The organism is Pseudoalteromonas sp. NS-SX12 (assembly GCF_057367955.1).
On sequence record NZ_CM170634.1, the window covers coordinates 1920756 to 2036098 of the forward strand.

The window sequence follows — 115343 nt, forward strand, 5'->3', positions numbered from 1 at the left end:
GGTGACCCAGAATTGCGGTTAACTGGTTTTACTCGGAGCGACTACATGCGTGAACTAGCGCACAACGAACATCGGCTAACGATAAGCTTTTTAGGACATTCGCTTGATACACTAAAAGTGGATGAGAATTTTTTAGAACAGCCAAATGTAATCAAAATTCGCGATGCCTATGGTATTAGGCTTGAAACAAAACAAGCTTGGTTATTTGATTATGCGGTTTTGGTGTGTTGGGATTTTACACCTTTCGAGCTTGAGCAATTAATACAACAGTTAGATGATGTAATTATTGCACCGCTTAAACGCCCGAGCATTGATCATTACATATACTGTGAAGGCGAAAGCAGTGAGTTTTATATTAAAAATGATTGCCTATTTTTAGATAACTCAGATGAGATGACTAAGTTGGCGCTTAGTCATGCGCTAGCACAGTCGGCGAAGCTTGAGTTTTTTGAAGAGCAAGCTCAAGCGGTAATTAGCGAAAATGCATATTTATCTCAGCTGCTTGCGCAAACTGGCAAGGTGCCTTTAACACGAAAAGAATTAGCAAAGTTACGTGGTACCTTGTTTAAAACCAGCACCGATATTAATTTGCACTTTAACTTGCTCGATACCCCCGAGTTCTTTTGGGATAACCCAAATTTAGAAGGGGTTTATCAGCAGCTCAGCAAATATTTAGATTTATTGCCACGTATACATATTTTGCAAAAGAAGCTCGACACCATTCACAACTTGGTCGACATGCTTAGTACCGAGCAAAATCACAAGCACTCTGCGTTTTTAGAGTGGGTGATTATTATTTTAATTGCTGTAGATATCGCGATTTATTTCTTTTAAGCCTGTGCTTAAATTTTAAAAGCAACAAAAAGCCTGTGTATCGCACAGGCTTTTTTTTTACATGTTTTAGCCTCTAAATTAAATACTCAACTGTCTGATTATGTCGTTTTAATGTATTAAATGACATTTTAAGCAGGGTATGATGAGCGCGTGGAGGAATACACATGACGATTAAACAAGTTTACTTTATTGCAAATGGATTTCAGGCGCTCGACTTATTTGGCCCGCTTGAAGCGTTTATGGAAACCAATAGTTTTAAACGCGGTGCTTACGATTGTAAGTTATTGGGCATAAATGGTGAGGACGTACAAACGGCATATCATCAAAAAGTGAGCGTTGATTTTACGCTAGAAGATGACTTTGAACTGGATGATTTGATTATTTGTGGTGGTACAGGCATGCGTACACTGGCGCTTAGTCAAATTGAACTTGTAGCGCTTAAAAAAATAGCGTTAAAAGCAAAGCGCGTATTTAGCATTTGCACCGGTGCTTTTATTTTGGCCCAACTCTTTCAGGATAAAGCGTTAACGCTGACAACTCATTGGCGTCATGCAGCTAGTTTAGCCAAGCAACATCCCAATAAAATTGTCACACCAGAGCCACTCTTTATTCGCGACCACACTATTTGGTCATCAGCTGGCGTGTTATCGGGTGTGGATCTTGCCCTTGCGATTATTCGTGAAGATTACGGCAACAGTATGGCGGCAAAAGTTGCGAAAGATTTGGTGGTATATTTACAGCGTGCAGGATCACAGCAGCAATATTCCGATGTGCTTGCGCTGCAATCGGGTGACAGTTTAAAACTTTCGCCACTTATCGACTGGCTAGCAACACAGCTTAATAATGCAATTTCAGTTTCGCGCATGGCAGAGTATTGCAGTTTAAGTGAAAGACAGCTTACGCGGTTGTTTAAATTGCACCTTAACTGCACGCCGAGCCACTACTTTCGTACTCTAAAACTCAACCATGCACGGGATTTGCTATCTCAAGAAAACAGCAATTTACAACTTATCTCTAGCAAGTTGGGTTTTAATAATTACGATAGTTTTCGCCGCGCCTTTACCAAACAGTTTGGTGTTTCTCCTTCCCATTATTTAAATGGCACACGTCATTCTTCATCAATTACCAATAACACCTTTACTCAAAACACAGTGCTGCTAGGAGAAGGGAAATGAGAGCACAATTGATTTTAGCTATGCTGGTTGTAGCATCGTTTAATTTAAACGCAGCTAACTTAACAATAAAACAGCAAAAACTGTGGTTAGAAGATATCGACTTTTATCAAAATGAAGTTAAAACAAAGCATATCAACCCATTTCATACCTTGTCAGAAGCTGAATTTAATAAGCGACTTAGAGGCTTAAAAAATGATTTAGCGAACCTCAGCGAAGTAGAGGTAGAAGCACGCCTTATGGCAATAACCGGTGCTTTAGGTGATGGCCATAGTAACTACTTTATGATGTCTGGACCGCATCAGCATTTTCCGTTTCGCTATAAATTTTTTGAAGGCACATTGCGCGTAGTAGATACAACAAAAGCTTATCGATCACTACGAGGCACAGAGTTAAAAGCCATAAATGGTAAAAGCGTGAGCGAACTATTTAACATTGTTTCGCCGCTATTACCCGGTGTGGATAACCAATTTAGTGCAAAAGTGAGTTTTGAATATTACCTAACGTTGCATAAGTTGTTACTGGGATTAAATATTGTAAAAGAGGGGCAGCCTACAAAGTTTGAGTTTTGGCACGATGGCCAAGTGATTGAAAAAGAGATACAGCCTGTTTCAATGGGGGAGTTTGGTCAATTAAGTTCAGCTTTTTCGCAAACATTGCCAAAGTTGCAAAATACAGACATTGCAATGCCTGGCATTAGATTAAGCTATTTTAACAAAAAGAACATCGCCTATTTTGCGTTTAAATCATACCCCAAATTTGAACAGGTTGTTGATAATTGCACGGCGTTACAAACAGAGCTTAAAAGTGCGCAATCGCGGTATTTAGTGATTGATTTTAGAGGAAACGGTGGAGGTAATTTTTATACGGGACTTGCATTTTCATCTTGCTTATTACCCCTTGACCAATTTGATTGGCAACACGGGGTTTATGTACTCACCGATAGCCAAACATTTTCAGCGGCCATGAGTAATACGGTGCAATATCAGCAGATTTTAAACGCAAAAATTGTTGGTACGCCAACCGGGGGCGATCCAAATCATTATGCAGAAAGTTATCGTTTTACTTTACCTAATTCAAAACGAAAGCTGAGTTTATCAAAGCGCTATTACGCCTTTGCAAAAGAGCCAACAGATGCCATCTATCCCGATATTCAAATAACACCAACTTGGCAAGACTATCAAAACGGCAAAGATACCGTATTGCTCGAAGCGCTTAAGTTAATTAATCAACATAAGGGGCAATAATGTTAAAACTTAAACCAAACTGCGAGTGCTGTAACAAAGCTCTTTTGCCAACATCAACCGATGCAATGATTTGCAGTTATGAGTGCACGTTTTGTAAAACATGTGTTGAAAAGGTACTTTTAAACGTATGCCCGAATTGCGGTGGGAGTTTTAAGCCAAGATTAGCGGATAAAAAAAGAAAAACCCGAATTTGATTAGTTGAGACTAAACGCGCTAACGTGTTAACTAAGTGGTATTGAAAGAGGGAGAAGTGGTTTATCTATTGCAATTATCGGATAAACCACAACTTAGTATTTAAGGGTGACCTAAGTGGTTACGAATAGACGTTCTGAATGTTCTTGCGTGGCTTAATCCAGAGCGACTCGTTTCCAGAACGTCCTTCTTTTCAGCGTTAAGGAAAGTGCACATATTTATATTTACCTTTGAAGTTTTTTCACGACATTCAACCACAGTATAAAGATGCCCATTGTGAGTAATATTAGGAATGGCATTCCATTGTTCTACTGCTGTTTGAATAGACAAACCTCTTTGACCGATTAACGATAACAATTGGTTATTTGTGTTATTGACATGATCGTTAATTGCTTGTGTGATTGTGCCGTTACCTCGCACTGCTCTGATTCTGCCGACCAAATCGGAGTCGTTATAAGTCATGGCGCGAGCACCTAACTTTAAAATACCATCGCTGTTATTGGTGCCTGTGCCGATAAAAGAAGAGTAGCCTTTAAAGTTTGCGCCTAAAGCATCTTTTGCCCAGCCACTACCGCCGCCACCTAACCGGTTTGAGTGGGTCAGTACTACATTTATAAAGGCTAAAAATAGCGATAAACGCAATCCCTCAACCTGAATTTGAGGTATATTGCGGTGGTGCCAAAGCGCTGCACCTGCTGCAAATAATTCCTGTTGAGCGGTAACTGCGGCTTCTGCAATCGCGATGACTATTCGCTGCTTTCTTCTATCTCCTACGAGCATTTTTATACAGTTTTCTCGGCGATTAGCATTGTTGCTTAGCAAACGATGTACCCCAACACCCACAGTGGTTTGTAGGCTACCACCAATACTGCTGGGGCGAAATTTACCCCAGCGGTTATCTGTAGTGCGTGTGCCGCCATAATTAAAGGTATTTTGGCCTGTTCTGACTCCGCGTGGACCCAATGCTTTCCACACTGAGTTGCGTAATCGCAGCAAATTAAGATCATTAATTCTATGGGGTTTAGAAACCAGCTCTGCAGGACTTGATTTACCAAAATTATCCGAGTCTTCAGGTGTTATATAAACACCTCTAAAATTTGCATAACTTCGCGAACGTACCAAGGGGGTACGTTTAAATACATCGTGAAAATTAGCTGCTTGAATAATGTCTTCGTTATTCCATTGAGAAGAAATAGTGCCAACACCTTCAACTTCAATTCCTATTAAAGGGTGGCCGGCAAGTGGTGCCGCTTCCGTATCTATCGGCATATAAACATCCTTTTTATTGCTTTTAACAGCAAATAATTTAGTTTTTATTATAGGAACAAAAATGCTACCACAGACATATAAAACAGCAAAAGTGTTTGTTATACAAAATAAATAATAATCAAACTTTATATAGTGCTAGTTTGTGTATGGGCGTAATAACATTTACTTAGCATCGCTAAAGCCAAATGATATTGCCAATATATTACGGAAATCAGACTTGTGTTGAAAAAGCCATAAAAAACAAAAAAGCCTGTGCAATGCACAGGCTTTTATATTTGGTGGAGCTGGGGGGATTTGAACCCCCGTCCGAAAAGCGTCGACCTTCGGTCCTACATGTTTAGTATCGTCTTTTGGTTAACCTTTAAATCTCGGACGAACACGATAAGTAAAGGCGAGGCCGCTTCAATTTAGCCCTTCAACCCCGGCCAGGGTTTCCGTAGCGATCTTGTGTAGGGTGACACTTCGAATCTCAGTCCACAAGCATACTTGAGTGAAGTGCTAGCGGGAATTAAGCCGCTAGAGCGTAAGAATCGTCGTTTGCGATTACTTTAAATACGGCTTTTTTACGAGGCCAGCCGCACCTCGACATGCACCTTAGGCTTCATGAATCCCGTCGAATCCTAATCAGCCCCTGAATTTGTTTCATCTGAATCATACTCAGTTGGCACGATTATAACGCTTAGTTTTTATGTTAAACAAGGGCAAAGCACAATTAACTGTATTTAAATGGTTTAATCGCTTTAAATTTAAACGAATGTTGATTTGAAAGTGAGTTGGCAGAGATTGCTTGCTTGTTAATATTGCTCGGCGCTATACAATGCAGCTGATTGAAATAATGGAGGTTTTCAATGAGTATCAGTAAAACAATAATAATATGTTTGATGTGTATCGCGATGAACGCGGTTGCAAAGAGTAAAATAGCGCTGTCGATTAATGTTGAAAAACAGATTGGTAGCAACGTGTGGCAAGTAAGTTATCAATTGCCCAAATTTACTCAAACGTTAGATTTTTCTCACTTACCACCCCATTTTCTGACTAACCATTTTGCGCTTAAAGGCAAAGCGGTGGTTAAAGATGACAGCATAATTACGCTAACTAATCCTAATGACATTTTAATGCTTGAAGTTTCCGATGGTTTTGATGTGAGTGAACTTAGATTTAATGCGCCGTTTATTAACTTTTCTAACAACGGCGCGTTTTATGCTGACTATTTTGTGCCACATTCATTGAAAGTAGCGGACGAATTACTAACTCGCGATGCGCTAAGTGTGACATTTTATATAACAACAAAGATGAAAAATGAGCAAAATCAGCGAATCCTCGCCATTAACAACGTATCGTCGTTAAATTTAGCGCAGTTTGTTAGTCTAACTTTACCGTCTAATGCCTCTAATCATGGTGTTTCTTTCGTTATTGAGCCAAATTTGCCAAATGAGTTTAAAGTGCAGCTTGAGCAAAATAGCGCTAAATTTATGAATTATTTTAGCCAACAGTTTAATTCCCCTTTAAACCGCGACGTTACATTTTTGATTAACGCTAATAGCAATGCGCCATACATTGGTTTTTTGGGTAGCGCACTATCAAACCAAGTTATGTTTGAGATATCAGGGCAAGATGCAGTGCAGCACCCTAGTAAATACCAACGAACAATTTATTTAACCCTAGCACATGAAGCGTTACACCTTTGGAATGCACATTTTTGGCAACCATCAGATGGTACACCGATTTGGCTATACGAAGGCTCAGCTGACTTTTTTGCCTATCGCGCAATGGTGCATTCAGGCTTAATGCCACAATCGCATTTTGAGTATTTTTTACAGCAGCAACAAAAAGAGTGTTTAGAAGGGGTTAAACAAACTGCGCTTTCACATCTGGAGTCAACGCCATCAATTGGTGCAAGTTATCCTTGTGGTCGGGTATTTTTTGAAGTGTTAGCTAACGCGTTGAATAAAAATGCTTTTGAGCTTTGGCTTGAAATTATGAACGTAAGCGAAGGGCAAAGTTATTCGGTAGAAGATGTGTATGTGTTTATTGAAAGAGCCGAATTATCTGACTCGTTAAAACACGCGTTACAAGACATCTTATTTAACAATGAAAAAGCACATGACACGCTGAAAAGCATTATTTCAGCGCAATCGAAGAACTAAACGTGTCACTTAACACGCGCAGCCAAAAGCTGCTTAGTGCATAAATCCATGTATCAAAAGTAACGGTGGTAATAAACCCCGCCGTTACTCGCCTAATTGCTCAGAATCGTTTGGCATTGGCCAGCCGCCTAAGGCTTGCCATTTATTTACAATGTAACAATAAAGCTCGGCGGTGCGCTCTGTGTCATACAGTGCGCTGTGGGCTTGGCTGTTATCGAATTCAATGCCTGCGGCGCGACATGCTTTTGCAAGCACAGTTTGACCAACTGCTAAGCCAGCTAGGGTGGTTGTATCAAAACTTACGAATGGATGAAATGGTGTACGCTTAATATTATTACGCTCAATTGCGGCATTTAAAAAGCCGTGATCAAAGGCCGCATTATGCGCTACGACAACACTGCGCTGACAACCTGCTGCTTTTTGTGCTTTGCGCACAGCTTTACAGATTTCTTTTATTGCTTCGTCTTCTTTTACCGCGCCACGCAAGGGCGAAAATGGGTCAATGCCATTAAACTCAATAGCTGATTGCTCAATATTGGCACCTTCAAACGGTTCTACGTGAAAATGTACTGTTTTGTCGATACTTAGTTCGCCTGAATCGTCCATTTTTAGTAGGCTGACAGCAATTTCTAACAATGCATCGGTTTTATTATTAAAGCCTGCGGTCTCGACGTCGATAACTACAGGAAAGAAACCGCGAAAACGCTTGGCAAATAAAGTTGTTGGTGCTTCAGCTTGAGACATATACTTACTTTCAGTGCTTATTAAGGCCGCGTATTATGTCAAAATTAGGTTGTTGCTGACCAGTAAAATATTACGCAAGGACGTTTGATTTAGGTATATTTATTGCTTAAATTTTAATAGGGTGTTGCTTGTTGCAGCGGTGTTTTAATTTAACCAAGCGTTTATCAGATTTAGGAGACCTCAGTGCGAGTAAAAAAGCAAGTACAGTGTTTGTTCGTTGGTCTGTCGATGGGTGCTGTGTTTTCTGCCAATGCGGCGCTACGTAGTTACGGCGCAGCTGAAAGCAATGCAATTTGGAATACCCCTGAAGCATCACGTTTAAGTTGTCAGTTAGAACATAATATTCCGCGCTTTGGTAAGGCGCGGTTTTTAGCGACTGCGAGTAAAGATAAACCGCTGCATTTCACCTTAGATATGCTTATTAAGCCAGAAGGGTACGATGTTGCTGATGTGCTGTCAGTACCACCTATTTGGAAAGCGGGTAATCCTGCGCGTAGCTTATTTGATGCTAATTTGTTGAAGCAGTTTGATACAGAGCTAGATTCAAAAGCATCCTGGTTACTGCTAACCGAACTTGAAAAAGGTAATGTCCCTACGTTTTATTATCAGGATTGGCATAACAGCCAAGACAAGATCAAAGTTGAATTGTCGTCGGTTAATTTTCGTCGTAATTACTTAAGCTTTTTAGAGTGTCGCGATGCGCTATTGCCATTTAGCTTCGATGATATTGCGTATACAGTTATGCGATATGAGTCGAATAGCAGTGAGTTAACGCGTGATTCGAAAAAGCGTTTAGAGAAAATAGGGTTATATTTGGAGAACGATCCTAATATTGATTCGGTGGTAATTAATGCCTACACCGATTCATACGGTGGTCGCTATATTAACCAACAACTTTCTGAAAAGCGTGCCGATGCAATTAAAAGCTACATGACTGAAAAGGGCATAGCAGCAGAGAAAATTGTTACGCAAGGGTTTGGCGAAAAACGTCATGTTGCAACCAATAACACTATTATTGGCCGTGGCAAAAACCGTCGGGTAGTTATTCAAATAGAAAAGGTATAGCGGTCTTTAGCAGGTAAGTCTGTTAAAACGGTCTCTAAATTATGATGACGAAGTTATTTCGTCATCATAATACTTACTTCACACCAACTTTCTTGCTGGTAAAAACCAATTTTAACGCGTTTACCCGATACCGTATAAAAATATGTATAGCGGCCAATGTCTTCTGTGATGGTTTCTGGCTCACCTAAGGTGTTGCGATAAAACGCCATTACGGAATCTAAGTCTTGTTTTACAAAACCGGAGATGATCATAGGGTAATCGTCTTCAAGTGCCATACGTACTTGAAAATCGTTCGGAAGGGGTACGTCGTCAATATTTGCTTGCGCCACAAAGCTAAAGCTCATTAAAACGCCCAGTGCGATACTGCAACATAACTTCTTCATTTTATCACTCCTGATCACCCATATGTGGGTTAACTTTCTAATAGTGTTAAGGATAGTCTAACGAAATCGGATGAGGTAACTATTCCTTGCAACTGGTTGTTGTCGTCTACGACAGGCAAACATCCGTGCCGATTATTTAAGAAAAAGCGAGCCGCCTCGGTCAATGGCATTGTCGCGTTGGCGAAAACCACGTCTTTATCCACTAGCTCTGAAACAGGTACTTGCTTTTCCCTTCTATTTAACGCATTTACGCCGTATTTGTCTAGTAAATACATGGTTTTAGCAAGCACACTTTTTTGTGTCACCATACCGTAAAAAAGGCCATTTTCTAAAACAGGAATATGGCGAATATTATGATCTTTCATCATTTGGTGAACATCAGCCATCGTATTGTCTAGTTCAATTGATAGCACATCACACGTCATTAACTCTGCAATTGTTTTTGTCATAACTATTAACTTATTAGTGAACTTAATATTAAGTTTAGCGCTTATTTGTTTTGTCGCTTTGCGCTAGGGCAATGTAAGCCCGAATAACTGTTGTTTTTAGCGCAATTAAACCTACCAGCACGGCATCTCAAAGTAACTATTGCAAATATAGCGTGATTTTCTAATACAATTTTCGCATTTTTACAATATAACCAATTGAAAAATATACATTAACAAAAAAAATGTTAGTTTGCCCCTATATTTAGAACAAAAGTTAATATATTGTATACAGTATATTGAATCCATGTTTTATCGATTCAATATGTCGTTCAGCAACGAAACTCGATACTGGTTTTATCGAAAAATTATGACAACAACAATTGGAAATAAACAATGAAACTTACAAAATTGGCGTTAGTGCTTGCCACATTAAGTTATGGTCAAAGTGCGTTTGCAGCCAGCGCGCCTATTTCACAAAATCAACCTAAGGTTCACCATCATGGTGTTGAGTCTAAGCGCATGGACAACGCGCCTACTGCGGTAACCACTCAACAATCAACGCACACTTTCGATCACGCGCACAAACGTATTCATACGCTTAAATCACAAAGTATGCAGCAAGCCGCTGCGGCAACGTGTGATGTGAATGCTTTAGCAACTAGTAACTCAACCCAGCTAATTAGCGAAATTAAATCGCAGGGTACAACTTGCGTTAATGAACTATTTGGTGCAGCGAGTAATATTCAAGTTGCGGCGTACGATTCAAATAATATGTATGCAGTGGCGAATCACGTTAAAAACCTTGCTGATAGCTATCAAGGCGGTGGTGATAACGATATTGAAGCATTATTTTTGTATCTGCGTGCCGGTTATTATGTGGAGTTTTATAACGACCAAGTAACGTTTGCGTCTTGGGTAAAACCAGCTGTTAAGAATGCCATTGATGCATTCGTAAACAATAGCCATTTTTACGATGACAATGATGCGCACGGTAAGACACTTTCAGAAGTACTTATCACCATGGATAGCTCTGAGCAGCAAGATGTGTATTTACCAGTGGTTGTTGAATGGCTAAACCGTTGGAATGCAAGTTACGCAGGCAAGTGGAATATGCGTGGCGCGGTAAACGGCGTATTTACAATTTTATTCCGTGGGCAATGGAATACTGAATTTAAAAATAAAATTGGCTCGGCGAATGATTTGGTAAGTGCACTTGCGAAGTTTACAACAAGTACTTATATGATCGATTCTGATGCAGAATTTATGATTGCAAATGCGGCACGTGAATTAGGCCGATTAAAACAATACCCTGGCACTATTCAAACAGCTGTTGATGCAGCGTTAAATCGCATTTTCTCTGATTATCAAATGTATGGGTATGGCGATTCGGTATGGTTAGGTGCGGCAGATACAGCGGGTTACCACGGTAGCTGTGATACCTATAATATTTGTGGATTTGAAGAGCAACTTGAATCACAAGTATTATCACAAACGTATACCTGTAGCAGCACCATTAAAATCCGTTCACAAAATATGACTAGCGCGCAGCATCAAGCAGCGTGTAGCAAAATGGGTTATGAAGAAACGTATTTCCACGGTCAATTGCAAACCAATAATACACCGGTCGCTGACGACGTGAACAGCCAACTACAAGTGAATATTTTTGACTCAAGTGACGACTACGGTAAATATGCGGGTGTTATTTTTGGTATTAACACTAATAACGGTGGTATGTACTTAGAAGGTAACCCATCAACACCGGGTAACATTCCAAACTTTGTTGCGTATGAAGCAAGCTATGCGAATGCCGACCACTTTGTATGGAACTTAGAGCACGAGTATGTACATTATCTTGATGGTCGTTTTGATTTATACGGCGGCTTTAACGCACCAACAGAAGCAATTGTGTGGTGGAGTGAAGGTGTTGCAGAGTACATTGCAAACGAAAACGATAATCCTGCGGCAATTGATACTATTAAAGATGGTTCGACTTATAGCTTAGGTACGGTATTTGAAACAACATACGATGGTTTTGACCAAGATCGTATTTACCGTTGGGGTTACTTAGCAGTTCGCTTTATGTTCGAAAATCATCGCGATGAACTAAACCAAATGTTAGCGTCAACACGTTCAGGTGATTGGGCAGGGTATAAATCACGTATCAATACCTGGGCAACAAACTATGATGCTGAGTTTACACAATGGACACAAGCGCTTGCTAACGGTGATACAAACCCACCACAAAATAAAGCACCTGTGGCATTAATCAATGGTCCATACAGTGGCGAAGTAGGCGAGTTAATTTCGTTTACAAGCAATGGCTCTTACGATGAAGAATCAAGTATCGCGTCATACAGTTGGGACTTTGGCGATGGCACATCAAGTTCAGAAGCTAACCCAAGCCACAGTTACGCAACCGCGGCAGACTATGCAGTAACACTTACTGTGACTGATTCAGAAGGTGCAAGTGCTAGCGTGTCAACTACAGCAACAGTCACAGGTACACAGCCACCAGTTGGTAATGAGCTACAAAACGGCGTAGCGCAGCAAGTAACGGGTAACACCGGCGATGAGAAACGCTTTGTTGTAAACGTACCTGCAAACGCCAGTGATTTAGAAATTACTTTAAATGGTGGTTCGGGTGATGGTGACTTATATGTGAAGTTTGGTGATGCACCAACAATGGAAAGCTATGACTGTCGTCCATATGTTGGCGGTAATAGCGAGCGTTGTACTATCGCAGAACCACAAGCGGGCACTTATCACGTAATGGTTTACGGCTATGCTAATTTTGATACGCAACTAACAGCTAACTACACAGTACAAAGTGGTGGTGGTTTTAATGTACCAAATGCGTGTGCAACAGAGGGCCCAAGTGGCGGCGGTCGTTTATACGATGGCGATGTAATGTGTCTTGCTGAACAAGAACCAATTTGGTTAAGCATTGCGGATGTAAGTGGTGCAACAAGTGTAGCTATTACTACGTCAAATGGTTCTGGTGACATTAATCTAGAATATCGTAATGGCGGTTGGCCAAGTGCTGGTAGTGTGGATGCATCATCACAAAATGTGGGTAATGGTGAGTGTATTTACATCACTAACCAAAGCGAGTACTGGGGTTATGTAAAAGTCTCAGGTACTGCAAGTGGTGCGTCGATTGTTGTCGATTTTAATACGCCAGGTTGTCGTTAATTTCCCGAAATTAACTCTCAAAAAAGCCGCATAGTGCATATTATGCGGCTTTTTTTATCGTTTGTTTTTATAGTTTGTTGCGTTTTAAATCGCGCACAATAAAGCGATTTGGATGTAGCATTTCACTGATGTGTGTTGGCACAGGCAATGGCTCATCGCAAAGGGCCGCGACCAACATTTCTGCAGCGAGTGGCGCTGTACATAGCCCGCGCGCACCTAAGCCGGAAAACACATATAAACCGTTATTTGGGTTAGGGTGAGTTTCAAAGTCGTAGTGTTTGCCGTTTCTCAGTGGCGCAAAGTTGGTCAACAAAGTGTCTTCATCGGGAACTTCACCAACGATTGGTTGGTGATCTGGGGTTGTGCAGCGAATAGCGGCTTTAGCATCGAGTATTGATTCTTCGGTGATCCCCAACTGCTCAGGGTAAAACGAGCGCAATTGATTTAAATTAATTAAGTTGTCGCTACTGCTAATTTCTCGACTCATACTACGTTTTTCGAACGTTGCGCCCATACAGTGAGTGTTATCTAACTGGGGAGTGAAATACCCTTTATGACACAGCACGGTTTTTAGCTTTAGCGATAAGTCGTTTGTCTTAACGCGGGTAACTTGACCCCGTACAGGGCTAAATGGCAGTACTTGGGTTTGTGAAAAGCGGGTGGTTAACTCACCGCAGGTGATGAACACTTGGCTAAATTCACCAACATCTTGATTGTTTGAATCAATAAGTTGATAGCCATTTTGTGTTTTTACAATATCGCTAATTTCGGTGTTAAAAACGGTATTATGTGATGTATAACTATTACTTGCAGCGAAAATAGCGTTTACTAATGCCGGTGGTTTTACCCAGCCAGCTTCACTAATAAATAAGCCAGAAAAGTTAGCTTCAAAACCGGCAATATCGTTTGCTTGTTGTGCTGATACACCGCGAATTAAAGAACTTGGCCACGCGTTTTTTTCTATAAGACGTTGTTGAATCTCTACTTTACTATCGCTGATACCATGTAATAGTACACCGCACCAATCGTGTGGATAGTGATAGCCATCATCGTGTATTTGCTGATAAACACGTTTAGCATAATAAAAGCTATGAGCAAAAAACTCGCTTATGGCATTAAAATCAGCTTGTAGATTTGGGTAAACCGCGCCTTGGTGATTATGCGACGCACCTTTTGCGAGTGCATCATCTTTACAAAAAATATCGCAAGTTATGCCTCGCTTTGCAAAGCTGTAAGCTAAGGTTGCAGTGGCAATGCCGCCGCCAATAATCGCAACTTTTTCAAGTGATTGCGTGCTACGCTCAAAATAGGCTGGTTGTGTACTGCTTTGGTTTGCTTTTTCTAATGTGCCAACCACCATTTCACGTTTACGGCCGTAGCCTTTAACTTTTTTTACGGTAAAGCCCGCATCGGCAAGGCCTCGGCGTACAAAGCCGGCGGCGGTAAAAGTGGCAAAGGTACAGTCGCTACGTCCCAGGTTGGCCATGCCATCAAATAACGACTGTTGCCACATATCAGGGTTTTTACTGGGGGCAAAACCATCAAGGTACCAGGCATCGACAATGCCGTTTTCACCGTAACAAAGCTGTGGCAGGGTGTCTTGAATATCGCCAAACCACAAATCCAATATAACGCGACCTTGATCAAACTCTAAACGATGACAGCCTGCAATGGCAGTTGGATAACTTGCGACAAGTTGCTCACTTAAGCTTGTTAACTCTGGCCAAGCAGCAAGCGCTTGTTGCAGCGCTGATTGTTCAAGCGGAAATTTTTCAAAGCTAATAAAGTGCAGTTGTTCAACTGATTTGTCGCTATCTTGGTTAAACCGCTGCCAGGTGTTTAAAAAATTTAGCCCTGTACCAAACCCCGTTTCAGCAATAACAAAGTGCCTTCTAGGATGATGTTGCCAACGCGAAGCAATATTGTTTTGTTGAAAAAACACATAATCTGACTCTAACAAGCCGTTATCGTTCGAAAAATACACATCATCAAAGTCTTGTGCGACCGGTGTGCCTGATTCATTAAACTCAATTTTTGCGTGGCGGATCATAATTATTTAAAACAAACTTAACGTAACGCTATTGTACGAGATATAGGGGGGCGGTTAAACTTGATTTAGAACAATTAAGTCTTATTTATTTAGCAGTTAAAGTTAAAATACTGTAAATTCGAAACACGTGTACGCTGAGATTAGACCAGTTTTTTGTAAATAACACGTAGAATAGAGCACAATTATCTTTGTAGAAAAGGTTTATCCATGAAAAGAGCCGTAATTACGGGTATCGGTATTGTTTCAAGTATCGGTAATAATCAAGAAGAAGTACTTGAATCATTAAAAGCAGGCCGTTCAGGCATCACATTCAATCAAGAGTTTGCAGATTTAAAATTACGTTCAAATGTGAGCGGTAGCATTGATCTTGACCCGAAAGAGCATGTTGATCGTAAAGCATTCCGTTTTATGGGTGACGCAGCAGCGTATTCATATATCTCAATGCAACAAGCAATTGAAGATGCTAGCCTAAATGAAGAGCAAGTTTCTAACCCGCGTACGGGCATTATTGTAGGTTCAGGTGGTGGTTCATCTAAGTATCAAGTTGAAGCTGCTGATATTCTTCGTGAAAAAGGCGTTAAGCGCGTAGGTCCATACATGGTACCGCGTACTATGGCATCAACTACATCAGCATGTTTAGCAACACCGTTCAAAATTAAAGGTGTTAACTACTCAATCAGTTCAGCATGTGCAACGTCAGCACACTGTATTGGAAACGCGGTTGAGCAAATTCAGTTAGGCAAACAAGATGTAATTTTTGCTGGTGGCGGTGAAGAACTTCACTGGACATTAGCAATGGAATTTGACGCGATGGGTGCATTATCAACTAAGTATAATGAAACTCCTGAGCTTGCTTCACGTACTTATGACGCAAATCGTGATGGTTTTGTTATTTCTGGCGGTGGTGGTATCGTTGTTGTTGAAGAATTAGAGCACGCGCTTGCACGTGGTGCGAAAATCTACGGTGAAATCGTAGGTTACGGCGCAACGTCAGACGGTTACGACATGGTTGCACCATCAGGTGAGGGTGCTGTTCGTTGTATGCAACAAGCACTTGCAACAGTTGAAGGTGATATTGATTACCTAAACACGCACGGTACATCAACACCGGTAGGTGATGTAAAAGAGCTTGGTGCAATTCAAGAAGTGTTTGGTGGTAAATCACCTGCAATCAGCGCAACAAAAGCAATGACAGGTCACGCTCTGGGCGCCGCTGGCGTACACGAAGCGATCTACTCAATTTTAATGCTACAAAATAACTTTGTTGCACCATCTATTAACATCGATGAATTAGATGAGCAAGCTGAAGGTTTAGATATCGTAAAAGAAGCGCGTGAAACCGAGCTTAACACTGTGATGTCAAACAGCTTTGGTTTTGGCGGCACAAACGCAACGCTTGTAATGCAAAAATACAAGGGTTAATTAGCGAACGTTTTAGTTATCGCTAAATGAATCTAAGAAAAGCCACTTAAGTGATTGAGTGGCTTTTTTATTCCCGTTAAAATAGCGTATCACCCGTTTGCCTTAATAGGACAAGTATGCGCATTCTTGCAGACCAAAATATGCCTTTGGTCGAAGAGTTTTTTTCAGAATTCGGTGAAATCACTCGATTTGCCGGTCGTGAGCTAGATCCCCAACAACTTATTGATACTGATATTCTATTGGTACGTTCAATTACCAAAGTTGATGCCAATTTATTAGCGCATGCAAACAAACTGAAATTTGTTGGCACTGCAACCATAGGCACAGATCACGTTGATCAAACGCTGTTACAGCAAAAAGGTATCGCGTTTTCCAGCGCTCCGGGCTGTAATGCAACGGCGGTTGCTGAATACGTGGTGTCGAGCCTGTTAGCGCTTGCGCAAGAAGATGGTTTTAGCTTGCGCGATAAAACGGTCGGTATTATTGGAGTAGGCAATATTGGTAGCCGCCTTGCTGTTAAACTTGAAGCTTTGGGCTGTAAGCTACTTTTGTGCGATTCGCCAAAGCAAGCTGCCGGCGAGCTAAGCGAAGGTGTGTCATTTGATACGGTGATTGAGAAAGCTGATATCTTGAGTTTTCATGTGCCATTAGTAAAAGAAGGCATTCATAAAACAAAACATTTACTTAACCACGGTAATCTAGCCAAGTTAAAATCAAATGCGATTGTGGTGAACTCATGTCGCGGTGATGTGATTGATAACTCCGCATTGCTCAACTTTATGCAAGCGGGCGGTGGATTATCGTTAGTGCTGGATGTCTGGGAGAATGAGCCGAATATTGAGCAGGCCTTACTGCCATACACACGCATTGGCTCAGTGCATATAGCCGGTCACAGCCTTGAGGGTAAAGCTGGGGGAACGGATATGTTGTATCAAGCAGTGTGTCAGCAACTTGGTAAACCAGCTAAGCATAAAATGGCAGATTTTCTCCCTCAACCTGAGTTTATGGCGGTACATTTAGGCACAACGTTTAGCGATGCAAATATTTGTCAGTTAGTACATAGCGTGTATGATGCGCGCCGCGATTATGGCTTATTAAAAAACGGCTTAAATAGCGAAGGATTCGATAGTTTAAGAAAAAACTATCCGGGACGTCGCGAATTTAGCACTTTAACGGTAAAATGCAGTTCAACTGCAAATGCAAAACGTTTAAGCCAACTGGGCTTTAACGTGATTGAGGAATAACATGTCACAAAAATTCAATGTTGCCGTTTTAGGTGCAACGGGCCTAGTAGGCCGTCAAATTATCGAAACACTAGAAGAGCGTAAGTTTCCAATTGATACTCTGTATTTATTGGCATCAGAGCGCAGTGCAGGCGAAGATATTAAGTTCGCAGGCGAAGACATTGAAGTGATTGATGTTGAGACCTTCGACTTTGCTAATGCCCATATTGCCTTGTTCTCAGCGGGTGGCAGCGTTTCGGAAAAATATGCGCCAATTGCAGCAGAAGCTGGGTGTGTGGTTATCGACAATACCTCACATTTTCGTTACGACTATGATGTGCCGTTAGTTGTGCCTGAGGTTAACCCTGAAGCACTGAGTGACTTTAGAAATCGTAATATTATCGCTAACCCGAATTGTTCAACTATTCAAATGATGGTTGCACTAAAGCCGATTTATGATGCCTATGGTATTGATCGTATTAACGTAACTACTTATCAGTCTGTTTCAGGTGGTGGTAAAAAAGCGGTAGATGAGTTAGCAAAACAAACAGCAAACCTAATGAATGCGCGTCCACTTGAAAACGACGTATTTCCTAAGCAAATCGCGTTTAATGTGATCCCACAAATTGATTCGTTTGAAGATAACGGCTACACCCGTGAAGAGATGAAAATGGTGTGGGAAACGCAGAAAATATTCGGCGATAGCAGTGTAATGGTTAACCCAACGGCTGTGCGCGTACCTGTATTTTATGGTCATGCAGAAGCGATTCACCTAGAAACGCGTATGCCGGTAGATGTTGAACATGTGAAGCAGTTATTAAACGATGCGCCTGGCGTAGAATATATCGAAGATGAGCAAGACTACCCAACACCGGTGACCGATGCGAGCGGCAATGACGCGGTATATGTTGGCCGCGTACGTCAAGATATTAGCCACCCTCACGGATTAAACCTGTGGGTTGTATCTGATAACACACGTAAAGGTGCGGCAACAAATAGTGTACAAATCGCAGAGTTGTTAATCGAACAATATCTATAATTGTCAATTCTTTGATGCCAAACAATTATACCACCGTAATTGTTTGGCATTATTCGTAACTTATTGAGTTTCAGTTTAAAGCGGCACGTTCATATACTGAGATAATGTAATCCCGCCAGTTACTTTACTAATGCTAATTAATGGATATTCAGTGTTTTCTGGTTTATAGTTTTACGCTGAAAATTATAAAAAGAGTCGCACTATTTTAAGCTGTTACAGCTAGGAAACTATAAAAATGGTGCAAACTTTGCATAAGTTTGATGTTCGAGCACCGTGTTCAAGAACATATAAACTTCTCAGAGTTAATATTAAAGGAAACCCATGCGCAGCTTCTTTTCTTCAAAAGCGATTATTTTATTTTCGGCAGTGTTGCTAGGTGCATCGACCCTATCATTCGACCTTTTTGCCGACAGCACTCGCATCCGCGGACCGAAAAACGTAGATATCGGTGAACAGGGGAAACGTTATGGGCCTATTCGCGATTCAGACACGCTATGGCGCATCGCAACAAAATTAAGACCTGATAACTCGGTAACGATTTATCAGGTAATGCAAGCGATTTATCAGAAAAACCCGAATTCTTTCCTCGATAATAATATTAATCACTTGCGCCCTGGCGCTTACTTAGCAATGCCATCAATGCGCGAGATCCGAAGCATTAATGCAGGCTTTGCCCAAGAGCGCTCAGAGCTAGATGACAAACTTTGGGATAAAAAGGTTAAAGGCGAACTTACGCAAACCGAAATCGACGTTGTTGCAAAGCAAGCAGAGCAGGCTAAAAAAGAAGATGTAATCGTTGCTAAAAAAGAGCTGAGTGACGAAATTAAGCAGGCAAAAGAAGCACAAAATGAGAAGTTAGAGCAGCTTAAAGACGAATTTAAATCATCGGTTGATAACGTTGAGGCAATTCTTAACGAAAATGAAAATCTGAAAAAGCAAGTTACCAGCTTATCAACTGAACTTGAGCATATTCGCGGTCAATTAGACAGCGATAGACAAACACTAGACGAATTAAAAGCGCTACTTGCTGACCAGCATCGCATTCTTGCAGAACAAGAAGCCAAGGCTAAGGCTGAGGCGGAATCATTTAGTTTACAAAATTTGACTAATAACCCACTGCTGTTAGTAGTGCTTGCACTTATTCCAGGGTTTTTAATTGTTGGCGGCGCAATTTATTGGTTTAAATCGCGTGCGAATAAAGTTGAACCTGAAGAACCTATTTTTGATACACCAATGTCAAAGGTACCAGACCCTATCGTAAACGATACGTTAGATGATGATTTAAGCGATGGGTTAGATGACGTTCTGGCTGATAACACAGTAGACGATGATTTAAGTTCAGGTTTAGATCAAGGTTTAGACGACCCATTTGATGATGTGCTCGATCAAAGCTTTGACGATGCATTAGACGATGATGTTGTTGCACTTGATGATGATCTAGACGATACACTGGGCGAACCTGAAGACTTGCTCTACGAAGATGAAGAGCCAGCGCTTGAAGAAACTAACTCGCTGCTAGATCAAGACGAGCTTGATGGCTTACTAGGTGATGCGCTTGATGATGATTTGCTAGATGAAAGTGATTCAGATGATCTCGTGCCAGATTTAAATAATGATAGTGCAGACGACGAATTAGCAGATGTTGACGATATTGATGCGATTCTAGCGCAAGATTTTGACACAGGCGCTGATAGCGATGATGTGGCGATTGACGAAATAGCAGAAAGCGATAGTGAAATTGAACTAGATATTCCAGAAGAGCAAGAGCCGCTCAGTCAGGAAGAGCCTGATGTAGCTGATGTCGATGCTATTATGGATGAGCTAAGTAATGATGAGCTAGAGTCTGAAGTAACAGAAAGCGAAGAAGAGAAAGAACCTGAAATCCAATTAGATATGGATGATATTGATGCGATGATCAATGAGGTTGAGGCTGATGATACCGACCTAACCAATCTTGATGCATTAATCGAAGAGGCTAACTCAGATGCAGAACGTTTAGCTGCGCAACAAGCCGCTGCGGAAGCTATTGCAAACACAGACACATCAGAAAATGAACTTGAAGATTCGCTTGATTCAGATGATATTTCTGTTGATACATTAGAGGAACAAGCAGCGGAAGTTGAGACAAGCGATGTTGATGATATTGACGCATTGTTAGATGAAGCTGCGCAGTCAACAGAAGCTACTGAGTCAGGTGATGATATTGATGCCTTATTAGAGCAGACAGCTGAAAGTGATAATGGTTCGGCACTTGATGACATCGATGAGCTAATTGAACAAAGTGTAGAACCAGAATCTGAATTAGATGTGACAGAGTCAAATGATACTGAAATTGATGTTGATGATGTAAATGTTGAAGCAGCTGCCCTTGAAGATGAAATCAGCTCTGAAGCGTTAGACGAACCAGTAGAAGAATCAATTGAAGAGTCACACGAAGACTCGTTGGATGACACACTTGCATCAAGTGAAGATGCGCTAGATGAACTTGATACGATTGCGTCAGAAGCGGAAGAATTCGAAGCGCTTGAGTCTGATGAAGCGTCTAGTGATGCTGATATCGCTGAAATTGATGTTGATGATTTAAACGATGAAGCAGCTGCCCTTGAAGACGAAATAATCTCTGAAGAATTAGATGAGTCAGTCGAAGAGTCACTAGATGATTCATTTGCATCAAGTGAAGAGACGCTAGATGAATTAGATGAACTTGATGCGATTGAGCCAGAAGCGCAAGAATTAGAAGTGCTTGAACTTGATGAAGCGTCTAGTGAAGCTGATATCGCTGAAAAAATTGATGTTGATGATGTAAACGATGAAGCAGCTGCCCTTGAAGATGAAATAATCTCTGAAGAGTTAGACGAGCCAGTAGACGAATTACTAGATAATTCACTCGAAGAGTCGTTGGATGACACACTTACATCAAGTGAAGAGACGCTAGAGGAATTAGATGAACTTGATGCGATTGAGCCAGAAGCGCAAGAATTAGAAGCGTTTGAATCTGATGAAGCGTCTAGTGATGCCGATATCGCTGAAGTTGATGATGTAAACGATGAAGCAGCCACCCTTGAAAACGAAATCATCTCTGAAGAATTAGATGAGCGAGTAGAAGAATCAATTGAAGAGTCGTTAGATGATTTACCTGTATCTAATGAACAGGCGCTAGACGAGTTCGATGAACTTGACGCACTTGAGCCACAAATAACAGCCTCAGAAGATATTGACGCACTTGAGTCTGATTTAACAGATATTGATGCAAACAACTTCGAAAATTTAACTGAGCAAACGGCCGAGCATGATTTATCGATGCTTGATGAATCTGCATCTGACGTGCATACAGCAGATGAAGCGTTACTCGATGCACTTGATGGTGACGATGCATTATTAGATGCGCTTGATGAGCCACTTGAAATAGCTGAGCAGAATGGATCAGTAGAAAGTGATGAGGCAACGGATACGCTTGAGCCAGAGCAATTGCTTGAAGATATGGCTTTTCCTGATGGTGAATCGTTAAATGACGATGAATTAGAGAATGATCTTAATGACACGCTTGATATTGGCATCGACGACAGCATTTTATCTGAAGAAAATGTTGATTTTGGTGATGATCCATTAGCAATTGATGTCGATCTTGGTGCTGAAGATGAGCGTTTGTCTGAGCAATTTGAGAGTGACGAGCAATTACGCGCTGATACACCAAGTCAAACGCTTGATGAATACCCAGAGCTTGAACTGGATGAAGCGCTTGAAGAGCTTGATGCGCCAGTATTTGATAACGAGCAACCGTTACCAGAAATTGAACAAGCGCAAGCAATTAATGATGAAGTTATTACAACAGAAGATTTATCAGCGACAGAATCAGAAAATGACGACTTACTTGATGATGATTTGTTAGGTAGCGACCTAGACAATAGCAATGATATGCTAATCGATGAGTTAGAGAGCACTGATTTTGACAGCTTGTTGAATGAATTAGCAGAGCCTGAGCCTATTTCTAGTGAATCTCAGAAAGATTTTGAATTAGATTTTGATTCTTTACTTGATGAAAAGTCAGAAGCGGAACCGTTTGAAGTAGAAGAGATTGATACTGCCGAATCAGATTATTTAGATATTGATGATCTGCTTGACGAAAGTGATGATTTAGACGCCGATAATGAGCCTTATCAAAATGTAGATATGGACGTTGGTTTAGGTGATTTTGAGGATTTACTGGCTGGGGAAGACTCACTAGATGTAGATACCGAGAACCAAGGTTTTTCTGCAAAACTAGACCTTGCTCGCGCATACCTTGAAATTAACGATTCAGAAAGTGCGCTGAAAGTTATTGACGAAGTGATCAAAGACGGCCCGCCTGAAGTACAAGACGAAGCGCTTGCATTAAAACAGCAACTGTCTTAAGTTTAATTTGAAAAAGCCCGCATAGCGGGCTTTTTTATACTTGGTATCAAGACAAGCTCTCGGTATAATTAGGGTTTTTCAAATTCATGGAATAGTGTTCATGCGAGTCGCTCTAGGCGTAGAATATGATGGTTCTCAGTACAGTGGTTGGCAGCGCCAGCAACACGTAAACAGTGTACAAGAAGAGCTCGAAAACGCGCTTTCAAAGATCTGTAACGAAAAAATAGAAGTGACTTGTGCGGGTAGAACCGATGCTGGTGTACATGGAACAGGGCAGGTAGTGCATTTTGACACCACCGCTGATAGAGCCATGGTAGCGTTTACGCTCGGTGTGAATGCCAACTTACCGGATGCCATTGCAATTCGCTGGGCAAAACAAGTAAGTGAAGACTTTCATGCGCGTTATAGCGCTACAGCAAGACGCTATCGCTACATTATATATAACAGTACTTATCGACCAGGCATTTTACGTTCGGGTCTTAGTCATTATCACCACCCACTCGATGTAAAACAAATGCAGTTAGCTGCGCCTTATTTGTTGGGCGAGCAAGACTTTACATCGGTGCGCGCTGTGCATTGTCAATCAAAAACGCCATTTCGAAACATTATGCATTTAAATGTTGAACGTTATAACGACTTTATTGTGATTGATATTAAAGCCAATGCGTTTGTTCACCACATGGTACGAAATATTGCCGGATGTTTAATTGATATTGGCCAAGGCAAGTACCCACCAGAGTGGATGCAACAAGTATTAGCGCTTAAAGATCGCACCCAGGCATCTGCAACGGCAAAGCCTGGTGGGTTATATTTAGTGGAAGTGGACTACCCTGAACATTTTGAAATACCTAAATCGAATCCAGGGCCGCTATTTTTACCAAATAGCTTATAAAAAACCGATTAATTAACACAATTTAGCGACATATTAGACCAGTTTTTTATACCTTAGTCGCACGATTAGTGTTTTAATTGCAAAAATTTTCTGTGTAGTTCAAAGCAGATATAGCAGTGAGAGAGATTTAAATGAGCTGGTTAGAAAAAATCTTACCAAAAACAACCAAGTCTACGGGTCGTAAAGAAATTCCTGAAGGTGTTTGGGCGAAATGTGGTGATTGTGACACGATCGTTTACAAGGCAGAACTAGAAAAACAACAACATGTTTGCCCTAAATGTGATCATCATATGCGTATTGGCGCACGTAAACGTCTTGAGCAGTTTTTAGATGACGGTGAGCGTCTAGAGCTTGGTCAAGAGTTTGAGCCAAAAGATGTTTTAAAATTTAAAGACTCAAAGAAATACTCAGACCGTATTTCAAGCGCACAAAAAGTAAGTGGCGAAAAAGACGCACTTGTTGCGATGACTGGCCGCTTAAAAGGTGTACCTGTTGCAGCTGTGGCATTTGAATTCTCATTTATGGGTGGTTCAATGGCATCGGTTGTTGGTGCGCGCTTTGTTGAAGCAGTTAACAAATGCTTAGAGCATAAAATGCCTCTAATTTGTTTCTCTGCATCAGGTGGTGCACGTATGCAAGAAGCCCTTATGTCACTAATGCAAATGGCAAAAACCAGTGCTGCACTGGATAAAATGAGCGAGCAAGGCTTGCCGTTTATTTCAGTACTTACTGACCCAACTATGGGTGGTGTTTCTGCGTCATTAGCAATGTTAGGTGATATTAATATTGCTGAGCCGAAAGCGCTTATTGGTTTTGCTGGTCCGCGTGTAATTGAGCAAACAGTACGTGAAACGTTACCAGAAGGTTTTCAGCGCTCTGAATTCCTATTAGAGCACGGCGCAATTGATATGATTGTTGACCGTCGTGAAATGCGTGACACCATTGCACGCCTAGTTGCGAAATATATGCACTTGCCGTCAACTGAACAAGAGCATAGAATTGCATAATCTAAACTGATTTAGCAACTTATTGCACTATGACACATGTTGTACCAAGCCAATCATCGAGTCTAGATGATTGGCTTTGTTATTTAGAAAGTATTCATCCTTCAAACATTGATATGGGTTTAACGCGCGTTCGCCGAGTCGGTGAAAAGCTCGGCTATACCGCACTTCCTAATGTTATTTTAATCGCAGGTACCAATGGTAAAGGCACAACTGCACGTTGTTTAGAAGCCTTACTGCTATCTCAAGGTTATTCAGTTGGCACTTATGCATCACCCCATTTAATTCGTTATAACGAACGTGTACGTATTAATGGTTCGGAATTACCAGACCAAGATCATGTCGCAGCGTTTCATGCGCTAGAGCAGGGGCGTGGTGAAATTAGTCTGACTTATTTTGAATTTGGCACACTGGCGGCACTTGAAGTATTTAAGCAAAAACAGCCAGATTACATTTTATTAGAAGTAGGGTTAGGCGGGCGCTTAGACGCAACTAATATTGTAGAGCCCATCGCTTCTGTTATTACAACTATCGATTTGGACCATAAAGAATACTTAGGTGATACACGTGAGTTAGTTGGTCGCGAAAAAGCAGGTATTTTCAGAGCTAATGCCCCTGCGATTGTTGGTGATTTGGCTATCCCAAGCTCTATTTGGCAATATGCAGAAGAGCTGGGCACACAGGTAACTGCGGCACAGCAAAACTATTCGTTTGCACTGACAACTGATTTGCTAACGTACCAAAATGGCGATTTAACCTTGTCTTTACCGGTACCGAATATTCCAGCGCAAAATGTGGCAACGGCGATTACAACGCTTTACACACTAGGTTTGCTGCCAAATGAAAACACCATTTGTGATGTATTGGCTAACCTTACGGTTGAAGGACGTTTTCAATGCTTGAGCGAACAGCCCTTGGTGTATGCGGATGTTGCACACAATCCTGAATCGGCACGATACTTAGCATCGAAATTAGCGACCTATAAAGCACTAGGTAAAACGGTCATTGCACTTACCGGAATGCTGCAAGACAAAGACCAAAAAGCGGTGTTTAATGCGGTTAAGTCAAATATTGATCAATGGCATTTAGCCAATCTAATGTGCTTTAGAGGCGATAAAGCCGATAATTTATTACAGCAATTACACAGTGAAGTGGACAAGCCAAATGCAACAATTCATGACAGTGTCGCAAGTGGCTTGCAATCGGTTTTAGCAAATATGACGGAAGATCAGTTGCTAATTGTATTTGGCTCATTCTACACTGTGGCTGATGCAATCGCGTTTTGGCAAAATAAGGAGTAAAGGTGAATAGTCAATTTATCAATCGCTTAGTGGGTACGGTTATTGTTGTAACAGCGGCGATTGTATTTATTCCTAATATATTAGATGGCGAAAAAGTACAAAAACGCGAAACGTTTAAAGATATACCTGAACGCCCAGAATTTAAAGCTATCGATTTAGATCCAGAACCCGATCAAGTACTTGCACGTGAGTCATTGCCAAGTACGCCAGTGATTGAAGAAGACGCAATCGATGAAGGCGACAATTCGCCATTCAATAGTGATTTAGTCGAACAAGCGCAAAATGAAGCCGAGTTTACGGAAGAAAAGAAAGTTGCAACGGTTGATTTAGGTGAAACACCAACGGTGAACGATACTAAAGTTGAACCGAAAGTTGCGGTTAAACGACCTGAAAAAAGCAATCTTGAGGATTTCGCTTGGGTGATTCAATTAGGTAGTTTTTCTCATAAAGCGAACGTTGAATCGTTACTTGCGAAGCTTAAAGGTGCGGGCTTTACCGCGTTTACAAAACCGATTAAAACCCCATCAGGCACACTAACAAAAGTGTTTGTAGGGCCTGAGTTAGATAAGCAAAAGTTAGAATCACAATTACCCCAATTGAAAAAATTAACCAAGCTGAATGGCCGAGTGACACAATTTGAAATCACAAATTGAGCTGGCAATTAGGCGTAAGCTTATATAAAATGCGCGCGAAACATAAAAGGGCAGGTTAATATGATCTGGGTAGATTACACCATTTTGGGTATCATCGGACTTTCATCCTTAGTAAGTTTGATGCGCGGCTTTGTTAAAGAAGCAATGTCGCTTGCTGTTTGGATCGCTGCCTTTTTTATCTCAAGCATGTTTTATGAACATCTCGCCGTCTTCCTTGCTGACACTATCTCCGAACCCCTAGTACGTAATGGCGCTGCAATCGCAATCTTGTTTTTCTCTACCTTGATTGTTGGCAGTTTAGTGAATTATGTACTTGGAGAACTCGTTCAGCGCACAGGTTTATCAGGTACAGACCGAATTATTGGTCTAGTGTTTGGCGCATTGCGTGGCGTGCTCATAATTAGTGCACTATTATTTTTTCTCGATGCTTTCACCAGTGCCCCAAGTAAAGACTGGTGGAGTAGTTCAAGTTTAATTCCAGAGTTTAGCTTTATTATCGAATGGTTTTTTGAATACCTCGAAGATAATTCAAGCTTCTTAACTCAATAACCCCTTATCAGGCGAGGATTTTTCTCATGTGTGGTATCGTTGGTATCGTCGGAACTACCCCGGTAAATCAAACTCTTTATGACGGTTTAACCGTTTTACAGCACCGTGGTCAGGATGCGGCGGGTATTATTACCATTGACAATAACACCTTTAGCTTACGTAAAGACAATGGCCTAGTGAAAGATGTATTTCACACACGCCATATGAAGCGTTTACAAGGCGATATGGGTATTGGTCATGTTCGTTACCCAACGGCTGGTTCTTCAAGCTCAGCTGAAGCACAACCGTTTTATGTAAACTCGCCATTTGGTATTGCGCTTGCGCACAATGGCAACTTAACCAATGCAGAAGCGTTAAAAGAAGATTTGTTCAAAACAGCAAAGCGCCACGTTAACACCACATCAGATTCAGAAGTATTACTGAATATCTTAGCCCATGAACTAGCCAAACCGAATAAACTTGAGCTATCGCCAGAAGATGTATTTACTGCGGTAACGACTGTAAACAGCAAAGTTGTTGGTGGTTACGCGTCAATTGCGATGATTATCGGCCACGGTATGATCGCATTTCGTGATGCTAACGGTATTCGCCCACTGGTATTTGGTAAACGCGAAACTGAGCAAGGTGTTGAGTACATGTTTGCATCAGAAAGTGTTGCACTTGATGCGTGTGGTTTTGAATTTATTCGTGATGTTGCGCCAGGCGAAGCCATTTTTGTATCAAAAGATGGTCAGCTACATTCACAGCATTGTGCACAAAATGCAGCATACAGCCCATGTATTTTCGAATTTGTATACTTCGCACGTCCAGATTCGACAATCGATAAAATCTCGGTTTACGCTGCACGTGTAAACATGGGTACTAAACTAGGTGAAAAAGTAAAACGCGAATGGGCTGACAAAGAAATTGATGTTGTTATTCCAATTCCTGAAACTTCGTGTGATATCGCGCTAGAAATGGCAAACGTACTTGACCTTCCTTATCGTCAGGGCTTCGTTAAAAACCGTTACATTGGCCGTACTTTCATTATGCCAGGTCAAGAACTACGTAAAAAATCGGTTCGCCGTAAGCTAAATGCCATCGCACAAGAGTTTAAAGGCAAAAACGTATTACTTGTAGATGACTCAATTGTACGTGGTACAACATCGGCACAGATTGTTGAAATGGCGCGCGAAGCAGGTGCTAAGAATGTTTATTTTGCATCAGCAGCACCGGAAATTCGTTTCCCGAACGTATATGGTGTTGATATGCCATCAGCGCAAGAGCTGATTGCACATGGCCGCGAAGTTGAAGATATCAATGCAAGCATTGGTGCAGATGGCCTAATTTATCAATCACTGCCTGATCTTATTAGTGCTGTAAGTAAAGAAAACCCTGAAATCAGCAACTTCGAAACATCTGTTTTCGATGGTAACTACGTTACAGGTGATATTGACCAAGCTTACTTAAATCGTATCGATGCACTGCGTAATGATGCGGCTAAATCTGGTCGCGAATCAGCGATGTCATCGGGTTTAGAGCTTCATAACCAAGATGCGAGTGAATAATTTCTAAGAAGTTAATCGATAAAAAAGGAGCTTAAAGCTCCTTTTTGTTTTTATTAACTATATAGTTTGCTGGAAATAGGAATTAATTGATTTTAGCCTGATGTAAACATAGGTCCAAAGCCCGATGTCCACATAATTGCGGTTGCCGCAAGAATTATCACCAGTAACACTAAACCGCAGGTCACTACTGAACTTGCGTAAATAAAACCTCGCTCTTCAGGAATGTGCATTAAAATAGGCACGCCGGTATACAGTAAGTACACTGAGTAAGCGACCGCGCCACAACCCACAATCACGATAAACCAAAGCTCTGGATATACCGCAGCAAGCGCCGACATAAAAATAGGTGTTGAAGTGTAAGCTGCAAGCTCAAGTGTTTGTGTATAGCTTGGCTCTGCACCAAACGTAATTGCCATCCAATGCGCTAGGTAGGCAAGTGTAAATACGCCGGCAATAAGGGCGAAGTACATTGATATCGCAAGTAGCATTGCACTTGATTCAGTTAAGAAAATCCGGTCGCCTACGCCAACACTCCAGCCTAAGTAAACCGATGAAAAATACCCCATAATGCTTGGTACTAAAGCAATCAGTAAAATGTGTGACATGCTGTACCCAAAGCTTTCGTGGCGAGCATCAATTGTTTGCCATTCTTCTTTTGGGTGAGCATATAAGCCCCAAAGATGATTTAATATCATATTGTGTTCCTTGTATTACCCTAAACGGATTGGCTAATGTGGTTTTTGACTTCAAATTCATCACTTAGCGTTTGTTGTTTTTTTAAACAAGCTCACTACTACTTATTGGTTATTGTTAATAAAATGTCAAGAAATATAATTTAGGGTTGCTTTTGAAATCTGATAAAGAGCAATCTAAGCAAAGGCGGTGCAAGAAGAATCAAGACTTAGTTTAAGTTGTTATGATAAAATTAATTATTATTCATTTTTGTCTAACATAGATATGAGTCTAGCGAAATATCAGGAACTATTAGCGCCCATTTATCAGTTTTTACAGTGTGAAACTCCCGATGAATGGATCACTGAAGCCAAAAAAGCAGAAAACTTACCTGTTTTATTACTCGATCATTTAATTTGTGAATTAAAAGCTGGGCAAACGGCTATGTGGCTAATTCGTAAATATGCCGCAGACAAAAAAAGTGGCCAAGCTTTGCTTGAGTGGTTTCAGCCTTATGAGAAGTTTGTCTATAAAAAAGAAGGTTCGCTTGAATCCTTGGCTGAACATTACAAATTAAGTAAAGAAGTTGTGCCAAAGAGTGACTCTAACTTTGGCCAAGACTTAATTGATAAAATGGTATTGCTAATTAAAGAAGAGCTTCATCATTTTTACCAAGTATTAGAGATAATGGTTGCTCGTGGTATTGAATATGAAAATATTACGGCAAGCCGTTACGCTAAAGGCATGATGACTCATGTACGTACCCACGAGCCTGCAATCTTGGTTGATAAACTGATTTGTGGCGCTTACATTGAGGCACGTTCTTGCGAGCGTTTTGCCAAGCTCGCATCACACTTAGATGATGAATTGTGTAAGTTCTATATTTCATTGCTTCGCTCAGAAGCGCGTCATTATGAAGATTATCTGGCCCTTGCAGAGCAAGTTGCCGGAGAAGATATTTCCGATCGCGTAAAGTTCTTCGGTGAAATAGAAGCCGAGCTTATTTCATCACCGGATGATGATTTTAAATTTCACAGTGGAAAACCAAAAGAGCGCAGTTAGCGCTCTTTTGGATTGTGTTACATTTTATAAAGGCTCGCTAATCAGTTTAATGCCTTGTTGTGATGCCTCGATATACCATAAATCAGTATACCAATCGCCAAGTACATAGCGCGTTTTATTATTATCATACTTATGCACATTAGGGCGGTGAGTGTGGCCGTGGATCATCTGGCTGACGTTAAATTTAGTAAAGGTGTCACTCACAGCTTGCTCGTTAACATCCATAATGGCCTGTGACTTCATTTTTTTTGATTGTTTGCTGTGAGCACGAATCTTAGCCGCTTTTTTTTGGCGAAAACTGAGCGGTAAATTAAGCATTAATGTTTGCCACCACCAAGAGCGACTTTTTTTACGAAATTTTTGGTATTCGATATCGTCGGTGCAAAGCTCATCGCCATGACAAACTAGCGTTGGCGTGCCGTATAAATTAATGACTGTTTGCTCAGGCAGGAGTGTCATATTGCAGGCTTTGGCGTAGCGCTTTTTAATTAAAAAGTCGCGATTACCATGGGTAAAATAGAGTTTGATGCCTGCCTGACTCAATTCGTTTAATTTATTGGCAACTTTTTGATTGAGTGCTGTTTGATTGTCATCGCCAATCCAGGCTTCAAAAAAGTCACCCAAAATATACAGGGCATCTACCGATTTTGCGTTCTGCTTTAAGTTATCTATAAAGTTAAAAAAGCCTTGATTGATCAAGGAGGTGTCGTCGCTTAAGTGCAGATCTGCAATAAAGTAGGTTTTATTCATAATAGATAAGAATTTGCCCCAGTTACCCGAGGCAAATATGCTTATTAAGCGTCGATAGTTACGCTTTCAATCACAACTGAATCAAGCGGTACGTCTTGGTGGAAACCATAACTACCTGTTGGTACTGCTTTGATTTTCTCTACGATGTCCATGCCTTCAACAATCTCGCCAAATACACAGTAACCCCAACCTTGCGATGTTTCGCTAGTGAAGTTTAAGAAGTCATTGTTGTTCACATTAATGAAAAACTGTGCTGTTGCTGAGTGTGGATCTGGCGTACGCGCCATTGCAATCGTACCTACTTTATTTTCTAGGCCGTTATTTGCTTCGTTTTCAATTGGTGCTTGAACGTCTTTTTGTTCCATATCAGCAGTGAAACCACCACCTTGAACCATAAAGCCGTCAATAACACGGTGGAAGATAGTACCGTCGTAAAAACCCGATTTTACGTAGTTAATAAAGTTTTCTACTGTTTTCGGTGCTTTTTCTGCATTTAAAGCGATTTTGATGTCGCCAAAATTGGTTTTAATAGTAACCATGTTTATTCCAACTGTTAGTTTTTAATAAGTGTCAGGCTATTTTATAAAATATCTGGTAATAGAACAAAGAAAGATTTATCCGTTAACCACAACCATGTTAAAATGCCGCTTTAGTATGCGCAAACATAGAGGAAATTATAAATGTTGCAGATTTACAACACACTTACACGACAAAAAGAAGCCTTTAAACCACTTGTAGCTGGCAAAGTAGGCATGTATGTGTGTGGTATCACCATTTATGATTACTGTCACGTTGGTCATGCACGCACGTATGTGTCGTTTGATGTGATGAATCGTTTTCTTCGCTACAGTGGCTTTGATGTTACTTATGTGCGTAATATCACAGACGTTGATGATAAAATTATTAAACGTGCAAACGAAAATGGCGAAGCAATTGATGCGCTAACCGTACGTATGACCAAAGCGATGCACGAAGATTTTGATGCTCTGAATATGTTGCCAGCTGATATCGAGCCAACAGTAACCGGTCATATGGATGAAATCATTGAGATGATTGAACGTTTGATTGAAAAAAAGCATGCCTATGTAGCAAGCAACGGTGATGTGCTTTTCGATGTATCAACCTTTGAGCAGTACGGTTCACTGTCGCAACAAGATTTAGATATGTTGCAGGCAGGCGCGCGCGTAGACGTTGCTGTAGGCAAAGACGATCCACTTGATTTTGTACTTTGGAAAAAAGCTAAAGCAGACGAACCATCATGGTCAAGCCCGTGGGGAGAAGGTCGCCCAGGTTGGCATATTGAATGTTCAGCAATGAGCAACAAGCATTTAGGCGCGCATTTTGATATTCACGGCGGTGGTTCAGATTTACAATTCCCTCACCACGAGAATGAAATTGCCCAGTCATGCTGCGCTACCGGTGAAAAGTATGTGAATACGTGGATCCACACTGGCATGGTACAAGTAAATAAAGAAAAAATGTCTAAGTCGTTAGGCAACTTCTTTACTTTGCGTGATGTACTGAAAGAGTATGATCGTGAATCGGTACGCTTTTTCTTAATTAACGGTCATTATCGTAGCCAGCTAAATTACTCAACCGAGAATTTAGAACAAGCGCGTGCAGCAATGGAGCGTATCTATACCGCACTTCGTGGTGTTGAGGTGGTCGAAACATCACTTGAAAATGACTATGTAGTACGCTTCAACACTGCGATGAATGATGATTTTAATACACCTGAAGCATTGCCTGTTATTTTTGAACTGGCAAAAGAAATTAACCGTTTAAAAGATGAAGATGCGAACCAAGCTGGTCAACTTGCATTTATTCTTAAAACACTCGGTGAAATTCTAGGCATCGCACAGCAAGATCCTGAAAGCTTTTTGCAAGGTGAGCAAGCCGATGATGAAGTAGCAGAAATTGAAGCGCTGATTTTACAGCGTAATCAAGCACGTGCTGACAAAAACTGGGCACTAGCAGATGAAGCCCGTGATAAGCTAACCGCTATGGGTGTTGTGCTAGAGGATAGCACAGGTAAAACAACGTGGCGTAAAGCTTAACTTTTTAAGTTTGAACAATAAAAAAGGTTGCCACGGCAACCTTTTTTATTGGGATTAGAACTCTAAACTCTAGCTGTGATATGTCTCACATGCTTCAAGCGTGTTAGCAATTAAGCTCGCCACTGTCATTGGGCCAACACCACCTGGTACAGGGGTAATAAAGCTCGCGTTTTCAGCTGCAACATCATATGCCACATCACCCACTAGTTGACCTGACTCTAAACGGTTAATACCTACATCAATAACAATTGCGCCTTTTTTAATCCACTCACCAGGAATAAATTCAGCTTTACCTACAGCCACAACGACTAAGTCAGCACGGCGAACGTGCTCTTCAAGGTTTTTAGTAAACTTATGACAAACCGTTGTTGTACAACCAGCAAGTAACAGTTCTAACGCCATTGGGCGACCTACAATATTAGATGCACCAACAACCACTGCGTCCATACCTTTGTATTTAACGCCAGTTGAATCAAGCAATGTGATAATACCTTTAGGAGTACATGGACGAAGCGCAGGCATACGCTGTGCTAATCGACCTACGTTATAAGGGTGGAAGCCATCAACATCTTTATGTGGTGTAATTCTTTCTAAGATTTGCTCTGCGTCTAAACCTTCAGGTAACGGTAACTGTACTAAGATACCGTCAACTTCTGAGTCATTGTTTAGCTGTTCTACTAAATCGAGTAGTTGCTGTTGTGTTGCATCACCAGGTAAATCGAACGACTTAGACACAAAACCCACTTCTTCACATGCCTTACGTTTTGAGCCAACATAAACTTGACTAGCAGGATCTTGACCTACTAACACAACCGCTAGGCCGGGGGCGCGTAGTCCTTGTGCTTTACGTTCTGCTACACGTTCTGCAACAGATGTTCTAACTTGTTTTGCAATTGCTTTGCCGTCAATGATGTTTGCTGACATTAAAAAACCTACATATAAGATACTAAAGTGTGGAGTGGGGCGCATTTTCTCATGAATTTAAACAATAGCCAACAGGTGTTAGCGGACAAATGTCCGATATGTTTGGTTATCTTTTATGCGTTAAAGTCATGCTTTTAACAAAATGTGAACACTTAGGGTTAAATTTAACCAGTTGAACAGTTTTTTCAAAAAAAAGGTTTGACGGGGCAAGGTCAAATCACTATTATGCACCCCGTTGTTTACGAGCACTCACATGAATGTTCAAAACAGTCGGCGTTTAGCGCAGCTTGGTAGCGCACTTGGTTTGGGTCCAAGGGGTCGCAGGTTCAAATCCTGCAACGCCGACCACTTTTTTATAAAGGGTTTCTGCACGTAAGGTGTGGTTCGAAATGCGCCCGTAGCTCAGCCGGATAGAGCAACGGCCTTCTAAGCCGTCGGTCGAAGGTTCGAATCCTTCCGGGTGCGCCATTTTATAAAAGTAAACAACACACTGCATAAAGTAGTGGCGGCTGTAGCTCAGTTGGTAGAGCCCTGGATTGTGATTCCGGTTGTCGCGAGTTCAAGTCTCGTCAGTCGCCCCATCTTACTTTAGTACTGTTTCGGCGTTTAGCGCAGCTTGGTAGCGCACTTGGTTTGGGTCCAAGGGGTCGCAGGTTCAAATCCTGCAACGCCGACCATTTTTACAGTACACATATCTTATAGTCGGCGTTTAGCGCAGCTTGGTAGCGCACTTGGTTTGGGTCCAAGGGGTCGCAGGTTCAAATCCTGCAACGCCGACCACTTTATCTCCCTCAAAAATCTTTCATTTTGCTTCAAAATTCATCGAAATTATCCGTGTTTTTATCCATTTTCATTAATTTCACTAGGATGCTCGACTATCTCAATTATTGCGTTATAATGCCGCGTCTAAAGTTTAACTTGAAACGCTTCATACCAATCTGATAAGCAAATTTGATGGTTTGATTATCAGATTGGTATTAGGGTTATTCCACAGTGAGCAATAAAGCGATACACACTCTTTTTTGCACATGTCACTGGGTAAAGGAAGGCGTAAAAACGCCATATTTAAAAGATTGAGGTAAAACATGCAAGTTTCTGTTGAGACTACTCAAGGCCTAGAGCGCCGCATTACAATCACTGTTCCAGCTGAGAACATTGATACAGAAGTTAAAAAACGCTTACAACAACTTTCAAAAACACAGCGTATCGATGGTTTCCGTCCAGGCAAGGTTCCTGTGTCTATCATCAATAAGCGTTACGGTGCAGCAGTACGTCAAGAAGTTGCTGGTGACCTTATGCAACGTCAGTACATTGATGCGGTAATCGCTGAGAAACTAAACCCAGCTGGCGCGCCTTCATTTGAGCCAAAAACGCTTGAAGCTGGTAAAGACCTAGAATTCTCTGCAACTTTTGAAGTTTACCCAGAAGTTGAAATCAAAGATTTAGAAAAAATCTCAGTAGAGAAACCAGTTGCAGAAGTAACTGACGCAGATCTTGAAAACATGCTTGTAACACTTCGCAAGCAGCACGCTACTTGGGTTGAAACTGAAGAAGCAGCTGCAGCAGAAAGCCGTGTAACAATCGATTTCGTAGGTACTATCGACGGTGAAGAGTTTGAAGGCGGTAAAGCTGAAAACTTCCCACTAGAACTTGGTCAAGGTCGTATGATCCCAGGTTTCGAAGACGGCATCGTTGGTAAGAAAGCGGGCGAAGAAGTTGTTGTTGACGTAACTTTCCCTGAAGAATACCACGCAGAAAACCTTAAAGGTAAGCCTGCTCAGTTCACTATCACTGTAAACAAAGTTGAAGTTCAAGAGCTTCCTGAACTTACAGATGAATTCGCAGTAACATTCGGTGTTGCAGAAGGCGGTTTAGACGCACTTAAAGAAGAAGTGAAGAAAAACATGAGCCGTGAACTTGACCAAGCTGTTAAAGCACAGGTTAAAGATCAGGTAATTAAAGGTCTTCTTGAAACTAACGAAATCGAAGCGCCTAAAGCACTTATCGGTCAAGAAATCGACGTACTTCGTCAGCAAGCTGCACAACGTTTTGGCGGCGACGCTAAAAACATGCCTGAGCTTCCTGCTGAACTATTCCAAGAGCAAGCAGCGACTCGCGTAAAGACTGGCCTACTTTTAGGTGAAGTAATCAAGTCAAACGAGATCAAAGCAGACGACGCTAAAGTTGAAGAACTAATCGCTACTATGGCTTCAGCATACGAAGATCCGACTGAAGTTGTTGAGTACTACAAGTCAAACGAGCAACTTATGCAACAGATGCGTAATGTAGCGCTTGAAGAAGCTGCAATTGATTCAGTACTTGCAAAAGCAACTGTTTCAGAAGTAGCAAAAGGCTTTGACGACATCATGAATCCACAAGCTGCGCAATAAGTCATTGACTTAAACGTTAGCTAACGATTAAATGGCTCGTGTATCTCTGCAAAATTTGCAGTTTGTACCGGGCCATTTTTATTGCCGGTAATCTGATAATCAGTTGGAATGTTAATTCCGCATAGTTTCAGCGTCATATGTTAACAAAATTACGTTTGGACTTTGTTAGCACAAAAGGAAAGTATTAATAATGTTAAATAACCCAGTCGATCCTTTAAATGCATTAGTGCCTATGGTAGTTGAGCAAACTGCTAAAGGTGAGCGCTCATACGACATCTATTCGCGATTATTAAAAGAACGTGTTATCTTTCTAACAGGTCAAGTTGAAGACAATATGGCTAACTTAATTGTGGCTCAATTATTGTTTTTAGAATCAGAAAACCCTGAAAAAGACATTTTTATTTATATTAACTCGCCAGGTGGCTCGGTTACCGCGGGTATGGCAATTTACGACACCATGAAGTTTATCAAGCCAAATATCAGTACGGTATGTATTGGTCAAGCGGCAAGCATGGGCGCATTTTTGTTATCTGGTGGTACTAAAGGCAAACGTTTCTGTTTACCAAATTCTCGTGTGATGATTCACCAACCACTGGGTGGCTTCCAAGGTCAGGCATCTGATTTTGAAATTCATGCTAAAGAAATTTTATCAATCAAAGATAAACTAAATAGATTAATGGCCGAGCACACTGGACAGCCGTTAGAAGTTGTATCGAATGATACAGATCGTGACAACTTTATGAGTGCTCAGCAAGCAGTTGACTACGGTTTAGTTGACGGCATACTTTCACAGCGAGATTAATTTAGCGTTGCTAATAAACCTTTGCCATAATGGTAAAGAAGCTCGTTGTAAACAAACGCCTTTTATTTAGGTAAAATAAAAAGGTCGGGAAGAATATTAAGAGGTAGCTTAATGTCTGAAAATCGGAGTGACGGCGATAAGAGCGGAAAATTACTCTACTGCTCATTTTGTGGTAAAAGCCAGCACGAAGTTCGTAAACTTATCGCAGGACCATCAGTGTATATCTGTGATGAGTGTGTTGAACTGTGTAATGACATTATTCGTGAAGAAATAAAAGATATTGCGCCAGCGCAAGCTAGCCAAGATCGCTTACCAACACCAAAAGAAATTCGCAGTAACTTAGATGACTATGTAATTGGTCAAGAGCATGCGAAGAAAGTACTTTCGGTTGCAGTATACAATCACTACAAACGTTTACGTCATTTAACTGGCAAAAACCCTGTAGAGCTAGGTAAAAGTAATATTTTGCTTATCGGTCCAACAGGTAGTGGTAAAACATTGCTTGCTGAAACCATGGCTAAGCTACTTGATGTACCATTTACGATGGCAGATGCAACCACGTTAACTGAAGCAGGTTACGTGGGTGAAGATGTCGAAAACATCATTCAAAAGCTGCTACAGAAATGCGATTACGATGTTGAAAAAGCGCAGCGTGGTATTGTTTATATTGATGAAATTGACAAAATTTCACGTAAAGCAGACAACCCATCGATTACCCGTGATGTATCGGGTGAAGGTGTGCAGCAAGCATTACTTAAGCTAATTGAAGGTACGGTTGCGTCAGTTCCACCACAAGGTGGCCGTAAGCATCCACAGCAAGAGTTTCTACAAGTAGATACTTCTAAAATCTTATTTATCTGTGGCGGTGCATTTGCTGGCCTAGATAAAGTGATTGAAGCACGTGGTAGCAAAAATACCGGTATTGGCTTTGGTGTCGATGTAAAATCAAGCGACTCAAAACGTTCACTTACGGAAGCGTTCCAAGACGTTGAACCAGAAGACTTGGTTAAATATGGTCTTATTCCTGAGTTTATTGGTCGTCTACCTGTTGTTGCAACACTAGGCGAGCTTGACGAGGCTGCACTTGTGCAAATCTTAAGTGAGCCGAAAAACGCATTAACCAAGCAATATGGTTCATTGTTTGAAATGGAAAACGTTGAGCTAGAATTCCGCGAAGATGCACTTAAAGCGATTGCGCATAAAGCAATGGAGCGCAAAACAGGTGCACGTGGCCTACGTTCAATTGTTGAAGGTGTACTGCTTGATACTATGTATGAGTTACCATCAATGGATGAAGTATCAAAAGTCGTAATCGATGAAACAGTAATCAAAGGTGAGTCAGACCCAATTCTGATTTACGAGAATGCAACGCCTGATAAAGCAGTATCAGAATAGTTGTTTGATTATTGAACGAAAAAGGGGCCAAATGGCTCCTTTTTTTATAAAAGCATTGATCTCTTGATTAACTATCCCCATATTCACAAATAATCTAAAAATTTATAATTTGCTGACTAAACTGAATACAGTTTAAAAAAGCTAAAGTTACCAGTTTTACGCAAGGAACAAGTATGACCCTTGAACGTACCGATACGATTGAAATTCCAGTTCTCGCATTACGCGATGTAGTTGTGTATCCACACATGGTTATTCCGCTCTTTGTTGGCCGTGAAAAGTCAATAAAATGCTTAGAAGCCGCAATGGATAACGATAAGCAAGTGTTGCTTGTTGCACAAAAAGACTCAAATATTGATGAGCCAGAAGCGTCAGATATTTACGAAGTAGGCACAGTTGCTACTATTTTACAGTTATTAAAACTACCAGACGGTACAGTAAAAGTACTTGTTGAAGGTACGCAACGTGCTGCAGTAAAAGAATTTGTAAGCACTGATGAGTTTTTTGTTGCGACTGCTGAGTTTTTAGAATCAACTGAAATCCCAGAAGCTGAGCAAGATGTATTTATGCGCAGCGCGGTAAGCCAGTTTGAAGGCTACGTTAAGCTAAATAAAAAGATTGCGCCAGAAGTATTAAGCTCAGTGCAAGGTATTGAAGAAACAGCACGCCTAGCTGATACCATGGCTGCACATATGCCGCTTAAAGTTTCTGAAAAGCAAAAAGCGCTCGAATACGCTGATGTTAAAGAGCGTTTAGAGTTTTTAATGGCGCTGATGGAAGGCGAAATTGACTTATTGCAAGTTGAGAAGAAGATTCGTTCACGCGTTAAAAAGCAAATGGAAAAAAGCCAGCGTGAGTATTACCTCAATGAGCAGATGAAAGCGATTCAAAAAGAATTGGGTGACATGGATGATGTACCTGATGAGTTTGAAGGCCTAACCAAAAAAATTGAAGAAGCGGCAATGCCGGCAGAAGCAGAAGAAAAGACCAAGTCTGAGCTAAACAAGCTGAAGATGATGTCACCAATGTCTGCTGAGGCGACAGTGGTACGTACTTACATCGATACTATGATAGGTGTACCTTGGAAAAAACGCTCTAAGGTGAAAAAAGATCTTGCGAAAGCAGAAGAGATTTTAGATGCCGATCACTATGGTCTTGATAAAGTAAAAGAACGCATTATTGAGTATCTTGCAGTTCAACACCGCACCAATAAGCTAAAAGGTCCAATTTTATGCTTAGTAGGTCCTCCTGGTGTAGGTAAAACGTCGCTAGGTCAATCAATTGCTCGCTCAACAGGCCGTAAGTACGTGCGTATGGCACTCGGTGGCGTGCGTGACGAAGCTGAAATTCGCGGTCACCGTCGTACTTACATCGGCTCTATGCCGGGTAAAATCGTACAGAATATGTCGAAAGTAGGCGTTAAAAACCCGCTATTCCTATTAGATGAAATCGATAAAATGTCATCTGATATGCGTGGTGATCCGTCATCAGCATTATTAGAAGTGCTTGATCCTGAACAAAATACGAGCTTTAACGACCATTACTTAGAAGTTGACTACGACTTGAGCGATGTAATGTTTGTGGCAACGTCAAACAGCTTCAATATTCCAGGTCCGTTACTGGATCGTATGGAAGTTATTCGTCTTTCTGGTTACACCGAAGATGAAAAGCTGAATATTTCAATTCGTCATTTAATTCCAAAGCAAATTAAGCGCAATGGATTAAAAGAGTCTGAAATATCAATTGAAGACAGCGCAATTATCGGCATTATTCGTTACTACACCCGTGAAGCGGGTGTGCGTAGCTTAGAGCGTGAAATTTCAAAGCTGTGTCGTAAGGCAGTTAAGAACATCTTACTTGATAAGTCACTGAAACAAGTAGTAATCAATGAAGACAACCTTGAAGACTATCTCGGCGTTAAGCGTCATGATTACGGCAAAGCGGAAGACAGTAATAAAGTCGGTCAGGTAACCGGTCTTGCATGGACTGAGGTAGGCGGTGATTTGCTGACTATCGAATGTGCGTCAATGGCGGGTAAAGGTAAGCTTAACTACACAGGTTCACTTGGCGATGTAATGCAAGAGTCGATTCAAGCGGCAATGACAGTAGTACGTAGCCGTGCTGAAGCGCTGCGCATTAATGAAGATTTCTACGAAAAACGCGATATTCACGTTCACGTACCAGAAGGTGCGACACCAAAAGATGGCCCAAGTGCGGGTATTGCAATGGTGACAGGACTTGTATCGAGCTTAACGGGCAATCCCGTGCGCTCAGAAGTGGCGATGACAGGTGAAATCACCTTACGCGGTGAAGTATTGCCAATTGGCGGCTTAAAAGAAAAGCTGTTAGCGGCACACCGTGGTGGCATTAAGACCGTGATTATTCCAAAAGAGAATGAGCGTGACTTAAAAGAGATCCCAGAAAACGTAATGGAAGGGCTTTCTATCCACCCTGTTAAGCGAATTGAAGAGGTACTTGAACTCGCTTTAGCCGAGCCAGTTGCTAGTTTTTCAATCGAAACGGCAAAAAATTAAAAAAATTCATCAAAAACCGTCGAAAAGGGCTTTTCAAATAAAATGTCTGTGCTAATTTAGGCACTGTAATTTTGCTAGCCCTTTAAATACGGTGATTAGCGCGAATTTTTATTGTTAATTTAACGCATTATTTTGGTGCATTAACTTAGCCTTTGTGTGGTCTTATACCACGATTAAATAATAACAATGGAAGGGGATGATATAGTGAACAAGTCTCAACTAGTTGATCAAATCGCAACAGATGCAGATATTTCTAAAGCAGCGGCAGGCCGTGCGTTAGATTCATTTATCGAATCAGTAACAGGTGCACTTAAAGACGGTGATTCTGTTGCATTAGTAGGTTTTGGTACTTTCTCAGTACGTGAGCGTGCTGCTCGTACAGGCCGTAACCCACAAACTGGTGAATCAATTGAGATTGCTGCAGCAAATATTCCATCTTTTAAAGCAGGTAAAGCGCTAAAAGACGCAGTAAACTAATTGACTGTAGAAGGCTAAACTTGCCAATTTCAAAATAACCTTTGAAACAGCAATTTTAATCTTCAAGTAAAAAGGCGCATCTGCTAAGATGCGCTTTTTACATATATAGCGTCCTGTAATTTCAGTCTGAAATTGACACTGAAACAGAATAAAAGAGAAAAACAATGCTAGAGAGAATTAGAGAAGGCTCACAAGGTGCTACGGCAAAAGTCATTTTAACCTTAGTGATTTTATCATTTGCTCTTGCCGGTATTGGTAGTTATTTAGGTCAACCTACGGAAACGCCTGTTGCAACTGTCAATGGCAAGGAAATTAGCCAGATGAGCTTCGCTCGTGCTTACGAGAATGAACGCAGTCGTCTAGAGCAGCAATTTGGTGAATATTTTTCACAAATCGCGTCAGACCCTGCATATGTTGCACGTATGCGTGAAAACGTAATGCAACGCCTAGTGCAACAAGAACTACAAATGCAACTTGCACAAGAACTAGGCTTGCGTGTAAGCGACGAAGCAATCAAAAAAGAAATCCGCAATATTCCTGCATTTCAAGTTGCTGGTCAGTTTAATAATGATCGCTACCTTCAAGTAATTCGCCAAATGAACTATCAACCAGATGGTTTCCGCGATTACTTACGTAAAGAAATGACGCTAAACCAATTAGCGACAGCGTTAATTGCAACTGACTTCACGTTAGATAACGAGCTTGCGAGCGCAGTAAAACTGCAAAACCAATTACGTGATATTGAAACTGTGACGTTAAGCGCTGCAAACTTCAAATCAGACGTAGTGGTTTCAGAAGACGAAATTAAAGAATACTATCAGCTTAATCAAAACCAGTTTATGGCACCTGAAATGGTGGCATTAGAGTACATTGAGTTAAAAGGTTCAGAGCTACCACTTGAAGAGGCGGTAACAGACGCTGAAGTTGCAGCTAATTACGAAGAAAACAAGGCACTATACATGGAGCCTGAGCGTCGTCGTGTGGCACATATTCTTGTTGAGAACTTAGAAGACGATGCAGCTGCTCAAGCAAAAGCGGAAGAGATTTTAGCTGAGTTACAAAACGGTGCTGATTTTGCAAAGCTAGCTGAAGAAAAGTCAGATGATTTAGTCAGTGCAGAGCTAGGCGGTGATCTTGATTGGATTGACCGCGATATGATGGACCCTGAGTTTGAAACAGCAGCGTTCGCGCTTGAAAGCGTAGGCGATATTTCTGAAATCGTAAAAACAGAATTCGGTTACCACATCATTAAACTAACAGATTACGAGCCAGAGCAAGTAAAAGAACTTGCTGAAGTATCTGCAGATATCAAAGCGCAGTTAGAACTTGATAAACGTTTAAATCAATTTTATGAAGTACAAACACGTGTTGCAGATCTTGCATTTGAAGTTGCAGACAGCTTAGCAGACGCAGCAGAAGTTGCAGGTGTTGAAGTTAAGAGCACTGAGTTATTCTCACGTAATAACGCACCAGCGCCACTTAACAACCCTAATGTATTAAATACAGCATTTTCGGTAGAGATTTTAGAAGATGGTGTTAACTCTGAGCTGATTGAAATTGCTGATGAACACATTGTGTTTATTCGTGCAAAAGAGCATAAAGCGGCAGCGGTAAAACCACTTGAAGAAGTAACTGCGGGTATTCAATTAACACTTGAGAACCAAAAAGCGAGCGAACTTGCAAAATCTAAAGCACAAGAGTTATTCGCAAGCCTACAAGCAGGTACTGCACTTAGCGAAATCGCAACACAAGCAAATGCTGAAGTAGTTTCGACTGAAGCGGTAACACGCCAGTCGTTTGCACCATCGTATGAAGTAGTTCAAGCAGCATTTAAAATGCCAACACCAAGTGATGCGCAAAGTGCTGAGCTAGTAACGCTTGGTAACGGTGATGTTAGCTTAGTTGTGTTAAATAAAGTGTATGACGCGCCAGCGGCAGAAATTAACGACCAGCTACGTGATGGCATTGCACGCCAGCAAATGAATAAACACTATGAGAGCTTTATCGAAGCGTTAAAAGACGATGCTGAAGTGAAAACAGCAGCAGTTGAAACGCAAGAGCCAAACTTATAATGTTTCGCAATTAAAAAAAGCGCCTAAGGGCGCTTTTTTTATGTCTTTAATTAATGCTTCTTTAGTTACTTTGAGCGTTGCTTAGTTAGCGAGCATGCGTTCAGCCAACTTAGTTTGTGGCTTGGCAAAGACTTGATGTGTTTCGCCATACTCAACCACCTTGCCTTTATGAAGCAGTAACAAGCTGTCACTCATATGCTTTACTAAGCTTAAGTGGTTAGTAATAAGAATATAGCTTAACCCTGTTTCGCGTTGTAATCGCAACAAAAGGTTTACCGTTTGCGCCCGTACTGACGGGTCGAGTGAGGACAGTGCTTCATCTAACACTAAGATTTTAGGGTCGAGAATAATTGCCCGAGCAAGCGCGACACGCTGAATTTGGCCGCCAGAGAACATATGCGCGTAGTAATTGCGGTGTTCGGCAAGTAAACCTACGTTCAAAAGCGTTTGGTTAATGCGTTCTCTGCGCTGCTGTTTATCTAAGTCGGTATTTAGCACTAAGATTTCGCCCAAGATACTGCCAATAGTATTGCTCGGGTTTAAGCTTTTCATCGGATCTTGGAAAATTAGGCGAATATCTTTACTGTTTTCTACGCGTTTTCCGCCATCTTCAATTATCTGGCCATCTAGTAGAATTTGTCCTGAGCTTGCGGTATCAGCGCCCGCTAAAATTTTACCTAATGTACTTTTACCTGACCCTGTTTCACCAATGATGGCGAGGGTTTCACCTTTGCCTAAGCAAAATGATACATCAGAGACCGCATTAAACTGCTTACTTCTAAAAAGCCCTGCGCGCACATTAAAGTGTTTGTGCAGTGCTTGTACCTTAAGAATAGGTTCCATTAGCACTTTTCCTTGTCTTGGTTAAGCGGAAAGTGACAGGCATAGGTGTGACCATGGCTATCTGACACCGGAGGTGTTGCCACACATTCTCGCTGAGCTTGCGGACAGCGTGGTCCAAGTCGGCAACCTATAGGAAGGTGCTGCAAGGTCGGGATTGTGCCTTTGAGCGCGTACAGCGGTGCTTTATGGGCTAAGCTTTGGTTATATTCAGGCAAACTTTTAAGTAACGCTTGTGTGTAAGGGTGTTTTGGCTTAGTAAATAATGTTTTAGTACGTCCAGCCTCGACCATTTGTCCGCAATATAAAACGTGTAAGCCATGAGTCCAATCACTTAGCTCAGATAATTCGTGACTGATCATCAAAATAGACATGCTTTTGAGCTGATTTAAACTGCGTAGCAAACGAAAAATTTGTGCACGTGTTGTGCTCTCAAGCGCTGTTGTCGGCTCATCGGCAATCAGTAATTTTGGTGAGCGTGCAATTGCCATTGCAATCATCACTTTTTGACAAATACCTTCAGAAAGTTCATGGGGATAGCTGTCAAATACGTGTTCATGCTCTTTAATGCCGACTTTGTGTAGTAATGCCTTTGCGCGTTTTTTTAACAATAAGCGCTTTTGAAAAAAATGACCGTTAATTTTATCGCGCGGAATACTTTCAATCAGCTGATCGTAAATTTTCGCTGTGGGATCAAGGCAACTACTAGGTTCTTGGTAGATCATCGCGATTTCATTGCCGATTAACTGGCGACGTTTTTCACCACTTAATCGCATTAAATCGATGCCACGCCAATGCATGCGGTCGGCTGTGATACGCCAGCGCGCATTTAACACGCCCATTAATGCTTTGGCGATTAAACTTTTGCCCGAGCCAGATTCACCAACAAGGGCATGCACTTCACCTTCTTTTAAGCTAAAGCTAACGCGGTCCACCGCGCGGATCACCGTTTCGCCGGTATCTAACTCTATCGTTAAGTTACGAATATCAAGCAATTGCATTTAGCTGGCCTTACGTTTTTGCAGTGCTTGGCGCAAACCATCACCAACTAGGTTAGTAGATAAAATAGTAATAAATAGCAAGAAGCCGGGCAGGGCTACTGTCCATGGGGCAAGGTAAATCAAACTTAAGTTTTCTGCCAAAATTGCGCCCCATTCAGCAGTAGGCGGTTGAGCGCCTAATTGCAAAAAGCCAAGTGCTGCGATATCCAGTATGGCAGTCGATAACGACATGGTAAAAATTAATACAATTTGCTCGTATATATTAGGCAAAATACCTTTTAATAAAATACGCCATTTACTCGCACCATCAAGGCGGTGAGCTATCACATAATCTTTGCTTATTTCTTGGCTAACAATATTTCGGATTGAATGAATGTATTGCGGTAACAGTGACAGAATAATTGCCCACACTGTGTTCATTAAGCCAGGACCAAGAATTGCCACAATAATAATTGCCAACAGTAAACTTGGGATCGCCAGTGTTACATCAAGTAGGTGATTTAAAACAGAAGAACGCCAGCCTTTAGTAAGTGCTGCTAAAATGCCTAAAATGACACCAAAAAGAGTTGTTAATAATGCCGTGATGATGGCAAGACCAAAGGTCATAGTGGCACCGTTCATTAAGCGCGAAAGTAAATCGCGCCCGAGGCCATCGGTTCCAAGTAAAAAGTTTACGCTACCTTGATCATCCCAAGACGGCGGTAAAATAAGCGAATTATTATGCTGCTCGTTGATACCATAAGGTGCAATAAGCGGCGCAAACATGGCAAGTACCGTTAAAAACAAAAACACCCAAAGGCCCAATAATGCAAGGTGATTCGACTTAAAGTTACGCCACAAATGGCGTAATGGCGACTTGTTTGAGTCTTCGGTAAATAACTTAAACTTTGCCATGACTTTGATTTCTCGAAACTGGGTCTAATAGGTTGTGTAAAATGTCTGCCGCAATATTCGCGATAATCACAAATAACGATACGGTTAATAAGCCACCTGAAATTGCTGGGTAATCGCGCTGATAAATACTGTTAATCAGCCATTGTCCAACGCCTGGCCATGAGAAAATAACCTCAGTGATCATCGCAAGCGTAATCAGCGTACTAAACTGTAAACCAATTTGTTTAATAATTGGTAGTAGGGCATTTTTCAGCGCATGGCGAGTGATAATTTCATATCGAGTCAACCCTTTAGCGCGTGCAGTTTTAATATACGGTTTATCTAATACAGTGAGCGTAGAGTCTTTGGTAAAGCGCGTGAGTACACTGGTTGGATAAGTTGCGAGCACTAAAGTTGGTAGCGTTAAGTGTTTAAACGCATCAATAAACGCCTGTTGTTTATAATCGATATCGCTAAGAGCAATATCTATCAAAATAAACCCAGTCGTATCAGGAATTTCATACAGTAAGCCGACGCGGCCACTCATTGGCAGCCAACCTAGCTGTAAGCAAAACACCATAATTAAAATAAGCGCCAGCCAGAATATCGGGGTTGAAATACCTATCAGTGCAAATGAGTTGATCGTGTAGTCGGGTAGTCGTTTGTGATACGCCGCCGACAAAATACCCGCCGGAACACCAACAATAATCGACACAATAAGGGCATAAAATGCAAGCTCTATCGTTGCAGGGAAAAGCTCTTTAATATGCTCAAAAACCGGCTGTCCGGATGAAAAAGACGTACCCCAATCACCATGGAAAATATTAGAAATAAACTTGCCATACTGCGCAATATAACTTTTATCTAGGGCATATTTTTGGCTCAGCGCATCGCGTTCCATTGGTGTGGGTGTTTGCACACCACTTAAATTTGAAATCGCTTCACCTGGAAACAAATACGCCAATGAAAACGTAAATGCGCTTAATAACAGCAGCATAAAGAAGAATAGCGTTAGCCTTCTCGTAAGGTAGTCACGTAACATCATTGTGCTTTCCTCGCATTAGCGAGCGAAATACCACCAAATGGCGGTACTTCAACACCTGTGATGTGTGTTGATTTAGCTTGCAGGCGCAGTCCATGGGCAATTGGCAGTAAAGGTAATTCCTGAGCAACCATTTGTTGCGCAGCAAAGTAAATTTCTTTTCTCGCCTCAATATCTTCAGTGTCGTGGGCTTTTGTTAGCAGTAAATCAAACTCAGCGTTACACCAATTAGAAGGGTTCTTACCGCTAAATACTGATGCACAGCTTAAAATTGGGTTTAAAAAGTTATCGGGTTCTGGCGAGTCAGCTGCCCAGCCAATTAAAACCGAATCGTGTTGATGCAGGGTTAATCGCTCAAGAAACGTGTTCCACTCGTACTCAATAATATTCACTTTTATGCCAATTTGCTTTAATTCGCTTTGAATAAGCTCGGCCATTTTTCGGGCGTTAGGATTATAAATACGGGTTACTGGCATCGCCCACAGATCCATGGTGAAGCCATCTTTATAACCAGCGGTTTCAAGTAATGATTTTGCTAGCTCTAAGTTATAGCTAGGATAGTTTGGTTGGGCTTGGTAGGCCCAAGATTCTGGCGGTAAAATAGATTGTGCCATATCCGCGTTATTAAAATAGACCGCTTGCAGTATTTTCTGTTTGTCGATGGCGTGTGAAATTGCGCGACGTACTTCAACTTTATCAAATGGTGCTTTTTGCGTATTAAAGGCCAAATAGCCCACATTTAAATTTGCTAATTTTTCAACGGCGATGTCTTCACGGTTATTTAAAACTTCGATATGTGCGCTACTTGGGTGAGCTGCAATATCACACTCGCCAGTAAGCGCTTTAGCGATGCGGGTGTTGGAGTCTGATGTAATATCAAATACCAATTGTTCAATGGCTACATCACTTTTCCAGTAATCTTCATTGCGATAAAAGCGCACAAAGGCATCGCGTTTAAAGCGTTTATATTTATAAGGGCCTGTGCCGATAGGTAAGCGGTCGATATCTTCCAAAGACTCATTTTTACTTAGCATATCGGCATATTCTTTTGATAGCACAATGGCAAAATCGGTGGCCATGTTGGATAAAAAGCTGCTATCTGGGCTAAACAACTCAAATGTAACTTGGTACTCGCCTGTTTTAGTCACTGAGCGAAAAGACTGATCTAAACCAATACTTTGGAAATACGGGTAATTACCACCGCCGACAAAATGGTAAGGGTTATAAACATCAAATAAGCGGGTAAATGTAAACACCACATCGTCTGCGTTAAGTGAGCGGCTTGGTGTAAAGTAATCGGTTTGATGAAACGCCACATCCTGGCGCAAATTAAACACCACTTTTTTGCCACCATCTTGCAATGACCAACTGGTTGCTAATTCGGGTATAAATTCACCACTGGTTGGGTCGATTGATAGCAAACGGTTATAGAGTTGATGAGAGATAATGTCGATGGTTGACCCTGTGGTGGTCAACTGTGGATTAAATGCCACCGGGTTTGCTTCCGAGCAGTACACTAAGCCATTAATGGTCTTTTGCTCTTCAAAGGTGCACGCAGCAAGCAAGGTGCATGCGAAAATAGCCGACACCTTTGAGCAGTTAGTACGAAGTAATTCGAGTAATTTTGGCAAGTTACTTCTTTTTTTATCCGTTTGTGTTGTTGTGTTACAACGTTCGCGCATTGGCATCTAATAAATTGTATTTTTTTAAGTAGCCTCGCAGCTGATGGTAGGTTAACCCTAAGCTATCGGCCGTTTTTCTTTGATTATATTGGCAATACTTCAATGCGTCATTAATTAAATCAATTTCGTACTGATTTGATAATGTTTTTAAGTCACATGGAAAGTTAAATTCTGGCTTGCTGGTTACTGGCTCGTCCACAACTGGTGGCGCAACAGCGTTAGTTGGCTCAGTTGGGGCGACGCTAACACGGTCGTTTGTTTTGACTTTTTGCTTTGGTCTAAATGGGCTAATAAATGGGTCGAGTATAATTTCATGTACAGGCACATGCGGGTTAGCAGCGCGATAAACACTTCGTTCAACCGCATTTTTAAGTTCACGAATATTACCTGGCCAGTGGTAATCAAGTAACGTTTCTTGTGCTTTTCGTGTAAAACCGCTGAATAACTCCCATTCAAGATCTCGCGCCATATTAATTGCAAAGTTTTCAGCTAGTAGCAAAATATCTTCTTTACGCTCTCTTAAAGGCGGCAGTGTAATCACATCAAAAGCCAAGCGGTCGAGTAAGTCGCTGCGAAACTCGCCTTGCTCAGCAAGACTGGGTAAATCCTCATTGGTTGCGCAAACTAAACGCGTATTAACGCGTACAGTGGATTTACCGCCAACACGCTCAAACTCACCATACTCAATGACACGTAATAGCTTTTCTTGAATAAGGCCTGAGGTATTGGCTAATTCATCTAAAAACAGTGTGCCACCATCAGCTCGCTCAAAACGCCCTTCATGGCGTTTGCCTGCACCGGTAAATGCGCCCGACTCATGTCCAAATAATTCACTTTCTAGCAGGTTTTCGTTTAGTGCCGCACAATTAAGCTTTACATAATTTTGGTCCCAACGGCTTGAGAGGAAATGTAAACGTGCAGCAATCAGTTCTTTACCAGTTCCGCGCTCGCCAATTATGAGTACGGGTTTATTAAGCTGTGCTACTTGCGATACATGCTCTAATACTTCTAAAAAGCTGTTAGACTGACCTAAAAGATTGTCCTGTTGATTAGTGCGACTCATTTTTGCTAACTCTTAGTCAAATTTACTAACATCTAGTGTATTTTAATTCTTGATGTGTTTAAAGTATTTTGTATTTCAAAATATTTCACTTTAAAATCAATTCTTTAGGTGTATTTAAAAGTTGGCAAGCATCTTGATACAGTAAAAGCGGTCAGTCATAAATTTTAAAATTGAGGAAAGTATTATGGGAATTTTTTCACGCTTTGCAGATATTGTGAATTCAAATATCAATGCTTTGTTAGATAAAGCAGAAGATCCAGAAAAAATGGTTCGTCTGATTATTCAAGAAATGGAAGACACGCTTGTAGAAGTGCGTTCTACCTCGGCAAAAACCATTGCCGAAAAGAAAGAACTAGTACGTCGTGTTGAAAAACTTGAGCAGGAAGCTGCTGATTGGCAAGCAAAAGCTGAGTTAGCACTAAGCAAAGAGCGCGAAGATCTAGCGCGTTCAGCACTTGTTGAAAAGAAAAAATCAACCGAAGCGGCAACCGCAGTAGCGCATGAGCTTGCGCAAGTTGAAGAGCACATTGAAAAATTGCAGCAAGAAGTTGCAGCATTGCAAGACAAACTAGCTGATGCAAAAGCACGTCAAAAAGCAATTATTCTTCGTCAACGTTCTGCTGAGTCGCGTTTAGGTGTTAAGAAAGCGCTTGATTCATCTAAAGTGGAAGATGCACTAAGTCGTTTTGAACATTACGAGAACAAAATTGATGGCCTTGAGTCGCAAATTGAATCGTATGAAATGGGTAAGAAAACATTGTCTGATGAAATCGCCAGTCTTCAAGATGAAGAGAAAATCGATGATGAACTAGCAGCTCTTAAGAAAAGCATGGCTAAAAAAGATAAGTAATAATTAAAGCTTGGGAGAGCAGGAGGGCACTATGAGTGGGTTTGAAGCAATAGCAGTTCCAACAATCTTGTTTATGATTTTTGTTGCACCATTATGGCTAATTTTACATTACCGCAGCAAAAAGCAAGTGAGCCAAGGTTTAAGTGAACATGAACATCGTCAGCTAATTGAACTGGCAAACAAAGCAGAAAAAATGGCCGACCGCGTGAAAACGCTAGAGTCTATTTTAGATGCGGAGGCGCCTGAGTGGAGGGCTAAGGTATGAGTAGACGTAGAGGCGAATTATATCGTGACCCAAAACGTGGCAAAGTAGCTGGTGTTTGTGCAGGGTTAAGCGACTACTTTAATATGGAGCTATGGCTGGTAAGAATTATTTTTATTTCAGCAGTACTCTTGCTCGGTGGCCCATTCTTTATTGTTGCTTACATTGCATGCTGGTTTATTTTGGAGGTAAAGCCAGAAACTTTACCTAATCAAAGTAAAACAGAAACGGTTAATAATGAAAAACCGATCGAAGTTAAGTCAAAAGTGTGGCAAGCAGGTGAACCACCACGTCGCGCGCTTCACGACTTAAAAGAACAGTTTGATCGCATTGATGGCCGCTTACAAGCGATGGAAAAGTATGTTACTTCACCGGAGTTTACTGTAAGCCGTGAAATCAACAAACTGTAGCGATAAGACAACGTACCTAAACGGATAAGTTTCACCATTGGCAAACTTATCCGTTTTGTTTGTTAAGGAGAAAGTTATCAACCAATCGGAAAAGTTACAAAAACTGCGTGCCAAAGCACAAAAACTAGTAAAACGCGGTTTAGATCAACATGTAAAACTTGCCGTAACAGGACTGAGTAAAAGTGGTAAAACCGCTTTTATTACATCGTTTATTCATCATTTAACGCAACCCAAAAGCAAGCTGCCATTTTTTTCATTACAACAGCAAGAGCGTTTTATTGCGGGCAAACTCGTAGGCCAGGATGACTTAAGCGTTGCTAGCTTTGACTATGGTAACGCGTTAAATCAGTTGCAATTGAGTAAATGGCCAGCATCAACCAACCGATTAAACACCTTACGTTTAAACATTAAATATAAGCCGAATAGTGGTTTACGCGCCCATCTAACCGATGTTAGCACCCTAACAATCGATATTTTTGACTATCCTGGCGAATGGTTACTTGATTTACCTATGCTTGATGAGTCGTTTCTGGCATGGAATAACCGTCAGTTTGCATTGCTTAAAGAGCAGCCGCGAGCAGCTCATAGTGAGACCTTTGTAAATAAATTATCGCAATTTGATTGGGCCCAAGAGGTCGACTTCGACCAACTTAAACAGTTCGCACATGAATATCGAGATTTATTACTGATATTTAAAAATCAGTGTCAATTAACGCAGTTACAGCCTGGCCGTTTAATTATGCCTGGTGAGTTGGAAGATGCACCAATTACTCATTTTTTTCCAATTCCTGAGATTGATCAACAAACACTGTTAAGCGCTCCTGAAAACAGTTATTTAGCAACCCTTAAAACACGTTATGAGCAATATAAAAAAGACGTTGTTAAGACCTTTTACAGTAACTTTTTTGGCGGCTTTGATAGGCAAATTATTTTGGTTGATTTATTAGGCGCGCTAGATAAAGGACGCGATGCACTGGTAGAGCAAAGTGATGTCCTTAAGTCGCTATTAAAGCATTTTGACTATGGCAAAAATAACTTTTTAAGCCGCTTGTTTTCACCCAAGATCGATAAAATTTTGTTTGCTGCAAATAAAGTGGACCATCTGAGTGTTGAGCATCATAAAGACTTAGCGTTATTACTTAACAATTTAGTGCTTGATGCGCAAAATGAATTGAATTACCAAGGCGTCATGGTGGAAACCATGGCGATGAGTTCAGTGAAAGCAACCAAGCAGGTACAAGTTAAGGAAAGCGGAGAAATACTTAATTGTATTTATGGTAAATCAATCGAAAGTGAGCAGTTGCTAACGTATTTACCAGCGCAACCACCAATGCGTTTGCTTCCACCGGAACAGTGGCCAAAAAATGGCTTTAACTTTCCAAGCTTTTACCCGATGTTAAACGCGCAGCATCAGCTTGAGCATGTCAGGTTAGACCATGTAATAGAGTATTTAATTGGAGATAAGGTGCTATGAGTGAGTTGCAACAAGGCCGAGTTATCAAAGAATGCGACCCGCAAAACGATAGCCAATTGGATTCATTATTCGAACAAAGTGAGCAATTGCAGCAAGGTAAAGTTGTTGCCCAATCACACAGCGAACTAGAAATGGCTGAAACGCCACTTGAAACTGAATTAGATTCGTTAACAAAGCCAACGAAGCCTAACTGGCTGGCGCGTATTTTTGTTTTATCGCTGGTGACGTTAGTGTTGTCTGAAGTCATTTTTACGATTATTGAGGCAATTAGCACGTCACCGTTTTTAGCCGCTGTGTACGGCGTGGCGGTGTCAACGGCTCTGGCTTTAGTTGGTAAAGTCGCTTTTCGTGAATTCCGTTTATTACGAAAATTAAAAAATACAAAAATTCAGCAGCATGATGCCGCTAGATTAATGCAATCTGTGCAAATTGGCGAAGCGGAAAGATTTCTAACTAAAATCAACGGTCACCTTAGTAATGATAAGTTAGCGCAAATGCTCTCCAAGCTCGATGCCCATCACACAGATCAAGAGGTGATGTCGCTGTATGCTAATACCGTTTTGGTTGAGCAGGACGAGAAAGCACAAAATATTATTAAAAAATACGCTTCTACCTCAGGTGTGATGGTGGCGATATCGCCTATCGCATTAGTCGATATGGTGGTGGTGCTGTGGCGTAGCACTAAAATGATTGAAGATATTACCCAAGTGTATGGTTTGCCGTTAGGGTATGTCAGTCGCATAAAGCTGTATCGTATGACATTAAAGCAAATGCTGTTTGCAGGCAGTGCTGAGCTTATCAGCGATTTTGCTACAACAGCATTAAGCGCTGAACTCGCTGGCAAGTTATCTGCACGCGCCGCGCAAGGTGTGAGTGTGAGTATCTTTACGGCACGTATCGGCTACAAAGCAATGGAATTAAGTCGTCCGCTACCAGGCTTACCAAATAAGAAAAACTTGTTAACATCATGCGTTAAACTCGCCATAGACAGTGTAAAAAGCAAAGACAACGGACAGAGTGGAAAATAAACTTTACGCATTTTCAGCCTTTTGTATACAATTTTAGCCGTCTAACAATCTAGCGTGCTTGTTGTTTTTTCAGTTGTGCATTAATTATGTAGTTAATAATTATGACAACAATTTAAGCAAGTAGTATGAAATCACAACTTTCGGATAACAGTTTATGTATTCATGGCGGAAAGCAACATGATCACGCCCATGGTCCTCTTAGTACGCCTATTTACCAATCTTCTACCTTTGTTTTTGATAACGCAGCGCAAGGCGCTGCGCGTTTTGCTGGTGATGAAGCAGGCTATATTTATTCTCGCCTTGGCAATCCAACAACCCGAGAGCTAGAACTTAAAATCGCGGCATTAGAAGAAATGGAAGATGGCGCTGCCACGGCTACAGGCATGGGCGCTGTATCAGCATCTGTTCTGAGCTTTTTAGCGCAAGGTGATCACTTGATTGCCTCAAAAGTGGTGTATGGCTGCACTTTTGCTTTGTTTTCTCATATGTTACCTAAGTTTGGTATTGAAGTGACATTTGTTGATATGGAAGATCACGGCGCAGTTGAAAACGCACTTAAACCAAATACAAAAATGATCTTCGCTGAAACGCCAATTAACCCTAACCTTGTGGTTATTGATCTAGCGTTTATTGGTGATTTTGCCAAGCGCCATAATTTAATTTCGGTAATCGATAACACCTTTATGACGCCGTTACTGCAAAAACCAAAGCACTTTGGTATCGATATTGTGCTGCACAGCGCAACTAAATACTTAAATGGTCATGGCGATGTGGTTGCAGGTTTAGTGTGCGGTAGTAAAGAGCATATCGAAACCATTAAGCTTACTGTGTTAAAAGATATTGGTGCAACCATTAGTCCACACGATGCCTGGTTAATTATTCGCGGTATGAAAACACTCAGCGTTCGTATGGAAAGACACTGTAACAACGCGCAAAAAGTCGCGGAATTTTTAGCACAGCACGAAAAAATCGAACAAGTATATTACCCTGGCCTAAAATCTCATCCCGGTAATAAGTTTATTGGCACGCAAATGAAAGCGGCCGGTGGTGTAATTGCGTTTGAGCTAAAAGGCACACTTGAAATGGGCGCGCAATTTATTAACGCAACTAAATTGTGCACGTTAGCAGTAAGCTTAGGTGATGCTGAAACCTTGATCCAGCATCCCGCATCGATGACACACTCTCCTTATACACCTGAAGAACGCTTAGCAGCAGGGATCTCAGATGGGTTAGTGCGTATTTCTGTTGGCCTTGAAGAAGCTGACGATATTATTAACGATTTAGCACAAGCATTAGCGCAAATTTAATGTTCTCTATTTGGCTAAGTTGAAGAGGCGTTTAGCCTCTTTTTTTGTTTCTAAGTAACTAGTAAAAACTAAAAAAGGCTTCTGTTAACATTTACCTCCTTGTGAAAGCTATGTTGTGTAATTTTATTTTTACATCTTTATTGGTTTTTATCGCTTTATTTATAAGGCTGGTTTTAAATGTTTACTGGTATGTAATATTAAGTTTACATTTTGCAGCTTTGTGGCAAGTACCAAAACTGCCGCAGTCATTACCTTTTGAGTAACTTTGTCATAACATCTAGAACATCTGAATTCAGCGTGTAATGTCACCGTTTTGCGTTTGAATGTTGTGCTTAAGCAAGTACGTCACTTGCTGATGAAGAGATGAAATTTATGGGCAAAAGTAGTAGTTATATTTCTAAACAGCCAGATGATAATGGGTTTATCAATTGGTCTGATGAAGAAAATCAAATTTGGTCAGAACTGATCGCACGTCAATTAGAATGTATAAAAAACAAGGCGTGTGACGAGTATATGCATGGCTTAGATAAGCTAAACCTGCCGTTAGACCGCATTCCACAATTAGAAGAAGTAAGTAAAGTGCTACGCGAATCGACCGGTTGGGAATGCGCGCCAGTACCTGCATTGATTGATTTTGATGAGTTTTTCCGATTGCTGGCAAATAAAAAATTCCCGGTAGCGACTTTTATTCGCTCACGTGAAGAGTTTGATTATTTGCAAGAGCCAGATATCTTTCACGAGATCTTTGGTCACTGCGCTATGTTAACACACCCTGCATTTGCAGAGTTTACACATAAATATGGTCAACTTGGCTTAGCTGCTGAGAAAAAAGACCGCGTATATTTAGCGCGTTTATATTGGTTTACCGTTGAGTTTGGCTTAATGCAAACTAAAGATGGTCTACGCATTTATGGCGGTGGTATTTTATCAAGCCCAGGCGAAACCCAATATGTGTACTCAGATGTACCACAAATCAAGCCGCTTGAACCACTCGATGTGTTACGCACGCCGTACCGTATCGATATTATGCAACCTTTGTATTACACCATTAATGCAATTGAAGATTTATTTGATATTTCACAGCTCGATATTATGTCGCTTGTAGAAAAAGCAAAAGAGCTAGGGCTCCACGAGCCACTATTTCCACCTAAACAAAAGAAAGCAAGTTAGAAAAGGGTTTATTATGTCTGAATTAAGTGCTCAAAAATGTGAAGCGTGTCGTGCTGACGCACCAAAAGTTTCAGATGAAGAGCTAGCCGTATTAGTTAAGCAAATTCCTGATTGGACACCAATTGTGGTTGACGGCATTATGCAATTAGAGCGTGTATTTAAGTTCAAGAACTTTAAACTCGCGTTGGAATTCACCAACAAGTTAGGCGCAATGGCGGAAGATGAAGGTCACCACCCCGGTATCTTAACTGAGTGGGGCAAAGTAACAGTAACTTGGTGGAGCCACTCAATTAAAGGTCTGCATAAAAACGACTTTATTTGTGCCGCTAAAACAGATGCACTGCTAGAAGACTAATTGCTTCTAAACAATAAAAAAAGAGCGCTAATTAGCGCTCTTTTTTGTGTTTTTAGTATGCGTTTAACGCATTATTCGCTTACTGAGCGAAGTAGGGCATTAATACCTACTTTTTCACGTGTTTGCTGGTCAACTTTTTTCACGATAATTGCAGCGTATAAGCTATGTGAGCCGTCTTTTGATGGCAGTGAGCCAGGTACAACAACGGCGCCAGCCGGTACGCGTCCATAATGAGTTTCGCCTGTTTCACGGTCATAAATACGTGTGCTTTGGCTAATGTATACTCCCATTGAGATTACCGCGCCTTCTTCAACAACAACGCCTTCTACAATTTCAGAACGAGCGCCAATAAAGCAGTTATCTTCGATAATAGTTGGGTTTGCTTGTAGTGGCTCTAGTACACCACCAATGCCAACACCACCTGATAAGTGTACGTTTTTACCGATTTGTGCACATGAACCTACGGTTGCCCATGTATCAACCATTGTGCCTTCATCAACGTAAGCGCCAATGTTCACATAAGAAGGCATTAACACTACATTTTTACCTACGAAGCTGCCCTGACGAGCCACCGCGTTTGGTACTACGCGCATGCCTTCTTGCTTAAATTGCTCAGGCGTGTAGTCAGTGAATTTAAGCGGTACTTTGTCGTAAAACTGGTTTACACCATCGTTCATTGGTGCGTTGTCACGAATTCTAAATGATAATAACACCGCTTTTTTAAGCCATTGGTGTACAACCCATTCACCTGAGATTTTTTCAGCCACACGTGCTTTACCTGAATCTAACAAAGCGAGGGATTCGTTAATAGCGTTGAAAACCTCATCAGAAACTGATGCCGGTGAAATATTATCGCGATTTTCCCATGCTTGCTCGATGGTTAATTTCAATTGTTCCATAGTGTGCCTTTAATCGTTTTCGGAATTGAATTTTTCAAGAAGGCGGTTTTTTAAGTCGCCACATTCTTGTTCATTTAATGCGTTATAGTCAGCGTTAGATACCACAAAGAAATCTTCAGCACGTTCGCCTATGGTCGTAATGCGTGCGGCGTGTATATGTAACGCTAAACTTGAAAATACATCGGTTATTTTGGTTAATAAGCCTGGAATGTCAACCACTTGAATTTCTACAAGGGTGCGGTCTTTACGCCCATGTGGTGACACAATAACTCGGGGCTTAATATTAAAGCCTTTAAAGCGCTTTTTACGGTTCTTTTTGACTCGAACTTTCTTATTTGGTTCGTCAATAACTTGCTGAATTGACTTCTTAATAGAGCTAGCGCGACTTTGGCTCGTTACCGGCTCACCGTTTTGTTCTAAAATAACAAAATTATCAACCGCATAGCCGTCTTTGGTATTCATTATTTGCGCGTGTAATATGTTGGCTTTTTTAGCGCCCAACACCGCTACCAAACGCGCAACTAAATTGGCTTGATCTGGACAGTAAACAAATACTTGGCTACCGCCATTAATAGGCTGACCAGAAAGCAGCACCAATCCTTTACTAGGATCTTTTGACGCCAAGATATGCTCGCATTGCCATGCAATCATTTGCGTTGAAAAACGCGTGAAATAATCGGGCTTAAAGCGCAGCCACAATGCATCAATTTGACCTTCTGCAAAACCTAAATTAAGTAAACGTTGTTTTGCTTGTGCTTTTTTATCGCGAATTTGGTCACGTAAATCCATTGGGTTTTCAAGACCACGGCGCAGCGCACGTTGTGTGTGGGTATAAAGATCGCGCAGCAGTGTGCTTTTCCAATCATTCCACAAGTTATCGTTGGTGGCGCGAATATCAGCAAGCGTTAAGCAATAAAGGTAATCGAGTTGCTTTTCATTTTTAACTCGTGCTGCAAATTCAGCAATCACGTCAGGGTCGTTAATGTCTTTGCGCTGTGCTGTTACCGACATAAGCAAATGGTTTTCCACAAGCCACGCAATAAATTTACCCTCAAAGGTTGTTAAGCCGTGTAATTTGGCAAACTCTCTGGCATCCACCGCACCAAGCTCGGAGTGATCACCACCGCGGCCTTTGGCAATATCGTGGAAAATACCCGCTAAATACAATAGCTCTGGTTTTTCCATGCGTACCACAATTTCACGACACAGCGGAAACGTATTGGCGCACTCTGGCTGGAAATAATGATACAAATTTTGAATTAAACGATGGGTGTGTTCATCTACCGTATAGGCATGGAATAAATCGAACTGCATTTGCCCAACGATATTACGCCAATTCGGTAAATACGCCGATAAAATGCCGTGTTTATGCATTAACGTAAAGGCACGCCCCATACCATTCGGATGGGAAATAAGCTTAAGCAGCATAGTGCGACACAGCGAATAATCTTGTAAGTCGCCTAATAAACGACGTCTTACTTGGCGCAGTAAACGAATTGTGCTTGGGTAAATATGGGTAATTTGTGGATTGTCGGCAATGTGCCAAAACAGCTCAATAATTTTTTCACGGTGAAAAAATACTTGCGGATCTTTCACCCGAATTTGATGGCCAATTTGTTCAAAGTCAGCGTCAATACTGGTTACTTTGTAGTTTACATGGCCCGTTAAGATGCTTTGCTCGAAGTAGGATAACAGCATTTGATTAAGTTCACGCACACGCCCCATAATGCGAAATAATCGTTTCATCATACGTTCAACGGCGGCACGCCCATCGTCGCCAAAACCGAGCAGTTTAGCTGCTACCGGTTGATGATCAAAGAGTAACCGGTTTTCCATGCGCCCAGCCGCTAGGTGCAGTGCAAAGCGAATATTCCATAGGTTTACAATACATTCGAGCAGTTCTTGATGCTCTTCAAACGTTAAGTAACCGTGTTCCACTAGTTCTTCGAGCGTTTGTGAGCGAAAATGCTTTTTTGCGACCCAAATAATAGTTTGTACGTCGCGTAATCCGCCCGGGTTTTCTTTTAAATTGGGCTCAAGGTTATATGCCGTGCCATGACATTTTTTATGCCTTATTTCCTGTTCATCGCGCTTAGCGATAAAAAAGGTATCCGATTTCCACGCTGACGTTTCTACTAACTTTTTTTGTAAATGAGCAAAATTATCCGGATCACCACAGACCAAGCGAGATTCAAGCAAGCTGGTAGCAAAATTAACATCGCTTTTTTTCTGTTCTATGGTTTGTTTGATAGTGCGAACGCTATGACCGATATCTAGGCGCAGATCCCATAAGAAAGTGACAAACTGAGCGATAGTTTCTTGTGTTTCTTTGTTGGGTTCTTTATTGACCAGCAATAAAAAATCGATATCTGAAAAAGGGTGCAGTTCGCCGCGGCCATAACCGCCAATGGCAATTAAATCGCCGTGTTCGCGTAATTGATAGTGATCATAAAGCTGGCTTAAAATCGCGTCGATTAACTGTGCGCGGGCTTTCACTAAGCGCTCGACAGGCTGATGTGAAAATTGTTCTTCGAGCCAAAGGTAGAACTGTTCTAGAAGGTGTTTGTAGTCATCAAGTTGCTCGCATTTTGCGAGCAACTGGGTAAATTTTTTTGTTATTGCCATTGATGGCCTTCTTATTCGCTGTGTTCGATCACTCTCGGAAGCTCATCATCTGATCGTAGCGTAAGAATTTCAACTCCGTTTTTAGTCACAAGGAGCGTGTGTTCCCATTGTGCCGACAGTGAACGGTCTTTTGTTACCACAGTCCACTCATCTTTTAGCAGCTTACATTGGCGTTTACCAACGTTTACCATAGGTTCAATGGTAAAGCACATGCCTTCTTGCAGTACTTCACCTGTGCCCGGTTTGCCGTAGTGCATTACTTGTGGCTCTTCGTGGAACTCAGCGCCAATACCATGACCACAGTATTCACGTACAATTGAGTAATTAAAACCTTCAGCATATTTTTGAATTGCGGCACCGATGTCACCTAAGCGAACACCTGGTTTTACCATTTCGATAGCAAGGTATAAGCTTTTTTGGGTAATTTCACATAAACGCTTTGCTTGAATTGACGGTTGACCAACGTAAAACATTTTAGAAGTATCACCGTGGTAACCATCTTTAATTACCGTAATATCAATATTGATAATGTCGCCATCTTTTAGCGCTTTATCGTTTGGAATACCGTGACAAATTACGTGGTTTACTGAGGTACAAATTGACTTTGGAAAACCGTGATAATTCAAAGGAGCTGGGATCGCATCTTGCTCGTTTACAATGTAATCGTGGCAAATCTGATTTAACTCTTCTGTGGTCACGCCAACCTTAACGTGAGGCTCAATCATTTCTAACACTTCAGCTGCTAAGCGTCCTGCAACTCGCATTTTTTCGATTTCAGCTGGGGTTTTAATCACTGCACTCATTTAGGCTCCAAAATTCTTTAAATTATGGTCAAACACGACACTTTTTAGCTAAGTTGTTTGACTGAAAATTACTCATAAAATTTGAGTTCTGTTTGTTAATATGGTATAAAGCGCGCCGTATTTTTACAATTAAAATTTAAATTTCCTCGGGATTTTTAAGTTGATTGTAGTGAATACACATAAACTTTAATTTTTAACACACACACATATCGGCACATACACTTGGGTGCAGTGAGCAAAATGCGAACTGTTGGTGCTATGGGATATGTGGAGGCCTAACCCAAAATTACAGAGGAATATTAAAATGGCAAACGTTTCTATGCGCGATATGCTACAAGCTGGCGTACACTTCGGTCACCAAGCACGTTACTGGAACCCTAAGATGAAGCCGTTCATCTTCGGTGCACGTAACCGCGTACATATCATCAACCTAGAGAAAACTGTACCTTTATTCAACGAAGCAATGTCTTTCCTTAAAGGCGTAGCATCAAACAAAGGTAAAATCCTTTTCGTTGGTACTAAGCGCGCTGCAAGCGAAGCAGTTAAAGAAGCTGCACTACGTTCTGACCAGTTCTACGTAAACCACCGTTGGTTAGGTGGTATGCTAACTAACTGGAAAACAGTTCGTCAGTCAATCAAGCGTCTTAAAGACCTTGAAACTCAAAGCCAAGACGGTACTTTCGAAAAGTTAACTAAGAAAGAAGCGTTAATGCTTACTCGTGAAATGGAAAAGCTTGAAAAGAGCCTTGGCGGTATCAAGAACATGGGCGGTCTTCCAGACGCTATCTTCGTTATCGACGCTGATCACGAGCACATTGCTATTAAAGAAGCAAACAACCTAGGCATCCCAGTAGTATCTGTTGTTGATACTAACTCAAACCCAGACGGTGTTGATTTCATCATCCCTGGTAACGACGATGCTATCCGTGCTATCCAGCTTTACACTAACGCTGTAGCTGACGTGGCTGTTGAAGGCCGTGAAAGCAACATCGCTGTTCAAGCTGAAAAAGACGACTTCGTAGAAGCTGAGTAATAGCGCTTACCAAGCTTTCATGAAACGATCATAGAAAGCTTGGTATTCTGATGATTAGGGGGAGCTTGCTCCCGCTTATTTTAAATAGATTTTGGATTTGAGGACATACTAATGGCTGTAACTGCTGCCCTAGTTAAAGAATTACGCGAGCGCACTGGCGCTGGCATGATGGATTGTAAAAAAGCACTAACTGAAACTAACGGTGACATCGATCTAGCGATCGAGAACATGCGTAAGAGCGGTGCTGCTAAAGCTGCTAAAAAAGCGGGTAACATCGCTGCAGAAGGTACAATCCTTATCAAGCAAGGTGCTGGTTTCACTGCACTTCTAGAAGTTAACTGTCAAACTGACTTCGTTGCTAAAGACGAAAACTTCCTAGGCTTTGCTAACACTGTTCTTGACGCTGCTGCTGAATCAAAAACTGACATTGAAACGCTTAAAGCTCAATTCGAAGAAACACGTGTTGCACTAGTTGCTAAAATCGGTGAAAACATCAACGTTCGTCGCGTTGAGTACATCGATGGTGACAAAGCGTCTGCATACCGTCACGGCGACCGTATCGGTGTTGTTGTTACTGGTGAAGCTGACGAAGAAACACTTAAGCACGTTGCTATGCACGTTGCTGCTTCTAAGCCTGATTTCCTTAACCCAGAAGATGTACCTGCTGAGGTTGTAGAGAAAGAAAAAGCGGTTCAAGTTGAAATCGCAATGAACGAAGGTAAGCCAGCAGAAATCGCTGAGAAGATGGTTGTTGGTCGTATGAAGAAGTTCACTGGTGAGATCTCTCTTACTGGTCAAGCATTCATCATGGAACCTAAGAAAACAGTTGGCGAATTCCTTAAAGAGAAAGGCGCGACTATCTCTGGTTTCACTCGCCTAGAAGTAGGTGAAGGTATCGAGAAGAAAGAAGAAGACTTCGCTGCTGAAGTAGCTGCACAAATCGCAGCAGCTAAAGGCGAGTAATCGACTTTTTTCACTTAGCAAAATGGCTTTTGCTTTTGCGCTAAGAGATAAAATTATTTAGAATAACCGCGCTATCATTAGCGCGGTTATTTTTTGCAACTTTTTCAGCCAGGATTACTATGAACACAAATCGTAAGCCAGTTTTTAGACGAGTTTTACTTAAATTAAGCGGTGAAGCTTTAATGGGCCAAGAAGGCTTTGGTATCGACCCATCAATTCTTGACCGTATGGCACAAGAAATTAAAGAACTTGTAGAGTTAGGCGTTGAGGTAGGTGTGGTAATCGGTGGTGGTAACTTCCTACGTGGCGGTACACTTGCTGAAAACGGTATGAACCGTGTTGTTGGTGACCACATGGGTATGCTTGCAACCGTGATGAATGGCCTTGCAATGCGTGATGCACTGCACCGTGCCTATGTAAATGCACGTTTAATGTCAGCGATTCCACTTAACGGTGTATGTGACGCGTATAACTGGGCTGAAGCAATTAGCTTACTAAAAACCGGTCGTGTTGTTATTTTCTCTGCGGGTACTGGTAACCCATTCTTCACTACAGATTCTGCTGCGTGTTTACGCGGTATTGAAATTGAAGCAGACACCGTTTTAAAAGCAACTAAAGTTGACGGCGTATACAGCGATGATCCGGTGAAAAACCCTGAAGCAACGCTTTACCCAACATTAACTTACAACGAAGTAATCGAAAAAGAATTAAAGGTGATGGACCTAGCGGCATTTACCCTAGCTCGTGACCACAATATGCCAATCAGTGTATTTAACATGAATAAACCAGGCGCGTTAAAACGTGTTATCCTTGGTGAAGATGAAGGTACGCTGATTACACATAAATCAGCAGAATAAGCTATTAGTTAGGAAGATTAACGTGATTAAAGAAATCCAACAGCATGCTGCAGAACGTATGCAAAAAAGTGTTGACGCGCTTGGCTCACAATTATCAAAAATTCGCACTGGCCGCGCACACCCAAGCCTTTTAGACGGTATTCAAGTATCTTACTACGGTGCTGATACACCACTTAACCAAGTGGGTAATGTAACAATTGAAGACAACCGTACACTTGCTATCACTGTGTTTGACAAAACACTTACGCAAGCAGTTGAAAAAGCAATTATGGCGTCAGATTTAGGTTTAAACCCGATGTCTGCAGGTACGGTTATTCGCGTACCATTACCACCGCTTACAGAAGAGCGTCGTAAAGATCTTATTAAGATCGTACGTGGTGAAGTTGAAGGCGGTCGCGTTGCAATTCGTAACATTCGCCGTGATGCTAACTCAGATGTTAAAGCACTACTTAAAGATAAAGAAATTTCAGAAGATGAAGCGCGTCAAAGTGATGACGAAGTTCAGAAGCTAACAGATAAATACATCAAAGAAATGGATGCTATTTTAGCTGCTAAAGAAGCGGAATTAATGGAAATCTAAATCAATTTTTGAACGCTTTTGCGCTCAATCATTGAACAACTAAATTATTAGTTTTAAAGCGCTGTCTAGGGTATACTAGACGGCGCTTTTTACTTTAGGAAACGACACTTAATGACAATCACTAAGGATGCTATTACCCAACAAAGCTTACCGCGTCATGTTGCTATTATTATGGATGGCAATGGGCGTTGGGCACAAGCAAAGGGTAAGCCTCGTGTGTTTGGTCATAAAAAGGGCGTCGAATCGGTGCGTAATGCGGTAAAGTTTTGTCGCCAACTAAATATCGAATCATTAACGCTTTTTGCATTTAGCAGTGAAAACTGGCGACGTCCGGAACAAGAAGTCAGCACCTTAATGGAGCTTTTCATGTTTGTGTTGACCAACGAAGTAAAAAAACTCGATAAAAATAACGTCAAGTTGAAAGTAATTGGTGATATTAGTCGTTTCTCTGAGAAGCTACAAAAAAGTGTAGCAAAAGCAGAGCAAATGACCATGGATAACACCGGCTTAACACTTAATATCGCAGCTAACTATGGCGGACAATGGGACATAGCAAACGCTGCGAAACAACTGGCAAAACAGGTTGAGAATGGCGAAATAGCCGCTGATGATATTGATGAAACTAAACTGTCACAGTACATTAGTATGCAAGAACAAGCGCCACTTGATTTGTTAATTCGCACAGGAGGCGACTTACGCATAAGCAACTTTTTATTATGGCAAGCTGCTTACGCTGAACTTTATTTTACTGATACACTTTGGCCAGATTTTAATGAACAGGCATTTGCAGATGCAATTGCGTGTTATGTTTCACGAGAGCGTCGCTTTGGTTGTACTGGCGAACAAATAAAAGAACTACTCGCTCAATCGTGATTTTTATAGGGTAATTTGATTTGTTAATAAAACGCATACTGACTTCTTTAGTGCTAGCGCCAGCTGCACTTGCACTAGTTTTTTTTACACCACTTGAATTGTTTAGCTTAATTGCCGGATTGATTGTATTACTCTCTGCGTGGGAGTGGTCGGCATTTATGGGGCTTAAAAAATTCGCTTCTCGCATAAGCTATGTTGCTGGCATGGCAGTTATTCTATTTATTGCAAACATGTACTGGCCGATTGAAAGCTTATGGCAAAATGGCCAACTTGTTGGCTCGGCTAATTACGTATTTACGCTTGCTGTTGCGTGGTGGCTTGTTGCTTGCGCACTGGTATGGACTTACCCTAGAACCGCAAAAGCATGGCACGCAGGCTTAATGATGCGCGCAATTGCAGGTTTACTCACCTTGTTACCTATGTGGTTAGCGCTTAATGTGCTTCGCAGCAGCGAATATGCAACAAACGCGACACAAGGCTCAGTTCTGATTATGGTTGTGCTGGGTATTGTGTGGAGTGCTGATATTGGTGCTTACTTCTCAGGTAAAAATCTTGGCAAACATAAATTAATGCCATTAGTTAGCCCAAATAAAACCATCGAGGGGCTAGTCGGCGGTCTAATTTGTTCTGCGATTTTTGTTTTAGCATTTTGCTATTTTACTAAGGTGCCAAGCGATAAATGGTTTATTTACGCTGCAATGGCCGCTGTTGTCGCCCTGTTCTCAGCGGTGGGTGACTTATTAGAGAGCATGTTTAAGCGTGAAGTTGGTTTGAAAGACAGCGGCTCATGTTTACCTGGCCACGGCGGTATTTTAGATCGTATTGATAGTTTGACTGCTGCGGCACCGCTTTTCGCTGCATTTTATGCGTGGACCTTGGTGGCGTAATGCAACGTATTACCGTTCTTGGCTCTACAGGTTCGATTGGCACTAGCACCTTAGATGTCATTGCAAGAAACGCAGATGCTTATCAGGTGTTTGCGCTGGTCGCTGGTCAAAATTGGCGCTTAATGGCAAAGCAATGCACGCAGTTTTTACCACAATACGCTGTAATGCAATGCCCTGATGCGGCAAAACAACTTGAGGCTGAAATTACGCGCTTGGGAATTTCAACCAAGGTGCTGTGTGGTCAACAAGCGGCAGCTGATGTGGCCAGTGACGATAATGTTGATGCGGTAATGGCTGCTATCGTTGGCGCAGCTGGGTTATTGCCAACACTTGCAGCGATTAAAGCCGGTAAGCGCGTGTTACTTGCAAATAAAGAGTCACTTGTCATGTCAGGCGAGCTTTTTATTAATGCAGTTAAGCAATCAGGCGCGACGTTATTGCCGATTGATAGTGAACACAATGCGATTTTTCAGGCGATGCCAGCAAGTGTGCAAGAGCATTGTTACAGCGCAAATTTAAAGCAGCATGGTGTCAGCAAAATTTTGTTAACGGGCTCAGGCGGGCCATTTAGAACGCGTGATTTAAGCACCTTTGCCGATATTTCAGTAGATGAAGCTGTCGCCCATCCGAATTGGGATATGGGTCAGAAAATATCGGTTGATTCAGCTACCATGATGAATAAGGGGTTAGAGTTTATTGAAGCAAAGTGGCTATTTAACGCTGAGCCTAGTGATATTCAAGTAATTATCCATCCACAAAGTATTATCCACTCAATGGTGCAATACACCGATGGTTCGGTATTGGCACAAATGGGCAATCCTGATATGCGTACGCCAATCGCACACGCTTTAGCGTTTCCAAAGCGCATTGAAGCGGGTGTTGAACCACTGGATTTCACTAATATGCTTGATTTTAGTTTTAACGCACCAGACTTTGAGCGTTACCCAAATTTAAAGCTTGCAATAGATGCTTGTTCAGAAGGGCAGTACGCAACAACCACAATCAATGCTGCGAATGAAGTGTCTGTGGCCGCATTTCTGGCAAAGAAAATCAGCTTTTTAGACATTTATAAAATCAATGCTCAGGTACTCGATAAAATCGCAAAGAGTCATAAACAGCTAAAAATTAATGACCTAGATATTATTTTGCAGCTTGATAGCGAAGCGCGTCATTATGCAACGAATATGATTGCAGGGAGTTGTTAATGGAATTTTTGTGGAACTTACTGTCGTTTATATTAGTCATTGGCATTATTGTTGTCGTTCATGAATATGGTCACTTTTGGGTAGCAAGGCGCTGTGGTGTTAAAGTGCTGCGTTTTTCAATTGGTTTTGGCAAACCTTTGTTTAAATGGCACGACAAACTCGGCACCGAATACGTTGTCGCGGCGATCCCACTTGGTGGCTACGTGAAAATGCTCGATGAACGTGTTGAAGAGGTTGCGAGCGATGAACGTCATTTAGCGTTCAATAACAAATCAGTTTACCAACGCATTGCGGTGGTTGCGGCAGGACCAATGGCGAATTTTATTTTCGCCATTATTGTATCTGCCATTATGTTTATGGTTGGTGTGCGCTCACTTCTGCCTGTTATTGGCGAGGTGGTGCCTGGCAGCTTAGCAGAGCAAGCAAGGTTGCAAGCAGGACAACAGATTACCGCGATAAACGACAAAGACGTATATGGCTGGCGTGAAACCTTATTGGTTTTGATGGAAAATATTGGCGAGCAGCAAGTACGTGTTAGTGTTAAAGACGATGATTTAGGCTATCAACAAACGTATCTTAATTTATCTAATTGGCAGTTAAAAGACGACGGAAACCCCATTGTTGATATCGGTATTAAACCGTTCAGACCTGCAGAGACCATGCGCCTTGGTCATGTGCAAAAAGGCAGTCCTGCTGAATTTGGTGGGCTTCAGGTCGATGATGAAATTCATTTAGTTAATGGTGAAGCAATGCCATCGTGGCATGCATTTGTCACTCGAATTCAGCGCTCGCCAAATACGCCATTATTGCTTACTATAAGCCGCGGTAATGACAAGCTAAATATTGAGGTTACTCCTGGTAGCAAAAAAAGTGAGCAAGGGCTTAATCAAGGCTACTTAGGTGTGATACCCTTTGTTGAAAATTGGCCATCGTGGATGATTTCAACACAACAATACGGCGTATTTGATGCCATTGTTTTGGGTGTTGATAAAACAATTCAACTAATCAATGTCAGTTTTGCAACAGTAGTTAATTTGATAACAGGACAAGTCTCTGTTGCGAATCTAAGTGGTCCAGTGGGAGTGGCAATTGGCGCTGGAGCCAGCACCAGTAGTGGCATTATGCCGTTATTGGAGTTCTTAGTATTTGTTAGTGTAAGTATTGGTTTTTTCAATTTGTTGCCGCTACCAATTTTAGATGGCGGTCATTTAATGTATTACATCATTGAACTTATCCGAAAAAAGCCAGTCTCTGAAAAGACACAAGAATTAGGTTTTAGGATTGGTGCGCTAATCCTTATATTGTTAACTTGCCTTGCGCTGTTTAACGATTTTACGCGGTTATAAAGGAAATCAAATAATAACATGGCTATAAGAAAACAATTGGCTGTAATAAGTTTATTGGGAGCGAGTTTTACTGCTCTCGGCCAACAAGACTCCTTTATTGTAGAAGATTTAAGAGTTGAAGGATTGCAGCGTGTTGCACTAGGTGCAGCATTAACGCATATTCCAATTAACATTGGTGATAACCTCGACAGTTACACAATTTCAAAAACAATCAAAGCGCTTTACGGCTCCGGCCACTTTGATAACATCAAAGTGGTACGTGATGGTGATGCGGTTATCTTTCAAGTAACCGAAAGACCAACCATCAGCATTATCGAGTTCGAAGGCAACAAAGATATTAAAGATGAGCAACTTAACGACAGTTTAGAGCAGCAGGGGATCCGTAAAGGTGAACCGCTTGATATGGTTGTTGTAGACGGCCTTGAAAAAGGTCTTGTTGAGTTTTTCCACGGTATTGGTAAATACAACGCTGAGATTGAAGTATCAGTGTCACGCTTGCCACGTAACCGTGTAAAGCTAAAGCTTGAATTCAAAGAAGGCGATGCTGCGTCAATTCGTCAAATCAACATCGTTGGTAACGAGTTATTTTCTGACGAAGAACTTCTCGCATTGGCTGAATCGCGTCAAGATTTGCCTTGGTATATGTTTATGTCAAATGACAGATACCAAAAGCAAACGGTACAAGGTGACTTAGAGAAAGTACGTAGCTACTACTTAGACCGCGGTTACTTGAAATTCAATATTGATTCAACGCAAGTGTCAGTAAGCCCTGATAAAGAATCAGTATACGTTACAGTAAACGTTACCGAAGGTGAGCAGTTTACTGTTAAAGAATTCGACTTTATGGGTGACTTGCTCGGCCGTGAAGAGTTAATTCGTGCGGTTATTCCACTTAAAACGGGCAAACTATACAACGGCTCAGTGGTTACTGCATCGGAAGAGTTTATCAAAAATTACCTTGCACGTTTTGGTTATGCCAATGCTGAAGTACGTACCATTCCTGATATTGACGAAGAAAATAAAGAAGTAAAATTAACGCTATCAGTTGATCCAGGTAAGCGTATTTATGTGCGTCGTATTAACATTGGTGGTAATGAAATTACGTCGGATGAAGTAATTCGTCGTGAAATTACCCAGTTAGAAGGTGCGTGGCTATCAAATAACACGCTTGAGCGCTCTAAATTGCAAGTTCAGCGCTTAATGTATATGGAAAACGTTGAGTTTGATGTATCGCCGGTACCGGGTAAAGATGACCAAGTAGATGTTGATTTTACCGTTAAAGAGCAATCAGCTGGTAGCTTTAACGCAGGCCTTGCATACGGTTCATACAATAAGCTGCAATTTAATATTGGTGTAAGCGAATCGAACTTCTTAGGTACGGGCGACCAAGTTGCGTTTAACGTAAGTACGGCTAAAGGTTCTCAAAACGTAAGCTTGTCACATACCGACCCGTATTTTACGAAAGACGGTATTAGTTTAGGTAACTCAATTTTCTTCTCAAACTTTGATGCAAGTAAATACAGCCTAATCAACTATAAGAGTAAACGTTATGGTATTGGTTCAAATATCGGTATTCCGGTAAACGCCAACAACCGACTTAACTTTGGTGCGACAGTTTCTAAAGAATTCTTATCTGAACTATCAGAATATGAACAAACACGTATTATGCGTGAGACGTTCTTAGATCCAGAAAATCCGGATGCAGGTTTCGAATTCTTAAAGCTTGAATTAAGTGCTGGTTGGTCACGTGTAACGCTTAACCGCGGTATGTTCCCAACGGCAGGTTCTAAACAAAGCTTAACGTTTAAAGCAACGACACCTAATTCAGATCTTAACTACTTTAAGATCAACTATGATTCGCGTTTCTACTGGCCATTAAGCACTAACCACAAGTGGGCATTTTCAGCGAAAGCTGGATTTGGTTACGGTAATGGTTACGGAACTACCAATGGTTACGATCAAATTTTACCAGTACAGGAATTCTTCCGTATTTCTGAAATGGATTTACGTGGCTTTGAGCGTAATACAATCTTACCACAAGCGATTGTAGTATCTCCTAATTGGTTACCGGGCACACCAAATCCAGATGGCACGCAAGGACCAATTGGTAGCGATCCTCAATTTGATACAATTCGAACTGCGGGTCGTATCGGTGGCAACGTAAAAGCCGTGGCTGGACTTGAAATGATAGTACCTACGCCATTTCTTGATGACGAAAACAGTAGTTCGGTGCGTACCAGCTTATTTATTGATGCAGCCAACGTTTGGGATACGGAGTTCGATGTAGATCGCTACTCTAACTTAACGCCGGATGAGCGAGCGATACTTGAAGATTATTCAGACCCAAGTCGCTTCCGTTCGTCAGCAGGTTTATCTATCCAGTGGATTTCGCCTATGGGCCCTATGGTAATTAGTTTTGCCTACCCACTGAAAAAAGAAGATGATGATAAGACTAAAGGCATCAGCTTCAACATTAGTAACACATTCTAAAAGGAATAAATTCGTGAATAAAATGATTAAAACAACCGCCATGACTTTGTTAGCTACTTTTCTAATGGGTGCTTCTGCAAGTTCATTCGCTCACAAAGTTGCTGTTGTAAATGTACAACAAGTATTCAGTGGTTCTCCGCAGGCGTCTGCGATTAAAGCAACGTTAGAAGAAGAGTTCCGCGAGCGCAGACAAGCACTTGAAAAACTACAAGGCGATATTCGTTTTGAAGTTGAAAAATACCAGCGTGAAAACGCAACAATGAGCAAAGCGCAAAAAGAAGCAAGCCAAAAGAAAATTCAAGAGCTACAAAAAGCATTGCAAGAGCAAGGTCAGCCACTTCAGCAAGAAATGCAAATGCGTCAAGCACAGGAAACTAAAAAGCTAGAGACTGTGATCTTTGATGCTATCGCTGCAGAAGGTAAAGCAGGTAAGTACGACGAAGTAAAACCAGCGGGTTCACTTCTTTACTTCAACGAAAAATCAGTGGATAACATCACCTCTAAAGTAGCAGAGCGTGTAGCAAAGGCTAAATAATAAAGCTTATGAAATTACAGCAAATCGCTGAGATTTTAAATGCTGAGCTGGTTGGTGACGACTCGCTCAGCATTTCTCGTATAGCAACCCTAGAAAATGCGACCGGCAACGAGATTGGTTTTCTCGCTAACAAAAAGTACCGCAGCAAACTTGCCAGTACCCAAGCCGGTGCGGTGATTTTGTCACCGCAAGATGCAGATTACTTTACTGGTAATAAAATTATTGTTGCGAATCCGTACTTAGCCTACGCGTTGTTAGCGCAAGCGATGGACACCACGCCAGAACCTGCAACTAATGTTCACCCTTCGGCAATCATTGACCCAACGGCAAAGCTTGATAAATCAGTATCAGTTGGTGCCAATGTGGTAATTGAAGAAGGTGTTGAAATCGCTGCTGGCAGTTCAATTGGTGCTGGTAGCTTTATTGGTAAGGGTGCTAAAATAGGGACCAATACGAAAATTTGGGCTAATGTAACGATTTATCATCAAGTTGAAATTGGTAATTCGTGTTTAGTTCATGCTAATACCGTAATCGGTGCCGATGGATTTGGCTACGCCAATGAAAAAGGTCAGTGGGTGAAAATCCCGCAGCTTGGTACTGTTGTTATTGGCGATAATGTTGAAGTTGGCGCAAGTACAACCATCGACCGTGGCGCTATTGATGATACTATCATCGAGCGCAACGTGATTATCGATAACCAAGTACAAATCGCGCATAATGTCGTGGTTAAAGAAGGCACCGCGATTGCTGGGTGTACGGTAATTGCAGGCAGCACAACCATTGGCAAGTACTGCCAAATTGGTGGCTTGTCAGGTATCGCAGGGCATATTGAAATTGCCGATGGTGTTGTTTTAACGGGTATGTCAATGGTAATCAGTGGCATTGATAAACCAGGTGTTTATTCTTCGGGTGTACCGCACAGTGAGAATAAAGACTGGCGTCGTAATATGGCACAGTTACGTCAGCTTTCAGCAATTAATAAGCGATTAAAGGCAGTGGAAAAATCACTGCCGGAGCGTGACGAGTAGTCTTCGTCACGTACTAAATTATCGCGCAGTATAAATACGGGCGCGAAGAGATTAGTTAGGTTAAGGAAACACATTTTGGCAGAACAACTAAACAGCTTTGATATTCAAGAAATCCTAAAGCTATTACCGCATCGTTACCCAATGTTATTGGTTGATAAAGTCGTTGACTTTGAGCCGGGCAAAACGCTTCACGCGATTAAAAATGTCACAGCAAATGAGCCAATTTTCACAGGCCACTTCCCTGAGCAGCCAATTTTCCCTGGCGTAATGATTTTAGAAGCATTAGCACAAGCAACAGGTTTATTAGGTTTTAAAACAACTGAAAACCGTGGCGACAATGAGCTATATTTATTTGCAGCCATTGATAACGCACGCTTTAAACAACCTGTGTTACCAGGTGACACAATGCACTTACACGTTGAATTCTTAAAAGAACGCCGCAACATGTGGAAGTTTTACGGCGAAGCGAGAGTTGACGGCAAAGTAGTGTGTTCAGCTGAGTTAATGTGTGCAAGAAGAGAGTTATAATACGTGATCCATCCTACTGCAATTATTGAGCCTGGCGCTCAACTTGGCAACAACGTAAAAGTTGGTCCTTACAGCTACATCGGCAACGACGTGGTGATTGGTGATGATTGTATCATCGAATCACACGTAGTGATAAAAGGGCCGTCAACAATTGGTTCTGGTAATCATATTTTCCAGTTCGCTTCAGTGGGTGAAGCGTGCCAAGACAAAAAGTACAAGGATGAACCAACCAAGCTGATCATTGGTGACAACAACGTGATCCGCGAATGTGCCACAATCCACCGTGGTACCATTCAGGATGAAGGCATCACCAAGATTGGCTCAAATAACTTATTTATGGCGTATACACACGTTGCCCATGACTGCGTGATAGGCAATAACTGTATTTTCGCTAATAACGCAAGTGCGGCTGGTCACGTACACATTGGTGACTGGGTAATTTTGGCGGGCAACTCAGGTATTCATCAGTTTTGTCATATCGGTTCACATGCGTTTATTGGCATGTACTCTGGTGTTAACCAAGATGTACCACCGTTTGTAACAACTATCGGCACACCAGCACGTCCTGTGGCAATCAACACTGAAGGTCTAAAACGTCGTGGCTTTGAGTCAGACGAAATCATGGCATTACGTCGCGCATACAAGCAGTTATATCGTAAAGGTAATAAACTGGATGCGGCACTTGTTGAAATGGAAAAAGAAGCCGAGCAGTTTAAAGCAGTGCAAAACATGATTGATTTTGCTAAAAGCTCAAGTCGAGGATTAATTCGTTAATGATCTCGAATGAGCCACTTCGAATTGCACTTATCGCCGGGGAACACTCCGGCGATATTTTAGGTGCAGGTTTAATTAAAGCACTCAAACAACATTACCCAAATGCCACATTTGAGGGCATTGGCGGTCCGCGTATGCTGGCTGAAGGGTTTAAAACCCATTTTCAAATGGAAGAACTCGCCGTAATGGGCGTTTTTGAAGTACTGCCTAAGTTATTTCGTCTACTCAGCATTAAAAAGCAAATTGTACAGCGTTTTATCGATAATCCGCCGGATATTTTTATTGGCATTGATGCACCCGACTTTAACTTACGCGTTGAAAAGCCGTTAAAGGCTGCTGGTATTAAAACTGTGCATTATGTTAGCCCATCGGTATGGGCATGGCGTGAAAAACGTGTTTTTAAAGTGGCAGAAGCCACTAATTTAGTGCTTGCATTATTACCATTTGAAAAAGCGTTTTACGATAAGCACAATATTCCATGTGCGTTTGTCGGCCATACGTTGGCGGATGAATTGCCGCTCGAAGATGAACAAACTGCCAGTAGAACGCTGTTTGATTTATCAGCTACAGATAAAGTGTTAGCTGTTCTACCGGGCAGCCGAGGCTCTGAAGTTACTTTATTAAGTGAACCCTATATTCAAGCGGTGTTGTTACTTAAAGCAGAGCTACCCGAGTTGAAAGTACTTGTGCCTTTGGTTAATGAAAAACGCAAAGAAGAGTTTTTAGCTGTCGCAACCAAGCTCAATGCGGCAGATATATTTACCCTGGTTGATGGCAAATCGCGTGAAGTAATGACCGCTTCTGATGCGGTGTTATTAGCGTCGGGTACGGCAGCACTTGAATGCATGTTACTTAAACGCCCAATGGTGGTTGGCTACAAGCTAAAAGCCCTGACATATCACTTAGTGACACGTTTATTTAAATTTAACATTGAACACTTTTCACTGCCTAATTTATTGGCGGGCAAGCAGTTAGTACCTGAGTTATTGCAAAATGATTTAACACCTGAAAACTTGGCAGCAACTTTAAAACCATTGCTAGAAGACGACCAAACAGCATTAAAACAAACGTTTTATGAAATGCATAAGTCATTAAGGCTCGACGCCAGTAAACAAGCGGCGCTGGCTGTAAGTAATGTAATAGAGAACAAACATGACTGAGATTATTCGTCCAAATACGCAACTTATTGCAGGTGTTGATGAAGTAGGGCGCGGCCCGCTCGTAGGCGATGTGGTCACGGCTGCGGTTATTTTAGACCCATCAAAGCCAATCGCGGGTCTTGCCGATTCAAAAAAGCTAACCGAAAAAAAGCGCTTGGCACTTTACGAAGAAATTATTGAAAAGGCGCTGTGCTTTCATATTGCCCGCGCCAGCGTAGCAGAAATTGATGAGCTTAATATTTTGCATGCTACCATGCTTGCGATGAAGCGCGCGGTGGAAGGGCTTAATATTCCTGCCGAGTTTGTCTTTATTGATGGCAATCGTTTACCCGATATCAATGTACCTGCACAAGCCGTTGTTAAAGGTGACAGCTTAGTTGCCGAAATTAGCGCAGCATCAATTCTTGCCAAAGTGACCCGTGATAACGAAATGAAAGCTCTCGATACTGAGTACCCAAATTATGGCTTTGCCGGCCATAAAGGTTACCCAACCAAGGCGCATTTAGAAGCACTTGCACTTCACGGTGTTACGCCGCATCATAGACAAAGCTTTAAGCCCGTAAAAACAATAATAGAACAGACCAACAATTGCTAATTAATGCTTGGTCAATCAAGTTAGGCAGATAATGCAAGACCCTAAATTTATACACTTACGTGTTCACAGTGATTATTCAATGGTGGACGGCCTCGCCAAAACGAAGCCTATCGTCGGTAAAATTGCAGAGCTGAATATGCCTGCATTTGCCATTACTGATCAAATGAACTTGTGCGGTTTAGTGCGCTTTTACGGTGCTGCGCATGGTGTTGGCATTAAACCAATTGTTGGCGCTGATCTGTGGTTACACAGTCCTGAATTTCCCAATGAGCCTTGTCGTTTGGTCGTACTTGCTAAAAATAATGCGGGCTATAAGAACCTTACACTGCTTATTTCCAAAGGCTATCAACGCGGCCACCTTATGCAACGTCCTATGGTTGATAGAGAGTGGCTTATTGAGCACAAAGAAGGCCTTATTTTACTCTCAGGTGCCAAAGACGGTGACTTGGGTAAAGCCTTATTAAAAGGCAATAATGATTTAACCAAATCCATTGGTAACTTTTATTTAGAACACTTTAAAGATCATTACTATATTGAGCTAACGCGCACTGAGCGCGAGCAAGAAGAAGATTATTTGCATAGTGCGGTGGCGTATGCTCAATACTCAGGTTTGCCGGTTGTTGCCACCAACGAAGTCGTGTTTCTCAATAAAGAAGATTTTGAAGCCCATGAAATTCGTGTTGCTATTCACGATGGTTTTACCCTTGATGATAAACGCCGTCCTAAACGTTTTTCAGAGCAGCAATATTTAAAAACCGAAGAACAAATGTGTGAGTTGTTCTCGGATATTCCAGAAGCACTGGAAAACTCGGTAGAAATTGCCAAACGTTGTAATGTTACCATTCAACTTGGCACTTACTTCTTACCAGATTACCCAACGGGTTCTTTGTCGATTGAAGATTTCTTAGTAAAAGTATCGGAAGATGGTCTGGAAGAACGTTTGCAGTTCTTATTCCCTGATGAAGAAGATCGCAAAGTCAAACGCGTCGAATATGATGACCGCTTAAGAATTGAACTTGACGTAATTAACCAAATGGGTTTCCCTGGTTACTTCTTAATCGTAATGGAATTCATCCAGTGGAGTAAAGATAACATTATTCCGGTGGGTCCAGGCCGTGGTTCAGGTGCAGGTTCATTAGTTGCTTATGCGCTAAAGATCACCGATCTTGATCCACTGCAATTTGACTTACTTTTCGAGCGTTTCTTAAACCCAGAACGTGTATCCATGCCCGATTTCGACGTCGATTTCTGTATGGACCGACGCGATGAAGTAATCGACCACGTTGCTAAACTCTATGGCCGTGATGCGGTATCGCAGATCATTACTTTTGGTACGATGGCGGCAAAAGCGGTAATACGCGATGTAGGCCGTGTACTAGGTCACCCTTATGGTTTTGTTGACCGTATTTCAAAATTAGTACCGGGCGATCCGGGTATGACATTGGCAAAAGCCTTCGATGTTGAACCGCGTTTACCAGAGGCCTACGACACAGACGATGAAGTAAAAGAACTTATCGATATGTGCCGTATTTTAGAAGGCTGTACACGTAATGCCGGTAAACACGCCGGTGGTGTTGTTATTTCACCGACAACCATTACCGATTTCGCCGCACTTTATTGTGATGATGAGGGTAAATTCCCGGTTACCCAATTTGATAAAAATGATGTAGAAACAGCGGGTCTCGTTAAGTTCGACTTCTTAGGGTTACGTACTTTAACCATTTTGCAGTGGGCTATTGATATGGCCAATGAGCGCTTAACGCGTGAGCAAAAAGAACATATCGATATTGCCGCTATTCCGCTAAATGATCCGCCGAGCTTTGAATTACTACTGCGCGCAGAAACCACCGCAGTATTCCAGCTTGAATCACGCGGCATGAAAGACCTTATCCGTCGCTTAAAGCCCGACTGCTTTGAAGACATGATCGCACTGGTTGCACTTTTCCGTCCAGGTCCATTGCAATCGGGCATGGTAGATAACTTTATCGACCGTAAGCACGGACGAGAAGAAGTATCTTACCCTGATGCGCAGTATCAGCACGAAAGCTTGCAGCCTATCTTAGAGCCAACCTATGGCATTATTCTTTACCAAGAACAGGTAATGCAGATTGCTCAGGTACTAGCAGGGTATAGCCTTGGTGGCGCTGACTTACTGCGTCGTGCAATGGGTAAGAAAAAGCCGGAAGAAATGGCCAAGCAGCGTTCAACCTTTGAGGATGGTGCAAAGCAAAATGGCGTAGACGGCGAACTTGCGATGAAGATCTTCGACCTTGTAGAAAAATTCGCAGGTTACGGCTTTAACAAATCGCACTCGGCAGCATACGCGCTAGTATCTTATCAAACGCTGTGGATGAAAACCCATTATCCAGCAGAGTTTATGGCGGCAGTTATGTCAGCCGATATGGATAACACCGATAAGATTGTTACCCTTGTTGATGAATGTGAGAATATGAAACTCACATTATTACCGCCTGATGTGAACTCTGGTTTATATAAGTTTACGGTAAATAATCAAGGCGAAATTGTTTACGGTATTGGGGCAATTAAAGGTGTAGGCGAAGGGCCAGTAGACGCAATTTTAGAAGCGCGAGAAGCGGGCGGTCCATTTAAAGATTTATTTGATTTCTGTGCGCGCGTCGATATTAAGCGTTTAAATAAACGTGTGATTGAAAAACTGATTATGTCCGGCGCGATGGATAAATTGGGTCCAGAGCAAACACAAAGTGCACGCTCTATTTTAATTGCCAGCTTACCTGATGCGCTTAAATCGGCCGATCAACACAATAAAGCTGAAGCACTAGGCCAAAGCGATTTATTTGGTTTATTGGCAACGGAGCCAGAGGAAGTTGCCGCAGCATTTGTGCAAGCGCCTAAATTTACCGATAACGAATGGTTGGAAGGTGAACGCGAAACACTGGGACTTTACTTGACCGGTCACCCAATTAATCAATACCGTAGTGAGCTTAAAAACTATGTGTCGGGTCGACTTGTCGATTTACAACCGACGGAACGTGATGTAACGTCTACAGCGGCAGGTTTAGTGATTAATGCGCGTACCTTAATTAATAAAAAAGGAAAGCGTTGGGGACTACTGACATTGGATGATAAAAGTGCCCGAATTGATATTCGTTTATTTCCTGAACAGTTCGAAACTTACCAAGAACTGCTGCAAATGAACAATATCTTGGTGATATCTGGTGTGGTCAGCTTTGATAACTTCTCTGGTGGTATTACAATGACCGCTCGCGAAGTTGCAAGTATTGAATCTGTTCGTGAAAAGCGGGTTAAAAACATAAAAATGACGGTGAAAATGCAGGAAGTGAGTGATAACTTCTTGTCTCGATTAGAGCATACCATCACCCCGTATAAATTTGGTACTTGCCCAATAAGAATTCAATATGAACGCCCAGATGCAACAACTGAGCTTTCATTAGGAACACAGTGGTGTGTTACACCCAGTGACGAGTTACTTGCTAACCTCTCACGCTTAGTAGCACAGAATATTGAACTAGAATTTAATTAGGTAGTTTAGAGCATGAGTCTCAATTATCTTGATTTTGAACTTCCAATTGCAGAGTTGGAAGCAAAAATTGAAGAACTTAAAAACGTAGGTCGCGGTGGTGAACTGGATCTGAGTCTAGAAGAAGAAGTTTCACGCCTTAAAGATAAGAGCGTAGAGCTGACCAATAAAATTTTCTCTGATCTAGGTCCATGGCAGGTTTCACAGCTTGCTCGTCACCCGTTACGTCCGTATACCAAAGATTATATCGAACGTATTTTTACCGAGTTCGACGAATTAGCAGGCGACCGCGCATTTGCTAACGATCCGGCTATTGTAGGCGGTATTGCGCGTTTAGATGGCGAACCAGTAATGGTTATCGGTCAACAAAAAGGCCGCGATACAGCCGAGAAAATTAAGCGTAACTTTGGTATGCCAAAACCAGAAGGCTACCGCAAAGCGTTACGTTTAATGGAAATGGCTGAGCGTTTTAATATGCCAATCATCACGTTTATCGACACGCCAGGAGCATACCCGGGTGTTGGTGCTGAAGAACGTGGTCAAAGTGAAGCAATCGCTAAAAACCTTAAAGTGATGGCAGGCCTAAAAGTACCAGTGATCTGTACGGTAATTGGTGAAGGTGGTTCAGGTGGTGCATTAGCAATTGGCGTGGGTGACCGTGTTAATATGCTTCAGTACAGTACATACTCAGTAATTTCACCGGAAGGTTGTGCGTCAATTCTTTGGAAAAGTGCAGAAAAAGCGCCGCTTGCAGCAGAAGCTATGGGTGTAAGCGCGGATCGTGTTAAGAGCTTAGACTTAATTAACTCGATTGTTGAAGAGCCACTAGGCGGTGCACACCGTAACTACGATGCAATGGCGAAATCGCTTAAAGCACAAATTAAACGTGACTTAGGTGATTTGAAAGCTTTATCATTAGAAGAAATGTTAGAGCAGCGCTATGAGCGTTTAATGTCTTTTGGTTACTGCTAATTAAAAGATTTTGGAAAAAGCCGCATTTTGCGGCTTTTTTTGTTTATGAAAGATATTTATTCCACTTTTAAATATGAGCTTAACAACACCGAAAAAACGCGCTTTACTGTTGCGCTTTCTGGCGGTGTTGACTCGGTTGTATTATTACATTTAGCGAAGCGTTTTCGCGATGAATTCACGCACATTGAAATCGACGCTGTGCATATCAACCATGGCTTAAGTGATAATGCCGATATGTGGCAGGCGTTTTGTGTCGATTTATGTCAGCAATGGCAAATCCCGTTTAAGGCATACCGAGTAAGCGTGAAAAAAGCTAGTCGTGAAAGCTTAGAGGCGGTGGCGCGCACGGCACGTTACAACGCACTAAAAGCGCACTTGCATAGCGATTCAGAATTATTACTTGGACAGCATCTTGACGACCAAGTGGAAACGTTTTTTATTCGTTTAAAACGCGGGGCAGGGCTGTTGGGTTTAGGTGCGATGAAGCAGCGCACGCGCATTGAAAATGGGTTACCAGTATTTCGCCCATTACTAGGCATTATGCGTAAAGACATTGTTGAGTACGCAAAGGCTCAGCAGCTTTCGCATATCAATGATGAATCAAATCACGACGATCGCTTTGACCGAAATTTTTTACGCAATAAAATCCTTCCTGAACTTAACAAACGCTTTAAGGGCTTTAGCAATACCGTCACTCGCGTAGTGAATTTGCTGCAATCTCAACAACAATTGCTGGATGAATACATTGCCGAAGACGCGAAAAAGTGTATTTTTCATCAGCGTTTTCTGCTCAATGAGGTGATTGGTTTTTCTCGCGCGCGCATTGATAATTTAATACGTTATTGGCTACAGCAAAATAACCTAGTTTTGCCATCTCAAAAGGTGCTAGACCAAGTTTACCAGCAAGCATTTAACGCAAAAATAGATGCGCAAGTGAGTATTGAATGTTGTGGTTTTGCGATTAAGCGCTACCAAGATGCTTTATTTATCGTGTTACCTCAGGCGGTGCCAGAAAATCAAGATAACATTGGGCTAAGCTCAGTGATTATTGAGAGCCAAGAGTTTAGTGTAGAAAAAAGAGCGCAAGGTGTACGCGCGCCATTTATGGATGAACACGTTAATCTGCGTTTTGATATTGGCGCTGAAAAGTTTACCTTACAACACCGAAACTGTACTAAATCGGTTAGCACATGGCTAAAAGAGGCTGGTATACCACCTTGGCAACGCCCATTGGTTGCAGGAATTTACTATAATAATCAACTTGTTCAAGTAATTGGCTTGGGCATATCAAAACATGCATACGCCGAAAATGGGCTATGTTGGCAACAAAAGGAAGCAAATGAAAACTAGTCAAGCAGTTGGTTTTTCACTTATCGGGCAAGCTTATATCGGCTTAATTGTATTTGCAGTGGTGTTGGCGGTGAGCCTTATTTTTTCGTTTAATCATACTGTGGTGCTCTATGGCGCTATTTTTGGCGCGATTACTGCTGCATTGCTGCTGTGCTATTGGTTAGGAAAAGGCGGAAGTTTCTTTTTGTTAGCGGTAATGTGTCCCCTTATTTGTATTATCGTGACACCTATTACCAGCTTTTTTGAAATAGCTAATGTGCTCGGGGCTTTTTTTGTCGGTTTGTGTTTGCTGCTTACCGGTTATCGTCTAAAAAAAGGAAGCTAATGCTTCCTTTTTTCTTTCTGGCTACGCCTTAGTTTGTTTTGCAACAATCCCGTCCGTCTTGTTTTGCTGCATAAAGCGCTCTATCTGCACGTTCAAAAATACTGTTAGGAATATCTTTTGCCTTACTTAATGAAAAACCAATACTGGTGGTTACAGAATGGGTTTTCAGCAGTTGGTGACTGTGCACGCGTTGTTTAATGCGATTAGCTAAGATATGACTTACTTCAAAGTTGTCGTCATCAATTAAAATGGCAAATTCATCACCACCAAACCTAAATACGGTGTCGGTGCCTCTTACGCAGTCTGTCAGAATATTGGCAAAATCAATCAATACTTGATCGCCCACTTGGTGACCATGTTGATCGTTTACTTGCTTAAAGTTGTCTAAATCTAACAACATTAAGCCAAAGCTGCGGTGATGGCGGCGGCTTCGCTCAAGTTTGCGGTATAGGCAATCGTCAAACATGCTGCGGTTATTTAGCCCGGTTAATGCATCTTTGGTAGCCAGCTTTTTCACGCGTGAAAACAACAGTGCATTGCGCAGAGGGTAGACAAGTGCGGTATGTAATCTTGCTAATTTCTGCTTTGCGTATTGTGGTAGATTTTGGCAAAAGTAAATAAGTTGGCCAAGACGTTCGCCATCAGCCATCAGATCAAAGGCGTGGTTTTCACCTTCAATTTTACTGCCAGTCATTTCAATTACCCCTTCGGTACTATGAAACTGTAGGCCTGCAAATTGCACTACGCGTGATGCTTCAACCGAAAAGATGTTTAATAATTTTGTAAGCTCAAGTGTTTTTTGAAGTTGCGTTACTAACGCATGGGTATGGCTTATGTCATTCTGTTCAGAATAGATCTGGCCATACGGCAAATAATCGCCGTTGCTGTCTGTTTGACGCGTTAAAACATGTACGTTTTCCACTTAACTACCCTCATACTACCGCAAAATATTAAGTACATGGATATTTAAGCAAAATCTAAGCCATTTTTATTAAGTGGCAGAAAAACAGACACTTGCTATATTTAATTGATTAGAGAGACTCGCTTCTAATGAATTCGTCATTTTTTCGACATAATGCTTATTACGATGGCAGAGGTGGTGTTTGCAGCATACGTTTGGTGTTTACTTCTATATATTGATTGCCGCTGTGGTTCTGATTTGGCTGTTTAAACGCTTTAATCTGCCACCCATTTTAGCTTATTTAGCGGTGGGCATCCTTGCCGGTAAAGACGGCTTTGCGTGGCTTGAACAAAGTGAACAAATGCACTTTATTGCCGAACTTGGCATCGTTTTTTTGCTGTTTAGCTTAGGGTTAGAGTTTTCAATTCCTCGTTTACTGGCTATGCGCCACATTGTTTTTGGCGTTGGCGTAATGCAAGTCGTAATAACTACCTTAGTGGTTATGGTGCTATTGTGGTTATTTGGAATTTCAATGATAGCGGCGTTTAGCATTGGTAGTTTAGTTGCCTTGTCGTCCACTGCTATTGTGGTTAAACAAGTCAGTGGCTCACCATTATTGCGCTCAAGGCCAGGGCAGCTGGCAATTGGCGTTTTGCTATTTCAAGATATCGCGGTAGTGCCTTTATTAATCGCACTTCCGCTTTTGGCAAATGGCTCAGAGTCGTTATGGACCACCATTTTAACGGCGTTGGCAAAAGGCGGTGTGGTTATTGCGCTATTGATGGCTGTTGGCAAGTGGGTACTACCGAGAATCTTCAGTGAAATAGCGCAAACACGCAGTGATGAGTTATTTGTGTTGACCACCATTTTGGTTGCACTTATTGCGGCAGCGATAACGTCTGCTTTTGGTTTATCCATGGCACTAGGTGCGTTTCTAGCAGGCATGATGTTAGGTGAAAGTGAATATAAACATCAACTAGAAGCCGATATCCGCCCATTTAGAGATATTTTAATGGGGTTATTCTTTATTACCATCGGCATGCAGCTTGATATGGCGTTTGTTGTGGCTAACTTGCAATGGATTGCACTCGGGTTATTTGGCTTGCTGACACTGAAAGTGGCGATTACGTATTTTGTGACGAAAGTGGCTGGCGAAAACCATGAAAATGCGTTGGCAAGTGCACTTATGTTATGCCAAATGGGTGAATTTAGCTTTGTCTTAATATCACTCGCATTAAAATACGCTTTGTTAAATTCGGCGAATGCATCCTTGCTGTTGTCGGTTGGTGTATTAAGTATGGCGATAACGCCTTATTTGGTGGATAACGGTGCTTTGCTGTCGTATAAAATTCTCAACAAAGTTGCCCCTAATTTACTGACAAAAAATAGTCAAAGTTATGACAACGGTGATGCCCAGTTCGACGAGTTTAGTCAACATGTTGTGATTTGTGGCTATGGTCGTGTAGGGCAAATTATCGCGCGTTTTTTAAAAACGGAAGCTATTCCGTTTGTTGCAATAGATAGTGACACAGTGCGCGTTAAAGAGGCGCAAGCCGCTGGAGAAAATATTTATTTTGGTCAGGCAAAGCAAAAAGAGGTGCTAAAAGGTGCCAATATTGCAAAAAGCCGCTTAGTGATTATTACCTTCGCCGATAAAGACAGTGCATTTGCAATTATTAACAGTATTAAGCAGCTTGCGCCTAAGGTTAAAATTTTAGTGCGCATGCGCGATGATAGGTATTTATCTGAGCTTAAAGATAAAGGCGTTACAGAAGTGGTGCCGGAAAAGCTAGAGGCCAGCCTTATGTTGGTATCACATGTACTGTTTTTAACCGGGGTGCCGATGCGTCGTATTTTAAGGCGTGTGCAAGCAGAGCGTAGCAATCGCTATGGCTTACTGCACGGTTATTTCCCAGGTGATAGTACGCCATTGACACCCGATTCATCTGATCACCTTGAATTTTTGCATGCAATCGCGATTACTGAAGATGCCTATGCACGAGGATTATCTTTAGGTGATTTAAACTTAACTAAACGACGAGTCGATGTAACCGGACTTCGCCGTGATGGTAATGAATTAAGTTTCCCGCCAAGTGATACTGTATTAAAAGCGCAGGATATTTTAATTGTGCGCGGCAAACCGCGCCGTGTCGAACGTGCTGAGCGTTTTATACTAGAAGGGCGCTAGCCCGTTTATAGTAAACTTACTGCATATTGGTGAACTCTAAAAACGCCATGATTTCATCTAATTGTGCCAAACCATCTTGGTAGCCAATATCAATTAAATGCTGGGTGTATTCCTTTTCAAAGAGTAAATAACTCACCAGTGACGATTCTGAATGCTTTTTCACACCAATACTGCGCAGTAGCATTTTTATTGGCACAGGCATAGTGTCGTAGTACTGCGTTGCAATGGCATTAAAGTTTTGCGAGGGATTTATCACAAAGTGCGCGATGCGCTTAAGTTCTTTATGTTTATCGCGCGCAGGAATAAGGGACAACGTTCGGTTAATACGTTCTAGCCGTTCAATGTCTGCACGTAAGGTATCGGAGAAAATGGTATCGAGCAAATGGCCGGCAATCGTTGAAATACCGGGGTAGTGTGGCTGAAAACCAAAATATTTATTATCGATAGGTTGCTCAACACCAATTACAAAGACTTTTTCCGCGCCTAAATGAATTGCAGGGCTCAGCGGTGCATGTTGGTGCACCGAGCCATCGCCAAAGTAACCTTGACGAATTTTGGTGCTCGGGAAAACCATAGGAATGGCACTGGATGCCATTAAATGTTCAATATTAATTGTAGTTTTTTCACCACGCCTTTTAGCTCTGCGCCAAGAGTTGGCATGTTTAGCTTGGAAAAACGCGACGGAATCACCGCTCGAATAACTCGAAGCCGTAATCGATAGTGCTTCTAAGTAGTCGTTGCGAATATTATTGTCGATGCGTTTTAAATCGAGCACTGAGCGCAATAATTCTCGTAATGGTTGATTATTGAGCAAGCTCGCAGGTGGGTGGTTTTCATAATCCGACTGAAAACTACGTAACATATTAATAAAAATATGACCAAATACCGATGAAAAGTTGGTGTGATAAACCTGCTCGGTGCGAAAATTTTTCCACACATGTTCTAACTTTTTAACGGCTAGCTGATAGCACGAAGCGTAACAACCGAGCGCCGTTGCATTAATTGCGCCCGCAGATGTGCCATTTATGATGGCAAATGGCGTTACTTGATTACGCGGCAGGCTTTTCGCAATCGCTTTTAAAACGCCTACTTGATAAGCCGCTCGTGCGCCACCACCTGTAAGTAGTAATGCAATTTTTGTTTTATGTTTTGAACTATTCCCGCTACTATTCATCAGATACTTTGTATTCTCCCTTTATTGTTAATTTAGAGCACTTTAGATCTAAAATAAATATTTGAACAGTGAAAAATATGACAACGAATTCTCAAAATAAATTACCTTACATTGTCGGACTCTCTCTGGTAGCAATCGTGATTGCGGTAGCAGCCATGCAATTAATGAAAGGCGACAAACCAGTAGAGCCGGGTGAACGGCAAGTAATTGAATTGCCACAACCCACTGATCCTGTAGAGACAGAGCAAGAAACACAAGTTGTGACCAACGATCCTGTAATTGAACCAGTTGTTGAGCAAGTGGTTGTAACTAAAGAGCCTGAAGTTGAAGAGCCAGTAACGCCAGAAGTGACACGTGTGTTACCTTCGCTTGATGATAGCGATTCAGTTGTACGAGAGTCGCTGGCGGATGTTGTATCAGTGAACTTGTTAAAGCTTGTAGTTAGCGATGATTTAATTCGCCGCGCGGTGGTTTACACCGAAAACTTAGCGGACGGTAAGCTTGCTAAAAAACATCAAATGTTTGTTGCGCCAAAACAGCCGTTTAGCGTAAACGACGGTGCAATTATTACCGTAAATCCAGAGAGTTTTGAACGCTACGATCCGTATGTCAGCTTATTTACTAAGCTTTCAGAAAAACAAATTATCGCATTAATTGATGAGTATAAGCCGCTGATCCAAGATGCTTATGACGAGATTGGTTTATCGGATTATGAATTTGAACAGCGCCTTGCACTGGCGATTCAGCATTTACTTGATACTCCAGCTGTTCCACTAGATACGCCGCTTACAAGTCAGTCTGTAACATATAAATATGCGGTACCTGAGTATGAAGCCTTATCTGATGCACAAAAACAGCTACTGCGTTTAGGTCCAGATAATATGGCGCAGGTGAAAACCAAGTTATCGCGTTTGTTAAAACAGCTTTAAGGTTAATTGTTGCGCAGTTGATTAGCATGCACAAAGTTTTGCTTGAACTTCATCAGTAAAATAGTGATAATCCCTGCGCGCAGTTGAGCAAAACCCTTTGTTTAACTGCGTTATTATGGTGATCTTATTGGTCCTCCCGCAATAATAGCGCGTGAATCTGGTCAGGCCCGGAAGGGAGCAGCCACAGCGTGTGACTTATGTGCCGGGATGTGGCTGGTAAGATTGCCACCCAACTTCTCTCGTTTATTTTTCAGTGTTTAGCTTCTCAGTTTCTACTTTCTCATTGATCCTTAGTTATATTTTCTTATTTTACTCCTTTGCTTAACAGTCATTATTAAATAGTCACGCCTTGTATTTACTTAGCACTTAGCAACGCAATACGCTTGTTTAAATAGTTGTGTTTCGAATACGTCTTTTTTCTCTTTCTTATTTTTTGTTTTTGTTTGTGTGCTTCTGTTCTATCTAGCTATTAGTTTTTATTCGGTTAATTGATGACACTTTAAAAGTGTCCGTTGCGGACACTTTTTCTGTCCGCGGACAATCTGATTTTTGCATTTTCAAAGTTAACCTATTGAAATTGTTTTAAATTAAAATTTGGCATGCAACTGGTATTAAGTTAATCAGTTTATCGTTTAGGAATAGAACAATGGTAGTAATGTCCGCTTTCTTTATTGTGCCAGCGTTTATGTTATTGGCTTCATTGTTTATCAGCGTATTTGAACAACACACACGATTTTAGGGAAAAACATGATTAAAGATACCAGTGGCCAAGATCAAGTAATCAAACAAAAGCCAAAACTATTAAAACCGGCTTTAGCAATTACGTTAATGCTATCTGTTGTTACATGGACGGGGGTTGCCATGTTTAACAGCGATAACGCCAGTATGTCGATAGATAAAGCGCAGCTGCAGTTAGCAAAAGTAGAGCGTGGTAACCTTGTTCGTGATGTTGCTGCAACCGGTAAAATTGTAGCGGCGAATGCACCAAAAGCGTATAGCCCTGAACAAGGCTTTGTCTCATTGAATGTAAAAGCAGGCGACACAGTTGAAAAAGGTCAAGTGATTGCTGAGGTTGAAAGTCCTGAGCTTAACAATAGCTTAAAACAACAAGAGTCAGAATTGGCTAGGCTCAAGGGCGAACTTGCACGAAGTGAATTGGCGGCCAGACGTCACGCTTTAGCACTTACTAAAACACTTGATTTAGCCCAAGTAGAGCTAAACGCAGCAGAGCGCGAAAATCGCCGCGCTCAACTTTCAATTGAAAAGCGTTTGATCAGCCAAATCGATTTAGAAAAAGCGGTTGATGATTTAGCCAAAGCCAAGCTCACTTATAAACATGCACAACAAGAAGTTGAGTTGGCAAAAGATACCTTGTCATTCGAGCTTCAATCATCAAAAAGCCAAGTAGCAAGGCAGCAGCTGGTGGTTGATGAGTTGCAGCGTAAAGTGGGAAATTTAGCAATAAAAGCCAGTGTATCGGGCATTGTTGGTAATTTATTGGTACAGCCAAAGGCGATGGTGGTAAAAAATCAAGCCTTGTTAACGCTTGTCGATTTATCGGCATTTGAAGCTGAGCTGCAAGTGCCAGAAAGCTACGCGAATGACTTAGGCATAGGCATGACGGTTGAATTAAAAATTGGTTCAGAGCAAATCACAGGGCAACTCTCGGCAATTTCGCCAGAAGTAAACAATCGTGAAGTGACCACTCGAGTGCGTTTTGAAACCAGCGATATTAGTAATATTCGTCAAAACCAGCGATTGTCAGGGCGCATTCTACTTGAAAATCGAAGTGATATTTTAATGGTAAGACGCGGTGGGTTTTTAAATGCAGGGGGTTATGTTGCATACAAGATTAACGGCGACCTTGCACAAAAAACAGAAATTACCACAGGCGTTACCAGTATTAATCATGTAGAGGTGTTAGCTGGGTTAGACGCAGGCGACGAAATAATTATTTCAAACTACGACACATTCAAAAACGCGGATGCGCTATTGCTACGCTAATCAACAGGAAAGAAGGCAAAAAAATGTTAAAAATGAATAATATAAGCAAGGTGTATCAAACAGAAATGGTACAAACTCATGCACTTCGTGGTTTTAATTTAAGTGTTGAAGAAGGGGAGTTTATTGCCGTTACAGGGCCATCGGGTTCAGGCAAAACGACCTTTTTAAATATCGCCGGCATGCTAGAGCCATTTACCAGCGGCGAGTATTTGTTAGATGGTATTGATGTTGGTAAGTTAAATGACAATCAACGTGCAGATCTGCGCAATCAAAAAATTGGGTTTATTTTCCAAGGATTTAATTTAATTCCAGACCTTAATTTATATGAAAACATCGAAGTGCCATTGCGCTACCGCGGGATTAAAGCTGCAGAGCGAAAGCGCCGGATTGAACAATGTTTAGAGCAAGTGGGACTTGCAAGTCGCGCGAAACATTTACCGCAGCAACTTTCTGGTGGACAACAACAGCGGGTTGCAATTGCCCGTGCCCTTGCTGGTGAGCCTCGTTTTTTACTTGCTGATGAACCAACAGGTAACTTAGATAGCTTAATGGCACGTCAAGTAATGGAATTACTTGAGCAAATCAATCGCGATGGCGCAACCATTATTATGGTTACTCATGATGCAGAGCTCGCACGTCGTGCACCACGCAATATTCAAGTTGTTGACGGTCAGCTTGCCGATTTTACCTTGTATCAAGGTAATCCTAATGTGGCTGTAGGAGCATAACCATGTTGAGTCATTATATTGATTTAAGCTGGCGGAGCTTCAAGCGGACGCCGCTAGTCAGCTTTCTAATGGTGCTGGCAATTGCTATTGGCATAGGTGTCACTATGACGAGTCTATCTGTGTATCACATGATGTCGATGGACCCAATTCCTAATAAAAGTAATAAGTTGTTTGCTGTTCAATTGCAAATTATGGATGAGGTTGAAACATGGTTCTCGTCAGATGATTTGCCTTATCAGTTAACCTATAAAGATACAACTAATCTGCTCAATGCAGATTTACCGTACAAACGCGCAGCCATGATGAAAACGGGATTTTCGGTACATTTAAACTCAGATAAGGTTAAACCGTTTTTGGAAACTACCCGCGCCTTTTCGCGTGATGCATTTGAAATGTTTAATTTATCGTTTATTCATGGCGGTGTATGGAGTATTGAGCAAGAAGAAAGCGCTGCACCTGTGGTGGTGATATCTCAAAGCATGAGTAAAAAGCTATTTGGCAGCGACAACAGTGTCGGCCAAACGCTTTATCTTGACGATCTCAGTATGCGCGTTGTCGGTGTGATTAAAGACTGGCAGTTACACGTTAAATATTATGATTTAAACAATGGTTCATTTAACGATCCTGAACAAATTTTTATTCCGTTTTCGTTAATTAAAGCGAATGAAATTAATACCTGGGGTAATACCAATGGTTGGAAGCATGAAGTTGTAAAAACGTTCACAGATAAATTAAATTCAGAAAAAGTATGGTTACAGTTTTGGGTGCAGCTCAATAACGCCGCTGAAAAGCAAGCTTACGGTGAATATTTGGCAAACTATATTGCACAGCAGCAAACTCAAGGGCGCTTTAACCGTAAAGATGCCCAGTACAAACTAAGAGATGTAAATGAGTGGATTGCTTACTGGGAAGTTGTGAACGAAGACAACAAAATAATGGTCGCACTGAGCTTTATGTTTTTGGCGGTATGTATTGCCAATATTTTAGGGCTACTGCTCGCCAAGTTTTTACGTCGTGCACCTGAAGTTGGTGTTAGGCGCGCGCTAGGCGCAAGCAAACGTCAGGTGTTTTATCAGCATATTGTTGAGGTGGCGATGCTTGGTTTATTTGGCGGTGTAGTCGGGATTTTAATTGCACAACTCGGCCTTTTGGGTATTCGCCAAAGTTATAGTTATTACGACAGTCTTGCCAATATGGACTTTATTATGTTGCTAACCGCGCCGGTTATCGCGATTGTTGCGTGCATAATAGCGGCATTGTATCCCGCGTGGCTGGTGTGCAAAACTAATCCATCGACGTATTTGAAAACCCAATAAGGACCGTATTATGTTAGAAATTAAGCCTATTTTTAATGCGCTGTTACGCTCCAAAGTGGGAGCCGTGTTATTGCTTATTCAAATTGCAATTACCACTGCAATCGTCAGTAACGCCGCGTTTATTATTAACGACCGTATTGAATATTTAAATCAACCCACCGGTTACGAAGAAGACAATATGTTTAAATTTAATGTGATGATGTTTGGTACCGATGTGGATTTAATCCAGCAGGTTGAACTTGATGAAGCGACGTTGCGTCAAATGCCAGGTGTTGTAAATGCCGTGCATATAAACGCTGTACCTTTATCTGGCGGCGGTTCTTCAACGACATTTCGTTTAAAGCCTGCGCCTGATAAAGCGAAAACAGATAACGCCAGTTATTTTGAAACCGATGAGCATGGTTTAGATACATTGGGTGTAGAGCTTATCGCAGGGCGCAACTTTACCCAAGACGAAGTCGTTATAAATCGAGATTTTAGCAAACACCCGAATGTGGCATTAGCGACAAAAGCATTGATGGACGAGTTTTTCCCCGATGGCGACGGGCTAGGTAAAATTCTGTATATGGGCGACCAACCGCTAAAAGTGGTTGGTATTATCGGCATGATGAAAGGGCCATGGTTAAAGTTAGAAGAGCGCAAAGATAAATCAGTAATTTTGCCATTGCTATACCCTCATAAGTTACAGCAATTTTTAGTACGCACTGAACCGGGTCAACGCGCTGAGGTAATGAAGCAAATTGAAAGCGTTATGCATCAAAACTACGGCAAACGCGTTATTCAAGACTTAACAGGGTTAGATAAGAAAAAAGCGAATTATGTAGCGGAAGATTTATTAATGATGCGTATGTTGGTGATTCTAATCAGTGTACTGGTATTAGTGACCGCGCTAGGTATTTTTGGTTTAACCCTGTTTAATATTAATAAGCGTACAAAACAAATAGGTACACGACGTGCCCTAGGCGCGCGAAAATCCGCAATTGTTAAGTTTTTTGTGGTTGAAAATAGCATTATTTGTTTGGCTGGCTTAGTGTTAGGTGTGTGTGGCGCAGTCGTTTTAGGCCAACAATTAATGACCCAATACTCGGTACCAGCGCTATCGTATGAGTATGTAGCAATCACCGCGTTAGGCGTATTTGTGATGAGCTTACTTGCAGTAATCGGCCCAGCTAAGCGCGCGGCCAATATTGCGCCAAGTATTGCGACACGAACGATTTAACCATTTGCAATGTCTTCGTGCTACACTCAGAACCGTCGGTGTAGCACGAATAAATAAAAGAAAAACAAATGGATAAAATTCTAATCATTGATGATAACCCAGCCGTTCTTGATGCATTATCACTGCTTTTGGAAATTCATGGCTATGATGTCGTAACGGCCAAAACGCCGTTTGAGGCAGAGCAAACGGTACGTTATCAACGTATCGCGTTGGCGATTCAAGACATGAACTTTGCCGCTGATACCACCTCTGGAGAAGAGGGAATTAGCCTTTTCTATACGCTACGTCAATTAAATGCAAACCTACCGATCATTCTCATTACAGCCTGGACTGAACTTGAAACCGCAATCGAGTTAGTTAAAGCAGGCGCTGCTGATTACATTGCCAAACCATGGGATGACAACAAGTTACTTACCACCATTGCAAATTTAGTCGCGTTAGGCAAAGCGCAGCAAGATAATGCAGTATTAGCGCGGCAGCACGATGAACGCCACTTACCACATCAACAAGCTAATTTAGCAGGGCTGATCTATGCAAGCACCGCGATGGAGCGGGTGGTAGACATGGCACTGCAATTAGCTAAGTCAGATGTATCTGTGTTGATCACAGGCCCTAATGGCAGTGGTAAAGAGCGCATCGCTGAAATTATTCAACTTAACTCAAATTTAGCCCATCAACCATTTATTAAAGTGAATGCAGGCGCATTACCCGGAGAGTTAATTGAAGCCGAGTTATTTGGCGCGGAAGCGGGTGCCTACACCGGCGCTAATAAACAGCGTATTGGACGTTTTGAGGCAGCCGATGGCGGTACTTTATTTTTAGATGAAATTGGTAATTTACCACCTTCAGGTCAAATGAAGCTATTACGCGTGCTGCAAACTGGCGAGTTTGAGCGTTTGGGTTCAGTACAAACAAAGCAGGTCAAAGTACGGGTTATTTCGGCAACCAATGCTGATTTACAGCACGATATTAAAGCGGGGCGCTTTAGAGAAGATCTCTATTATCGCCTCAATGTCATTGAGTTACGCCTGCCGCCGTTGGCTGAGCGAAAAGACGATATTATGCCGCTCGTTAAACACTTTTTACCAAATCGAGAGTGTGGATTAGCAACTGAACAAGCGCTGGTAAATTACCCTTGGCCGGGCAATGTACGCGAGCTTGAAAATGCCTGTAAACGCGCTGCAGTACTAAAGCCAAGTGGTCCATTAGCATTAGCGGATTTTGGCTTGGCGACAGCAACGAATGAGGTAAAAACCGCGCTTAATCACGAGCCAAATAAAATAGAAATCGAAGCGGCGATGCGCGAATATCACGGTGTTATTGCAAAGGTGGCTCGTCATTTTGGCTTATCTCGCCAAGCGCTTTATCGTCGTTTGCAAAAATTTGATATTGAGTATTGATAACACATTATGAAAACTGTTTTTGCTCATTATCGTACCCAAACCAAATTGCAGTTGGCGGTTGTAATAAGCCTTATTCTGGTGCTGATCCCATTATTACTGGTACTGGATGTCTCGCTGACACAAAGTGTCGTGGTTATATTAATTACTCTGTGCGCGGCATGGTTTATTAGCGGCCTACTCACGCAATCGGTCAGCTCAGGCATTCAAGCCCTTGAAACCGGATTGTTAAATTTCAAAGATGGTGAATTTTCTAGCCTACTAGCATACGATGCGCCCGACGAATTAGGCCGCCTTTGCCACATTTACAATCAAACAGCAGACCATTTACGCCAAGAAAAGCAGTGGATTTATCAACGAGAATTAATGTTGGACAAAGTACTGCAATCTTCTCCTCAAGCTTTAGTGCTGATTGATAGCAATGATTATGTGGTGTTTAGTAACCACAGTGCTAATCGATTATTTAATAGTGAACACAAACTTGAGGGCTTACAGCGTGAAGAACTCTACAACGCCGCCAATGAACAAATAAAACAAGCAATGGAAGCGGGCAGAGATGGTTTGTTCCACTTACAGCACGAAAAAGATGAAAGTGAAACATGGCATCTGTCTACAGGGCAATTTCTATTAAACAATCACCAACACCGCTTGTATATTTTTAAACAGCTTACGCGCGAATTAAGTCGTCAGGAAGTCGCGGTATGGAAGAAAGTAATACGTATTATTAGCCATGAATTAAATAACTCGTTAGGGCCAATGTCATCGATGTTGCACAGTGGCAAGTTATTATCGGAAAATGTGGATGAGCCGCGATTAGGACGTGTGTTCTCAACATTGCAGGAGCGGATCAGTCACCTGAATGAGTTTGTTCAGGGGTATGGTAAGTTTGCCAAACTACCATTGCCAAAATTGGAGTTGCTTGATTGGCAAAGTATGCTGAGCAATGTGCAGCAGCAATATGCCTTTAAACTTGACGGGCACGTGCCAAAGCACCGATGTTTTGCTGATCATATTCAACTTGAACAATTGTTGATTAACTTACTCAAAAACGCTCATGAATCCGGTTCGAAACCGCAAGAAATTGCGGTTAGTATTGAGAATAAACAAAGTGGCACCGTTATCAGCGTGATCGATGCGGGCCCCGGCATGAGCGAAGCAGTTATGGCAAGTGCATTAATTCCATTTTACTCAACGAAAGCCAGCGGCAGTGGTTTAGGTTTGGCGCTGTGTCGTGAAATTGCCGAAGCTCATCATGGCCAGCTCAGTTTGCATAATCGTTCAGGTGGCAAAACGGGCTTAGTGGTAAAAGTATTTTTACCTCATGTAAAATAAATAGGTAGTCACTGAAGGTGTTAAATCACCTTTGATCTTCTTTTATCAAGGTGATTTATAACTTAGGCTGTTATTTGTATCAAAAGCATAAGCTAAACAAAATATAAACTGACCTAGGTTACAATAACTAAAACCGGTTGTTTGTCCCCAAATTATGCAGCGTGTCTCTAATCAATAGCTTCTTTTATAAAATTTTGTTAAATTTTTATGACTGGTTTAGATAAACAGCAATAAGCACGTTAAATATTACTTCCCCAGCAGGTTACCTTTGAAATTCCCGTTCACTAAATTTAGCATTTTTGTTTTTATTTGTTGGTGTTTGCCAGCCACAGCAAAAATAATATTGCACACTGATAATGCACATGATTTAGCAAGCTTTAAACAAAGTGACATGCGCAGCTTATCGTCTGAAACAAATATCTTAGCCTTAACACAGCAAACGCATAAATTACATTTTGAGTTTGTGCCACTTAAGCGTTCGTTAAAGTTTATGGCAAAAGGCCAATCGATTTGCATTACGAATAAAATCAAAACGCATCAGCGCGCTCAGCAATTTATCTTTAGTAAACCCATTAATTTGTTTTTGGGCAGACGGCTCTATCAGTTCTCAGATTTATCGTCGCAAGGTATTAACGAGCCGATTAGCTTGGCTGAATTGTTTGTGCAGTATCCACAACGACGCTTAATTGTGTCAGACCAGATTTCATACGGCGATAAATTAGATCAGCAAATTACCAAATTGCCTGAGCAAAACAAGATTGTGCGACGCGGTGCATCTCATGTGCAAGGTATACTGGATATGTTTAGCGAAAAACGCGGTGAATACGCGCTTTTTTATCCACTCGAAATGAGTGCGAAGCAATGGCAAGAATCAACGGTAAGTTATACGGTTGCAGGCATTGAACCATATCTTTTAGGCCGTTTAATGTGTGTAAATAACTCGGAAACACGGCAGTTTATTAAAAAAGTGAATAAGCAAATTGATACATTAAATCAAGACGGGGCGTTATTGCGTGCTCATCTTAAATACTATCATAGTGATTTTCATCAAGACGTCACACGCTTTGTAACTGCTGAGTTTTTAGCTCCGCACTAGTTAACCAAAATACGGGTTAAGTCGCTTGCTCTTGGCATTTTTGCTTAAAGTCTTTTTGTACAATTTCAAGCGCTTGCAGTACGGTTTTAGCATCAAGTTCATGTTGTTCTAGCAGCATTATTAAATCTACTGCTAATTGAACGTGTTTAGGCGCGTTTGCTAGGGTATTGCTTTCAGTCATCACTGTTACCACGTTTTGCAACGGCAGCGGTTGCAAACTCAATCGCGTCTCTTACGCGCTGTTCCATTTCTAAGCGTTCACTTTGCGATGAATAAAACGCCATATCCACTTCAAAGCGAATGTATCGTGATGGCAATTGATTCAATGCAGTACAACAAAAATCAGCCAATGTGTCGTTGTCATACTTAGCTTCAATTTTTTGCTTTTCAATTTCGTCGATTAATAATTTTTCGTAATAATTATGAATATCGTCATGTAATTTCATGCTATTCCTTAAGATTACTTAATGTGACTGTTCTTAGTATTGCTTATATCTTAGGAATCGTCTATCCATTTGTCATGCTTAAATATAGTTGTTTATGAACATTTACTAGGTTGCCAACATTTCGCTGGTAACCGCCACCTGACGCCGTAAAAAGAGGGAGATCATGAGATGCACAAAACGAGATCACGCTTTGTTCGCGCTGTTTTACGCCCGCTAAACTGACGTTGAAATAGCCCAGCTCGTCGCCGCTATAAATATCGGCCCCGGCATTGTAGAGCACGATATCAGGTTGCTCTACAAGCAATGTAAGCAAGCATTGCTGTAACATGGTTTGGTATTCTTGGTCATTAGCGTGTTTATTGAGCGTAAAATCGTAATCTGAATGTTGCTTTTTGGCTGGGAAGTTTTGCTCACAGTGCAATGAAATTGTGACGATATCGTCCATCGCTTGTGCGCATACCGCTGAACCATCACCTTGGTGTACATCAAGGTCGAGAATAACAACTTTGCTTACTAGGTTGTTATCAAGTAAATGGCGCGCGGCAATTACCAAATCATTAAAAATGCAAAAGCCACTACCAAAGCTAGGGAAGCTATGGTGATACCCGCCGCTTATTTGACTTGCGATTTGTGTTTCAAGCGCAAGCTTTGCTCCTTGAATTGATGCGCCAATTGAATAAAGTGTGCGTTCAACAAGTTGTGGCGACCACGGAAACCCCATTTTACGTATCGCTTTTGGCTCAAGGGTGCCTGTTACAAACTGCTGTACAAAAATAGGGCAGTGTACTTTGCTAATATCATCTAAACTTGCTTTTTTTGGCGTGATAAAGCGAAATTGCTCAGCCAATTCATGCTTAATAAACTGGTAGAGCAATTGGTATTTTTCAATCGGAAAGCGATGGTTGTCGGGCAGTGATAAAGATGAGTAACTAGGGTGATAGAAAATCGGTATGGTCATTATCGGTTTGATTTCTCCGCCAGTTGAATTTTTTCCTCGACAGCCGTAATGGCCTTACGGCAACGGCCCAACCTGCCATGCAGCACAAGAATTTCGTTATTTAACACCTTGGCGCGCTCAGTACTGCAGTTTATTTTTTCGTTTTGCCTAAGTTCAATCATTTCTTGTAAGCGACGCTCAAACTCATGATTTTGAGATAGTTCACGATACAACTCTTGCGATGATTGAATGATTTTTTTAACTGCTTTTTTATAGCGGGTAACCGGCTTAAATTGTTGTTCTTTTTGCCAAACGCTGGTGGCTTTTAATGCAGTGATAATAGCGTCAATTTGCTGTGAAATTGACTCAAGGGCAAAACGCTGAGCATGTCTTCGTTCACTTGAGGGAAGTGCGTCGATGTTATCAAATACTTCACTTAAGTAATCGCTTAACTTTACGCTTTTAGTGCGAAATAGGTGGTGTTCAAATAAACCGTGTTGGTTTTTAACAAAGCGCTCACTTTTAAACAAATTTTGCTGGTCAAACTGTTGGCAGCTAATTTTTAAGCGTTCAACTTGGTTTTTAAGCGTTTCGACTTGTGCACTTGTTTTAAGCATAGACATCTAAAATCAATTTTATGGCCAACACAATGACAACGGTATTGAACACAGGTTTAATTAACTTGCTGCCGAATTTTATTGCCGAATGTGCGCCTATCCATGCACCAAGCATGATAAATGCGCCCATGGTTAAACCTAACATAAAATGCACATGGCCAAGGGCTATAAAGGTAGCTAGCGATACCACATTACTAATGAAGTTCATCGAACGTGCTAAACCGCAATTAAGCAATATACCCATTTTATACAAAAAGCTGTTTGAAGCGGTCCAAAATGTGCCTGCACCAGGCCCTGCAACGCCATCGTAAAAGCCAAGAATAAGCCCTTGCCAGCTTTGCTTTACTTTTAGCTGTGAGTTTTGACTTGGCAGCTGCATATTTTCTGCGAATTGGCTTTTATTAAATAAGCTATATATTGCCACCACAATAATCACCACAGGTAGCAATAAGTTAAGAAACTCTTGGGTAAGAAAATCAACAATTAATGTACCAAAGATTGCACCTAGGGCAGTTGCACAGGCTGATACCAGCCAAAAACGTGGGTTAAAAAGCTTTTTTTTGTAATACGTAAAACTTGCAGTAAATGACCCAAAACTAGCGGCTAGCTTGTTGGTACCGAGTGCTAAATGTGGTGGCAGGCCAGCGGTTAAAAGGGCAGGCACGGTTAACATACCGCCACCACCGGCAACAGCGTCTATAAACCCTGCGGCCAATGCTGCGGAGCAAAGCACAAGCCAAGTTGTTGGCTCTAAAGCTAGTTCTATCATTAATACTCGATTTTTCGTTTGAACGGGGGCAGCGAATCTAACATGGCTTTACCGTAGCGCTTGGTAACTAAGCGTCTGTCTAAAATGGTTATTTCACCACTATCAGATTCTTTACGAAGCAGTCTACCACAGCTTTGTACTAATTTCTTTGCCGCTTCGGGTACGGTGATAGACAAAAATGGATTACCACCTTTCGTTTCGATATATTCACTTTGTGCTTGCTCTATCGGCGAGGTGGGCACTGCAAATGGGATTTTGGTGATGATCAAGTTTGTCAGTAAATCACCTGGTAGGTCTAACCCTTCTGAAAAACTTTGGGTGCCAAACAAAATTGACCCTTTTCCATTTTTAACTTTGTCGCGATGAAGCGTAAGTAATGCATCGCGAGAGGCCTCTCCTTGCAGTAATAAACTGAAGCCTTTTTTTCTAAGACCCTCTGCCACTTGGTTCATTTGCCAATAAGAGGCAAATAACACCAAGTTTGCCTGATCTTTTTTAATGTAATTGGGCAGAGTTTTAATTAACTCATCGCTGAATTCTTTATGATTTGGCTCTTTGCTGATGTTAGGAATAGTCAGCACAGCATTTTCTTTATAATCAAAAGGCGATTGCGCTTTGATGTACTTAACCCCTTCGATAGGTTTTAAGCCCGCTTCAAAAGCAAAGTGGTCAAATGAACCTAGTGCCGATAAGGTAGCGGAGCAAAGTACCGCACCTGCACATTCCTGCCATAGCTTATCGTGTAAATAATAGCCGACTTGAATAGGGCAGTCTGCTAACAGGTAATCAACGTGATTTTTGTATTCAAGTTGCTTAAGCCAGCGTGCATGGGGAGGATTAGATTGTTCAATAGATAAGTTTCCCCATAACTTAGCGAAGCCATCTAGGCGCGTTAAGTAATGCCCGCTTTCAGATAGCAGTGGCTCGGCGACTTTTTTACTCACGTCGCCATCAGACAAATCTAAGGTAAGCGCGTCGTGCATTTTGGTAAGAAATTTAAGCATGTTGTTTGATGATTGCTTTAAATCTTTCACCCAATTGCTGATACCTTTTGGTAACTGCCCTTGCTCAAAACGGTGCACATTATCTTCATTAAATTCAAAGTAATTATCGGCAAAAAACGTTTTCACATTTTTTAAGTCTTTTGCACTGTCGTTGATCGCGTCTGCAAGTTTAAAGTTGAGACCCGTTGCCCGTGTTGAGCTAATCGCATTAGCCATTTTTTGGTTAAATTTAGCTAGCTTATCTAACCACTCTAAGGTAGCTACTAAAGTACTTGATGCGGATGAAAAGTCGCGTGCTACTTGCGGCAAATGATGTGCTTCATCGATTACGTAAATACTATCTGCCGGTTCAGGTAAAATAACCCCACCACCGAGCTCTAGATCAGCGAGTAATAATGAGTGGTTTACAATAATCACATCAGCTTTGGCTAAACGATCGCGAGCACTATGAAACGGACAGTGTGCATGGCTAGCCAATTGACGTTGGCATGAGTGTTTGTCACTTTGAATTAAACGCCATACATTGTCGGAGATGACTTTAGGCCAAGTATCTCTATCGCCTTGCCATGTGCCTTTCTTATAGGCGGCTTGCAGTTGTTTTAAACTATCTTGCTCTTTTTCATTCAGTGGCGCATCGGTGGTCGCTAAAAAATTAAGCTGTGATGGATCGTCAACGAGCGCGTTGTATAAACGCTCAGCGCAAACATAACGCTGACGTCCCTTTGCGAGCTCAAAGCTAATTTCAATCCCTGAATTTTTTGCAAAAAATGGCAGCTCTTTATTGATTAATTGCTCTTGTAACGCAACTGTGGCGGTTGAAATGATCAGGTTTTTTTTGTGCTGCTTTGCGTAGGGAATCGCACCAATACAATATGCTAACGATTTGCCTGTACCTGTGCCAGCTTCTATTACTGCAATGCGCTCTGTGCGGTGGTAGTTTCCCGCTAAGGTTTTAGCGATTTCTGCCACTAAGTAATTTTGACTCGGACGTGAGCGGTAATCAGGTAATTTGGCTGCAATATTAGTATGAATAGTGCGAATGGTTTTTTTTAGGGAGTCAGCCAGCATGTTAGGTCCGAGAAAAGGCGTTTTCGCGATTTTAAAGGTGCTTGTAATTAATAACAATGCAATACAGGCATTTTTTCTTTTGTTAGACTGTCGCGATAATCAAGTTTAATAATAGTTGTAATGGTAATTGAGCGTACTTTTTCTGGATTAATTTTAACCAAACAACAGTTTGACCGCGACGGTAAGCTGACCTTAGTGTTTTGGTTAAAGTCTAAAGAAGGCCCTGTACGCGTGGAAGTGACAGGTGAGCAGGCGGTGGTATTTTGTTTATCAGAAGATGCAAAATGGTATGCCGATGCGCTTAAGCGAGAGGGGATTGCTTTTGAGCAAAAGTCTCTGTCGCTTAAACATTTTAATCAAAGTAACGTTAGCGGCTTTTATTTCATTAGCTTGAAAGCTTTTTTTGCTGCAAAAGAAACAGCAAATGAAGCCGGTGTGATCCTTTACGAACAGGATATTCGCCACGCTGAGCGCTATTTAATGGAGCGTTTTATTCAAGGACAAGCATGGGCAAAAGGGCAATATAAGTTTAGCCAGGGTGTGCATTGTTTGTATCAAGCAAAACTTGCTAAAAGTGAACAAGCGAGTTTAGCCGCGCACGAATTGACTTGTGTCTCACTCGATATAGAGTGCAGTGGGTTAGGGGTGCTCTATTCGATAGGCTTTTATAATGTGAATTACCAAAAAGTGGTAATGATAGGGCAAGGTGAAAGTCACGAGTGGTTGGAGTGGGTTGCTGATGAAACCGCCTTACTTAAGCGCTTTGTTGCTATCACACAAGAATTAGACCCAGATGTATTTATAGGCTGGAATGTTATTGATTTTGACTTTTCGATGCTAGCTAAGCGAGCAGAAGCACTGGGTATAACGTTGTCGCTTGGGCGGTTTGCAAGTCAGCTTCGAGTGACGCAATCGAAAATCAATAAACTTAACTTACCCGGCCGTATGGTGCTTGATGGCATCGATATGCTGAAAAACGCAAGCTATCATTTTTCTAGCTTTCGTTTAGGGCAAGTAAGCTACGAATTACTCGGTGAAGAAAAGCTGATCCAAGGTGGCGATACGCTTGCAGAAATCGAACGCCAGTTTAAACACGAAAAACTAGCGTTAGCCAAATACAATCTGCAAGACTGTAAGCTGGTATGGGATATTTTTCAGAACAAATCACTAATCGATTTTGCCATTGCAAGGTCCAAACTCACAGGGCTTGATTTAAACCGCCTAGGTGGTTCCGTCGCAGCGTTTACCAATTTATATTTGCCGCATTTACATCGTGCTGGGTATATCGCCCCTAATTTAGGTGACTCCCCAGTACAATTTGAAAGCCCAGGTGGCTATGTAATGGACTCACTTCCAGGGCTTTATAAGAATGTCTTGGTACTTGATTATAAAAGTCTTTACCCATCAATCATTCGCACTTTTAAGATTGATCCCATGGGGTTAGTTGAAGGGTTAATGGAAGATGATGCGATCGAGGGATTTAACGGCGCTCAGTTTTCACGCACCAAACATTTTATCCCCTCGCTTATCAGTCAGCTATGGCAAGCAAGAGAAGCGGCAAAAAAAGCCAAAGATGAAACTATGTCTTATGCCATAAAAATTATTATGAATAGTTTTTATGGCGTATTAGGTTCGACCGGATGCCGGTTTTATGACCCGCGCTTGTCAAGTTCGATTACCATGCGTGGTCATGAAATTATGAAAAAAACCAGGCAGTTAATAGAACAGGCTGGTTATCAAGTGATCTATGGTGATACGGATTCAACCTTTGTCTCGATAGACGGAGAAGCCTGTAAAGCAACATGTAACGACATAGGTAAGCAACTAGTTAACAAAATAAATAGCTACTGGCAGGCTGAGTTGAGTGAGAAAGGGTTAGACAGCGCACTAGAAATTGAGTTTGAAACTCATTATCAGCCGTTCTTTATGCCGACATTGCGCGGTGAAACAACCGGGTCGAAGAAGCGTTATGCCGGTATTACCCAAGATGGAGAGCTAATATTTAAAGGCCTTGAAGCGGCGCGTGGCGATTGGACTCGTTTAGCGAAAGAGTTTCAGACCGAGTTATACCAACGACTATTTAGCAATCAAGCTGTCGATGAATACATCACACAACAGGTTAGTGCCCTTAAATCAGGCGCATTTGATGACAAACTTGTATATCGCAAGCGCTTGGGGCAAGAGCTTGAAATGTATCGCCGTAATATCCCACCTCATGTTAGAGCAGTATTAGATTACCAGCTAAAACACCCCGATTTTTTCATCAAACGAGGCGACTGGGTGAATTATCTTGTAACACTTGACGGCCCCGTTTACGTAGCTGAAGGTGATGTGTCAGGAGTAAATCGAATCGATTATCAACATTACTTAGATAAGCAACTAAAGCCAATTGTAGAGGCGCTTGAAAAGGCGTTAATGTTAAATTTTGAACAATTGGTTAATGAGCAACAAAGCCTTTTCTAAAAAGTTCAAAAAAAGTGTAATTTTTTGATTACAATTTGTACTTACTAATGCTTTCAAGTAAATTGTATTTAAAATCAGTCGCTTAGGTTTTTATTGTAACATGAGTAGAAGTGTTTCTAAGTGTGTATAAATGTGATCCACCTGAAACATCTAAGGCGCAAATGTTAAAACTTTATAAACACATGTTGACCGATGTTTGCCCTTATGATTATTATTGCTCTCGGATAAATGAGTTTCGACTCAAAAAAATCAATCAACAATTTGTTAGATTGTGAATAAAAGTAAATCCACAAATGTGGTCCAGGGAGAAATCTAAATGTTAAATAATAAACTAGCGAAGGCGGTTCGTTTAGCGATCGCTTTCGGTGGTGCTAGCACTGCTGTGTTTGCAGCAAACGCTAATGCCGCTGAAGAACAAGCAGCTGAAGCTGTTGAACGTATCGAAGTAACAGGTTCTCGTATCAAGCGTACTGATATGGAAGGTGCGAACCCTGTAGTTGTAATCGACAGAGCGTCTTTAGACAATTCAGGTCAATTAAGTGTTTCTGACGTGTTAAACAGATCTACGTTTAACTCTTTTGGTTCAATTCAACCTTCATCTGGTAATACTGCACAAAGCCAAGCTACTGTAAACTTACGTGGTTTAGGCTCAAGCCGTACATTGGTACTTATCAACGGTAAGAAAATGCCAGGTTCACCTGTAATGGGTGGTGGTGCAGCTGACTTAAACACTATTCCTTTCGCTGCGGTTGAAAGAATCGAAGTTATGAGTGACGGTGCGTCTGCTGTATATGGTTCAGATGCAATTGCAGGTGTTGTAAACATCATTCTTCGTGACGACTTTGAAGGCGTTCAAGTTCAAGCTCGAGCTGGTAGCCCAAGCCGTGACGGTGGTGGTGATGAGTCTTCATTCTCAATCATCACTGGTCTTTCAAATGACAAGTCAAGCATTGTTTTCAGCTATGAACACGACGAACGCGATATCATTTTCGCACGCGACCGTTGGTTTACGTCTTCTACGGACGATGGTTCAGGCACTTACGGTGGTACTACTGGTTTAAGCTGGTACGGTCGTAATATCTTAGATATGACTACGTTTGAATTTAACCCAATGATCAGTGGTCAAGACTGTTCACAATACGGTGACCTATTCAGTTATCATAATGATGCGCCAGACTTCCCAGATGATGACGGCTGTCACTTCGATTACACAGCGGTATCAGCAGATGCTGCGTCAACTAAACGTGACTCAGTATTCGTAGACTATGATTATGAAGTAAGTGATAACACTACTTTTAACTTCCGTTCTCTACATGCTCGTAACGAAAGCTTTGGCCGTTACGCTCCTGCAGCTGGTTGGTTTACATTCCCTATGGACATGCCAGCTGAAAATGGTCTAACAGCAGTTAACGAAGGTGACCGTGGTTACTATCGTTTCAACAACGTTGGCTCATCACGTGATACTTGGCAAGTAAGTAACATGCAAGACTGGGCTGCTTCTTTAGAAGGCCTAACGGATCTATTTGACTGGCATGTTGATGCTCACTATAACCGTTATGATATGAACGAGTGGGGTCAAGGTTACGTTCACCGTCCAAGTGTTGAGCAAGCAATTCGCGATGGTTGGGATCCTCGTGACCCAGACCAGTCAAAATACACCTCGCAACTTGCCGACCTAGCTGCAAACAGTAACCGTCGTTCAGGTAGTACACTTCGCGAACTTAGTGGTGGCATGACGTTTAACGATCTAGCTGACTTAGGTGCAGGTTCAGTAGCTCTCTATGTTGGTGCAAACTATAAAGAAACAACATATTTTGACCAAGCTGAGGCACAAAACGAAGCTAAGAACATCATTGGTACAGCAGGTGGTTCTGCATCTGGTGATCGTGAAGAATACGCAGTTTTTGCTGAGTTAGTAGTACCAGTACTTGATAGTTTAGAATTTAACTTCGCCGGTCGTTATGATGACTTTAGCGATGTAGGTTCATCGTTTGTACCTAAAGCGTCACTTCGCTATCAACCGTTTGAATCTCTTGTTGTTCGTGCTTCATGGGGTCAAGGTTTCCGTGCTCCGACACTTGAAGACCTATATAAAGCGCCTTCAGAATCTGCAAGTAGTGCTAAAGACGTAGTACTTTGTTCATCAGCTGGAACTAACCGTGCAGATTGTCGCACGCAACAGCACACGACTTACTTCATTGGTACTGAAAACCTTAAACCAGAAGAGTCAGAAAGTATTAACTTTGGTATCGTATATAATGTAACGGACAATGTTGACGTTTCATTCGATTACTACAATATTGACATCACTAACCAAGTTTCTTCTCTATCAACTCAAGACGTATTTGATCTAGAAAACATTGGTTTACTAGGTGACCCAGAGAATCCAAATGATAACGCGCCAGGTTATGAAGGTGCAGCTGTAGACCGTGGTGGTAACCCTGCAGGTCGTTCACTTCTTGTTACAGCACCTATGGCGAACATTCCTGGTTTCTCGACAGATGGTTTTGACTTCAAAGCAAATGCATTATTCGATTTAGGTGGTGCAGGTGAAATTAAGACAAACTTCGCTTGGTCAGAAGTTCTGTCTTATGAAGAGCCAGATATCATTGGTTTACCTAAAGTTAACAAGATTGGTCGTAACGGTCTTCCTGAACGTCGTATTTCACTAGGTGCAACATGGTTATTCGAAGATCACACCCTTAATGTGAATCTTAACCATATCGCATCTCAGGCTGAAGAAACTGAAACAGACGAAACTGGTACCATCTTCACTGCTGTTGGTGAGTTAGACGATTACAACATTGTTGACTTAAACTATACATATGCAACACCTTGGAATTTAGACATTACTGCTGGTGTTAATAATGTAACAGATGAAGATCCTGTTTTAGATAGTGACTTAGGTTACGATTCAAACTTATATAGCATCGTTGGTCGTTTATACTTTGTAGGTTTCCGCTACAAATTCTAATAAGATTAAAGATGTATTAAAGCCTGCAATTGCAGGCTTTTTTTATTTGTATGGAATCGATTTAGCTAATATATAACAATAATAAAGGAGTTTTTTTGATGACTTCACATTGGAGCGAATATTGGAAGCAAGGTCATTTAACGTCATTTGGTGAAAGTTATAAAAAAACTTATACAGGGGTGTTAAAAGATCAATGGTTCCCTTTATTTTCAACTCTAAAAGACGGATTTAAATGCCTTGATATTGCAACAGGAAATGGCGGGTTAGCGATTTTAGTTGATGATTTTGCATTCGTTAATAAGATAAGTGGCAGTATAACAGCAATTGATTTTGCTAAAATTAATAACCATGCGATTGATATAGCACACAAGTTTAAAAACAATATTTTATTTAGAGAGCTATTTAAAGCTGAAAATGTAGACAAATTGGATGACAATTATGAGCTAATTACTTCTCAATTCGGTATCGAATATTCTGATATAAGTGAGTCGATAATTGCATCTAAAAAGCGTCTAAGTGCTAATGGTAAGATCGGCTTAATGATGCATCATTCTAATTCTGTAATAATTCAGCGAAATGAAAGAACGCTTATGTTAGTGAGGTCAGAGGCGTTTAGAGCCTGTATGGGACATTTCATTAACCTCGTTGAATGCTCTTTTGATATAACGAGCAAAGAATCACTTAGGCTATTAAAAGTAAATGGAGATGCTGAACATCACCGACATCAATTAAATTACTTATTAAAAGAATTATTTGAATATGATGAAATGGCTGTAAAGGATACGAGCTTACCTGAATATGTATCTCAGTTTATGAAAATTGGCGTCATTTCAGAACGTCATGTTAAAAAGCAATTTATCGAATATCTTAAGACACAGATCGAAACGTTAGAGAATCGTTTGTCTGAGTTGGTAGATGCGGCCTTAACATCAGATAAATTATCTTCACTTATTGAATACGCGAAGTTAAATGGATTGACCGCTACCGAACAAAGTGAAGTTCTGAATGAATCTGGCGAAATACTAGCTTGGTTTGTCGTCTTCGAACATAGTCATATTGAATGAATTTATAATCGTTTTGTCGAGTCTATTAAAGTAATCTTATATAAAGAAGCATGACTTTTATGCTTCTTTATATACTTATGCGTACCCAAACGCATATTTAGTCATTTAAAAACAGAATATCTTTATCAATTCAGCCTAAAAACCTTTCAATAACTTTCTACCTAAGCGTTTTTTTTGAAAAAAAAATTAATTGCGTTAATTGTTAATAATTTTTTACTAAAGCCAATCTGATATGGCTATAAACTCTCTTTCTTGGACGGTATAGCGCGATTAACAAAAGCTTAAATGTAAACAGTTTGTTTATTAAATTGTTGCATTAAAGCATTTGTTTATCTTAGAGCAGTATTTTACTAAGTTTGGCTGTTGACACTCTTCTATGCATTTAGCATTATTGGTGAGTTGGTGCATTTTTTATGTGCACCATTCATGATTGAGTTTTAATCAGTTTAAATTCTAAAAAAGTAACATTACTTAATTGGTTGGGAACTATGTCTGTTAAAATCAGAAAAAGTCTTGTAGCTTCAGCGTTGGTTGGCGCGGTTGCACTTACAAGCAGCAATGTGATGGCAGATCCTTTGAAAGACATTCACAATGTTGAAGGTCAGACTATTAAGGCTGCACAAAAGTCTCAGAACAAAATCGATAACGTATTCGAGCAAACAGTTGAACTGAAAGCGGAGTATGACACTACGATTAACCAAACTGAGATCCTAAAAGTTTATAATGATCACCTAGCACGTTTGGTTGCAGACCAAAATGCTGGTATTGAATCATTAAATAAACAAATCAAAGAAATCGATACAACTAAACGTAACGTTGTGCCTTTGATGTATCGCATGATCGATACGCTTGAGCAATTCATCAAAGCGGACGTTCCTTTTGACACTGAAAAGCGTTTAGACCGTGTTGAAAAGTTACGTGAGTTAATGACTAACTCATCAGTAACGACTTCTGAAAAGTACCGTCAGGTTCTTGAAGCTTACCTTACAGAGAAAGATTACAGCACTGTTGTAACTGCTACTCAAGGTGCTATCAACCTAGATGGTCGTGATATCACTGTAGACTTCGGTCGTGTTGGTCGTATCGCTTACGTAGCTCAGTCTCTAGACCTTAAGAATGCTTGGGTTTGGAACAACTCTACGAAGCAGTGGGACAAGCTAGGTGACGAATACATCAGCCCTATTACTGATCTTATTCGTATGGCGCGTAAGCAAAAAGCTTACGATATTGTTAGCCTTCCAATCTTTGGCGCGGAGTAATCACGATGAAGAAACTATTTAAAGGTTTAGCAGTTGCTACTGTTCTTTCTGTTTCTGCAGGTGCTGCGCTAAATGCACACGCAGATACAGCTGCTCTAGATAAAATCCTTGAGCAAGTTAAGCAAGACCGTATCTCGTCTGGCAAAATTAACAAGCAACGTGAGCAAGAGTTCTTATCAGCTCGTGCTGACAAGCAAGCGTTATTAAAGAAAGCTCAACGTGAACTAGCGGCTGAAGAAGCACGCGGTGATCGTCTTAAGAAGCAATACGCACAAAACGAAGCGACACTAGCGTCTAAAGAAGCAGAACTAGAAACTGCGAAAGGTACGCTTGGTGAAATGTTCGGTGTTGTACGTCGTGCTGCATCTGAAACAATCGGTTCAATCGAAGCGTCACTAGTTTCTGCTGAAAAGCCAGGACGTGAAGAAGTTCTTCGTTCTCTAGCTGCTGCTAAAGAACTACCAACTACTCGCGAACTAGAAGAGCTTTGGATTGGTCTTCAAACTGAAATGACTGAGTCTGCGAAAGTATCATCTTTCGAAACTACAGTTGCTCAGTTAGACGGTTCAGAAGTTAACGCTAAAGTTACGCGTATTGGTAACTTCAACCTTATCTCTGATCAAGGTTACTTAATTTACCACCCAGAAACTAAGCAAATCCAGCCGCTAGGTCGTCAGCCTGATGGTTACGTATTGTCTTCTGCTGAAGCGCTACGTGCTACTCCAGCTGGTTCTTACACTGGTTTCTATACAGATATCACTCGTGGTTCAATTCTACGTCTAAACACGCAGAAAGCGACTCACGAAGAGCGTTTCCACCAAGGTGGTACAGTTGGTTACCTAATCGCAGTATTACTAGTTATTGGTTTCATCATCGCGATTATTCGTCTTGCTGACCTTACACTAACTACTGGTAAGATCCGTTCACAGCTTAAGAATCTTAACACACCAAACGAAAACAACCCGCTTGGTCGTATTCTTAAAGTTTACCAAGACAACAAGTCAGAAGATGTTGAAAACCTTGAGCTTAAGCTTGATGAAGCGATTCTACGTGAAACGCCACGCATCGAAGCTGGTGTTAACATCATCAAGATCTTCGCAGCTATCGCACCTCTAATGGGTCTATTAGGTACTGTTGTAGGTATGATCGAAACATTCCAGCAAATCACGTTATTCGGTACAGGTGATCCGAAGATCATGGCTGGTTCAATCTCAATGGCACTAGTAACTACTGCTCTAGGTCTAATCGCGGCACTACCGCTAATCCTAGTTCACGCTATCGTTGCAAGCCGTTCTAAGTCTGTACTACACATCCTAGATGAGCAAAGCGCTGGTATTATTGCTGCTCACGCGGAGAAGGAGAAAGCCTAATGCTAGTCCTGATGGAGATCTGGGAATCTGTCAGGGATTTTGTGGCTACAGGCGGCCAGGTACTATATGTGGTCGCAATAGCACTCTTTCTTATGTGGGTATTAATGATTGAGCGCTATTGGTTCCTGACCAGCGTGTTTCCTAAAATGAAAAAGGGAATCATCGCTAACTGGGACGCCCGCCAGGACACTACGTCTTGGTATGCACACAGAATCCGTGAAGCATGGATTTCTGAAGCGTCTGAGAAATTAGATGAGCGTATGTTGTTGATCAAAACATTAGTAGCTGTATGTCCACTTATCGGCTTATTAGGTACTGTAACGGGTATGATCGCGGTTTTCGAAACCATGGCTACTCAAGGTACTGGTAACGCACGCTTAATGGCATCAGGTATTTCAATGGCGACGATCCCAACAATGGCTGGAATGGTTGCAGCACTATCAGGTGTATTCTTTAGCACACGTCTAGAAGCGAAAGCGAAGATGGCTAAGAATAAACTTATCGATAGCTTGCCGCATCACTAGAGAGAGATTTGAATATGGCACGTAATAAACGTATTCGTGAAGAAGATGACGCAGCGGTAGATATGACACCGATGCTAGACATCGTTTTCATCATGCTTATCTTCTTTATCGTAACAACGTCATTCGTTAAAGAAGCCGGTATTGAAGTTAACAAACCAAAAGCAGCACAAGCTACCAAGAAGAAAAATGCAAATATCTTTATTGCTATTCGTGGTAACGGTGAAGTTTGGATGGATAAGCGCCAAGTAGATGTAGAACGTGTATCTGCGAACATCGAGCGTCTATTAGCTGAACAACCTACTGAAGTCGTGATTATCCAAGCGGATAAAGAAGCGAAGCACGGTGTGGTTATGAAGGTTATGGACCAGATCAAGGCTACTGGTGACTACCTGAAGATTTCAATCGCTGGAGAAAAGTAATGATTCGTTTTCTGTTTTCACTGATTGCAGGTGGGGCAGTTACTTTCGGCTTATTTTATTTCATGGCGTTCTTGATTTCTGGCGGCGATAAACGCGCCGCCAATGACCAAGAGCAGATTGTAGTCGAAATTATGACGAATCCGCCTGAATCAAAGGTGCAGGAGAGGAAGCGTGTACCGCCTCCGCCTCCGCCGCCACCTAAGCAGCCGCCTAAACCGCAGCCGCCACAACCTGATAATTCGAGTAATAACAACTCAGGATTACAGTTTAATATGCCATCAATTGATGTTGGTGGTACGGCAGGTGGTCTAGATGGCCCAGGCGCATTTGGCCGAGATGGTGATGCTACACCAATCGTTCGAATTGAGCCTAAATATCCGCCACAAGCTGCGCGTGATGGTAAAGAAGGTTGGGTACAACTTCGCTTTACAATCGATGAAGTAGGTGGTGTAACTGATATTGAAGTTATTAACGCAGAACCGAAACGTATTTTCGACCGTGAAGCAAAACGTGCTTTACGTAAATGGAAATACAAGCCTAAGATTGTTGATGGTAAACCACAACGTCAAGCAGGCATCGAGGTTCAACTTGATTTCAAACTTGACCAAGGTAACTAGGAGGCAGTATGAAAACTTTATCTAAAGTGACCGCGCTTGCCTTATTAATTTCACTTGGTGGTGCAGTTTATTCTGCACCAACTTTGGCTAAAGCAGATCCTGCGAAGATTGAAGAGCGCAAGAAACGTAAAACCAAGGTTATGGGTGAACGTACTGGTAAAAAAGTTGTTAGAGCATTCGATGTATACAACGGCGACCAGGAAAAAGGAATCGAGGGCGATGTAGCTGGTGCGCTTCAAATGATGAAGGAAATTGATCCTTCAGATGAATTTGATAAAGCACAAGTTAACTACTACATGGCGCAAATGAGCTACCAGCTTGAAAAGTTTGACGACGCAATTCGTCTTGCTAAAGCGGCAGCTAAGCCAGATGTTCTTAACTTTAAAGACCAAGCAACTGTAATGAAGCTTATTGCAGACTTACAGCGTCAAGAAAAACAGTATAAAGATGCTCGTGATTCTTACTACGCTTGGATGGATTTTACGGGTGAAGAAGACGCAAAAGTTTATTTAGCGATTGCATCAATTTACTACGAAACCAAAGAGTATAAGAACATCATTGCTCCAGCAGACCGTGCAATTGAACTATCTAAAAAAGAGCCAATCAAAAGTGCTTACGACTTAAAAGTTGGTGCTTATGTTGAGCTTAAACAGTTCAATAACGCGGTTAAAACAAGTGAAGAGCAAATTAAGATTTGGCCAACAGAGTACAAGCTTTGGACTCGTTTAGCTTCTTTCTACATGACAGTTGAAGACTACAAAAAAGGTCTTGCAGCTGCGAAAGTAGCAGAGCGTAACAATGCGTTAGAAACAGCTAACCATTTTAAATTCCTTGCAAGTTTGTATTCACTTAACGAAATGCCTTACCAAGCAGGTGTTACACTTGAGAAAGCGGTAAAAGCAAAGAAAGTTAAGAAAGACAAATCTACGGTTTCGACACTAGGTGCATATTTCCATAATGCTAAGCATTATAACAAAGCAGCGAAGTTCTACATTGAAGCAGCTGATTTCGATAATGACTCTGAGTTATATCGTAAAGCAGGTTCGATGTTCGTAACGAGCGAAGACTATGCACTAGCGGTTAAAAACCTTAGCAAAGCACTTGAGCTTGGCAATAAAAAGAAAGGTCAGATCCACTTAGATCTTGCAGAAGCATACCTTCAGCAAGAAAAGTATAAGCTGGCTTATCAAAATGTTCGTAAAGCGATAGATTATCCGCAAACGAAGAAATTTGCTAAGAGCTGGTCTCAGTATATTAAAGACAAAGCGATCCGTAAGGGCGTTAAAATTTAATAGCTGAACGCGCACAAAAAGCCCCAATTGGGGCTTTTTTAATGCCTAAAATTTATCGTTTATTTACGGCAATTAAATGTTGAATCGTGCAATCAGATTAATTCACAAACTCGCCACATAAAATGCACCAGCCGCAGTAGTTTTAGTCGAATATCGACAAAAATATATCACTTAATCGCTACAACACGGCAAGCTGCGCTAAATCTATTCACTACAAAGTAGCTAGGTGTTACTCTCAGAATGCCGTTTTAAATGCTAGTGAATGGTATATGTTTCTAGCTGATACGCATTAACACCACTTTGCTCTGCATAATGAAGAGCGGTAATTGTCTTTTCAAAAATAGCACCAGGTTCAATAGTAAGCTCTGGCTTCACGTTCACGGCACCAATGCTTAAGTTGCAGTGCAATAAGCCCAGCTTCTCTTGTTCTAATAGCGCGTTTTGAATGCGGGAAACAATCACTTTTGTGCCTTCAGTATCGAGCCCAAATAACCCCATCGCAAAGCAATGTTCGTTAAAGCGACACGTAATATCGGTGCTGCGCAGTGTTTGCTCGGTCAGAATATTACCTACTTGAATTAGTTTTGCTTTTTCAGTCTCCGAAGTGGTTCTGATATGTGGATTAAATAATAGAATAGACAAACTATCGTTATCACGTATTAACCTATGCCATTCGCGGTTAAAAATTTCCATAAAGTATGCTTGGTTGTATAATCCAGTTTCCGTATCGCGAAATGAGGCGTTTTGAAAAGAAAAAATCATAAGCGCTCTCCAGATTACCATCTCTTTTAAGGTTAGATTAAATTGATTAAATTTACGCAATTATTACTACCAATTTGTTTCGCTTTTTTATTATTTGGCTGCGATGACGCCTCAAACAGCCACTCAGAGGCCGAGTTAGTAACGTCTTTAAAGCAGCTTAATACCTTACTTTACCCGTCACAGAGCGAACCTAACGACGTTTTGTGGCCTATGAGCGACCATTATTTAACGAAAAGAGATAGTCTATTTAAACAATTATTGCGAGCATCCGAAAAACCTCACCCAGAAGCCCAGTTGTTGGCGATAGAGCAGCGCTTTACCGAACGTTTCTTTCCTTGGCCGTACAATGCCAATCCGGTATTAAATTATTTACAGAGCGCGTCTCAGGTTGAAGATGCCGACGTCGCAGACTTTATTGCCTTTAGTCAGCAAAAAATGAGCAATGCCTATCAAGACAAAGTTCGTCTCAGTCGCTTTGAGCTAAACGCGCTGTTACGCCAACTAGCTAACGCGGAACAACAGCTAGAACCATTCCCAGCAGCAAAAGCCGTATTAGCTGAATTTGAGAGTTATTTAAAAGATTACTCACCACGTAGAAGCCCAGGCGTTGGGGCCTTACCTAATGGTAAAGATTGGTATCAAGCACGTTTAAACTACTTTACCAATGCGGCTCAAAAACCTGCGGATGTGTTAAATCGTCTGTTAATTATTAAGCAAAGTGTAAACAGTGAACCACAATTTATGATTTGTTTTACAAGCGCAAAATGCGCTAATAACTCAGGCTTAGACTGGCGTACAAAATACAGTGATCGCCGCGCGGAATTTGCAGCCGTGCCGTTTGGTAAAGAACAAGCTGTAATTGCAGAAGTTGATTTCGGTATTCATGCGC

General features: G+C 41.5%; 98 protein-coding genes, 5 tRNA genes and 2 other RNA genes (1 of these 105 only partly in view). 77 read left to right on the forward strand and 28 right to left on the reverse strand.

All coding sequences use genetic code 11. From position 1 onward, the window contains the following. Nucleotides 1–45 precede the first annotated feature (45 nt). The 4 genes from AC2IOM_RS08910 to AC2IOM_RS08925 all read left to right on the forward strand — a co-directional run bounded on the left by AC2IOM_RS08910 (nucleotide 46) and on the right by AC2IOM_RS08925 (nucleotide 3447). Nucleotides 46–834, forward strand: coding sequence for an RMD1 family protein (locus tag AC2IOM_RS08910; RefSeq protein WP_486358155.1), 789 nt, complete (start codon nucleotides 46–48; stop codon nucleotides 832–834). A 164-nt stretch (nucleotides 835–998) separates the two neighbouring features. Next, nucleotides 999–2009: a GlxA family transcriptional regulator gene (locus AC2IOM_RS08915; protein WP_486358156.1), complete on the forward strand. Its 1011-nt coding sequence runs from the start codon at nucleotides 999–1001 to the stop codon at nucleotides 2007–2009. After that, nucleotides 2006–3253 (forward strand): S41 family peptidase, encoded by a 1248-nt coding sequence (locus tag AC2IOM_RS08920; protein ID WP_486358157.1) that lies wholly within the window; start codon nucleotides 2006–2008, stop codon nucleotides 3251–3253. Before AC2IOM_RS08915 ends, AC2IOM_RS08920 begins: the two co-directional genes overlap by 4 nt. Then, nucleotides 3253–3447, forward strand: coding sequence for a DUF1272 domain-containing protein (locus AC2IOM_RS08925; protein WP_486358158.1), 195 nt, complete (start codon nucleotides 3253–3255; stop codon nucleotides 3445–3447). Before AC2IOM_RS08920 ends, AC2IOM_RS08925 begins: the two co-directional genes overlap by 1 nt. 100 nt (nucleotides 3448–3547) lie before the next feature. On the opposite strand, the gene AC2IOM_RS08930 is transcribed toward AC2IOM_RS08925, so the two are convergent. Both AC2IOM_RS08930 and ssrA read right to left on the reverse strand, forming a co-directional pair. Next, nucleotides 3548–4714: a hypothetical protein gene (locus AC2IOM_RS08930; RefSeq protein WP_486358159.1), complete on the reverse strand. Its 1167-nt coding sequence runs from the start codon at nucleotides 4712–4714 to the stop codon at nucleotides 3548–3550. Between the two features lie 276 nt (nucleotides 4715–4990). Continuing rightward, nucleotides 4991–5346: a transfer-messenger RNA gene (ssrA, locus tag AC2IOM_RS08935) on the reverse strand. Nucleotides 5347–5562: 216 nt separating this feature from the next. Here ssrA and AC2IOM_RS08940 point away from each other — a divergent pair. After that, nucleotides 5563–6861: a hypothetical protein gene (locus AC2IOM_RS08940; RefSeq protein ID WP_486358160.1), complete on the forward strand. Its 1299-nt coding sequence runs from the start codon at nucleotides 5563–5565 to the stop codon at nucleotides 6859–6861. 84 nt (nucleotides 6862–6945) lie between these two features. On the opposite strand, the gene rnt is transcribed toward AC2IOM_RS08940, so the two are convergent. Then, complete coding sequence (gene rnt / locus AC2IOM_RS08945) at nucleotides 6946–7605, reverse strand: ribonuclease T (protein ID WP_010559647.1); 660 nt, start codon at nucleotides 7603–7605, stop codon at nucleotides 6946–6948. A 228-nt stretch (nucleotides 7606–7833) separates the two neighbouring features. Here rnt and AC2IOM_RS08950 point away from each other — a divergent pair, with 228 nt between their 5' ends. Beyond that, a complete protein-coding gene (locus AC2IOM_RS08950) occupies nucleotides 7834–8670 on the forward strand; it encodes a flagellar protein MotY (RefSeq protein WP_084616552.1) in 837 nt (278 codons plus the stop codon). A gap of 53 nt (nucleotides 8671–8723) precedes the next feature. Here AC2IOM_RS08950 and AC2IOM_RS08955 read toward each other — a convergent pair whose 3' ends face one another. Next, a complete protein-coding gene (locus AC2IOM_RS08955; protein ID WP_138634230.1) occupies nucleotides 8724–9053 on the reverse strand; it encodes a hypothetical protein in 330 nt (109 codons plus the stop codon). A gap of 29 nt (nucleotides 9054–9082) precedes the next feature. Further along, nucleotides 9083–9502 carry a CBS domain-containing protein gene (locus tag AC2IOM_RS08960; RefSeq protein WP_105171747.1) on the reverse strand — a complete coding sequence of 140 codons (420 nt, stop codon included), beginning with the start codon at nucleotides 9500–9502 and terminating at the stop codon, nucleotides 9083–9085. 372 nt (nucleotides 9503–9874) lie between these two features. Between AC2IOM_RS08960 and AC2IOM_RS08965 the strand changes: the two genes are divergently transcribed. After that, nucleotides 9875–12673 (forward strand): collagenase, encoded by a 2799-nt coding sequence (locus AC2IOM_RS08965; protein WP_486358161.1) that lies wholly within the window; start codon nucleotides 9875–9877, stop codon nucleotides 12671–12673. 67 nt (nucleotides 12674–12740) lie between these two features. Here the strand turns inward: AC2IOM_RS08965 and mnmC are convergent, their stop codons facing one another. Continuing rightward, complete coding sequence (gene mnmC / locus AC2IOM_RS08970; RefSeq protein ID WP_486358162.1) at nucleotides 12741–14723, reverse strand: bifunctional tRNA (5-methylaminomethyl-2-thiouridine)(34)-methyltransferase MnmC2/FAD-dependent 5-carboxymethylaminomethyl-2-thiouridine(34) oxidoreductase MnmC1; 1983 nt, start codon at nucleotides 14721–14723, stop codon at nucleotides 12741–12743. A gap of 207 nt (nucleotides 14724–14930) precedes the next feature. Here mnmC and fabB point away from each other — a divergent pair, with 207 nt between their 5' ends. The 10 genes from fabB (at nucleotide 14931) to purF (ending at nucleotide 28745) form a co-directional block, all read left to right on the forward strand. After that, nucleotides 14931–16145, forward strand: coding sequence for a beta-ketoacyl-ACP synthase I (gene fabB, locus AC2IOM_RS08975; protein WP_486358163.1), 1215 nt, complete (start codon nucleotides 14931–14933; stop codon nucleotides 16143–16145). A 116-nt stretch (nucleotides 16146–16261) separates the two neighbouring features. Beyond that, nucleotides 16262–17389: a 4-phosphoerythronate dehydrogenase gene (locus AC2IOM_RS08980; protein ID WP_486358164.1), complete on the forward strand. Its 1128-nt coding sequence runs from the start codon at nucleotides 16262–16264 to the stop codon at nucleotides 17387–17389. A 1-nt stretch (nucleotide 17390) separates the two neighbouring features. Further along, on the forward strand, nucleotides 17391–18407 hold the full coding sequence (locus AC2IOM_RS08985; RefSeq protein ID WP_010559655.1) for an aspartate-semialdehyde dehydrogenase: 1017 nt from the start codon (nucleotides 17391–17393) through the stop codon (nucleotides 18405–18407). 321 nt (nucleotides 18408–18728) lie between these two features. Next, a complete protein-coding gene (locus tag AC2IOM_RS08990) occupies nucleotides 18729–22799 on the forward strand; it encodes a FimV/HubP family polar landmark protein (protein ID WP_486358165.1) in 4071 nt (1356 codons plus the stop codon). Between the two features lie 100 nt (nucleotides 22800–22899). Continuing rightward, the gene (gene truA, locus AC2IOM_RS08995) at nucleotides 22900–23691 is read left to right on the forward strand and encodes a tRNA pseudouridine(38-40) synthase TruA (protein ID WP_100913774.1); all 792 of its coding nucleotides are present in this window, start codon (nucleotides 22900–22902) and stop codon (nucleotides 23689–23691) included. Nucleotides 23692–23822: 131 nt separating this feature from the next. Further along, nucleotides 23823–24698, forward strand: a complete 876-nt coding sequence (accD, locus tag AC2IOM_RS09000) for an acetyl-CoA carboxylase, carboxyltransferase subunit beta (RefSeq protein WP_010559658.1) — start codon at nucleotides 23823–23825, stop codon at nucleotides 24696–24698. Between the two features lie 29 nt (nucleotides 24699–24727). Then, on the forward strand, nucleotides 24728–25996 hold the full coding sequence (folC, locus tag AC2IOM_RS09005; protein WP_486358166.1) for a bifunctional tetrahydrofolate synthase/dihydrofolate synthase: 1269 nt from the start codon (nucleotides 24728–24730) through the stop codon (nucleotides 25994–25996). Between the two features lie 2 nt (nucleotides 25997–25998). After that, nucleotides 25999–26649 carry an SPOR domain-containing protein gene (locus AC2IOM_RS09010; protein WP_486358167.1) on the forward strand — a complete coding sequence of 217 codons (651 nt, stop codon included), beginning with the start codon at nucleotides 25999–26001 and terminating at the stop codon, nucleotides 26647–26649. 60 nt (nucleotides 26650–26709) lie between these two features. Next, entirely contained in the window at nucleotides 26710–27198 is a 489-nt protein-coding gene (locus AC2IOM_RS09015) for a CvpA family protein (protein WP_010559661.1), read from the forward strand. A gap of 26 nt (nucleotides 27199–27224) precedes the next feature. Beyond that, nucleotides 27225–28745: an amidophosphoribosyltransferase gene (purF, locus tag AC2IOM_RS09020; protein ID WP_010559662.1), complete on the forward strand. Its 1521-nt coding sequence runs from the start codon at nucleotides 27225–27227 to the stop codon at nucleotides 28743–28745. A gap of 92 nt (nucleotides 28746–28837) precedes the next feature. Here purF and AC2IOM_RS09025 read toward each other — a convergent pair whose 3' ends face one another. Beyond that, a complete protein-coding gene (locus AC2IOM_RS09025; RefSeq protein ID WP_010559663.1) occupies nucleotides 28838–29440 on the reverse strand; it encodes a Yip1 family protein in 603 nt (200 codons plus the stop codon). A 262-nt stretch (nucleotides 29441–29702) separates the two neighbouring features. Here AC2IOM_RS09025 and miaE point away from each other — a divergent pair, with 262 nt between their 5' ends. Beyond that, a complete protein-coding gene (gene miaE, locus AC2IOM_RS09030; protein WP_486358168.1) occupies nucleotides 29703–30479 on the forward strand; it encodes a tRNA isopentenyl-2-thiomethyl-A-37 hydroxylase MiaE in 777 nt (258 codons plus the stop codon). Between the two features lie 24 nt (nucleotides 30480–30503). Here the strand turns inward: miaE and AC2IOM_RS09035 are convergent, their stop codons facing one another. Continuing rightward, nucleotides 30504–31229, reverse strand: coding sequence for a UDP-2,3-diacylglucosamine diphosphatase (locus tag AC2IOM_RS09035; protein ID WP_486358169.1), 726 nt, complete (start codon nucleotides 31227–31229; stop codon nucleotides 30504–30506). Nucleotides 31230–31273: 44 nt separating this feature from the next. Beyond that, complete coding sequence (locus tag AC2IOM_RS09040; protein ID WP_486358170.1) at nucleotides 31274–31768, reverse strand: peptidylprolyl isomerase; 495 nt, start codon at nucleotides 31766–31768, stop codon at nucleotides 31274–31276. A gap of 141 nt (nucleotides 31769–31909) precedes the next feature. On the opposite strand from AC2IOM_RS09040, the gene cysS reads away from it, so the two are divergent. After that, on the forward strand, nucleotides 31910–33286 hold the full coding sequence (gene cysS, locus AC2IOM_RS09045) for a cysteine--tRNA ligase (protein WP_486358171.1): 1377 nt from the start codon (nucleotides 31910–31912) through the stop codon (nucleotides 33284–33286). A gap of 69 nt (nucleotides 33287–33355) precedes the next feature. On the opposite strand, the gene folD is transcribed toward cysS, so the two are convergent. Next, nucleotides 33356–34210, reverse strand: a complete 855-nt coding sequence (gene folD / locus AC2IOM_RS09050) for a bifunctional methylenetetrahydrofolate dehydrogenase/methenyltetrahydrofolate cyclohydrolase FolD (RefSeq protein WP_010559668.1) — start codon at nucleotides 34208–34210, stop codon at nucleotides 33356–33358. 271 nt (nucleotides 34211–34481) lie between these two features. Here folD and AC2IOM_RS09055 point away from each other — a divergent pair. The 11 genes from AC2IOM_RS09055 to AC2IOM_RS09105 all read left to right on the forward strand — a co-directional run bounded on the left by AC2IOM_RS09055 (nucleotide 34482) and on the right by AC2IOM_RS09105 (nucleotide 43877). Beyond that, a tRNA-Pro gene (locus tag AC2IOM_RS09055) sits at nucleotides 34482–34558 on the forward strand. Nucleotides 34559–34601: 43 nt separating this feature from the next. Beyond that, nucleotides 34602–34678: transfer RNA gene (locus AC2IOM_RS09060), tRNA-Arg, on the forward strand. A 37-nt stretch (nucleotides 34679–34715) separates the two neighbouring features. Next, a tRNA-His gene (locus AC2IOM_RS09065) sits at nucleotides 34716–34791 on the forward strand. 19 nt (nucleotides 34792–34810) lie between these two features. Further along, nucleotides 34811–34887, forward strand: a tRNA-Pro gene (locus AC2IOM_RS09070). Nucleotides 34888–34913: 26 nt separating this feature from the next. Continuing rightward, a tRNA-Pro gene (locus AC2IOM_RS09075) sits at nucleotides 34914–34990 on the forward strand. A gap of 305 nt (nucleotides 34991–35295) precedes the next feature. After that, complete coding sequence (tig, locus tag AC2IOM_RS09080) at nucleotides 35296–36600, forward strand: trigger factor (protein WP_010559669.1); 1305 nt, start codon at nucleotides 35296–35298, stop codon at nucleotides 36598–36600. 190 nt (nucleotides 36601–36790) lie between these two features. Continuing rightward, nucleotides 36791–37402 (forward strand): ATP-dependent Clp endopeptidase proteolytic subunit ClpP, encoded by a 612-nt coding sequence (gene clpP, locus AC2IOM_RS09085; protein WP_010559670.1) that lies wholly within the window; start codon nucleotides 36791–36793, stop codon nucleotides 37400–37402. Between the two features lie 111 nt (nucleotides 37403–37513). Then, entirely contained in the window at nucleotides 37514–38797 is a 1284-nt protein-coding gene (clpX, locus tag AC2IOM_RS09090; RefSeq protein WP_010559671.1) for an ATP-dependent protease ATP-binding subunit ClpX, read from the forward strand. Nucleotides 38798–38970: 173 nt separating this feature from the next. Then, nucleotides 38971–41328, forward strand: a complete 2358-nt coding sequence (gene lon, locus AC2IOM_RS09095) for an endopeptidase La (RefSeq protein WP_486358172.1) — start codon at nucleotides 38971–38973, stop codon at nucleotides 41326–41328. Between the two features lie 204 nt (nucleotides 41329–41532). Further along, nucleotides 41533–41805 (forward strand): nucleoid-associated protein HU-beta, encoded by a 273-nt coding sequence (hupB, locus tag AC2IOM_RS09100; protein WP_010559673.1) that lies wholly within the window; start codon nucleotides 41533–41535, stop codon nucleotides 41803–41805. A gap of 164 nt (nucleotides 41806–41969) precedes the next feature. Continuing rightward, nucleotides 41970–43877, forward strand: a complete 1908-nt coding sequence (locus AC2IOM_RS09105; protein ID WP_486358173.1) for a SurA N-terminal domain-containing protein — start codon at nucleotides 41970–41972, stop codon at nucleotides 43875–43877. 81 nt (nucleotides 43878–43958) lie between these two features. Here the strand turns inward: AC2IOM_RS09105 and AC2IOM_RS09110 are convergent, their stop codons facing one another. Genes AC2IOM_RS09110 through pspF form a run of 6 tightly spaced genes read right to left on the reverse strand, consistent with a single transcriptional unit; the run spans nucleotide 43959 to nucleotide 50378 of the window. After that, nucleotides 43959–44720 carry an ATP-binding cassette domain-containing protein gene (locus tag AC2IOM_RS09110; protein ID WP_100913753.1) on the reverse strand — a complete coding sequence of 254 codons (762 nt, stop codon included), beginning with the start codon at nucleotides 44718–44720 and terminating at the stop codon, nucleotides 43959–43961. Then, complete coding sequence (locus AC2IOM_RS09115; protein ID WP_486358174.1) at nucleotides 44720–45718, reverse strand: peptide ABC transporter ATP-binding protein; 999 nt, start codon at nucleotides 45716–45718, stop codon at nucleotides 44720–44722. Before AC2IOM_RS09115 ends, AC2IOM_RS09110 begins: the two co-directional genes overlap by 1 nt. After that, nucleotides 45719–46612, reverse strand: coding sequence for an ABC transporter permease subunit (locus tag AC2IOM_RS09120; protein WP_010559677.1), 894 nt, complete (start codon nucleotides 46610–46612; stop codon nucleotides 45719–45721). Further along, nucleotides 46599–47633: an ABC transporter permease gene (locus AC2IOM_RS09125; RefSeq protein WP_486359557.1), complete on the reverse strand. Its 1035-nt coding sequence runs from the start codon at nucleotides 47631–47633 to the stop codon at nucleotides 46599–46601. Before AC2IOM_RS09125 ends, AC2IOM_RS09120 begins: the two co-directional genes overlap by 14 nt. Continuing rightward, nucleotides 47633–49315, reverse strand: coding sequence for an ABC transporter substrate-binding protein (locus AC2IOM_RS09130; protein ID WP_486358175.1), 1683 nt, complete (start codon nucleotides 49313–49315; stop codon nucleotides 47633–47635). Before AC2IOM_RS09130 ends, AC2IOM_RS09125 begins: the two co-directional genes overlap by 1 nt. Further along, a complete protein-coding gene (gene pspF, locus AC2IOM_RS09135) occupies nucleotides 49299–50378 on the reverse strand; it encodes a phage shock protein operon transcriptional activator (RefSeq protein WP_237130967.1) in 1080 nt (359 codons plus the stop codon). The genes AC2IOM_RS09130 and pspF overlap by 17 nt, the downstream gene beginning before the upstream one ends. A 184-nt stretch (nucleotides 50379–50562) precedes the next feature. On the opposite strand from pspF, the gene pspA reads away from it, so the two are divergent. The 8 genes from pspA (at nucleotide 50563) to AC2IOM_RS09175 (ending at nucleotide 57234) form a co-directional block, all read left to right on the forward strand. Then, complete coding sequence (gene pspA, locus AC2IOM_RS09140) at nucleotides 50563–51228, forward strand: phage shock protein PspA (RefSeq protein ID WP_010559681.1); 666 nt, start codon at nucleotides 50563–50565, stop codon at nucleotides 51226–51228. Nucleotides 51229–51259: 31 nt separating this feature from the next. Further along, entirely contained in the window at nucleotides 51260–51493 is a 234-nt protein-coding gene (pspB, locus tag AC2IOM_RS09145; protein WP_010559682.1) for an envelope stress response membrane protein PspB, read from the forward strand. Beyond that, nucleotides 51490–51900: an envelope stress response membrane protein PspC gene (gene pspC / locus AC2IOM_RS09150; protein WP_486358176.1), complete on the forward strand. Its 411-nt coding sequence runs from the start codon at nucleotides 51490–51492 to the stop codon at nucleotides 51898–51900. The genes pspB and pspC overlap by 4 nt, the downstream gene beginning before the upstream one ends. A gap of 37 nt (nucleotides 51901–51937) precedes the next feature. Next, on the forward strand, nucleotides 51938–53374 hold the full coding sequence (locus AC2IOM_RS09155; protein ID WP_486358177.1) for a YcjX family GTP-binding protein: 1437 nt from the start codon (nucleotides 51938–51940) through the stop codon (nucleotides 53372–53374). Next, complete coding sequence (locus AC2IOM_RS09160) at nucleotides 53371–54402, forward strand: TIGR01620 family protein (protein WP_486358178.1); 1032 nt, start codon at nucleotides 53371–53373, stop codon at nucleotides 54400–54402. The genes AC2IOM_RS09155 and AC2IOM_RS09160 overlap by 4 nt, the downstream gene beginning before the upstream one ends. A gap of 125 nt (nucleotides 54403–54527) precedes the next feature. Further along, the gene (locus tag AC2IOM_RS09165; RefSeq protein WP_486358179.1) at nucleotides 54528–55709 is read left to right on the forward strand and encodes a trans-sulfuration enzyme family protein; all 1182 of its coding nucleotides are present in this window, start codon (nucleotides 54528–54530) and stop codon (nucleotides 55707–55709) included. A gap of 372 nt (nucleotides 55710–56081) precedes the next feature. Continuing rightward, the gene (gene phhA, locus AC2IOM_RS09170) at nucleotides 56082–56879 is read left to right on the forward strand and encodes a phenylalanine 4-monooxygenase (protein ID WP_010559687.1); all 798 of its coding nucleotides are present in this window, start codon (nucleotides 56082–56084) and stop codon (nucleotides 56877–56879) included. A gap of 13 nt (nucleotides 56880–56892) precedes the next feature. Beyond that, a complete protein-coding gene (locus tag AC2IOM_RS09175; RefSeq protein WP_010559688.1) occupies nucleotides 56893–57234 on the forward strand; it encodes a 4a-hydroxytetrahydrobiopterin dehydratase in 342 nt (113 codons plus the stop codon). A 71-nt stretch (nucleotides 57235–57305) separates the two neighbouring features. Here AC2IOM_RS09175 and dapD read toward each other — a convergent pair whose 3' ends face one another. Genes dapD through map form a run of 3 tightly spaced genes read right to left on the reverse strand, consistent with a single transcriptional unit; the run spans nucleotide 57306 to nucleotide 61561 of the window. Further along, on the reverse strand, nucleotides 57306–58133 hold the full coding sequence (gene dapD / locus AC2IOM_RS09180; protein ID WP_054979873.1) for a 2,3,4,5-tetrahydropyridine-2,6-dicarboxylate N-succinyltransferase: 828 nt from the start codon (nucleotides 58131–58133) through the stop codon (nucleotides 57306–57308). Nucleotides 58134–58142: 9 nt separating this feature from the next. After that, the gene (glnD, locus tag AC2IOM_RS09185; protein WP_486358180.1) at nucleotides 58143–60758 is read right to left on the reverse strand and encodes a [protein-PII] uridylyltransferase; all 2616 of its coding nucleotides are present in this window, start codon (nucleotides 60756–60758) and stop codon (nucleotides 58143–58145) included. Nucleotides 60759–60769: 11 nt separating this feature from the next. Beyond that, the gene (gene map, locus AC2IOM_RS09190; RefSeq protein ID WP_100913748.1) at nucleotides 60770–61561 is read right to left on the reverse strand and encodes a type I methionyl aminopeptidase; all 792 of its coding nucleotides are present in this window, start codon (nucleotides 61559–61561) and stop codon (nucleotides 60770–60772) included. A 304-nt stretch (nucleotides 61562–61865) separates the two neighbouring features. Between map and rpsB the strand changes: the two genes are divergently transcribed. The 19 genes from rpsB to AC2IOM_RS09285 all read left to right on the forward strand — a co-directional run bounded on the left by rpsB (nucleotide 61866) and on the right by AC2IOM_RS09285 (nucleotide 82582). Further along, a complete protein-coding gene (gene rpsB / locus AC2IOM_RS09195; RefSeq protein ID WP_010559692.1) occupies nucleotides 61866–62594 on the forward strand; it encodes a 30S ribosomal protein S2 in 729 nt (242 codons plus the stop codon). Between the two features lie 111 nt (nucleotides 62595–62705). After that, on the forward strand, nucleotides 62706–63557 hold the full coding sequence (gene tsf, locus AC2IOM_RS09200) for a translation elongation factor Ts (protein ID WP_010559693.1): 852 nt from the start codon (nucleotides 62706–62708) through the stop codon (nucleotides 63555–63557). A gap of 119 nt (nucleotides 63558–63676) precedes the next feature. Continuing rightward, a complete protein-coding gene (pyrH, locus tag AC2IOM_RS09205) occupies nucleotides 63677–64414 on the forward strand; it encodes a UMP kinase (RefSeq protein ID WP_010559694.1) in 738 nt (245 codons plus the stop codon). Nucleotides 64415–64436: 22 nt separating this feature from the next. Beyond that, nucleotides 64437–64994 carry a ribosome recycling factor gene (frr, locus tag AC2IOM_RS09210; protein WP_100913747.1) on the forward strand — a complete coding sequence of 186 codons (558 nt, stop codon included), beginning with the start codon at nucleotides 64437–64439 and terminating at the stop codon, nucleotides 64992–64994. Nucleotides 64995–65105: 111 nt separating this feature from the next. Beyond that, nucleotides 65106–65867 carry a polyprenyl diphosphate synthase gene (gene uppS, locus AC2IOM_RS09215; RefSeq protein WP_010559696.1) on the forward strand — a complete coding sequence of 254 codons (762 nt, stop codon included), beginning with the start codon at nucleotides 65106–65108 and terminating at the stop codon, nucleotides 65865–65867. Nucleotides 65868–65887: 20 nt separating this feature from the next. Continuing rightward, on the forward strand, nucleotides 65888–66754 hold the full coding sequence (locus AC2IOM_RS09220; RefSeq protein WP_100913746.1) for a phosphatidate cytidylyltransferase: 867 nt from the start codon (nucleotides 65888–65890) through the stop codon (nucleotides 66752–66754). Beyond that, nucleotides 66754–67959, forward strand: coding sequence for a 1-deoxy-D-xylulose-5-phosphate reductoisomerase (gene ispC, locus AC2IOM_RS09225; RefSeq protein WP_486358181.1), 1206 nt, complete (start codon nucleotides 66754–66756; stop codon nucleotides 67957–67959). Before AC2IOM_RS09220 ends, ispC begins: the two co-directional genes overlap by 1 nt. Further along, on the forward strand, nucleotides 67959–69305 hold the full coding sequence (rseP, locus tag AC2IOM_RS09230) for a sigma E protease regulator RseP (protein WP_054979865.1): 1347 nt from the start codon (nucleotides 67959–67961) through the stop codon (nucleotides 69303–69305). The genes ispC and rseP overlap by 1 nt, the downstream gene beginning before the upstream one ends. Nucleotides 69306–69323: 18 nt before the next feature. Then, entirely contained in the window at nucleotides 69324–71795 is a 2472-nt protein-coding gene (bamA, locus tag AC2IOM_RS09235) for an outer membrane protein assembly factor BamA (protein WP_486358182.1), read from the forward strand. 13 nt (nucleotides 71796–71808) lie between these two features. After that, nucleotides 71809–72330, forward strand: coding sequence for an OmpH/Skp family outer membrane protein (locus AC2IOM_RS09240; protein ID WP_010559701.1), 522 nt, complete (start codon nucleotides 71809–71811; stop codon nucleotides 72328–72330). Between the two features lie 8 nt (nucleotides 72331–72338). Beyond that, nucleotides 72339–73358 (forward strand): UDP-3-O-(3-hydroxymyristoyl)glucosamine N-acyltransferase, encoded by a 1020-nt coding sequence (gene lpxD / locus AC2IOM_RS09245; RefSeq protein ID WP_138630537.1) that lies wholly within the window; start codon nucleotides 72339–72341, stop codon nucleotides 73356–73358. Nucleotides 73359–73433: 75 nt separating this feature from the next. Beyond that, complete coding sequence (gene fabZ, locus AC2IOM_RS09250) at nucleotides 73434–73886, forward strand: 3-hydroxyacyl-ACP dehydratase FabZ (protein WP_010559703.1); 453 nt, start codon at nucleotides 73434–73436, stop codon at nucleotides 73884–73886. Between the two features lie 3 nt (nucleotides 73887–73889). Next, nucleotides 73890–74660, forward strand: a complete 771-nt coding sequence (lpxA, locus tag AC2IOM_RS09255; protein WP_138630535.1) for an acyl-ACP--UDP-N-acetylglucosamine O-acyltransferase — start codon at nucleotides 73890–73892, stop codon at nucleotides 74658–74660. Further along, entirely contained in the window at nucleotides 74660–75820 is a 1161-nt protein-coding gene (gene lpxB / locus AC2IOM_RS09260; protein WP_486358183.1) for a lipid-A-disaccharide synthase, read from the forward strand. The genes lpxA and lpxB overlap by 1 nt, the downstream gene beginning before the upstream one ends. Continuing rightward, a complete protein-coding gene (gene rnhB, locus AC2IOM_RS09265) occupies nucleotides 75813–76415 on the forward strand; it encodes a ribonuclease HII (protein ID WP_100913740.1) in 603 nt (200 codons plus the stop codon). The genes lpxB and rnhB overlap by 8 nt, the downstream gene beginning before the upstream one ends. A 31-nt stretch (nucleotides 76416–76446) precedes the next feature. Continuing rightward, nucleotides 76447–79938 (forward strand): DNA polymerase III subunit alpha, encoded by a 3492-nt coding sequence (dnaE, locus tag AC2IOM_RS09270; protein WP_486358184.1) that lies wholly within the window; start codon nucleotides 76447–76449, stop codon nucleotides 79936–79938. A 12-nt stretch (nucleotides 79939–79950) separates the two neighbouring features. Then, entirely contained in the window at nucleotides 79951–80907 is a 957-nt protein-coding gene (gene accA, locus AC2IOM_RS09275) for an acetyl-CoA carboxylase carboxyl transferase subunit alpha (protein WP_054979858.1), read from the forward strand. Nucleotides 80908–80952: 45 nt separating this feature from the next. Then, nucleotides 80953–82257, forward strand: coding sequence for a tRNA lysidine(34) synthetase TilS (gene tilS, locus AC2IOM_RS09280; RefSeq protein ID WP_486358185.1), 1305 nt, complete (start codon nucleotides 80953–80955; stop codon nucleotides 82255–82257). After that, nucleotides 82247–82582 (forward strand): hypothetical protein, encoded by a 336-nt coding sequence (locus tag AC2IOM_RS09285; RefSeq protein WP_486358186.1) that lies wholly within the window; start codon nucleotides 82247–82249, stop codon nucleotides 82580–82582. Before tilS ends, AC2IOM_RS09285 begins: the two co-directional genes overlap by 11 nt. Before the next feature lie 28 nt (nucleotides 82583–82610). Here AC2IOM_RS09285 and AC2IOM_RS09290 read toward each other — a convergent pair whose 3' ends face one another. Continuing rightward, nucleotides 82611–83504, reverse strand: coding sequence for a GGDEF domain-containing protein (locus AC2IOM_RS09290; RefSeq protein ID WP_486358187.1), 894 nt, complete (start codon nucleotides 83502–83504; stop codon nucleotides 82611–82613). A gap of 181 nt (nucleotides 83505–83685) precedes the next feature. Between AC2IOM_RS09290 and AC2IOM_RS09295 the strand changes: the two genes are divergently transcribed. Then, nucleotides 83686–85671: a monovalent cation:proton antiporter family protein gene (locus tag AC2IOM_RS09295; RefSeq protein ID WP_105171717.1), complete on the forward strand. Its 1986-nt coding sequence runs from the start codon at nucleotides 83686–83688 to the stop codon at nucleotides 85669–85671. A 16-nt stretch (nucleotides 85672–85687) separates the two neighbouring features. On the opposite strand, the gene AC2IOM_RS09300 is transcribed toward AC2IOM_RS09295, so the two are convergent. Further along, nucleotides 85688–86845 (reverse strand): patatin-like phospholipase family protein, encoded by a 1158-nt coding sequence (locus AC2IOM_RS09300; RefSeq protein WP_486358188.1) that lies wholly within the window; start codon nucleotides 86843–86845, stop codon nucleotides 85688–85690. A gap of 77 nt (nucleotides 86846–86922) precedes the next feature. Here AC2IOM_RS09300 and AC2IOM_RS09305 point away from each other — a divergent pair, with 77 nt between their 5' ends. The 9 genes from AC2IOM_RS09305 to AC2IOM_RS09345 all read left to right on the forward strand — a co-directional run bounded on the left by AC2IOM_RS09305 (nucleotide 86923) and on the right by AC2IOM_RS09345 (nucleotide 96869). Continuing rightward, entirely contained in the window at nucleotides 86923–87774 is an 852-nt protein-coding gene (locus tag AC2IOM_RS09305; RefSeq protein ID WP_486358189.1) for a DUF3014 domain-containing protein, read from the forward strand. Nucleotides 87775–87899: 125 nt separating this feature from the next. Continuing rightward, nucleotides 87900–87996, forward strand: an RNA gene (ffs, locus tag AC2IOM_RS09310) — signal recognition particle sRNA small type. A gap of 525 nt (nucleotides 87997–88521) precedes the next feature. After that, complete coding sequence (locus AC2IOM_RS09315) at nucleotides 88522–89778, forward strand: efflux RND transporter periplasmic adaptor subunit (protein ID WP_486358190.1); 1257 nt, start codon at nucleotides 88522–88524, stop codon at nucleotides 89776–89778. A gap of 23 nt (nucleotides 89779–89801) precedes the next feature. Further along, nucleotides 89802–90506 (forward strand): ABC transporter ATP-binding protein, encoded by a 705-nt coding sequence (locus AC2IOM_RS09320; RefSeq protein WP_486358191.1) that lies wholly within the window; start codon nucleotides 89802–89804, stop codon nucleotides 90504–90506. A 2-nt stretch (nucleotides 90507–90508) separates the two neighbouring features. Then, nucleotides 90509–91822, forward strand: coding sequence for an ABC transporter permease (locus AC2IOM_RS09325; RefSeq protein ID WP_486358192.1), 1314 nt, complete (start codon nucleotides 90509–90511; stop codon nucleotides 91820–91822). 10 nt (nucleotides 91823–91832) lie between these two features. Beyond that, entirely contained in the window at nucleotides 91833–93041 is a 1209-nt protein-coding gene (locus tag AC2IOM_RS09330) for an ABC transporter permease (protein ID WP_486358193.1), read from the forward strand. A gap of 68 nt (nucleotides 93042–93109) precedes the next feature. Continuing rightward, entirely contained in the window at nucleotides 93110–94441 is a 1332-nt protein-coding gene (locus tag AC2IOM_RS09335; protein ID WP_486358194.1) for a sigma-54-dependent transcriptional regulator, read from the forward strand. A gap of 9 nt (nucleotides 94442–94450) precedes the next feature. Beyond that, entirely contained in the window at nucleotides 94451–95773 is a 1323-nt protein-coding gene (locus tag AC2IOM_RS09340) for a sensor histidine kinase (protein ID WP_486358195.1), read from the forward strand. 343 nt (nucleotides 95774–96116) lie between these two features. Then, on the forward strand, nucleotides 96117–96869 hold the full coding sequence (locus AC2IOM_RS09345; RefSeq protein ID WP_486358196.1) for a type 2 periplasmic-binding domain-containing protein: 753 nt from the start codon (nucleotides 96117–96119) through the stop codon (nucleotides 96867–96869). A gap of 16 nt (nucleotides 96870–96885) precedes the next feature. On the opposite strand, the gene AC2IOM_RS09350 is transcribed toward AC2IOM_RS09345, so the two are convergent. From AC2IOM_RS09350 to dinG, 6 genes are all read right to left on the reverse strand, one after another. Next, on the reverse strand, nucleotides 96886–97050 hold the full coding sequence (locus AC2IOM_RS09350; protein ID WP_100913703.1) for a YbaM family protein: 165 nt from the start codon (nucleotides 97048–97050) through the stop codon (nucleotides 96886–96888). After that, the gene (locus AC2IOM_RS09355; RefSeq protein WP_010559742.1) at nucleotides 97043–97315 is read right to left on the reverse strand and encodes a late competence development ComFB family protein; all 273 of its coding nucleotides are present in this window, start codon (nucleotides 97313–97315) and stop codon (nucleotides 97043–97045) included. Before AC2IOM_RS09355 ends, AC2IOM_RS09350 begins: the two co-directional genes overlap by 8 nt. A 61-nt stretch (nucleotides 97316–97376) precedes the next feature. Further along, nucleotides 97377–98273, reverse strand: coding sequence for a histone deacetylase family protein (locus AC2IOM_RS09360; protein WP_486358197.1), 897 nt, complete (start codon nucleotides 98271–98273; stop codon nucleotides 97377–97379). Beyond that, nucleotides 98273–98869, reverse strand: a complete 597-nt coding sequence (locus AC2IOM_RS09365; protein ID WP_486358198.1) for a primosomal replication protein — start codon at nucleotides 98867–98869, stop codon at nucleotides 98273–98275. The genes AC2IOM_RS09360 and AC2IOM_RS09365 overlap by 1 nt, the downstream gene beginning before the upstream one ends. After that, on the reverse strand, nucleotides 98862–99638 hold the full coding sequence (locus AC2IOM_RS09370) for a sulfite exporter TauE/SafE family protein (protein ID WP_105171707.1): 777 nt from the start codon (nucleotides 99636–99638) through the stop codon (nucleotides 98862–98864). Before AC2IOM_RS09370 ends, AC2IOM_RS09365 begins: the two co-directional genes overlap by 8 nt. Then, nucleotides 99638–101710: an ATP-dependent DNA helicase DinG gene (dinG, locus tag AC2IOM_RS09375; RefSeq protein ID WP_486358199.1), complete on the reverse strand. Its 2073-nt coding sequence runs from the start codon at nucleotides 101708–101710 to the stop codon at nucleotides 99638–99640. Before dinG ends, AC2IOM_RS09370 begins: the two co-directional genes overlap by 1 nt. Nucleotides 101711–101830: 120 nt before the next feature. Between dinG and AC2IOM_RS09380 the strand changes: the two genes are divergently transcribed. From AC2IOM_RS09380 to AC2IOM_RS09420, 9 genes are all read left to right on the forward strand, one after another. Beyond that, nucleotides 101831–104173, forward strand: a complete 2343-nt coding sequence (locus AC2IOM_RS09380; protein WP_486358200.1) for a DNA polymerase II — start codon at nucleotides 101831–101833, stop codon at nucleotides 104171–104173. Between the two features lie 316 nt (nucleotides 104174–104489). Further along, the gene (locus AC2IOM_RS09385) at nucleotides 104490–107147 is read left to right on the forward strand and encodes a TonB-dependent receptor plug domain-containing protein (protein ID WP_486358201.1); all 2658 of its coding nucleotides are present in this window, start codon (nucleotides 104490–104492) and stop codon (nucleotides 107145–107147) included. Between the two features lie 98 nt (nucleotides 107148–107245). Then, nucleotides 107246–108211 (forward strand): hypothetical protein, encoded by a 966-nt coding sequence (locus AC2IOM_RS09390; RefSeq protein ID WP_486358202.1) that lies wholly within the window; start codon nucleotides 107246–107248, stop codon nucleotides 108209–108211. A 488-nt stretch (nucleotides 108212–108699) separates the two neighbouring features. Next, a complete protein-coding gene (locus AC2IOM_RS09395) occupies nucleotides 108700–109470 on the forward strand; it encodes a DUF3450 domain-containing protein (RefSeq protein WP_010559750.1) in 771 nt (256 codons plus the stop codon). A 5-nt stretch (nucleotides 109471–109475) separates the two neighbouring features. Further along, entirely contained in the window at nucleotides 109476–110840 is a 1365-nt protein-coding gene (locus AC2IOM_RS09400) for a MotA/TolQ/ExbB proton channel family protein (RefSeq protein ID WP_010559751.1), read from the forward strand. Next, the gene (locus AC2IOM_RS09405) at nucleotides 110840–111364 is read left to right on the forward strand and encodes a MotA/TolQ/ExbB proton channel family protein (protein ID WP_010559752.1); all 525 of its coding nucleotides are present in this window, start codon (nucleotides 110840–110842) and stop codon (nucleotides 111362–111364) included. Before AC2IOM_RS09400 ends, AC2IOM_RS09405 begins: the two co-directional genes overlap by 1 nt. 14 nt (nucleotides 111365–111378) lie before the next feature. Further along, nucleotides 111379–111783, forward strand: coding sequence for an ExbD/TolR family protein (locus AC2IOM_RS09410; protein WP_010559753.1), 405 nt, complete (start codon nucleotides 111379–111381; stop codon nucleotides 111781–111783). After that, nucleotides 111783–112400, forward strand: coding sequence for an energy transducer TonB (locus tag AC2IOM_RS09415; RefSeq protein ID WP_138630493.1), 618 nt, complete (start codon nucleotides 111783–111785; stop codon nucleotides 112398–112400). The genes AC2IOM_RS09410 and AC2IOM_RS09415 overlap by 1 nt, the downstream gene beginning before the upstream one ends. Before the next feature lie 8 nt (nucleotides 112401–112408). Beyond that, nucleotides 112409–113692 carry a tetratricopeptide repeat protein gene (locus AC2IOM_RS09420; protein WP_486358203.1) on the forward strand — a complete coding sequence of 428 codons (1284 nt, stop codon included), beginning with the start codon at nucleotides 112409–112411 and terminating at the stop codon, nucleotides 113690–113692. A 255-nt stretch (nucleotides 113693–113947) separates the two neighbouring features. Here AC2IOM_RS09420 and AC2IOM_RS09425 read toward each other — a convergent pair whose 3' ends face one another. Continuing rightward, a complete protein-coding gene (locus tag AC2IOM_RS09425; protein ID WP_100914535.1) occupies nucleotides 113948–114454 on the reverse strand; it encodes a nucleotidyl cyclase domain-containing protein in 507 nt (168 codons plus the stop codon). Nucleotides 114455–114496: 42 nt separating this feature from the next. On the opposite strand from AC2IOM_RS09425, the gene AC2IOM_RS09430 reads away from it, so the two are divergent. Then, nucleotides 114497–115343, forward strand: the 5' portion of a protein-coding gene (locus tag AC2IOM_RS09430) for a hypothetical protein (RefSeq protein WP_486358204.1). The gene runs 134 nt beyond the window's last position; the window shows 847 of its 981 coding nt (coding positions 1–847); it begins with the start codon at nucleotides 114497–114499; the stop codon falls past the right edge of the window.

Bases quoted from the DNA above. Each gene is read 5' to 3' on its own strand.
- AC2IOM_RS08910 (WP_486358155.1), top strand. From the start codon at position 46: ATGCGTGAACTAGCGCACAACGAACATCGGCTAACGATAAGCTTTTTA.
- AC2IOM_RS08915 (WP_486358156.1), top strand. From the start codon at position 999: ATGACGATTAAACAAGTTTACTTTATTGCAAATGGATTTCAGGCGCTC.
- AC2IOM_RS08920 (WP_486358157.1), top strand. From the start codon at position 2,006: ATGAGAGCACAATTGATTTTAGCTATGCTGGTTGTAGCATCGTTTAAT.
- AC2IOM_RS08925 (WP_486358158.1), top strand. From the start codon at position 3,253: ATGTTAAAACTTAAACCAAACTGCGAGTGCTGTAACAAAGCTCTTTTG.
- AC2IOM_RS08930 (WP_486358159.1), bottom strand. From the start codon at position 4,714: ATGCCGATAGATACGGAAGCGGCACCACTTGCCGGCCACCCTTTAATA.
- AC2IOM_RS08940 (WP_486358160.1), top strand. From the start codon at position 5,563: ATGAGTATCAGTAAAACAATAATAATATGTTTGATGTGTATCGCGATG.
- rnt (WP_010559647.1), bottom strand. From the start codon at position 7,605: ATGTCTCAAGCTGAAGCACCAACAACTTTATTTGCCAAGCGTTTTCGC.
- AC2IOM_RS08950 (WP_084616552.1), top strand. From the start codon at position 7,834: ATGGGTGCTGTGTTTTCTGCCAATGCGGCGCTACGTAGTTACGGCGCA.
- AC2IOM_RS08955 (WP_138634230.1), bottom strand. From the start codon at position 9,053: ATGAAGAAGTTATGTTGCAGTATCGCACTGGGCGTTTTAATGAGCTTT.
- AC2IOM_RS08960 (WP_105171747.1), bottom strand. From the start codon at position 9,502: ATGACAAAAACAATTGCAGAGTTAATGACGTGTGATGTGCTATCAATT.
- AC2IOM_RS08965 (WP_486358161.1), top strand. From the start codon at position 9,875: ATGAAACTTACAAAATTGGCGTTAGTGCTTGCCACATTAAGTTATGGT.
- mnmC (WP_486358162.1), bottom strand. From the start codon at position 14,723: ATGATCCGCCACGCAAAAATTGAGTTTAATGAATCAGGCACACCGGTC.
- fabB (WP_486358163.1), top strand. From the start codon at position 14,931: ATGAAAAGAGCCGTAATTACGGGTATCGGTATTGTTTCAAGTATCGGT.
- AC2IOM_RS08980 (WP_486358164.1), top strand. From the start codon at position 16,262: ATGCGCATTCTTGCAGACCAAAATATGCCTTTGGTCGAAGAGTTTTTT.
- AC2IOM_RS08985 (WP_010559655.1), top strand. From the start codon at position 17,391: ATGTCACAAAAATTCAATGTTGCCGTTTTAGGTGCAACGGGCCTAGTA.
- AC2IOM_RS08990 (WP_486358165.1), top strand. From the start codon at position 18,729: ATGCGCAGCTTCTTTTCTTCAAAAGCGATTATTTTATTTTCGGCAGTG.
- truA (WP_100913774.1), top strand. From the start codon at position 22,900: ATGCGAGTCGCTCTAGGCGTAGAATATGATGGTTCTCAGTACAGTGGT.
- accD (WP_010559658.1), top strand. From the start codon at position 23,823: ATGAGCTGGTTAGAAAAAATCTTACCAAAAACAACCAAGTCTACGGGT.
- folC (WP_486358166.1), top strand. From the start codon at position 24,728: ATGACACATGTTGTACCAAGCCAATCATCGAGTCTAGATGATTGGCTT.
- AC2IOM_RS09015 (WP_010559661.1), top strand. From the start codon at position 26,710: ATGATCTGGGTAGATTACACCATTTTGGGTATCATCGGACTTTCATCC.
- purF (WP_010559662.1), top strand. From the start codon at position 27,225: ATGTGTGGTATCGTTGGTATCGTCGGAACTACCCCGGTAAATCAAACT.
- AC2IOM_RS09025 (WP_010559663.1), bottom strand. From the start codon at position 29,440: ATGATATTAAATCATCTTTGGGGCTTATATGCTCACCCAAAAGAAGAA.
- miaE (WP_486358168.1), top strand. From the start codon at position 29,703: ATGAGTCTAGCGAAATATCAGGAACTATTAGCGCCCATTTATCAGTTT.
- AC2IOM_RS09035 (WP_486358169.1), bottom strand. From the start codon at position 31,229: ATGAATAAAACCTACTTTATTGCAGATCTGCACTTAAGCGACGACACC.
- AC2IOM_RS09040 (WP_486358170.1), bottom strand. From the start codon at position 31,768: ATGGTTACTATTAAAACCAATTTTGGCGACATCAAAATCGCTTTAAAT.
- cysS (WP_486358171.1), top strand. From the start codon at position 31,910: ATGTTGCAGATTTACAACACACTTACACGACAAAAAGAAGCCTTTAAA.
- folD (WP_010559668.1), bottom strand. From the start codon at position 34,210: ATGTCAGCAAACATCATTGACGGCAAAGCAATTGCAAAACAAGTTAGA.
- tig (WP_010559669.1), top strand. From the start codon at position 35,296: ATGCAAGTTTCTGTTGAGACTACTCAAGGCCTAGAGCGCCGCATTACA.
- clpP (WP_010559670.1), top strand. From the start codon at position 36,791: ATGTTAAATAACCCAGTCGATCCTTTAAATGCATTAGTGCCTATGGTA.
- clpX (WP_010559671.1), top strand. From the start codon at position 37,514: ATGTCTGAAAATCGGAGTGACGGCGATAAGAGCGGAAAATTACTCTAC.
- lon (WP_486358172.1), top strand. From the start codon at position 38,971: ATGACCCTTGAACGTACCGATACGATTGAAATTCCAGTTCTCGCATTA.
- AC2IOM_RS09105 (WP_486358173.1), top strand. From the start codon at position 41,970: ATGCTAGAGAGAATTAGAGAAGGCTCACAAGGTGCTACGGCAAAAGTC.
- AC2IOM_RS09110 (WP_100913753.1), bottom strand. From the start codon at position 44,720: ATGGAACCTATTCTTAAGGTACAAGCACTGCACAAACACTTTAATGTG.
- AC2IOM_RS09115 (WP_486358174.1), bottom strand. From the start codon at position 45,718: ATGCAATTGCTTGATATTCGTAACTTAACGATAGAGTTAGATACCGGC.
- AC2IOM_RS09120 (WP_010559677.1), bottom strand. From the start codon at position 46,612: ATGGCAAAGTTTAAGTTATTTACCGAAGACTCAAACAAGTCGCCATTA.
- AC2IOM_RS09125 (WP_486359557.1), bottom strand. From the start codon at position 47,633: ATGTTACGTGACTACCTTACGAGAAGGCTAACGCTATTCTTCTTTATG.
- AC2IOM_RS09130 (WP_486358175.1), bottom strand. From the start codon at position 49,315: ATGCGCGAACGTTGTAACACAACAACACAAACGGATAAAAAAAGAAGT.
- pspF (WP_237130967.1), bottom strand. From the start codon at position 50,378: ATGAGTCGCACTAATCAACAGGACAATCTTTTAGGTCAGTCTAACAGC.
- pspA (WP_010559681.1), top strand. From the start codon at position 50,563: ATGGGAATTTTTTCACGCTTTGCAGATATTGTGAATTCAAATATCAAT.
- pspB (WP_010559682.1), top strand. From the start codon at position 51,260: ATGAGTGGGTTTGAAGCAATAGCAGTTCCAACAATCTTGTTTATGATT.
- pspC (WP_486358176.1), top strand. From the start codon at position 51,490: ATGAGTAGACGTAGAGGCGAATTATATCGTGACCCAAAACGTGGCAAA.
- AC2IOM_RS09160 (WP_486358178.1), top strand. From the start codon at position 53,371: ATGAGTGAGTTGCAACAAGGCCGAGTTATCAAAGAATGCGACCCGCAA.
- AC2IOM_RS09165 (WP_486358179.1), top strand. From the start codon at position 54,528: ATGAAATCACAACTTTCGGATAACAGTTTATGTATTCATGGCGGAAAG.
- phhA (WP_010559687.1), top strand. From the start codon at position 56,082: ATGGGCAAAAGTAGTAGTTATATTTCTAAACAGCCAGATGATAATGGG.
- AC2IOM_RS09175 (WP_010559688.1), top strand. From the start codon at position 56,893: ATGTCTGAATTAAGTGCTCAAAAATGTGAAGCGTGTCGTGCTGACGCA.
- dapD (WP_054979873.1), bottom strand. From the start codon at position 58,133: ATGGAACAATTGAAATTAACCATCGAGCAAGCATGGGAAAATCGCGAT.
- glnD (WP_486358180.1), bottom strand. From the start codon at position 60,758: ATGGCAATAACAAAAAAATTTACCCAGTTGCTCGCAAAATGCGAGCAA.
- map (WP_100913748.1), bottom strand. From the start codon at position 61,561: ATGAGTGCAGTGATTAAAACCCCAGCTGAAATCGAAAAAATGCGAGTT.
- rpsB (WP_010559692.1), top strand. From the start codon at position 61,866: ATGGCAAACGTTTCTATGCGCGATATGCTACAAGCTGGCGTACACTTC.
- tsf (WP_010559693.1), top strand. From the start codon at position 62,706: ATGGCTGTAACTGCTGCCCTAGTTAAAGAATTACGCGAGCGCACTGGC.
- pyrH (WP_010559694.1), top strand. From the start codon at position 63,677: ATGAACACAAATCGTAAGCCAGTTTTTAGACGAGTTTTACTTAAATTA.
- uppS (WP_010559696.1), top strand. From the start codon at position 65,106: ATGACAATCACTAAGGATGCTATTACCCAACAAAGCTTACCGCGTCAT.
- ispC (WP_486358181.1), top strand. From the start codon at position 66,754: ATGCAACGTATTACCGTTCTTGGCTCTACAGGTTCGATTGGCACTAGC.
- rseP (WP_054979865.1), top strand. From the start codon at position 67,959: ATGGAATTTTTGTGGAACTTACTGTCGTTTATATTAGTCATTGGCATT.
- bamA (WP_486358182.1), top strand. From the start codon at position 69,324: ATGGCTATAAGAAAACAATTGGCTGTAATAAGTTTATTGGGAGCGAGT.
- lpxD (WP_138630537.1), top strand. From the start codon at position 72,339: ATGAAATTACAGCAAATCGCTGAGATTTTAAATGCTGAGCTGGTTGGT.
- lpxB (WP_486358183.1), top strand. From the start codon at position 74,660: ATGATCTCGAATGAGCCACTTCGAATTGCACTTATCGCCGGGGAACAC.
- rnhB (WP_100913740.1), top strand. From the start codon at position 75,813: ATGACTGAGATTATTCGTCCAAATACGCAACTTATTGCAGGTGTTGAT.
- dnaE (WP_486358184.1), top strand. From the start codon at position 76,447: ATGCAAGACCCTAAATTTATACACTTACGTGTTCACAGTGATTATTCA.
- accA (WP_054979858.1), top strand. From the start codon at position 79,951: ATGAGTCTCAATTATCTTGATTTTGAACTTCCAATTGCAGAGTTGGAA.
- tilS (WP_486358185.1), top strand. From the start codon at position 80,953: ATGAAAGATATTTATTCCACTTTTAAATATGAGCTTAACAACACCGAA.
- AC2IOM_RS09285 (WP_486358186.1), top strand. From the start codon at position 82,247: ATGAAAACTAGTCAAGCAGTTGGTTTTTCACTTATCGGGCAAGCTTAT.
- AC2IOM_RS09300 (WP_486358188.1), bottom strand. From the start codon at position 86,845: ATGAATAGTAGCGGGAATAGTTCAAAACATAAAACAAAAATTGCATTA.
- AC2IOM_RS09305 (WP_486358189.1), top strand. From the start codon at position 86,923: ATGACAACGAATTCTCAAAATAAATTACCTTACATTGTCGGACTCTCT.
- AC2IOM_RS09315 (WP_486358190.1), top strand. From the start codon at position 88,522: ATGATTAAAGATACCAGTGGCCAAGATCAAGTAATCAAACAAAAGCCA.
- AC2IOM_RS09320 (WP_486358191.1), top strand. From the start codon at position 89,802: ATGTTAAAAATGAATAATATAAGCAAGGTGTATCAAACAGAAATGGTA.
- AC2IOM_RS09325 (WP_486358192.1), top strand. From the start codon at position 90,509: ATGTTGAGTCATTATATTGATTTAAGCTGGCGGAGCTTCAAGCGGACG.
- AC2IOM_RS09330 (WP_486358193.1), top strand. From the start codon at position 91,833: ATGTTAGAAATTAAGCCTATTTTTAATGCGCTGTTACGCTCCAAAGTG.
- AC2IOM_RS09335 (WP_486358194.1), top strand. From the start codon at position 93,110: ATGGATAAAATTCTAATCATTGATGATAACCCAGCCGTTCTTGATGCA.
- AC2IOM_RS09340 (WP_486358195.1), top strand. From the start codon at position 94,451: ATGAAAACTGTTTTTGCTCATTATCGTACCCAAACCAAATTGCAGTTG.
- AC2IOM_RS09350 (WP_100913703.1), bottom strand. From the start codon at position 97,050: ATGACTGAAAGCAATACCCTAGCAAACGCGCCTAAACACGTTCAATTA.
- AC2IOM_RS09355 (WP_010559742.1), bottom strand. From the start codon at position 97,315: ATGAAATTACATGACGATATTCATAATTATTACGAAAAATTATTAATC.
- AC2IOM_RS09360 (WP_486358197.1), bottom strand. From the start codon at position 98,273: ATGACCATACCGATTTTCTATCACCCTAGTTACTCATCTTTATCACTG.
- AC2IOM_RS09365 (WP_486358198.1), bottom strand. From the start codon at position 98,869: ATGCTTAAAACAAGTGCACAAGTCGAAACGCTTAAAAACCAAGTTGAA.
- AC2IOM_RS09370 (WP_105171707.1), bottom strand. From the start codon at position 99,638: ATGATAGAACTAGCTTTAGAGCCAACAACTTGGCTTGTGCTTTGCTCC.
- dinG (WP_486358199.1), bottom strand. From the start codon at position 101,710: ATGCTGGCTGACTCCCTAAAAAAAACCATTCGCACTATTCATACTAAT.
- AC2IOM_RS09380 (WP_486358200.1), top strand. From the start codon at position 101,831: ATGGTAATTGAGCGTACTTTTTCTGGATTAATTTTAACCAAACAACAG.
- AC2IOM_RS09385 (WP_486358201.1), top strand. From the start codon at position 104,490: ATGTTAAATAATAAACTAGCGAAGGCGGTTCGTTTAGCGATCGCTTTC.
- AC2IOM_RS09390 (WP_486358202.1), top strand. From the start codon at position 107,246: ATGACTTCACATTGGAGCGAATATTGGAAGCAAGGTCATTTAACGTCA.
- AC2IOM_RS09395 (WP_010559750.1), top strand. From the start codon at position 108,700: ATGTCTGTTAAAATCAGAAAAAGTCTTGTAGCTTCAGCGTTGGTTGGC.
- AC2IOM_RS09400 (WP_010559751.1), top strand. From the start codon at position 109,476: ATGAAGAAACTATTTAAAGGTTTAGCAGTTGCTACTGTTCTTTCTGTT.
- AC2IOM_RS09405 (WP_010559752.1), top strand. From the start codon at position 110,840: ATGCTAGTCCTGATGGAGATCTGGGAATCTGTCAGGGATTTTGTGGCT.
- AC2IOM_RS09410 (WP_010559753.1), top strand. From the start codon at position 111,379: ATGGCACGTAATAAACGTATTCGTGAAGAAGATGACGCAGCGGTAGAT.
- AC2IOM_RS09415 (WP_138630493.1), top strand. From the start codon at position 111,783: ATGATTCGTTTTCTGTTTTCACTGATTGCAGGTGGGGCAGTTACTTTC.
- AC2IOM_RS09420 (WP_486358203.1), top strand. From the start codon at position 112,409: ATGAAAACTTTATCTAAAGTGACCGCGCTTGCCTTATTAATTTCACTT.
- AC2IOM_RS09425 (WP_100914535.1), bottom strand. From the start codon at position 114,454: ATGATTTTTTCTTTTCAAAACGCCTCATTTCGCGATACGGAAACTGGA.